The sequence below is a fragment of the Amycolatopsis sp. 2-15 genome (assembly GCF_030285625.1).
Taxonomy (GTDB): domain Bacteria; phylum Actinomycetota; class Actinomycetes; order Mycobacteriales; family Pseudonocardiaceae; genus Amycolatopsis; species Amycolatopsis carbonis.
The window spans coordinates 6,685,139-6,798,448 of record NZ_CP127294.1 but is presented as its reverse complement, the minus strand read 5'-3'; the positions used below and the strand labels follow the sequence as shown (position 1 = coordinate 6,798,448).

Below are 113,310 nucleotides of genomic sequence, written 5' to 3'. Positions count from 1 at the left end.
TCGCCGGCGAGCTGCCGCTGGGGCTCGACGCGATGTTCGCCGCCGCGGGACCCGAGCACGAAACCGAGCGGACGCAGACCTCGCCGCCCGGGGCGAACCGGCGCAACACGAGGTACGTGGTGATCGCCGGCGCGGTGGTCGTCGCGCTGGCCGGGCTCGGGACCTGGGCCCTGTGGCCCGCGCCGGAGAGCGGCTCGGCCGGCCGGCCCGCGGAAGTGCCGGTCGCGCCGTCGAAGCCCTCGTCCGCGCCGCCCGCGGTCACCACCATGACCGCCAGCCCGACGCCGCCGACGGCCACCGACCAGGTGGACCACACCACCGAGGGCCAGAAGCCGCCGCAGCGGCCGGCGGGCGAGCACTCGAGCGCGCCGCACCGGACGTCGGCGGGCACGACGTCCGAGGACATCTGGAGCTCGGCCGTGACCTCGTTCCTCCAGGAGTGGAGCAGCCGCCACCAGCAGCCGTCGGGCCGCCACGGCGGCTGACGGGCGCGGAAGGCGCAGGTAGCACCGATTTCCGCGCCCGACGTGCAGCTGAACGGGCGACCTCGCGTAACCGCAGGGGGTCAAGGTACTACTCTGAGTGGGTCAAAGCCGCCCCCGAGCCGCCTTGCGAGGTATCCATGCCCAGCGCTCCGCCGTCCACGCTGTCGCCCAGCCAGGTTCCCGTGGGGGTCGACCCGAACCGGCCGAGCATCGCGCGGATCTACGACGGCTTCCTCGGCGGGAACCACTACTACGAGGTCGACCGCGCGGTCATGGAGAAGATCAACGCCGCGGTGCCGGAGGCCGTCCACATCGCGCGCGGCAACCGCGGATTCCACAACCGCGCGCTGCGGATGCTGGCCAACCAGACGGGGATCCGCCAGTTCCTCGACTGCGGTTCCGGCCTCCCGACGGCGGAGAACACGCACCAGATCGTGCAGCGCGCCCACCGCGACGCGCACGTGGTCTACATCGACAACGACCCGGTGGTCCTCGCCCACGGCCGCGCACTGCTGGCCGAGAACGAGTACACGCACATGGTCGACGCCGACATCTTCCAGCCGAAACTGGTGCTGGAGAACGAGACCGTGCGCGAGTACATCGACTTCTCGCAGCCGCTGGGCCTGCTGCACATCGGCACCATCCACCATTTCGAGGGCGACGGCGCCGTCGACGTGATGCGCCAGTACATCGACGCCCTCGCCCCGGGTTCTTTCGTGGCGCTGGCGCACTTCTACGACCCCGAGGTGCCGGAGCTGACCGCCGTCGCGAAGCGGATCGAGGAGATCCTCGTGTCCGGCCCGCTGGGCGCCGGCCGCTTCCGCAAGCGCACGGAGATCGAAGGCATGCTGCCGGGCCTGGAACTGCTGCCGCCCAACGCGACCAGTGGCCCCGGCATGTCCGTCTGCGACGAGTGGTGGCCGGACGGCCCGCGGCTCACCCCGCTCAGCGACTCCGCGAAGTGCGTCGCGGGGGTCGTCGGCCGCAAGCCGTGAGCTGACCTTCCCGGAGATCCCCGGTACCCGCGTGGTGCCGGGGATTTTTCTTGCCCGGCAGCGGGTTCACGTCGGCAGCGTGCGTGGTGCCGTGGCGAGCACGTGTTTCCGGAACGTCTCGCTCGCCGACGGCAGCACGCGCCCGCCGAGCTGGGCCAGGCCGATGTCGCGAGCCGCCGGCACGTCCGTGACGCGCAGGTGCGGGGTAGTCGGCGCGGTGACCGCGGGCGGGAACGTCGCGGTGTGGGGGAGCGGCAGCAGGGACACGCCGAGCCCCGCCGTGACGAGCCCGCGCAGGGTCTCCACCTCCTCGCCCTCGAACCCGACGCGCGGCATGAAGCCGGCCTGCGCGCACAGCTGCTCGGTGGTCTCGCGCAGCGCGTATCCCCGGCGCAGCAGGATGAACGACTCCTCGGCGACGTCGGCCAGCCGGGCCTGCTTGCGGCGCGCGAGGCGGTGTTTCGGCGGCACGGCCAGCAGCAGCGGTTCCTCGAGCAGCCGGACCCAGTGGATCAGCGGGTCACCCGGGTCGCCGCTGGTGAGCACGAGATCGGCCGTGCCGTCGAGCAGTTCGCGCACCAGGCCTTCCTCGCCGTGCTGGCGCAGCTCGAACCGCGCCCGCGGATGCTCAGCACGGTAGCCGCTCACGACGGGCGGCACGAGCCAGGTGCCGAACGTGTGCAGGAACGCCAGCGGAATCACCCCTGATTCGGGATCGACGGCTTCGGCGACGGCGCGCAGGCCTTCGTCGTAGCGCTCGAGGATCGCTTCGACGTGGGTCGCGAAGGCGTGGCCCGCGGGCGTGAGCCGCAGCGCGCGGCCCGAACGTTGGAACAGGGCGGCGCCGGTTTCGCGCTCGATCCGGTGCAGTGCACGGGAAAGCGCGGGCTGGGTGAGCCGCGCGCGGGCCGCCGTGTCGGTCACCGTCGCCCCGCGGGCCACCTCCTGGAAGAGCCGGAGCACGTGCAGGTCCATGCCATCCATACTGCCACAGCATGGAACCGAGGAAAAAGAGGCATTGGACGCATATGCGCAGGCAGCACATGCTGGAAGCAGGTTTTCCGAGAGAGGAGCGTGGCTCATGGCCACTGTGGCCGAACAGCTCGTGCGGACCCTGCGCGACGCCGGCGTGGAACGGATCTACGGCATCGTCGGCGACAGTCTCAACCCGATCGTCGACGCGGTGCGCCGCACCGACGGCATCGAGTGGGTCCACGTCCGCCACGAGGAGGCCGCGGCGTTCGCGGCCGCCGCGGAAGCCCAGGTGACGGGGAAGCTCGCCGTGTGCGCGGGCAGCTGCGGCCCGGGCAACCTGCACCTGATCAACGGGCTTTTCGACGCCCACCGCAGCGGTGCGCCGGTGCTGGCGATCGCGTCGCACATCCCGTCGGCGCAGATCGGCACGGGGTTCTTCCAGGAGACGCACCCGGAGCAGTTGTTCACCGAGTGCAGCTTCTACAGCGAGCTCGTGTCCCAACCGGAGCAGATGCCGCGGATGCTGCGGATCGCGATGCAGACGGCCGTCGGCAAGGGCGGGGTGTCCGTGCTGACCATCCCGGGTGACATCGCCGACCGCAAGGCCGCGCAGCCGGGTGTGGAGAAGGTCCAGCTCGTCACGCCGTCGCCGGTGGTGCCGCCGGCCGAGACGATCGAGGAGCTGGCGCGCCTGCTCGACTCCGGCGAGAAGGTGATGCTCTTCGCCGGCGCCGGGACCCGCGGCGCGCACGACGAGGTGCTGGCACTGGCCGAACGGCTCAATGCCCCGGTCGGCCACTCGCTCGGCGGCAAGGAGTGGATCCAGTACGACAACCCGTTCGACGTCGGCATGAGCGGCCTGCTCGGCTACGGCGCCTGCTACGACGCGATGCACGCCGCCGACCGGATCGTGTTGCTGGGCACGGACTTCCCGTACGACAACTTCCTGCCGCAGGCCCGCACGATCCAGGTCGACACCGACATCGCGCGCCTGGGCCGCCGGACGCCGCTGGAGCTGGCGATCCACGGCGACGTGAAGGCGACGATCAAGGCCGTGCTGCCGCTGCTGCGGGAGCGGACCGATCGCACCTACCTCGACCGGATGCTGCGCGAGCATGTGCGGAAGCTGGAGAAGGTGGTTTCGGCCTACACCACGAAGATCGAGCACCGACGGCCCATCCACCCGGAGTTCGCCGCGGCGATCCTCGACGAGGTGGCCGACGACGACGCGGTGTTCACCGTGGACACCGGCATGGGCAACGTGTGGGCCGCGCGCTACCTCACGCCCAACGGCCGCCGCCGCGTGCTCGGCTCGTTCCGCCACGGCAGCATGGCCAACGCGCTGCCGCACGCCATCGGCGCCCAGTTCGCGCAGCCGGGCCGCCAGGTCGTGTCGCTCTCGGGCGACGGCGGGCTCGCCATGCTCATGGGCGACCTGCTCACGCTGCCCACCTACGACATCCCGGTGAAGGTGGTGGTGTTCAACAACGCCACGCTCGGCATGGTGAAGCTCGAGATGCTCGTGGACGGCCTGCCCGACTTCGGTACGGACCACACACCCGTGAACTTCGCCGCGATCGCCCAGGCGTGCGGCATCCACGCGACGCGCGTCGAGGACCCGCGCGACGTGCGGGAGGCGCTGGCGAAGGCGTTCGTCCACCCCGGACCGGCCGTGGTCGAGCTCGTGACCGATCCCAACGCGCTGTCGATCCCGCCGCACATCACCGGCGCGCAGGTCCGCGGCTTCGCGCTCGGGGCGAGCAAAACGGTGCTCAACGGCGGCGTCGGCAAGATGATCGAGCTCGCGCGCACCAACCTGCGCAACGCACCCGGGTTCTGAGCACCGGCCCGTACGCTGGTCGCCGAGGAGGTGACCGACGTTGCGTGAGCCGGCCGGGCGCATGCGGGCGATCGATCCCGGAGCCGGGGCCGCCCTGCGGGTGGTCGCCACTTCGACGCCCTGGTCGAAGCCCGCGCCGGTCTCGAAGCGACGGTGCGGGCCGCGGCCGTGCTCGCCGGCTGCGCCGCCGGTCTCGTGGTTCCGGGACGGCGGTTGCGGGTCCGGGTGGAGCCGGACGGCCGGCGGGTTGATGGTGAGCCCGCGGGCCTTTCGGTGCCGTTGCCGGGGTACGCGCGCGCGGTGGTGTGGGTGGAGCGCGCGGCTGAGGACCCGGCGCGGGCGGAGTTCGATCGGGTGCTCGTCGACCGGCTGGCCACCACGGTCGGCATCGTGCTGGACCGCACCGGCGCCGGATTTCCGCCGGGGGACCCCGCGTCGGTGGAGCTCCTGGTGGACGCCAGTGCCGACGAAGGTGCGCGGACGGATGCGGCCCGGCGGCTGGGGTCGCCGCCGGACGGAGTGTTCGTCGTGACGGTGTGCGCGGGCGGCCCGCAACCGCCGGGCGCGGCTCGCCTCGGCGACCTGGCGGTGACGATCGAACCGGCCGGATCACCTGGAGGAGTTGGCAAGGCGGTGCGGTCGGCGTCGGGACCGGCGGTCGCTGTGCGGGAGCTGCCGTTGTCCTACGGGCAGGCGGTTCTCGCATTGCGGCTCACCGCCGTCGATGAGCCGGGGCCGTCGCATGTGGACGCCGCCGAGGTGGGCGGGCTGCTCGCGCTCGCCGACGGGTGTGACTCACCGGCGGCCACGGCGGAAGTGACGCCACCTCGAACGCGTCGTCGCCGCGCACCCGTGGGCGCTCGCGACGCTGACCGCCGTCGCGGCGGAGCCGAGCCTGCGTGCCGCGGCGGCGGTGCTCCACGTGCACCACTCCACGCTGCAGAGCCGCGTCGACCTCCTTGCCCAGGAGCTCAGCTACGGGCTGACCACGCCGGCCGGGCGGACCCGGCTCACGGTGGCGTTGGTGCTGCGCCGGTTCCGCCGTAGCCGCTGACCGCCGCGTGGCGGGCAACGGCCGCCGCGTGACGGGTTCACGTACGGTGGGCGCTCGCCTAGCGTCGGTGGTCGACATCCCGAGAGGAGCAGGCGGCATGCAGAGGGTGCACCCACCGTTCGACGCCGAGATCGCGGCGGCGCTGGTGGCGGTGAACGAGGCGCTGCCGTCGTCGGTGACGCCGGAGCTCGTGGGCCGGCTGCGTGAGCTGACGGCGGCCGGGCACACGATGAGCGTGGCCGAGATCGCCGAGCGCGCCGACGTGCGCGAGATCGACGGCGGCGTTCCACTGCTGGTGCTGCGGCCCAAGGGCAGCGATCCCGCCGTGCCGTTGCCGGGCCTGTACTTCATGCACGGCGGCGGCATGATGGCCGGCACCAACCGCACGGGCGCCGACTGGCTACTCGGGTGGCTGGCCGAAATCCCGATGGTCGTGGTGAGCGTCGACTACCGCCTCGCGCCGGAGCATCCGCACCCCGCGCCCGTCGAGGACTGCTACACCGGGCTGACGTGGGTCGGCGAGCACCTGGCCGAGCTGGGCATCGATCCCGCCCGGCTCGTGGTGGCGGGCGGCAGCGCCGGCGGCGGGCTCGCGGCCGCCACCGCGCTGATGGCGCGGGACCGCGGCGGCCCGGCCCTGCAGGGTCAGCTGCTGGTGTGCCCGATGATCGACGACCGCGCGGGCACGCCGTCGAGCACCGAGCTGGTCGGCGAAGGCGTGTGGGACAGCGTCTCCAACGCCACCGGCTGGTCCGCGCTCCTGGGCGACGCGGCCGGCGGCCCGGACGTCTCCCCGTACGCCGCGCCCGCCCGCCCCACCGATCTCTCGGACCTGCCGCCTTCGTTCCTCGAGGTCGGCTCCGTCGAGACCTTCCGCGACGAGGCCGTCGCCTACGCGTCGCGCCTGTGGCAGTCGGGCGGGCAGGCGGAGCTGCACGTGTGGCCGGGCGGGTGCCACGGCTTCGACGAGGTCGTCCCGCACGCCCCGATGTCGCGCGAAGCGCGGGCGAGCCGCGTGAACTGGCTCCGCCGAGTCTTCGCTGAGTAGGACAGCCGAGTAGGACAGCCGACCAGGTCACTTGCGGGCTTTGCGCGCCGCCTTGAGGAACTCACGGTTGAGCGTGGTGATGCTCGTCAGCGGGATGCCCTTGGGGCAGGCCAGCGTGCACTCGCCGCTGTTGGTGCAGCCGCCGAAGCCTTCGGCGTCCATGGTGTCGACCATGTCGAGCACGCGCTGGGTGCGTTCGGGCTGGCCCTGGGGCAGGGAGTTGAGGTGGCTGACCTTGGCGGCGGTGAACAGCATCGCCGAGCCGTTGGGGCACGCCGCGACGCAGGCGCCGCAGCCGATGCAGGTGGCGTTGTCGAAGGCGAGGTCGGCGTCGGGCTTGGGCACCGGCGCTGCGTGGGCGTCGGGGGCTGCACCGGTCGGGGCGGTGATGTAGCCGCCGGCCTGGATGATGCGGTCGAACGCGGAGCGGTCGACGACGAGGTCCTTGATCACGGGGAAACCCTTGGCGCGCCAAGGTTCGACGTCGATGATGTCGCCGTCGGAGAAGGCGCGCATGTGCAGCTGGCACGTGGTGGTGGTCTCGGGGCCATGGGCCTGGCCGTTGATGACGACGCCGCAGGAGCCGCAGATGCCTTCGCGGCAGTCGTGGTCGAACGCGACGGGCTGCTCGCCGGCGTCGATGAGCTGCTGGTTGAGCGTGTCGAGCATTTCGAGGAAGGACATGTCGGTGCTGATGCCGTCGACGGGGTAGTCGACGAGCTGTCCTTCGGTGTCGGGGCCGGACTGGCGCCAGACACGCACGGTGAGTTTCACGTGTAGCTCCGCTGGGTGGGGTGGACGTAGTCGAAGTTCAGGGGTTCCTTGTGCAGTACGGGTTTCTCGCCGTACTCCCAGGCCGAGACGTGGGAGAAGTTCTCGTCGTCGCGGGCGGCCTCGCCTTCGGGAGTCTGGTGTTCCTCCCGGAAGTGCCCGCCGCAGGACTCCTCGCGCACGAGGGCGTCGAGCAGCAGGAGCTCGGCGAGCTCGAGGAAGTCGGCGACGCGGCCGGCCTTCTCCAGCTCCTGGTTGAGTTCTTCGCCGGTGCCGGGGATGCGGACGTCGCGCCAGAACTCGGCACGCAGTTCCGGGACGCGTTCCAGGGCTTTGCGCAGGCCTTCGGCGGTGCGGGCCATGCCGCAGTGGTCCCACATCATCAACCCGAGTTCGCGGTGGAACGAGTCGACCGAGCGCGTGCCGTTCACCGAGAGGAGCCGCTCGATGCGGTCGCGGACGCCGGTCTGCGCCTCGACGACGGCGGGGTCGTCCAGGGTGACGTCGGTGAAGCCGCCCTGTCCGATGTAGTCGTTGAGGGTCGCCGGCAGCACGAAGTAGCCGTCGGCCAAGCCCTGCATGAGGGCCGAGGCGCCGAGCCGGTTGGCGCCGTGGTCGGAGAAGTTGGCTTCGCCGATCACGAACATGCCGGGAATCGTGCTCTGCAGGTCGTAGTCGACCCACAGCCCGCCCATCGTGTAGTGGATGGCGGGGTAGATGCGCATCGGGACCTCGTACGGGTTTTCCGCGGTGATGCGCTGGTACATGTCGAACAAGTTGCCGTAGCGGGCTTCCACCGCGGGGCGACCGAGGCGGGCGATGGCGTCGGCGAAGTCGAGGTAGACGCCGAGCCCGCCGGGGCCGACACCGAAGCCGGCGTCGCAGATGTTCTTCGCCGCCCGGGAGGCGATGTCACGGGGGACGAGGTTGCCGAAGCTGGGATAGAGCCGCTCGAGGTAGTAGTCGCGTTCGTCCTCGGGAATCTGGTCCGGCGGCCGCGGGTCCTGCTTCGCCTTGGGCACCCAGATGCGGCCGTCGTTGCGCAGCGACTCGCTCATCAGCGTCAGCTTCGACTGGTGGTCGCCGGAGCGCGGGATGCACGTCGGGTGGATCTGCGTGAAGCAGGGGTTGGCGAAGTAGGCGCCCCGCTTGTGGGCCCGCCAGATCGCCGACGCGTTGGAGCCCTTCGCGTTGGTGGAGAGGTAGAAAACGTTGCCGTACCCGCCGGTGGCCAGCACCACGGCGTCGGCCAGGTGCGTGGAGACCTCGCCCGTGACCAGGTCGCGGGCGACGATGCCCCGGGCCCGGCCGTCGACGACGATCAGGTCGAGCATCTCCGTGCGCGGGTGCAGCTCGACGTTCCCGGCGTCGATCTGCCGCGAGAGGGCTTGGTAGGCCCCGATCAGCAGCTGCTGCCCGGTCTGGCCCCGCGCGTAGAACGTCCGCTGCACCTGTACGCCGCCGAACGACCGCGTGTCGAGCAGGCCGCCGTACTCCCGCGCGAAGGGCACGCCTTGGGCCACGGCCTGGTCGATGATCTGCGCCGACACCTCGGCCAGCCGGTACACATTGGACTCCCGCGACCGGAAGTCGCCGCCCTTGACCGTGTCGTAGAACAGGCGGTGCACGGAGTCGCCGTCGTTGCGGTAATTCTTCGCCGCGTTGATCCCACCCTGGGCGGCCACGGAGTGCGCGCGTCGCGGTGAGTCCTGGAAGCAGAACTGCACCACGTGGTATCCCTGCTCGGCCAGTGTCGCCCCGGCGGACCCGCCGGCCAGCCCGGTGCCGACCACGATCACCCGGTGCTTGCGCCGGTTGGCCGGGTTGACCAGCTTCGCGGAGAACTTGCGCGCGCTCCACCGCTCGTCGATCGGCCCGGACGGCGCCTTGGTGTCGGTGATCGGCTCGCCGATCGTGTAGTCGAGCATGCTCAGCTCACCCATCCAGTCATGACGGAGATCGGCACGATCATGAACCCGCCGGTGATGACCACGGCCAGGACGGTACCGACGGTCTTGACCGTGCGGTCCTTGCTCGCGCTCTTGATCCCCAGCGTCTGCGCCGCGCTCCAGAAGCCGTGGTTGATGTGCAGCCCGAGCATCAGCAGGGCCACGAGGTAGATCACGTTGACCCACCACACCTGGAAGTCGGCCACCACGTTGTGGAACGGCTGCTCGGGCACGAAGTCCTGGTTCGCGACCCCGACGGTGAGGTCGAGGATGTGCCACACGATGTACACGGCCAGCGTCGCGCCGCCCCAGCGCATGGTGTGCGTGGCGAACGTCGCCCGCGGCCGCTGGCCGTGCACGTAGCGCACCGGCCGCGCCCGACGGTCCCGTTTGGACAGCTGCACCGCCGCCGTGACGTGAAGCACCAACGCCACGACGAGGACCGCGCGCTGAACCCACAGGAACCACGCATACGGTAGGGCCGGCTCCCCGATCGTGCGCAGCCAGGCCGCGTAGTGGTCGAAGGTCTCCGGCCCGAAGAAGATCTTCAGGTTGCCCGCCATGTGCGCGAGCAGCCAGACCACGAACAGCAGCCCGGTCGCCGCCATCACGACCTTCTTGCCGATCGACGATTCCCAGAAAAGCCGCACCGCCGGGCGTTTCCGCCGGGCGGTGGCGAGTTCACGTGCCACGCCTGCGACGTTAGGTCCGGTTCAACGAGAGGGCAAACACATGATTCCTCTCATGACCAGAGCCAATGCCTATGATGAGGCGTATGCAGTTCCAGCAGCTGGCATATTTCCTGGCAGTGGCCGACACGCGGCACTTCACGCGCGCGGCCGAGCAGACGCGTGTGGCGCAACCCTCACTGTCGCAACAGATCCGAGCGCTCGAACGCGACGTCGGCGCCACGCTGTTCCACCGCGTCCGCGGCAACGTCACGCTCACCGAGGCCGGCGAGACGCTCCTGCCCATCGCGCGGCGCATCCTGGCCGAGACCGAGGCGGCGTACCGGGCGATCCGCGAGCTCGACGAGCTGGGCCGCGGCCGCGTGCGCCTCGGCGCGACCCCCAGCCTGTGCACCGGCCTGCTGCCGGTGATGCTCGCGGCGTTCCGGCGCACCTACCCCGGCATCGAGCTGGTGCTGCACGAAAGCGGCTCCCGCGACCTGCAGACGGAGCTGTCGGAAGGCGGGCTCGACCTCGCGATGATCGTCGACAGCCGGGTCCGCGACGACCACCACCTGGAGAGCACCCCGCTGTTCGTCGAAGAGCTCGTGGTGATCTCGCCGAAGCATGAGCCGGCGCCGGTGCGCGGACGGCTCGCCATCCAGGACCTGAAGGACCGGCCGCTGGTCATGTTCCGCCGCGGCTACGACCTGCGCGAAGCCACGGTGAACGCCTGCCGCGCCGCCGGGTTCGACCCGGCCTTCGCCATCGAGGGCGGCGAGATGGACGCCGTGCTCGAGCTCGTGCAGGCGGGCCTCGGTCTCGCCGTCGTCCCGAGCACCGTGGTGGGGGACCGGTTCCGGATGACGCAGTTCACCGAACCCGGCCTCAGTCGCGTCGTGCGGCTCGCCTTCCGCCGCGACGTCGAGCTCACGCGCGCGGCCCGCGCGCTGCAGGAGGCGATTGTCCGGTTCCTGGCCGGGGAAGGTGGGCTCGGTCACCTCCCACCGGGGATCCGCTCGCTCGCGGGCCGGTGAGCGGGGCATGATCAACTCGCCGGACCGAGGAGGGGAATGCGTGATGGCGGGAGCGCTGAACGAGCAGTCGGCAGTGCGGATGCTGGAGCTCGGCGGAGTGCAGTTCACCTACGTGATCGACGGCGCGATGGCCCTGGTGCCCGGCGCGTTCTTCCCCGCGATCCCGGCCGCGTACTGGACCGAGCACCCCGAAGCGCTGGACGCGAAGGGGCGTGTCGCGGCGTCCGCGGGCGGCCTGCTCGTGGAACGCGAAGGCCGGACGCTGCTCGTCGACGTCGGGCTCGGCGTCGCGACCGACCCGGTCGAAATCGGCGGCGAGCCGGTCGCCTTCAGCGATTCCGGCGCCCTGCCGGACACTCTCGTCGCGCTCGGCCACCGGCCCGAGGACGTCGAGGCCGTGGCGTTCACGCACCTGCACGTGGACCACACCGGCTGGGCGTTCGTCGACGGCCGCAAGTTCTTCCCGGCGGCCACCTACCTCGTCGCCGCGCAGGAGTGGGCGCCGCACGGGCGTGGGGAGCTCGTCCCGGGCGCGCCGGGCCGGGCCGAGGTGATCGAGCCGCTGGCGGCCACTCACCAGGTGCTCGGCGACGGCGACGAGGTCTTCCCGGGCGTCCGCGCACTCGTGACGCCCGGCCACAGCCCGGGGCACACCTCGTACGTGATCGAGGCGGGGGCGCGGCGCGTGGTCGCGTTCGGCGACGTCTTCCATGTTCCCGCGCAGCTCACGCACCCCGGCTGGCCTTCGCTGCCCGACGTCGACGTGGCCGGGGTGCTCGCGGCCCGGCGCCGGATCGTCGAGGAGCTGGAGCGACCCGGCTCGATCGGGTTCGGTTGCCACTTCGGGGACCAGGCGTTCGGGCGCGTCGAGCGCGACACCGACGGCCTGCTCAAGTGGGAACCGGTCGAGGCCGAAGCCGTGCTGCCCGCGCCGCGGGTGCTGGGGACTGAGTCCGCACTGAGTCCGCACTGAGTCCGCACTGAGTCCGTTCCACCCGTCGGGCGACGCTCGTGGACAGGGTGCAAGTACGGGTGCTATAACCGGACTACTCCATACTGCATACAACATCCAGTCGAGCGGGTGACGCCATGTCCGAGCCCCAGACCACCACCGCGGTTCGCGAGCTGAAGGACGTCTACGGACGCCGGTACCGGGTCGGGGAAAGCGACCTGGACCTGCTCGGCCGCCCCCGGAGCTGGATGCTCTGGCTCAGCGGCGCCGCGATGTTCGCCGCCGGACTGCAGCAGTACGGCTTCGGCGCCATCGCGCCGGTGCTCACCAGCGCGCACGGCTGGACGTTCACCGAGGTCGTGGTGTCGCTCGCAGTCTGGGCGGTGGCGCAGGCGAGTGTGGTGTTCCCCGCGGCCTGGCTGCGCGACCGCGGCCGGCTCTCGCCGTCGTTCGCCGTGGTGCTCGGCGGGATCCTGTGCGCGATCGGTCTCGTGACGCTCGGCCACGCGTCGAGCCTGGCCGTGGTGTTCGTGGGCTACTCGCTGCTCGGCGGCATCGGCACGGGGCTGGTCTACGGCACCTGCGTCGGCGCCGTGATGCGCTGGTTCCCCGACCACACCGCCACGCGCGTCGGGGCGGTGAGCGGCGCCTTCGCCTACGGCAGCGTTCCCTTCGTGCTCGTCGCCGGCTTCGGCCTCAGCGTCGGCAACCGCGACGTGCTCCTCGACGTGACGGCTGCACTCGTGCTCGTCGTCGTGGTCGGCGCGGGCGCGCTCCTGCGCTACCCGCCACGCAACTGGTGGCCGGTCGGCGCGCCGGACCCGCGCGAGTGGGCGCGGGACAAGGTCCGCAACCGCACCGTCTCGGTCAACCGCCCCGCCGTGCGCCACTACCGGCCGGCCGAACTTCTGCGCTGCGGCACGACGTTGGCCCTGTACGGCACGGTGGGGCTGGCCGCCGCGGTGCTGCTGTTCGACCTCGCCTACCTGGCCACGTTCGTCGCCGAGCAGGGCGGAGGTACGGGTCTCGCGGCGATCGCGCTCGCGGTGCTCGCCGGCGTGACCGGCACGGGCCGGGTGCTGCTCGGGTGGCTGTCCGACCGTGTGGGCCGCCGGCGGATCCTGCAGCTGGCCTTGGTGGCGGGCGGGATCGGCCAGTTCGTGCTCTTCTACTCCGGCGAGCACCGGCATGCCTTCGGCCTCGTGCTCGGCGCCGCGCTCGCCGGGCTCGGCAACGGCTGCTGCTACACGCTGCTGACCGGGTTGGTCCGCGAGTACTTCGGTGAGGAGTCGGCGTTGCAGAACTTCGGCGTGCTCTACAGCGCCAAGGCCGTCGGCGCGCTGCTCGGCATCGGGCTCGCCGCCCTCGTCGTCACGGCACACGGCTACTTCGGTGCCTTCGCCGCGGCCGGGCTCTTCAGCCTGGCCGCGGCGGTCCTCACCGGACGGCTCACGCAGCCGGGCCGGCCCAAGTCCCTGCTTCCCGCGCGCTGAACCCGGAGGTGGCCCCATGGGCCGGATGACGAGCCGACGCCGCGTGTTCCGCGTCGTCGACGGCGAGCTCACGATGCGCCCGGACACGCTCAGCGCCGAGGAACCGCTGGAGATCCGCGTGGCCGGCAAGGCGCTCACGATCACCATGCGCACGCCCGGCAGCGACTTCGACCTCGCCGCCGGGTTCCTGGTCGGTGAGGGGATCGTGCACCAGGGCGCCGACGTCGCCGGGATCCGGTACTGCGCCGGGGCCTCGAGGGCCTCCGGGGACGGTTCCAACACCTACAACATCGTCGACGTCGTGCTGCGCGCCGGCGTGCCCCTGCCCGACCCGTCGATGGAACGCAACTTCTACACCACTTCCTCGTGCGGCCTCTGCGGCAAGGCGAGCCTCGACGCGGTGCGCACGACCCTGCGGTGGCCGGTGACGGCCGACCCGCTCGCGGTCGGCCCGCAGGTGCTGGCGACCCTGCCGGACGCGTTGCGCACGGCGCAGAAGGTGTTCGATCGCACCGGCGGCCTGCACGCGGCCGGCCTCTTCGACGCCGGCGGGCAGCTGCTCTGTGTGCGGGAGGACGTCGGGCGGCACAACGCGGTCGACAAGGTCGTGGGGTGGGCCGCGCGCGAAGGCCGGCTGCCGCTGACCGGCACGATGCTCATGGTCAGCGGGCGGGCGTCGTTCGAGCTCGTGCAGAAGGCCGCGATGGCGGGAATCCCGTTGCTGTCGGCCGTTTCCGCGCCGTCCTCGCTAGCCGTGGAGCTGGCCGAGGAGGTCGGGCTCACGCTGGTCGGCTTCCTGCGGGGCACGTCGATGAACGTCTACACGCGAGCCGACCGCCTCGGCCTCCACGATCCACTGCAGCTCGTGGAGCGCTGACGCCGCACACGAGGAAGGCCCTCTTCGCCGCGGAGCAATCGCGGCGAAGAGGGCCTTCGATCGAGGGACCAGCGGTTGGCAGAGTACGAATCCGTACCCCTGCCGGCGAGGTTGCCGCCGTCGACGATCAGGTACTCGTCGCGGATCGGCGAGCCGGTGAACCACGACTCGAGGATCTCGCGCGTGCCCGCGGAGTAACGCGCCTGAGCCGAGATCGAAGAACCCGAGATGCGCGGGGTCATGCCGTGGTGGAGCATGGTGCGCCACGGGTGGTCGGCCGGCGGGATGAGGTACGCGCCACGCTCCATCGTCGCGATGAGCTCGTCGCCGAACAGGCCCTCGGTCTCCGGGTGCCACGGCGCGTTGATGGTCACGGCGTCGCAGCGGGGCACCATGGCCGCGGCGCTCTCGTGGAACGTCAGCCCCAGCTCCTGCTCCACCTCGGCGGGCAGCCGATGCCGGTCGGTGTAGTGCAGGTGCACGTCGAACGGTCGAACTCGGACGTGACGATCAGCTGGTGCCCCTGGCGCTCCAGGAACTCATGCAGACCGAGCTCACCGGAGACGCTGCCGAGCAGGGCGCCGGGCGTGAAGTCGAGTACCCGTCGACCGGGTCGTCGTACAGCAAGCAGAGCACCTTTGCCGTGGTCTGTCTGCCGAGAGTTTTCGTTGGCAGCTAACGGCTTTACCTTACTCCGGTGCAGAGAGGGGGTCAAAGCGTTAGTGCCTATGCCGGGATAGGCCCCGGCTATCGCACGGGCGCGAGGAAACCCGCGAGGACGCGCTCCAGCACGCCCCGGACGTCGACCTGCGGAGTCACCTCGAGCAACGCCCGCGCGAGGATGGGATCCGCCGGTTGCGCATCTGCTGCCCGAGCAGGCACAGCGGCACGGTGGCGACTTCGGCCCAGCGCACGCGCTCGCGGCCGGCGAGCTCACCGTCGCGGGGCGTCAGGAGCAGGTAGCGCTCCTCGTGGAGCGGGTAGGTGCGGACGGTGCTGAGCTCCTCGTCGTCCACATAGGTCCGGGCGATGTCGAGTTCGTACTCCGCGAGCCGGCGCGTGATTTCCCGGGACGGAGGGGATTCCAGCGACACGCGGGCGTGCGGTGGCGTTCGCAGAACCGGGTCGTGAGCAGCGTCGCGGCGGCCCTCGAGCCGCCGGCCGCGGCGCGCGATCGGCGCGCCCAGCTCGTGCTCCAGCTTCCGGATCGCGGCCGACAGCGAGGGCTGCGAGACGTGAGAGCCGTCGGCGGCGCGGGCGAAGTGACGTTCGCGCGCGAGCGCGACGAGGTACTCCGGTTGGCGTAGCAGCACATCTCATCATGGCGCACGCCCCTTACCGGCGAAAGGCTTTGCGGCTTCAGGTCAGATGCCGCAGCACGGCCGCCACCGCCGGCGGGGGATCACCGGCCGGGCGGGTCACGGAGATGTGCCAGGTCGGGCCGCCGCGGGAGAACGGCCGCGAGGTGAGATCGGCGAACCGCGCGGCCACGGACGCGGGCAGGATGCACGCGCCCAGATCGTGGCGGACGAGCTCCGCCGCCGCGGCGACGTCGGTGACCTCGTGGGCCACGGTCCGGCGCACCTGCGCGGTGTGGAACGCCCGGTCGGTCGCCTCGCGGTTGGCCCAGCCCGGCGCGAAGTCGACGACCGCCGCGGCGGCCGCGTCGGCGGCGGTGACCGGCCGGTCGGCGCCGCGATCGCCCGCGGGAGTCATCAGCACCATGGCCTCGCGCCGCAGCGGCCGGCTGACCAGACCGTCGCCGGCCACGCAGTCCTCCACGGCGACGAGAGCGTCCACACTGGACTCGTGCACCGCCGAGCGCAGCTGCCGCGGCGGGACCAGGAGCACCTGCACCTGCACACCCGGGTGCTCGCGGCGCAGCGCCGCGAGCGCGCGGTGCGGGTCGGGCCACGCGCCGGGCATCACCCCGATCCGCACGCGGCCGCCGAGTTTCCAGCGCGCCCCGTCCACGGTCGCCCGGGCGTGTTCGGCGGCCTTCAGCGCGGCGCGCGCGGCGGGCAGGAACGCCCGGCCCGCCGGCGTCAGCGCGACGCGGTGGGTGGTGCGCTCGAACAGCGACGTGCCGAGGTCGCGTTCGAGCGCGCGGACCACCGTGGACACCGTCGACTGCACGGTGTGCAGGCGGTGCGCCGCGGCGGTGAACCCGCCCTCCTCGGCGACCGCGACGACGATCTCCAGCTGCCGCAGGTCCATCCGCGGTCCTCCTCGGGTGCTCGTGGTCAGGGCAGGGGCAGCAGTTCGACGTCACCGCCCCGCCAGCCCGGCGGCACCACGGCGAGGGCGTCGGCGAGCGCCGCGCCCCACAGCGAACCGGGCCGGTCGTGGCCCACCGGTGTGACGTCGCCGCCCGAGCGCACGACGGGCACGAGCCGGGTGTCGCTCGGGTGCGCGGGCAGGGGTTCGGCGGCCCACGCCGTGACGGGCGCCGGCTCGCGGTGGCCACCGAGCTCGGTCAGCAACGGCATGAGCAGCGTCAGCCCGGCCCCGAGCGCCGCGAAGGGGTTGCCGGGCAGCCCGACCACGCACCGGCCGTCGGGCAGCACCGCCAGCAGCTGCGGGTGCCCGGGCCGGACCGCGACACCGTCCACGCGGACATCGGCGAGCAGCGCCCGCAGCACTCCTCGCAGGTGGTCGGCCGGCCCCTTGGAGGTGGCGCCGCAGACCACCACCACGTCCGCGTCGTCGTCGGTCAGCGCCGCGGTGAGGGCGTCGGGCTGATCGGCGAGCCGGACGAGGCCGTGCTCCTCGGCACCCGCGGCGCGCAGCAAGCCGGGCAGCAGCGGCCCGATCGCGTCGCGGACCCGGCCCGGCCGTGGCAGCCCCGAGGTCTGGACCTCGTCGCCGGTCACGACCACCGACACCCGTGGCCGGCGGTGCACCAGCAGCGTGTCGTGCCCGACGGCCGCCGCCGCGCCGAGCACAGCGGCCGTCACGGTGGTCGACGTGGTGAGCAGCTCCGCACCCTCGGGCCAGTCCTCGCCCCGGCGGCGCACGTGCTTGCCGCTCGCCACGGTGCCGCTCACCCGCCGTCCACTGTGGACGGCGTGCTCCACCGGCAGCACCGCGCGCGTGCCGGCCGGAACCGGCGCGCCCGTGGCGATCTCCAGAGCCGTGCCGTGAGCCAGCACGCCGGCGTACGGCGCGCCGCCGGCCCGGACCGCGCCCACCACGGTCCACGGTCCGGGCCCGGCGACGGCGTACCCGTCCATCGCCGAGTTGTCGTACGCCGGCATCGGCACCAGGGCCCGGACCGGGCTCGCCAGCGCCCGGCCCAGCGCTTCGCCCAACGGCAGTTCCACCGCTTCGAGCGGCTTCACCGCGTCGCGAGCGATCCGGCGGGCCTCGGCCCATCCCCGGTGCATGGCGTACCTCCTAGCCCGGCCGGCCCGCGGCGCCGACCTCGGTCATCGCCCCGGTCCGCTCGTCGTAGACGAACCCTCGCACGGACGCGGTGTGCGGCAGGAACGGACTGCTGCGCACGCGGCGCAGGCATTGGCGCACGTCCTGCTCGGCGTCGGTGAACGCCTCGGCCGACCAGGGCGGCCGGATCCCGGTGCCCTGCTCGACCTGGCGCGCGAACTCCGTGTCCGTGAAGGTTCGCATGCCGCAGTCCTCGTGGTGGACGAGGATGCTCTCCCGGGTACCCAGCAGCCGCTGGCTCACCGCCAGCGACCGGATCGCGTCGTCGGTCACGGCCCCGCCGGCGTTGCGGATCACGTGGGCGTCGCCCTCTTCCAGGCCCAGCAACCGGTAGACGCTGATCCGCGCGTCCATGCACGCCACCACCGCCACCCGACGGCGGGGCCGCTTCACCAGCCGGGTGTGGTCGAGGCCGCCGTGGTAGCGCCCGGCGTTGGCGACCAGCGCGTCGATCTCGCCCACGGCTACGGCGTCCCCGCGAGGACTTCGCGCACCAGCCGCGCGGTCTCGCTCGGGGTCCGCCCGACGCGGATGCCCGCCGCCTCCAGCGCCGCCTTCTTCGCGACGGCCGTACCGGCCGAGCCGGAGACGATCGCGCCGGCGTGGCCCATCGTCTTGCCCTCCGGTGCGGTGAACCCGGCGACGTAGCCGACCACGGGCTTGCTCACGTTCTCCCGGACGTAGGCGGCCGCGCGTTCCTCGGCGTCGCCGCCGATCTCGCCGATCAGCACGATCACGTCGGTGTCCGGGTCCTTCTCGAAGGCCTCGACCGCGTCGATGTGCGTGGTCCCGATCACCGGGTCGCCGCCGATGCCGACGCAGGTGGAGAAGCCGATGTCGCGCAGCTCGTGCATGAGCTGGTAGGTGAGCGTGCCCGATTTCGACACCAGCCCGATGCGTCCCGGGCCGGTGATGTCGGCCGGGATGATGCCCGCGTTGGACAGCCCGGGGGAGACGATGCCGGGGCAGTTCGGGCCGATGATCCGGGTCTTGCCGCCCTTGGCGACGGCGTGGGCCCAGAACACCGCCGAATCGTGCACCGGTACCCCCTCCGTGATCACCACGGCCAGGCCGATCTCGGCATCGACGGCCTCGATCACCGCGTCCTTCACGAACGGCGGCGGCACGAACAGCACCACCACGTCGGCGCCGGTCGCGGCCATCGCGTCGGCGACACTGCCGAACACGGGCAGCTCGCGCTCGCCGACCGCCACCTTCTGGCCGGCCTTGCGCGGGTTCACGCCACCGACCACGTTCGTGCCCGCGGCCAGCATCCGCTTGGTGTGCTTCATGCCCTCGGCGCCGGTCATGCCGGACACGACGACACGGCTGTTCTCGTCCAGGAAGATCGCCACTTCTCAGGCCTCCGCGCTAGCAGTAACGGTCGCGAGCTTGGCCGCCTCGCGGGCGGCGTCGTCCATGGTCTCCACCACGGTCACGAGCGGGTGGCCGGCTTCGGCCAGGATGCGCCGGCCCTCGGCCACGTTGTTGCCGTCGAGCCGCACCACCAGCGGTTTCGTCGCACGGTCGCCGAGGATCCCCAGCGCCTGCACGATGCCGTCGGCCACCGCGTCGCACGCGGTGATGCCGCCGAAGACGTTCACGAAGACGCTGCGCACGTCCGGGTCGCCGAGGATCACGCCGAGCCCGGCCGACATGATCCCGGCCGACGCGCCGCCGCCGATGTCGAGGAAGTTCGCCGGTCCCCGCGCGCCCATCTCGGCGGCCGCGGCCGCGACGACGTCCAATGTGGACATCACCAGGCCGGCGCCGTTGCCGATCACGCCGATGTCGCCGTCGAGCTTCACGTAGTTCAGCCCCTGCTCGGCGGCTTCGCGCTCCAGCGGGTCACCGGCGTTCGGGTCGGCGAACGCGGCGTGGTCGGCGTGGCGGAACTCGGCGTTGGCATCGAGGGTGACCTTGCCGTCGAGCGCGATCACCCGGCCGTTCTTGGTGCGCGCCAGCGGGTTCACCTCGACCAGCGTGGTGTCCTCGCCGACGAAGACCTCCCACAGCCGCACCAGCGCGTCGGCGATGTCGTCGGCGACCTCGGCCGGGAACTGCGCCGCGGCGACGATCTCGACCGCCTTGGCGCGGTCGACGCCGGTGAGCGCGTCGACCGGTACCTTCGCCAGCGCCTCGGGCCGCGTCGCCGCGACCTCCTCGATCTCCATGCCGCCGGCCACCGACGCCATGGCGAGGAACGTCCGCTCCGCGCGGTCGAGCAGGTAGGACACGTAGTACTCCTCGGCGATCTCGCTCGCCTCGGTCACCAGCACCTTGTGCACGGTGTGGCCCTTGATGTCCATGCCCAGGATGTCGTCGGCGACCTGTTCGGCGTCGTCGGGCGTGGCCGCGAGCTTCACGCCGCCGGCTTTGCCGCGTCCGCCGGTCTTGACCTGTGCCTTGACCACCACGGTGCCGCCGATCACCACGGCCGCCGCGCGCGCTTCTTCCGGGCTCGTGGCGACGCGGCCGCGGGGGACCGGTACGCCGTGCGAGGAGAACAGCTCGCGCGCCTCGTGTTCGAAGAGATCCATCTGAGTCCTTCCTGGCGGGCCCGGGTGGGCCGCGAACGGGACTGGGGAGGAATAGGGCCGTCCGGGTGCCGTCATCCGCCGCGGCACCCGGGAAAAAACCTCCGGACAAACCTGCGGATGGCCCTGGACAGCGGGTCGCTCGGAGAGTAATCCTAATGCCTACCTCATACGGTATGCAATCTACAGTTTTCGGTGAAGGTGCCGCTGACCTGGAGGGATGCCCTTCGCCGCGGCTGTGGACCGACGGCAGTGCAGACCGGGGAGCGCACCGGAACGAGCGCCCGGATCAGAGAGGTCCGGCGTGAGACCAGAGGAGTTGAGCAATGGCGCCAACCACGACCGGCCAGAACGTCGACAAGGACCGGGCCGCCCCTGCGACGAACGGCGGCCAGCCGGCTCCGGACACGATCTCCGGCGGGCACCTGGTGGCCAAGGCGCTCAAGGCGGAGGGCGTCGACACGATCTTCACGCTGTGCGGCGGGCACATCATCGACATCTACGACGGCTGCGTCGACGAGGGCATCAACGTCATCGACGTACGCCACGAGCAGGTCGCCGCGCACGCCGCCGACGGCTACGCGCGGATCACCGGCCGTCCCGGCTGCGCGGTTGTCACCGCCGGCCCGGGCACCACCGACGCGGTCACGGGTGTGGCCAACGCCCTGCGCGCGGAGAGCCCGATGCTGCTGATCGGCGGCCAGGGCGCGCTGAGCCAGCACAAGATGGGCTCACTGCAGGACCTCCCGCACGTGGACATGATGACCCCGATCACCAAGTTCGCCGCGACCGTGCCCTCGACCGCCCGCGCGGCCGACCTCGTGTCGATGGCGTTCCGCGAGGCCCTGGCGGGTGCCCCCGGCCCGGCGTTCCTGGAGATCCCGCGCGACGTGCTCGACGCGCGGGTCCCGCTGTCGGCCGCGCGGATCCCCGAGGCGGGCCGCTACCGCGCGTCCACGCGCAGCGCCGGCGACCCGGCCGACGTCGAGCGCCTCGCCGACCTGCTGGTGCACGCGAAGAAGCCGGTGATCCTGCTGGGCAGCCAGGTCTGGACCACCCGGGCGGCCGAGCCCGCGGCCGAGCTCGTGCGCACGCTGAACATCCCCGCGTACATGAACGGCGCGGGCCGCGGCACCCTGCCGCCCGGCGACCCGCACCACTTCCAGCTTTCGCGCCGCTACGCGTTCGACAACGCGGACGTGATCGTGATCGTCGGGACGCCGTTCGACTTCCGCATGGGCTACGGCAAGCGCCTCTCGCCCGACGCCACGGTGGTGCAGATCGACCTGGACTACCGCACCGTCGGCAAGAACCGCGACATCGACCTGGGCCTCGTCGGAGACGCCGGCCAGATCCTCGCGGGCGTGACGCAGGCGGCGTCGGGTCGCACCGACAACGGCGCGGTGGCCCGCAAGCCGTGGCTGGAAGAACTGCGCGCGGTGGAGGACAAGGCGAAGGAGAAGCGCCTGCCGCAGCAGCACTCCGACGCGAACCCGATCCACCCGTACCGGCTCGTGCACGAGATCAACGAGTTCCTCACCGAGGACTCGATCTACATCGGCGACGGCGGCGACATCGTCACCTTCTCCGGCCAGGTCGTTCAGCCGAAGTCGCCTGGGCACTGGATGGACCCGGGCCCACTCGGCACGCTCGGCGTCGGCATCCCGTTCGTGATGGCCGCCAAGCACGCCCGCCCCGACAAGGAGGTTGTCGCGTTGTTCGGCGACGGCGCGTTCTCCCTGACCGGCTGGGACTTCGAGACGCTGGTGCGGTTCAACCTGCCCTTCGTCGGAATCGTCGGCAACAACTCGTCGATGAACCAGATCCGCTACGGCCAGGCCCAGAAGTACGGCCTGGCGCGCGAGCGCATCGGCAACACCCTGGGCGACGTGCCCTACGACCAGTTCGCCCGCATGCTCGGCGGCTACGGCGAAGAGGTCCGCGACCCCGCCGACATCGCGCCGGCGCTGCAGCGCGCGCGTGAGTCGGGCAAGCCGTCGCTGATCAACGTCTGGGTCGACCCGGACGCGTACGCCCCCGGAACCATGAACCAGACGATGTACAAGTAGTCGGGAGGCACGAAAATGGGAAAGGCACTCGAAGGCGTCCGCGTCCTCGACATGACCCATGTCCAGTCGGGACCGTCGTCGACTCAGATCCTCGCCTGGCTGGGCGCGGACGTGATCAAGCTGGAGACGCCGGGACGCGGGGACATCACCCGCGGCCAGCTGCGGGACCTGCCCGGAGTGGACAGTCTCTACTTCACGATGCTGAACGGGAACAAGCGCAGCATCACGCTCAACATGAAAAGTGACGAGGGCAAGGAGATCTTCACGAAGCTGGTGTCCGGTGTGGACATCCTCGTGGAGAACTTCGGCCCCGGTGTCGTCGACCGCTTCGGCTTCTCCTGGGAGAAGCTGCAGGAGATCAACGAGCGGCTGATCTACGCCTCCATCAAGGGCTTCGGCCCGGGCCGCTACGCCGACTTCAAGGCCTACGAGGTGATCGCGCAGGCCATGGGCGGCTCGATGAGCACCACCGGGTTCGAGGAGGGTCCGCCCACCGCGACCGGCGCGCAGATCGGTGACTCCGGCACCGGCATCCACCTCGTGGCCGCGATCCTCGCCGCGCTGTACCAGCGCACGAACTCCGGCCGCGGACAGCGGGTGCAGGTGGCCATGCAGGACGCGGTGCTCAACCTCTGCCGCGTCAAGCTGCGCGACCAGCAGCGGCTGGCGCACGGCCCGCTCGGCGAGTACCCCAACGAGGTGTTCGGCGACGAGGTGCCGCGCTCCGGTAACGCGTCCGGCGGCGGGCAGCCCGGCTGGGCGGTGCGCTGCGCGCCCGGCGGCCCGAACGACTACATCTACGTGATCATCCAGCCCGTCGGCTGGGCGCCCATCACCGAGCTGATCGGGCAGCCCGAGCTCGCCGAGGACCCGGAGTGGGCAACGCCCGAGGCGCGGCTGTCCAAACTGGACAAGGTGTTCGCGCTCGTGGAGCAGTGGACCGAGCGCCACACCAAGTGGGAGGTCATGGAGAAGCTCAACGCCCGCAACATCCCGTGCGGGCCGATCCTGTCCACCCAGGAGCTCATCGAAGACGAGACGCTCGCCGAGCTCGGCAGCGTGGTCGAGATCGACCATCCCGAGCGCGGCAAGTTCAAGACCGTGGGCTGCCCGCTCAAGCTGTCGGACTCCCCGGTGGACATCGGCCGCTCGCCGCTGCTGGGCGAGCACAACGACGAGGTGCTCGGCGAGCTCGGCTACGCAGGCGAAGACCTCGAGCGGCTGCGCACCGCAGGCGTGATCTAAGGAGAAGCTGGATGACCACGGGAACCGGCCGCGCTGCGGTCGAGAAGATCCTGGAGAAGGCGGCGGCCGAGGGCCGCTCGTCCCTCACCGCTCCGGAAGGCCGCGCGGTGTGCGAGGCCTACGACATCCCCACCCCGGCCGAGCGCCTGGCGACCTCGCCCGATGAGGCGGTGGCGCAGGCGCAGGAGATCGGCCTGCCGGTGGTGCTGAAGATCGTGTCGCCCGACATCCTGCACAAGACCGAGGCCGGCGGCGTGCTCGTCGGCCTGCGCACGGCCGAGCAGGTGGCCGACGGGTACGCCACGATCCTGGCCAACGCCAAGGCGTACAACGCCGAGGCGAGCATCGTGGGCGTGCAGGTGCAGCAGATGCTGACCACGGGGCAGGAGGTGATCATCGGGTCGGTCACTGACCAGACCTTCGGCAAGATCGTGGCCTTCGGGCTCGGCGGTGTGCTCGTCGAGGTGCTCAAGGACGTGACCTTCCGGCTGGCCCCCACCAGTGAGGCCGAGGCACTGTCCATGGTGGACGGCATCGCCGCCGCCGAGGTCCTCAACGGCGTGCGTGGCAGCGAGGGGGTGGACAAGAAGGCGCTTGCGGGCATCGTGAACAAGCTCTCTCAGCTCGTCGCGGATTTCCCGCAGCTCGCGGAGGTCGACCTCAATCCGGTGCTCGCCACGGCCGCCGGCGCGACCGCGGTCGATGTGCGCATCCTGGTGGACCCGGACGCGGCCAAGGAGCCGGTGCGGTTCACGCAGGAGGAGATCCTCGCGTCGATGAACCGGATCATGAAGCCGGCCGCCATCGCGGTCATCGGGGCTTCGGCCGAGGCCGGCAAGATCGGCAACTCGGTGATGAAGAACCTCGTAAACGGCGGTTACGCGGGCGAGATCTACCCGATCAACCCCAAGGCGTCGGAGATCCTCGACCGCAAGGCGTACGCGAGCATCAGCGACGTACCTGGTGACGTGGACGTCGCCGTGTTCGCCATCCCGGCGAAGTTCGTGCCCGCCGCGCTCGAAGAGGTCGGCAAGAAGGGCGCGGCCGGGGCGATCCTGATCCCGTCCGGGTTCGGCGAGACCGGGAACATCGAGCTGCAGGACGAGGTCGTGGCGATCGCGCGCAAGCACGGCGTGCGCATCCTCGGGCCGAACATCTACGGCTACTACTACACACCCGAGAACCTCTCGGCGACCTTCTGCACGCCGTACGACGTCAAGGGCGGTGTCGCGCTCTCCTCTCAGAGCGGCGGCATCGGCATGGCGATCCTGGGCTTCAGCCGGTCGGCGGGCATGGGTGTGTCGTCCATCGTGGGCGTGGGCAACAAGGCGGACATCGACGAGGACGACCTGCTCACCTTCTTCGAACAGGACGACAACACGCAACTGGTCGCGATGCACCTCGAAGACCTCAAGGACGGCCGCTCGTTCGCGGAGACCGCCAAGCGGGTCTCGGCGAAGAAGCCCGTCGTGGTCCTGAAAGCCGGGCGCACGTCGCAGGGCGCGAAGGCGGCCAGCTCGCACACCGGCGCGCTGGCCGGCAACGACAAGGTCTACGACGACATCCTGCGCCAGAGCGGTGTGATCCGGGCGCCGGGGCTCAACGACATGCTGGAGTACGCCCGCGGCATCCCGCTGCTGCCGACCCCGCAGGGCGAGAACGTCGTGATCATCACCGGCGCCGGCGGCTCGGGCGTGCTGCTTTCCGACGCCTGTGTGGACAACGGTCTGTCGCTGATGGAGATCCCCGACGACCTCGACGCGGCGTTCCGGGAGTTCATCCCGCCGTTCGGCGCGGCCGGCAACCCGGTGGACATCACGGGTGGCGAGCCGCCGTCGACCTATCGGAACACGATCGCGCTCGGTCTGTCCGACGAGCGCATCCACTCCCTGATTCTCGGCTACTGGCACACGATCGTCACGCCGCCGATGGTGTTCGCCGAGCTCGTGGCGGACGTGGTCGAGGAGTTCCGCCGCAAGGGGATCCACAAGCCGGTGGTGGCGTCGCTGTCCGGGGACGTCGAGGTGGAGGAAGCGAGCGACCACCTCTACGCCAACGGGATCGTCGCCTACCCGTACACGACCGAGAAGCCCGTGGCGGTGCTCGGTGCCAAGTACCGCTGGGCGCGGTCGGCCGGTCTGCTCGGCTGATCACTTCCGGCGAGAGGGAAGGAGGCGTATCTTGCCGGACACCTAGCCGTCGGCCAAGCGGGGGACACGAGCACACGCAAGAAGCGCCGGGCGCGCGCGGTCGCGCCCGGCGGGGGACAAGGAGCCACCCCACTCAGAGGGAACCGAAGTCAACGTTGACGAAAGAGAACTCTCATGACCGCAGCCTTACCGACGTACCAGGAGATCGTCGACGACAACGGACGCAAGTACCGGATCGGTGAGAGTCCCAGAGACATCATGGGCCGCTCACGCGCATTCATGGTCTGGCTGCCGTGGGTCGCCATGATGGCGGTGAGTGTGTTCGAGTACGGCTGGGGAGCCGTCGAAGGCACACTCGAAGACAAATACGGCTGGTCGTTGTCGGACGCGTTCTGGCTGGCCAGCATCTGGGCCGTGTTCCAGGCCGGGGTCGCGTTCCCGGCCGGCCGGCTGCGCGAGAAGAACATCGTCTCGGCGAAGACCGCCATGCTGATCGGCGCGCTCTGCTCCGGGATCGGCTACTTCACCATCGCGCACAGCGGCAACCTGGTGCTCGCCTTCATCGGGTACTCCGTGCTCGGCGGCACGGGCGCCGGATTGGTCTACGCCACCTGCATCAACATGGTCGGCAAGTGGTACCCCGAGAAGCGCGGTGCCCGCACCGGCTTCGTGAACGGCGGGTTCGCCTACGGTTCGGTGCCGTTCATCTACCTGTTCAGCGCCTTCCTCGGGCACGAGAACCTGACCATCACGCTCGACGCCATCGGCCTCTACATGCTGATCGTCGTCGGGGTCTGCGGGTTCCTGTTCAAGGACCCGCCGAAGAACTGGTGGCCCGCGGAGGTCGATCCCATCGCGTGGCTGAAGGGCAAGGCAACGGGCAACGCGAAGAGCCTGGCGAAGAACCCGCCGGCCGTCCGGCAGTTCACGCCGATGGAAGCGATCAGGACCGGCATGCTCCCGCTGATGTGGGTCACGCTGATCGTGATCGGCGGTGTGTCGCTCTTCGGCATCAACTTCCAGGTGCCCTTCGCCGAGCAGAGCAACTTCGGGCCGTTCGTGGCCGCGTCGTCGGCCGGCCTCCTGGCGATCGTCAACGGCACCGGCCGCGCGCTCGTCGGCTGGGCGTCGGACCGCATCGGCCGCAAGCAGACGCTGTTCTGGGTGCTCGTGATCGCCGCGATCGCGCAGTTCGGCGTGATGTGGTCGGGCAACACGCACAACCTGTTCTGGTTCATGGTGTTCGCGATCCTGACCGGGTTCGGCAGTGGCGCGTTCTACCCGATGTTCGCTGCGCTCGTGCCGGACTACTTCGGTGAGAACCACAACGCCACCAACTACGGCCTCGTCTACAGCGCCAAGCTCATCGGCGGTGTCGGCGGCGGTGGCCTCGCCGCGGGTGTGATCTCGGCGTGGGGCTACACCGGTGCCTACATCCTGGCCGGCGGCATCGCGCTGCTGTCGGCCGCGATGGTGCTCTTCCTGCGCCAGCCGGGCCGCCGCAGCGGCCCGACCGCCTCGGAGGAGACCGGCGTGGTCGCGCAGGCATCACCGGCCACCGGGAGCGCCGGCAGCTGACGCCTGCCGGAGTTTTCGGTACAGGGCCCGGGAGTGAGGGGGCGGCTGACGCCCGCCCCGTCACTCCCGGGCTGCTTCGGGCCGCTCGTGGAACGCCTGACGTGTGCGTTCCGTGTGGTGGGCCATGATCTTCTCCGCCTTCTCGACGTCGTGCGCCGCGACGGCCTCGATCAGCTCGGCGTGCTCCGCCCACGCGTCGTGGCCACGGGGCCGGGCGATCGGCGTGTAGTACCAGCGCACGCGGCGGTCGACGAGCCCGATCAGCTCGGCCAGCACGGCGTTGCCGGTCAGCTCGGTGAGGAACGAGTGCAAGTCGGCGTTGGCCGTGACCAGGGCTTCGCCGTCGTCGGCGGCCAGGGCCTCGAGACCGGCGTTCTGCAGCTCCCACAGCCGGGCCACGTGTGCTTCGGACGCGCACCCGGCCGCCAGCCGCGCCGAGTGGGTCTCGAGCACCGCGCGGACGCCGAGCAGCTGGTCGGCTTCCTCGTCGGTGGGCATGTGCACGAACGCGCCCTGCGCGGGCCGCAGGTCGACCCAGCCCTCGGTCTGCAGGCGCTGCAGCGCTTCCCGCACCGGCTGGCGGCTCACGCCGAGGTACTCCGCCAGGTCGGCCTCGACGAGGTGCTGCCCGGGCTCCAGCGTGCGGTTGATGATGAGCTCGGCCAGCGCGTCGTACACGACCTGGCGCAGCGGCGCCGGCCGCTCCACGCGCTGGGCGGACTTCGCCGCGAGGGACCCCTTGGCCGTCCGCCGACCGGTGGGCCCACGCTCGGGCAGGGGAGAGGCGGTCTGGGTCACGGGGCACCTCTGGTCTGGGTTGACGCGGTCCGCACGACTGCGGGGAAACCGCGGGATCTCGTGGAGCTGAGCCAAGAATACAGGTTTTGGTATGCAAAATCCCAACTCTTCACTCTGTGGCCTGGATCTCACCCGAAGTGGATCAATGGGCAGTCCCGAAATGACAATCAGTGCCGGGTAGGCCTGCTCCGCCCGGCTGTCATCGGCGAATTCCATCACCGGATCCTGGTGCCTGAGGACTTCCCGGGATACTGTATGCAATCGCTGTGTTCGACCGAGCGGGAGGCACACCATGCGGGTTGCTGTTCTGGGCGCGGGCGCGATCGGCGCCTACGTGGGTGCGGCCATGCACCGAGGCGGCACCGAGGTCCATCTGGTCGCGCGCAAGGCGCACCTCGAGGCGATGCGCGAACACGGAGTCCGGGTGCTCAGTCCCCGCGGCGACTTCACCGCGCATCCCCACGTCACCGACGACCCGGCCGAGATCGGCCCGGTCGACTTCGTCTTCCTCGGGCTCAAAGCCCACTCCTACCCGAGCAGCGGAGCGCTGCTCGAACCACTGCTGGGCCCGGACACCGCGCTCGTCGCGGCGCAGAACGGGATCCCGTGGTGGTACTTCCACGGCCTGACCGGACACCCCCTGGAGGGCCACCGGGTCGAGACCGTCGACCCGGACGGCGAGACCAGCCGGGTGATGGCGGTCGAGCGTGCCATCGGGTGCGTCGTCTACTGCTCCACGGTGATCGAGGAGCCGGGCGTGATCCGTCACCTCGAGGGCACGCGGTTCTCCCTGGGCGAGCCGGCGGGCGGGGTCTCGCCCCGCTGCGTCGCGCTGTCGGAGGCGATGATCGAGGGCGGCCTCAAGGCGCCCGTCGAGCCGAACCTGCGCGACGACATCTGGGTCAAGCTCATGGGCAACGTCGCCTTCAACCCGTTGAGCGCGCTGACGCGGGCGACGATGGCACAGATGTGCGAGCACGACGACACGCGCGAGCTCGTCGCCACGATGATGACCGAGACCCTTGCGATCGCCCGGGCCGCGGGGGCGGATCCCCAGGTCTCCGTGGAGAAGCGGATCGACGGCGCCTGGCGCGTCGGGCACCACAAGACGTCGATGCTGCAGGACCTCGAGGCCGGCAAGCCGCTGGAGATCGACGCCATCATCGGCGCCGTCGTCGAGCTGGCCGAGCTCACCGGGGTGCCCGCACCCGCGCTGCGCCACGTGCACGCGGCCATCGGCCTGCTGAACCGCACGGCCACCGCCGTGCCGGTCGGCTGACACCCATCCCACCACCTCCTGGAGGCAGAAGATGAAGCGCAGGAAGGACACCACGCCGTACGCCCGGCTGACGGAGCCGCTGGTGCGGGACTCCGGTGTGCTGCGGCCGGCGACGTGGGAAGAGGCGCTCGACCGCGCCGCCGCGGGGTTCCGGCGCACGCTGGAGACGAAGGGGCCCGAGGCGTTCGGCATGTTCTCCTGCGCGCGGGCCACGAACGAGATGAACTTCGTCGCCCAGAAGTTCACCCGCGCGGTGATGGGCACGAACAACGTGGACTCGTGCAACCGGACCTGCCACGCGCCGAGCGTGGCGGGTCTGGCGCGGGTGTTCGACAGCGGCGGCGGCACGTCGTCGTACGCGGAGATCGAAGACGCCGACGTGATCGTGATCTGGGGCGGTAACCCGCGCGAGGCGCACCCGATCTTCTTCCAGCACGTGCTCAAGGCCGTCCACAAGGGAGCGAAGCTCTTCGTCGTGGACCCGCGCCAGACCAGCACCGCGAAGTGGGCGCACCGGCAGCTGCAGCTGGAAGTGGGCACCGACATCCCGCTCGCCAACGCGATCGCGCGGGAGATCATCCACTCCGGACTCGCCAACACCACGTTCATCGAACGGGCCACGGAGGGCTACGAGGAGTTCGCCGCCTCCGTGGAGCCGTGGACACTCGAGGTCGCCGAGCAGGTCACGAAGGTGCCGGCCGAGCTCATCAAGGAGCTGGCCCACACCTACGCGCGCGCCGATCGCGGGCAGATGTCGTGGACGCTGGGCATCACCGAGCACCACAACGGCACCGACAACGTGCTGTCCCTGATCAACCTGTCGCTGCTGGCCGGGCAGGTCGGGCGCTACGGCGCCGGGCTGAACCCGTTGCGCGGGCAGAACAACGTGCAGGGCGGCGGCGACATGGGCGCGATCCCGGACCGGATGCCCGGCTTCCAGGACATCCTCGACCCGGCCGTGCGCGCGAAGTTCGACGCGGTGTGGGGTTCGCACATCCCGCCGCACAAGGGCAAGAACCTCACGCAGATGCTCGAGGCGATGGAGGACGGCCTGATCACCTGCGTGTACGTGATCGGGGAGAACCCGGTGCAGTCCGAGGCCGACTGCGAGCACACGATCAAGCGCCTGTCGAACATCGAGCACCTGGTGGTGCAGGACATCTTCCTCACCAAGACCGCGCAGCTCGCCGACGTGGTGCTGCCGGCCTCGGCCGCGTGGTGCGAGAGCGACGGCACTTTCACCAACAGCGAACGGCGCGTGCAGCGGGTGCGCAAGGCGGTGAACCCGCCGGGCGGCGCGCGGGACGACATCGAGCTGCTCTGCGAGCTCGCCCGCCGGCTGGGCCACGACTGGCACTACAGCGGCGATGACGGGCGCGAGGTGTGGGACGAGCTGCGCTCGCTCTCGCCGATCCACGCCGGCATGAGCTACGAGCGGCTCGAGGAGCTCGGCGGCATCCAGTGGCCCTGCTACAGCGAGGACGCATTGGAGCCGTCGTTCCTGCACGCCCGCCTGTGGGCCGAGGACCCGGCCGAGCGCGGCCGCCCGGCGCCGTTCACCGTGCTGCGCCACAGCCCGCCGGTCGACGTGCTCGACGACGAGTTCCCGCTGCGCCTCACCACGGGCCGGCGGCTCGACTCGTACAACACCGGCGTGCAGTCGGGTGGGTTCCCGTCGCCGCGCCGGCGTGGCGAGACGCTCGACCTGTGCTCGGCCGACGCCGCGCTGCTCGGTGTGGTGGAGGACGAAATGGTGCAGGTCTCGTCGCGGCGCGGTGCGATCGTCGCGCCGGTGCGGATCGACGAGGGGCTGCGCCCGGGCCTGGCGTTCATGACGTTCCACTTCCCGGACGAGGTCGACGTCAACGTGATCACCATCGAGGCCACGGACCCCGTTGCGGGCACCGCAGAGTACAAGGCCGCTGCTATCCGCGTGGACAAATTGCCTTCAGGGGGCCCAGCGGGGCCTGCACCCCGGCTGGGGTCCGGGGCTCGGCCCCGGAAGACACAGCTCGACGCGGTCGCGGGCTGAGGGGCCGGGATGGATCTCCAGTTCCTCGACGCCAAGGCCTCCTTCGAAGAACGCGCGGCGGTCGACGCGCTGCCCGAAGGCGCGGCCCGCGATCAGCTGCTGCCCGCGCTGCACGCCGTCAACGACCGCGTCGGCTGGATCAGCCAGGGCGCGCTGAACTACATCTGCGAGAAGCTGCACGTACCGCCGGCCGACGCGTATGGCGTGGCGAGCTTCTACTCGCTGTTCTCGCTCACCGAGCGGCCGGAACGCGTGGTGCACGTGTGCACCGACCTCGCGTGCCGCGTCAACGGGGCCGACACGGTGTGCGACACGCTCACCGAGCACGTCGGGCCCGCGGGCAAGGCGCGCGGCGGCGTGACGTGGCTGCGCAGCCCGTGCCTGGGCGTGTGCGAGAAGGCGCCCGCGGCGCTGGCGTTCGAGGCCGGCGACCCGCCGGGGACTGAACTGCTCGCGCCCGCCACCGGCGCGGACGTGGTGCTCGCCGCGCGCCGCTCTCCGTCCGCCGAGGACGGTGCCGCGCCGGTGCTGCACCAGACGGACCGGGAGTCGCTGAGGCTGTTGCGCCGGGTCGGGGCTGTCGACCCGGAGAGTCTCGACGACTACCGAGCCACCGGTGGCTACGCGGCGCTGCGCAACGCGTTGGAGCTCGGGCCGAACGGCGTGATCCGCGAGGTCACCGACGCCGGGCTGATGGGCCGCGGCGGGGCCGCGTTCCCGACCGGGCGCAAGTGGGAGGGCGCGGCCCGCCAGCCCGCGCTGCCGCACTACCTGGTGTGCAACGCGGACGAGAGCGAGCCCGGCACGTTCAAGGACCGGGTGCTGCTGGAGGGCGACCCGTTCGCGCTGGTCGAGGCGATGACGATCGCCGGGTTCGCGACCGGCGCCACGCTCGGCTTCCTCTACCTGCGCGGCGAGTACCCGCGGGCGCGCCGGCTGGTGCAGAACGCGATCGACGTCGCGCGCGAGCGCGGGTTCCTCGGCGTGGACATCATGGGGCACACGGGGTTCTCGTTCGACATCGAGATCCGCCGCGGCGCCGGCGCGTACATCTGCGGCGAGGAGACGGCGATCTTCAACTCGATCGAGGGCTTCCGCGGGGAGCCCCGGTCGAAGCCGCCGTTCCCGACCGAGCAGGGCCTGTTCGGCAAGCCGACGGTGGTGAACAACGTCGAGACGTTGGTCAACGTGCCGCTCATCCTCACGGCCGGTTATGCGGCCTACCGGGAGATCGGCACGGAGAAATCGGCCGGGCCCAAGCTGTTCTGCCTCTCGGGCAACGTGCGCAAGCCCGGCGTCTACGAGGTTCCGTTCGGCACCACGCTGCGCGAGCTGCTGGCGCTGGCCGGGGGCGTGCCGGAAGGCCGTGAGCTGCGGGCGGTACTGCTCGGCGGCGCGGCCGGTGGGTTCGTGCGGCCCGACGAGCTCGACCTGCCGCTCACGATGGAGGACGCGCGCGCCGCCGGCACCACGCTCGGCTCCGGCGTCGTGCTGGCGCTCGACGATCAGGCCGACCTCGGCGGGTTCCTGCTGCGCATCGCGTCGTTCTTCCGCGACGAGTCGTGCGGGCAGTGCGTGCCCTGCCGCATCGGGACGGTCCGGCAGGAGGAGGCGGTGAGCCGCATCGTCGGCGGCCGCAAGCTGAGCACCGATGCCGATGATCTGGCGCTGCTGCGCGAAGTCGGGCAGGTGATGCGGGACTCGTCGATCTGCGGGCTGGGGCAGACGGCGTGGAACGCGATCGAGTCGGCCGTCGAGCGGCTGGGCGCGCTTTCCGTGGAGGAGTCATGACCACCGACGACACACTCGCTCCCGTGGAGGAGTCATGACCATTGTCGAAATAGGCTTGCCGAAGCGGCTCGTCGAGTTCACTGTGGACGGTGAGACGGTCCGGGTGCCCGAGGGCGCGACGATTCTGGACGCCTGCTCGGCCGTGGGGAAGGAGATCCCCACGCTCTGCTACGGCGACACCCTGAAGCCCGCCAACGCGTGCCGGGTCTGCATGGTCGAGGTGGAGGGTTCGCGGACGCTTGTGCCTTCGTGTTCCCGCAAGGCCGAACCGGGCATGGTCGTGCACACGGATTCCGAGCGGACCCGCACGAGCCGCAAGGTGGTACTGGAGCTGCTCGGCTCGGCGACCGACCTCTCGACCACCCCCGGTGTCGCGGAGTGGATGGCGGAGACGGGCGCCGACCCCGAGCGGTTCGGGCCGCCGGCGCCGCCTTCCGACGATCGGGACGACGCGTTGCCGGGCGAGCACGAGCCCGTCGACGGCCTCACCGCGGCCACCGTGCGCCAGCCGGTCAAGGTGGACAACGCGCTCTACGTGCGGGACTACGGCAAGTGCATCCTGTGCTACAAGTGCGTGGACGCCTGTGGCGACCAGTGGCAGAACTCGTTCGCCATCTCCGTGGCCGGGCGCGGCTTCGGTGCACGGATCTCCACGGAGTTCTCGACGCCGCTGCCCGACAGCGCGTGTGTCTACTGTGGAAACTGCGTGGAGGTCTGTCCCACGGGCGCGCTGAGCTTCAAGGCCGAGCACGACAAACGCGAGGACGGCAGCTGGGACGAAGCCGCGCAGACGCAGACCACGACGGTGTGCACGTTCTGCGGGGTCGGCTGCAACCTCACGCTCCACGTGCAGGACAACGAGATCGTGAAGGTCACCAGCCCGCACGACAGCTCCGTGACCCACGGCAACCTCTGCATCAAGGGCCGCTTCGGCTGGCAGCACGTGCAGAACACCTGACGGCGGCCCCGACCCGCCTGCCCCGGACCCGCCGTCCCCCGTCCTGGCTGCCCCCCCCCGGCCGACGTGCGCGGACGGCGGGTCCCGTGCGCTCTTTCCCTGCCGAAAACCCTGAGCGAAGGGGGCAATGGTGCCTTCTGTTGAAGAAATCTCCCGAGTCGTGACTTCCGCCGTCGCACCGGCCGCGGCCGAGGCCGACCGGCTCGCGCGGTTCCCGCGAGGGGCGATGGCCGCGTTGAGCCGCAAGGGCGTGCTGGCGCTGACGGCGTCGCGGCGGCTGGGCGGGGGTGGCCACGGACTGGCCGAAGCCGCGCGCGTGGTCGAGGTCGTGGCGCGTTCGTGCGCGAGCACGGCCACGGTGCTGCGTTCGCACTTCGCGGCCGTCGCCGTACTGGAGGCGCACGCGGACCAATCTGTGCGCGCGGAGCTCGCCGCGGGCCGCCACCTCAGCACGCTGGCGCTGGTCGACGCGGGGCCCGGCAGCCGCCTGCTCGCGCCGGACGGCGTGGCCGGTTCCCACGGCGGGGTCGTCGACCTGACCGGGCGGAAGGCCGGGGTGGTCGCGGCGGGGGAGGCCGACAGCTACGTGTGGTCGAGCCGGCCGGCGAGCGGCCGGGGTGGCGCGACCGTCTGGTTCGTGCCCGGCCATGCGCCCGGGTTGTTCGTGCCCGCCGCCAGTGGCGGTCTGGGGTTGCGCGCGAGTGCGACCACCACCGTGTGTGCGGATCCGGTGCAGCTGCCCGAGAACACGGTCCTCGGCCGGGACGGCGAGGGAGCCGAGGTGGTGCTCGATCTGGCGCTGCCGTGGTTCCTCGGCCTCGGCGCGGCCGTCGCGCTGGGTCTCGCCGAGGCGGCGATCGAGCGGGTTTCGGGGGACGGGTCCGGAGCGGATCTCGCGCGCCTGCGCCTGCGTGCTTCGGCTGTGCGGGTGCTGGCCGCCGACGCGTTCGCCACGTACAGCTGGGATCCCGTGCACGCGTTGCCGAAGTTCTTCCACCTCTGGCTCACCGCCGCGGAGACCGTCACGGCAACGACCGAGGTGGCGCTGCGCCTGTGCTCGGGTTACCCGGGTGACCCGGTGCTCGAACGCTGCTTCCGCGACGCGCGGGCGCACTGCGCGCTGGAGCCGACCGTCGAGACCGTGGTGGACCTCGCGGCCCGCGTGAACGGTGACGGTGCGAGCCGTGAACTGCACGCGGCCCGTTGACCCGGCGCAGCTCTGACGGCTATTCTCGAACTACGGAAGAAAGCTTCCACTATACGAAATCAAGAGGTCAGAGCAATCCGATGAGCCGAGGTATCCGATGACCGGTCCCGCCGGAGTGCGGCACTCGCTGCCCTACACCGCCAACCTGTCGATCCTGTTCACCGAGCTCCCGCTGCTCGAGCGCGCGCAGGCCGCCCGGGCAGCGGGCTTCACCGCGGTCGAGTACTGGTGGCCGTTCGACAGCGCCGACCCGCGCCCGGTCGAGGTCGAGAAGTTCGTGCGCTCCATCGAGCAGGCCGGCGTGCAGCTGACCGGGCTCAACCTGTTCGCCGGCGACATGGCCGCGGGCGAGCGCGGGCTCGTGTCGTGGGTCGGGCGCGAGGCGGAGTTCGCCGTGAGCCTCACCATCGCGATCGGGATCGCGGAACGCCTCGGTTGCCGCAGCTTCAACGCGCTGTACGGCAACCGGCTCGACGGCGTCGAACCGTCCGAACAGGACGCGCTGGCGCTGCAGCAGCTGGCCACGGCCGCCGAGGCGGCGGGCAAGATCGGGGCTCAGCTGGTGCTGGAGCCGCTCTCGGGCACCCCGGCCTACCCGCTCAAGACGGCCGCGGACGCCGTGGCGGTCATGGACCGGCTGGGGCTGGACAACGTGCGGCTGCTCGCGGACCTCTACCACCTGGCGGTGAACGGCGACGACCTCGACTCCGTGATCGCGGAGTACACCCCGCGCACCGGACACGTGCAGATCGCCGACGCGCCGGGCCGGCACCAGCCGGGCACGGGGGAGCTGGACCTCGAGGGACACCTGGAAAAGCTGGCGGTGGCGGGCTACCGCGGACACGTGGGGATCGAGTACAAACCGGACGGTCCCACGCTCGCGTCGCTGGCCTGGCTGCCGGAAGAGCGAAGGGGAGACAAATGAGCAAGGTGGGCTTCATCGGTCTCGGCGTGATGGGCACGCCGATGGCCGCGCACCTGGCCGGTGCGGGACACGACGTGAGCGGTTTCGACCTCAGTGCCGACGCGCTGGCGAAGCTGACGGCGGCGGGCGGGCGCGCGGCGTCCGACGTGGCCGACGCGGTGGCCGAGGCGGAGGTGGTCGTCACGATGCTGCCCGACCATCCGCAGGTCGAGCAGGTGGTGCTGGCGGCGGGCGGAGTGCTCGACGTCGTCAAGCCGGGCACGCTCCTGGCCGACATGAGCACCATCCGGCCGGAGACGTCGATCGCCGTCGCCAAAGCCGGTGGTGCCAAGGGGATCCGGGTGCTCGACGCGCCGGTCTCCGGAGGCCAGGCGGGCGCGGAGCAAGCCGCGTTGTCCATCATGGTCGGTGGCGAGGCCGAGGACTTCGAGGCGGCCAGTCCGATCTTCGAGGTGCTCGGCAAGACGATCGTCCACGTGGGACCCCACGGCGCGGGCCAGGTCGTGAAGGCGGCCAACCAGCTTGTGGTCGGCGGCATCTACGGGCTCGTCGCCGAGGCGATCGTGCTGCTGGAGGCGTCCGGGGTGGACGCCGGCACCGGGCTCGAGGTGCTGGCGGGCGGGCTCGCGGGCAGCCGGATCCTGGAACTCAAGCGCAAGTCGATGGTCGCGCGGCAGTTCCAGCCGGGCTTCCGGATCGACCTGCACCACAAGGACATGGGCATCGCGCTCGCGGCCGCGCGCCAGGCCGACGTCGCGCTGCCGCTGACCGGGCTGGTCGCCCAGCTCGTCGCCGCCGGACGCGCCATGGGTCATGGGTCGCTGGACCACTCGGCGCTGCTGAAGGTCGTCGAGGAACTGTCCGGACGCGAAGGCTGACCCTGGCCTGGGTCTCGCCGCGCTTGCCGGTTCTGGTGGAGACTGTGCGGTGACGGAGTTCGAGAGCGAGCCGAGTTTCTGCCGCGGGCGGGTCCGGGTGTGCGGGACCCGCCCGCGGCAGGGCCTGCTACTTGCTGTGGGCGAGGTTGGCCGGCGACGCGAGCGCGTCGGTGTGGCGGCTGCCCGGCACGGCGTGGAAGACCACTTGCGACAGCGCGTCGGGGCCGGGCAGAGTGAACTTGTAACTGTGGAGGTCGAGGGGGCCGGCGGCCGGGTGGCAGAAGCGGGCGAGGTGGCCGGTGCGGGGCTTGGTGTCGTGGCGGAACCACAGCTCGCGGAAGCGCTCGCTTTTCGCGGAGAGCTCGGTGACCAGCTCGATGGCTGCGGGGTCGCCGACGTCGCGGCCGAGCGAGGCGCGCAGGCCGCCCACGCCGTCGGCCGTCGTCTCGTCCCAGTCGACGCGGAAGTCCCGCTCGGCGGGGTCGAGTAAAACCTCGCGCAGGAGGTTGCGGCCGGCCGCGTAGTGGGACGAGAGCGCGGTGGCGATGGCGTTGGCGGCGAGGACGTTGGTGAGGCGGTCCTGCACGTACGCGGGCGTGGCCGGCCAGGTGCCGATCAGCTCGGCGATGCTCGGCGGCACCACCGGCGCCGGGCCCGCGGCGGTGGCGGGCGCGGGGGGCCGTGAGGCTGTGGAGGTGGTTCGTGGCGTCGTCGAGGCCCAGCACACGGGCGAGCGCGTCGAGCACCTGCGCGGACGGGTTGTGGTCGCGGCCCTGTTCGAGACGCATGTAGTAGTCGCTGCTGATCCCGGCCGGCAGCGCCAGCTCCTCGCGGCGCAGGCCGCGCACGCGCCGCCGCCTGCCGGCGGGCAGTCCGACGTCTTCGGGTGAGACGAGCTCGCGCCGCGCCCGGAGGTAGTCGCCGAGGAGGTTGTCCACGCGGCCCAGCCTACGAGAGCGCGGCCAGGAGTCCGAAGTAGACGGCGCCGCCGACCACCGCGCCCACGAAGACACCGCTCGCCACCTCGGGCGCCGTGTGGTCACCCAGCTCGACGCGCGACCACGCGACCCACAGCACGAACGGCACCAGCAGGAGCAGCCACGGGCCGTACACCCACACGAGCATCACCGTCGCGCCCGCGGCGACCTCGGCGTGGATGGAGATCTTGAACTTCAGCCCGAACGTGATCGCCACCGCCACCACGAGGCACGCCAGCTCGGTCGCCGTCAGCGCGATCAGCTCCCGGGGCGCCCCACCGACGATCAGCACCACGAACCCCGCCGCCAGCGAACCGAGACACACGACGAAGGGCACCACCCGCCCCGCGCGGTTCGTCACATGGTGCGAGTCCCACTTCCCGCGCCGCGCCCCGCGCACGATGACGGCCATGGGAATCAGCGACCCCGTCACGCCCACGACGAGCCCCCACAGCACCGTCGCCCCGACCCGATGACCGGTCACCTCCCACGCCACCGCGAGCGGCAACCCCAGCACCCACACCCACGGCGCCAACACCTCCGTCGCGGCGCGCGCCGCGCCCCGCTGAATCGTGCCGGACGCCGACATCGATCTCCTTGCCTTGTGGGCGATCCGCCGGGTTTCACGACGGCCTGGGGATCTTACGGCGGCCCGCGTTCGCTTCGTCTCGGTCTTCGGTTCAGGGTATTTTGAATAGATCAGCCGCCGCTGTACTATTCGACGCATGCTGAGCTGTGAAACCCGCGAATCAGCCCTCGCCCGGATCGGCCGCGCCCTGGCCGACCCGACGCGCTGCCGCATCCTCGTCGCCCTCCTGGACGGCGTCGCCTACCCGGCGCGCTTGGCCGAGACGCTCGGGTTGAGCAGGTCCAACGTCTCCAACCACCTGTCCTGCCTCCGCGGCTGCGGGCTGGTCCTCGCCACCTACGAGGGCCGCCAGGTCCGCTACACCCTCGCCGACCCCCACCTGGCCCACGCGCTCGCCGAACTGACCCAGGTCGTCCTCGCCGTCGCTCCGACACCTGACTGCGCGGACGAAGACGTGCCCACGTCAGCGATCGCCCGATGAGGAGCAAGGCGCGGCTCACGCCGGCGGCTGTCTGGCGGACCGGCGGGGGAGCCGGCTGCCGTTCCGCCGCGCCGGATCTTTCCGCCGACCCGCCGGCGCGCGCTCGCTGCGTTTTCGGGCGGGCGAGCACCGGTCTGGCAGGGAAGCGGCTTGATCAGTCACGAGCCGGCCGCCGACGACTGCCGCGGTGCCGGTTATTGCACGCCCCGACCGGCGGCCTCGCGCGATCGGCGACGCGCGCCGACGGAGCGGCGGCGCGTGGCGGCGGCCGTCGTCGAAAGGCGTGGCGGCGATTTTCGGGCGGCCGCGCCGATGTTTTCGGATCTCCCTGTGCCTGCGGTTGGTTGCGTGGGCGAAGGTGTGTCTGCCTGGAGGTGGCGTGTCGCCGTCGCGACGTGCGAGCCGATGCGGCGGTCGACCAGCGCCGCGAAGGTGGCGGTTGGTGCACACCCGAGCCCGCGCGCTTATGCGCGTGGCCGGTGCTTCCGCCCGCTTGCTCGGACGAGAGCGTGCCCATGGCGGAGGTGGCGTGGTGAGTCAGGAGGCGCGAGTCGAGGCGGTGACGGCCTATCTGCGCTGTGGCGGCGCCGATCCTTGGGCGGCCGCGCCGATGGTTTCGGGTCGTCGGCGCGGGGTGGCTGAGGTTGGTTGCGTGAGTCAAGGCGTGTCTGCGGTGGAGGTGGCGTGATGAGTCGCGAGGCGCGGGTCGAACCGACGGCTGTCGATGAGTGCTGCGGCGGCGCCGGATGCTGTGCGCCCGCGGCGGCGGTGTCCGACGGGCGGCGGCGTGTGCTGGCGCGGCGGGTGCGGTGGCTGGTGGCGGGGACGATCGCGTACAACGTCGTCGAGGCTGTGGTCGCGCTGGTCGCGGGGGAGGCGGCGGGCTCGGGCGCGCTGGTGGGGTTCGGGCTGGACTCGGTGGTGGAGGTGGCGTCGGCGGCGGCGGTGGCGTGGCAGTTCGCCGGGGCGGATCCGGAGCGGCGGGAGCGGGCGGCGCTGAAGGTGATCGCGGTGTCGTTCTTCGCGTTGGCGGCCTACGTCGTGGCGGACGCCGGGTGGGCACTGGCGCGGGGGAGCGAGGCGGGGCACTCGACCGTCGGGATCGTGCTGGCGGCGGTGTCGCTGGCGGTGATGCCGGTGCTGTCAGGCGCGCAGCGCCGGGCCGGCCGCGAGCTCGGCTCCGCGAGCGCCGTAGCCGACTCCAAGCAGACCCTGCTGTGCACTTACCTCTCGGCGGTCTTGCTGGTCGGGCTGCTGCTCAACACACTGTTCGGCTGGTACTGGGCCGACCCGGTGGTCGCGCTGGTCATCGCGGCGGTCGCGGTGCGGGAGGGCCGCGAGGCCTGGCGGGGGGAGCACTGCTGCTGAGTGTGCGTCAGCCCGCGGTCGCGGCCGAGCCACCACTGCAATCCCCGCAACACCACCGCGAACGCGATGAACACGCCCACCAGCAGCACCGAACCGTCGAGATCACTCACCGCACACCCCCTTCCCACGCGTCACCCTGACGAACCCCAGCGTGCGGCGGCACCGCCCGGCTCGCCCCCGGCGCTCACGCTTCCTTGACGCCCGCGGCGACGACGTTGACGTCGCGCGCCGGGTGGGCGTGGATCAACGCCCGCGTGAGCCGCGGCAAGGCCGACGCCATGCGCTGCTCGGCGGCGTGCGCGATGCCGTGCGCCTCCGCCAGCGTGCGGCCCGGGTCGACCGACACCTCCGCCTCGGCCGCGAGGGTGTGCCCGATCCAGCGCAACCGGATCACGTCGACGCCCAGCACGCCGGGCGTCTCGGCGAGCGCGAGTTCGGCGTCGTCCACCAGGTGCGGGTCGACGGCGTCGAGCAGCCGGCCGAACACCTCGCGCGCGGCGTCGCGCAGCACCAGCACGATCGCCACCGTGATGAGCAGGCCCACCACCGGGTCGGCCCACGTCCAGCCGACGAGCGCCCCGCCCGCCGCGAGCACCACGGCGAGGCTGGCGAACCCGTCGGTCCGCGCGTGCAGCCCGTCCGCGACGAGCGCTGCCGACCCGATGCGCCGCCCGACGCGGATGCGGAAGCGCGCGACGAGCTCGTTGCCCGCGAAGCCGACCACGCCGGCGAGCGCCACCCACCCGGCGCCCGTCATCGGCCACGGGTTCAGCAGGCGATCGATCGCCTCGTAGGCCGCGAGCACCGCGGACCCGGCCATGACCATGAGGATCACCAGGCCGGCGAGGTCCTCGGCGCGCCCGAGTCCATGCGTGAAGCGGCGCGTCGCCTGCCTCCGCGCGAGCAGGAACGCGACAGCCAGCGGCACGGCGGTCAGCGCGTCGGCGAAGTTGTGGAGCGTGTCGCCGAGCAGCGCGACCGACCCGGTGAACCCGACGACCGCCAGCTGCGCGACCGCCGTCGCCAGCAGCCCGGCACACGACAGCCACAGCGCGCGCATCCCGGAGCGGCTCGCCTCGAGCGTGTCGTCGACGAGCTCGGCCGACTCGTGGCTGTGCGGTTTCAGGGCGTGCTTGAGCCGGCTCCAGTGCCCGTGCCCGTGGCCGTGCCCATGCCCGTGTCCTGCGCTTTCCATCTTGGGAACGGTAGCAGAACGAATGAAGATATGTTCATGTCTCCTGTCGTGTTCTAGTCTCCTCTCCATGGGACACGGGGTCGAAGGACGCCGCCGCCCCGCGGGACGGCTCGACGCGACCACCGCGGCCGCGGTGGCCACCACGCTGCAGGCGCTCGCGACCCCGAGCCGCCTGCTGATCCTCAGCGCGCTGCGCGAACAGCCCCTCGCCGTCAGCGACCTGGTGACCGCGGTCGGGATGGAGCAGTCGGCCGTGTCGCACCAGCTGCGGCTGCTGCGCAACCTCGGGCTGGTCGTCGGCATCCGCAATGGCCGCAGCATCGTGTACAGCCTGCACGATAACCACGTCGCCCAGCTGCTCGACGAGGCCGTCTACCACAGCGAACACCTGCGGCTCGGGGTCGCGGACCGCGCGGGTGAAGCCGGGTAGGCCGGGTCGGCGCCCGGGCGTGTCTCGGGCGGTGGGTACTCCTTTCGTTCGCCTAGACTTCAGGTGTGAGTGAGTCTTGCGATGCCGTCGACGAGGTCATCGCTCAGTGGCGGCAGGAACGGCCGGACCTCGACCTGTCCGCCATGGACGTGTTCGGCCGGCTCGCCCAGCTGACGCGGGTCGTCGAGTCCGCCGTGGAACGGGTGTTCACCCAACACGGCCTGCGCCCCGGCGAGTTCGACGTGCTCGCCGCGTTGCGCCGCACCGGCGCGCCCTACACGCTCACCCCCTCCGAACTCTCGGCCGCGCTGATGACCTCCCGCGCCGGCATGACCAACCGCCTCGACCGCCTGGAGGCAGCGGAGTACGTCGAGCGCAGCCTCGACCCGGCCGACCGCCGCAGCTTCCGCATCACCCTCACCCCCGCCGGCCGCGACGTCATCGACGCGACCCTCACCGACCACGCGGCCGGTCTTGCGAGACTCCTTTCTTCGGCCAGTAGCCCCGAAGATGCGGCGACGTTGAGTCGCATCCTGAAGGCCATGCTCGCGGAACTCGGCTGACGCTTGGCGGATGTGGGCTTGAAACGTCCTGTGTGGACGGGCTGGGTGACGGCCGATCTCGGCCACCCGCCGCGACGGTGGTGGGGTGATCGCCGAGACAGCCGCACGGCGGCAACCGGGCAGGTTCGACCGTCGTGCCGGCGACGCTGATGGCCGGCGGCGCCATCACGCGCGGGCCGACAAGTGACCACAGTGCAGGCCGGCTGGCCTGTGGCGGACCGCGCGTCCCATCGGGTCGCCGGGCCTCCGCGACTACCGGTGGCGCGCTCAGGGCCATCCCACGGGTGGTGTGGGTGGGGTGTTGAGGCTGGTTGCCTCAGCACCGAAGCGGCGTTGCGACTGCTGCGGGATGGCCGGTGGCGCGCTCAGGGCCGTTCCGCCGGTGGGGCGGGGTGCTGAGGCTGGGTGTCTCAACATCAAAGCGGCGTCGCGGCTGCTATGTGACGGCCGGTGGCGCGCTCAAGTCCGCCCCTCCAATGGGGGCGGGCGCTGGGACTGGGTGCCTCAGTACCAAAACGGTGTCATCGCAACGGATCCGCGGCGTCCGCAGGCCGCGGCGCCCCGCCCTCCATGTCGAGATCGCGCGGTTACAGATCCTCCCTCCGGTAGCGCGACGACGAAGCGTCCAACCCGGCACTGCTTGCCCATCACAGTTCGCACGATGTCTCGCCGCGGCCGAGCCGCGTGCGCCGGCGGGCGACGTCAGAACGGCGGATCGCCCGCGCCCGCTGCGACCGGCATCGCGGAGGCGGCAGGGGACCACGGGCTGTCGGAACTGGCCGAACTCCCTGGGGAATCTCCGGCAGGCGGCCCGGAACGGTTGGCGCGGTTGACTTTCGCCGTGGCGTAGCGCAGGGAGGGGCCGATCTCTTCGACCTGGAGTTCCACGACGGTGCGGCGTTCGCCTTCCTTGGTGTCGTAGGAGCGTTGGGTGAGGCGGCCCTGGACGATGACGCGCGCGCCCCGGGTGAGGGATTCCGCGGCGTTTTCCGCGGGCTGGCGCCAGAGCGCGCAGCGTAAGAAGAGGGCTTCGCCGTCTTTCCATTCGCCGGAGGTGCGGTCGAAGGTGCGCGGGGTGGACGCGACGGTGAAGTTGGCGACTGCGGCGCCGGACGGGGTGAAGCGCAGCTCCGGGTCGGACGTGAGGTTGCCGACGATGGTGACGACCGTGTCTCCGGCCATGGTGTTCTCCTCGAGGTTCCGGCGGCGCCCCGGGGTGAGGGCCGCTTCCGGGATTCAGGAGACCATCCGGGTACGACAGTTTCCGGGGAGTGGCCGTCACCCATCAGGTGGTGTGGCGGAACCCTTCCTTCGGCCGTGGTCCGGCCGGCGCTGCCACGGCACGAGGGGCGGCCGAGGCGGCGGAGAGGGAGCGGATGAGGACCTGGCAGAAAGCCCGCGCGGGAGTGCTGGCGCTGGCGTTGGTGGCGAGCACCGCGGCAGCCCCCGCGAGCGGCACCGCGACCGACTGCTGCGGCCCCTCGTCCTGGACCACGGGCGACAAGTCCGCACTCGGCACCTCGCCGACGACGCAAAGCCCGGTCTGGTTCACCGTCGCGAACGGCGTGACGTCGGAGGTCTTCTACCCGCGCGTGGACGTCCCCGAGACGCAGGACATGCAGTACGTGATCACAGACGGCTTCTCGTTCGTCGACCTCGAGCGTGACGCGACGAACCACGTCGTCTCGATGCCCGATGAGAAGTCGCTGGAATACACCGTCACCAACACCGCGAAGGGCGGCCGCTACCGCATCACGACCACGTACGTCACCGACCCGGCGCGCGCGACGCTCGTGACCCGGACCCGGTTCCAGTCGCTCGACGGCGGCACGTATCGGCTTCACCTGCTCGCCAACCCGTCCATGGCCGGGGGCGCGGGCGGAGACACCGCCGCGTGGGACGGCAGCGGGCTCGTGGCGAGCGGTACGGAGAACCTTTTCGGCACGACGGCCACGGTCGTGTCTTCGCTGCGCGCGTCGACCGGGTTTTCCGCGCACGACAACGGATACTCCGGCGCCGCCAGTGACTGTCTCGTCGACCTACGGGCCGATCACACGCTGGACAACGGGTTCGATGCGGTTTCGGGTGCGGGCAACATCGTCTAGTGTGGACAGATCCCGGTCGCCGCGGACACCACCTTCACCGTCGCCCTCGGGTACGGATCGACTGCACAGGCGGCGACGAGCGCGGCAACGGTTCTTTGACCGCGGGGTTCGGCTCGCTGGAGTCCGGCTACCGCACGGGCTGGAACTCCTACGTCGGCAGCCTCAAGCCCGCGCCCGTCAGCGTCGCGGGGGACCAGCAGCGGCGGCGTGCGTATCACGTCGCCGCGATGGCGTTGCACGCGGCCGAGGACAAGACGTTCCGCGGGGCCAGCGTGGCCGGGCTGGCGACGCCGTGGGGCGACGTCGTGAACGGCGGCAGCCTCGGCGACGGTTACCACCGCGTGTGGGGCCGCGACCTCTATCAACAGGCCACCGGTCTCTTGGCCGCCGGCGACACTGCGCAGCCGAAGCGCATGGCGCAGTTCCTGTGGGGCTCGCAGTGGATCGGCTCGCCGACCGCCGGCGACGGCACGACGTATCCGGCCGGTGCGTTCCCGCGCTACAGCCCCGTGAGCGGCGTCGCCGGCGCCAGTGCGCAGCAGCTCGGATACTGCGAGCAGCTCGACCAGGACGCCGACGCGATCGTGCTCGCGTGGCTGACCGGTCTCACCGACGCCGCCACGTATGCGAAGGTCAAGGTCACCGCCGAGCACCTGCGCACGAGCGGTCCCGCCACGACCGAACGCTGGGAAGAACAGTACGGCCGGTCGCCCTCGTCGATCGCCGCGGAGATCGCGGGGCTGGTGACGGCGGACGCGATCGCCCGGGCCAACGGCGACACCGCGAGCGCCACCACCTGGGAGTCCACAGCGGACTCCTGGCTAGCTTCGCTCGACTCGTAAACGGTCACGAGGTCCGGTTTCTGGGGCGGCCACACGTACTACGAGCGCCTCGACAAGGGCACCGACCCGGACGACGGCGGCCAGATCTGCTTCGACGAAGGCTGCTTCTACGAGCACGACGTGGTCGACTTCGGCTTCCTCGACCTCGTGCGGCTCGGCGTGCGCGCGCCGGCCGACCCGACGATCGCCGCCTCGATCGCCCCGACGGCCGCCGCGTCGGACGGCAACGCGCCGATGCAGGTGACGCTGCCCGACGGTGACCTCTACTTCCATCGCTACCCGCACGACAACTACGGCGAAAGCACCACCGCCTGCACCGCCTGGCCCGCCGGCGGCCCGCAACGCTTCGGGCGTTCGCGGGCATCAGCACGGAGTACTACACGCGGCTGGAGCAGGGCCGCGACCGCCACCCGTCGGCGCAGGTGCTCGACGCCGTGGCGCGCGGGCTGCGCCTCGACCGGGAGGCCACCGCGTACCTGCACGACCTCGCCGATCCCGCGCCACGCCGTCGCCGTGCGCAGGAGAGCCAGGAGAACGTCCGGCCCAGCGCCGCGCGGCTGACCGCGTCCTGGGAGCTGACGCCGGCGTACGTGCAGGGCCGCTACCTCGACGTCCTCGCCGCCAACCCGGTCGTTGCGGCGCTTTCGCCGGTGTACACACCGGGCACGAACCTGCTGCGCGCAGTCCTGCTCGACCCCGCCGCGCAGGAGTTCTTCACCGGCTGGGAGGCGCGGGTCGGCGGTCTCGTGGCGAGCCTGCGCGCCGCCAGCCAGCCGGACGATCCGCGGCTCGCCGGGTTGGTCGAAGAGCTGTCGGCGGAGAGCGAGCTCTTCCGCCGGCTCTGGCCGCGCCACGACGTGCGCCCGCAGCCCGGCGGCGAAACCCACCGCCTGTGCCACCCGCGGGTCGGCGAGCTGGAGCTGCAGTACGACAAGTTCGCGGTCACCGGCGCCGAAGACCAGCTGATGGTGATCTACCACGCCGAGCCGGGCACGCGGTCGGCCGAGGGGCTCCGGAAGCTCGCGGAGGACCTCAGCGGACCAGGTGGAACGCCCGCGCCGCCGGGGCGAACGTCACCGACTGCCCACGCGTCACGGTGACCGCGTCGTTCTCCAGGCCGTCGCCGAACGCGGTGAGGTGATCGGACTCGACGTCGATCGTCAGCGCCGACGTCGTGAGCTCGCCCTCGGTGAGCGACGTCCCGGTGGTGGGGGAGGGCCAGGCTTCGCGGACGAACCACACGAGCCGGCGTTCGTCGACGGCCGGCAGCCGCAAGGGGCTGTGCCGTTCCTGCCAGACCGACCGGCACCAGCCCGTCGCGCCGGTGCCCGTGCCGACCAGCAGGCCCGACGACGCCTGCCGCTCGGCACCCAGGCGGTAGCGCGCGGTCTGGTGGCTCGGGTGGCCGAGGTAAATCTCGTTGAGTGCCAAGAGCTTCTGGCCGTCGTCGGCGGTCAGCTCGACCATCGTGCGGGGCTCGACCGAGTCCCGCACGCGCAGCAGGTCGGCCGTGGCCGCGGCCGGGTGGCGCACCAGGACGCCCGGCTCAGCGGGCGTGATGCCGACGACGGGCTGGCCCGTGAGGTACTTCGCGATGTTCGCGACCAACCCGTCCTGCCCGACGACGAGCACCACGTCCTCCGGAGTGAACAGGAACCGCGACAGGTCTGCCCGCTCGACGTTGCCGCGGCGCCAGTCCAGCGGGATGGCGGCCGACACGGCGGTCAACGCCCGCCGCAGCGCCGCATCCTGCTCCACCACGTCGTCCAGCGAGCGGCCGCGCGTGGCCAGGAAGAACTCCGCCTGGCCACGCGTGCCGTGGCGGGCGAGCAGCTCGTCGAGCTCGGTGCGCCGGTGCACCACCACGGCCCGCGGGGCGCGGCTCACGACCCGATCCCCAGCCGGGCCAGCAGCGGCGCGATCAGGTCCGGCGTGAGCACGAGGCTGTCGATCTTCGGCAGGTTCGCGGCCAGCTCCTTCACGGCCAACGCCCGCAGCACCGGCTCCGGCAAGTCGCGGTACGCGGCCAGCCGGGCGGCCTCGCCCGCCGCTTCCGCTTCGCCGAGCGTGCGCGTGGCCTCGGCGTTCACCTGCGCCAGCCGCGTCTCCCGGCTCGCGCGTGCCTCGGTCTCGATGTGGTCGGCCGCCGCGGCTTCTTCGGCCTGGCGGCGGGCGTTGGCGCCGCGCTGGGCGAGCAGCTGCTCCTCGCGCCGGGCGAGCTCGATCTTGTTCTGCAGCTCGTTCTCGCCGATCGCGCGCTCGCGTTCGACGGCCAGTGCGCGCCGCTCGTACGTCGCGCGGTCGGCTTCCTGCTGCACCTTCTCGCGCGCGGTCGTCTGCAGCGCCTTCTCGACCTCCGGCTCGGCGCGGATCGCGACGACACGCACGTCGAGCACGGCCGAGCCCGTCTGAGCGAGCCGCGTGTCCTCCTCGGCCAGCCCCGCGCGGATGCGGTCGCGCACGGCGCCGACGCCGTCGACGAGGGCCTCTGCCAGCGGCGTGCGGGTGAGCACGTCGAGGGCGTACTGCTGCGCGTTCTCGGTGAGCAGCCCGCTGATCTGGGCGAGCGGGTCGCCGCGCCAACGGCCCGTGTCCGGGTCGACGGAGAAGTCGATGCGCTGCGCGGCGAGCGCCGGGTCGACCACGCGGAAGGTGAGGGCGAGCTGCACCGTCACGTCCTGGAAGTCGGCCGTGCGCGCGTGGAAGAGCAGCGGCAGCTCGCGGTCGTCCACCGGGATCTCCGACAGGGCCGCGGCCAGCGGCCGATACCAGAACGACAGCCCGGTGCCGTCGTGCACGAGCTTGCCGCCGCGCAGGTGCCGGATGTGCGCGGTCGGCACACCCCGCAGGTGCCGGAACCCGAACCGGCACTTGATGTCCACCATGGGGACCTCCTTATCGTCGCCGTGACGATATGGGTGCGACGGTCTTTTCGTCAAGCTGACGATTACGGTGTAGTGTGCGACACATGGAGGAGTTCCCGCCCAGCGCGGTCACCGTGGACCTCGTCGTGCTCACGATCACCGGGGAGCAGCTGTGCGTGCTGCTGGTGCGGCGGGGGATCGAGCCTTTCCGCGGCGCCTGGGCGCTGCCCGGCGGCTTCGTCCTCGCCGACGAGGACCTCGACACGGCCGCGCGGCGCGAGCTGGCGGAGGAGACGGGCCTGGCGCCGGGCACCGTCCACATCGAACAGCTCGCGGGCTACGGCGACCCGGGCCGCGACCCGCGGCTGCGCGTGGTGACCATCGCCTACCTCGCGCTCGCGCCCGACCTCCCGGTGCCGCAAGCCGGCACGGACGCGGCCGAGGCGCGCTGGACCCCGGTCGCGACCCTCGACCCGGCGACGCTCGCCTTCGACCACGCGAAGATCTTCACCGACGGCCTCGAACGCGCCCGCGCGAAACTCGAGTACACCCCCCTCGCCGCGGCGTTCTGCCCGCCGGAGTTCACGGTCGCGGAGCTGCGCCGCGTGTACGAGCTGGTGTGGGACGCGCGCCTGGACCCGCGCAACTTCCACCGCAAGGTCACGGGCGCCGAGGGACTCCTGGAGCCCGTCGGCACCACCACGACCCGCGACGGCGGCCGGCCCGCCCGGCTGTACCGGAGGGGGCCGGCGGAACTGTTGTCGCCGCCGATGTTGCGGACGCGGGGGTGAGGTCCGGCTCGGGCGGATGGTGGCGATCTGCTGGGGTGCCGGGAAAGGCGCAGCTCGTCGTCGACTACCGGTGGGCTCGCCGGGGTTGGCCGAGTAGGTCCGGTTACCGCGCCAGGTGAAGGATCACGCGAGGCGGAGCGTCGCGATTTCCCAGGGGCGCAAGGTGAGCCGCAGCTCGCCGTCGGTCACGGGCACGGTTTCACCGGGGCGACCGAGCAGGTCCACTCGCCGGGCCGAGGTGAACGAACCACGCACTACGGCCGTGGCCGCCTCGGGAGATTGCGCGACCAGCCGCACCTCCAGTGCACCCTCACGGCGCCGCACGCTGGAGAGTGCCGCGCCGTCGACGGACAGGCCGAAGTGCGAGGCCGGCGGCGCGTCGAGCGGCCCGGTGCCGAGGGTGGCGTGCAGCGGATGGCGGTAGAGCTCGGCCGCGGAGAGCAGGGCCCCGGCGCGCCAGTCACCGGCGTGCGGAAGGACGGCGAGCTGCACGGTCGTGACGCCGATCTGCTGGGCCAGCGGGGTCGGGATCTGCGGGCCGGCCGGTTCTTCGCGGTACGGGTGGACGTTGCGGCTGAGCCGGCCGCTCGTGCGCAGAACGGTGAGGGCGAGCGCGTCGTCGAGCAGCTCGTACTCGCACGCCTGCGTCAGCAGCAGCCCGGCGCCGCCGGCGTCGGCGAAGCCGTGGGCGGGGAACGTGGGGAGGGGTACTCGCTGAAGCCGCCCTCGGCGGTGCGGCCGCGTTCGACGACCGCGAACTGGCCCTCGGCATGTGAGGTCCGCGCGGCGCGGGCGAGCGGGACGTGGAATCGCACACGGTGGTCGCGTGAGGCGTTGTCGATCGTGAGTTCGAGGCGGACGAACGGTTCGCCCGTGCGGAGTTCGACGGCCATGGTCACCGTGCCGCGCGAAGTCGACGCACCTCGGCGATCGCCCGCCCAGTCCATCGCCGCCGGCCACGAGTAGGTCCGTTCGACCGTGAAACTCGTGCGCAGCGGACCGTCCACGCCCGGCGTCACTCGCACCGAGTCCGGCTCGGTGACCAGGGTGTCCGTGCCGGGCGGGGCGTAATTGTAGGAGTCGCCGCGGTCACCGCCGTCGACGATGCGGCCGACGCCGTCGAGGACGGTGCCGTCGGCCGAAGCGATCCGAAGTGTGCCGTCGTCGAGCACCGAGACGGTCACGAGCCCGTTGCTCAGCGACGGGCCGGCCAGGACGGGCGCGGTGACCTCGAGAGAGCCCGGCACCACGCGAGCGGTCGTCCACCCGAGGGCCGGGACATCGACCAACGCGGTGACCGTCCGCCGCTCGGCCTGGCGGATGCGGATCGTCCACACACCCGTCGCGCCGGTCACCGCCGCGCGCACGGCCTCGACGTCGAACTGTTCCTCGCCGCCGTGCCGAGCGACGGAGAACTCCAGCAAGCGTTCGGAGGAGTCGCACTGCCAGCCCGTGATCTCACTGCCGAACAGCTCCCGCCCGTGGATGCGCGGCAGGAAGAGCGGCAGGTCGGCGCCCGCGGCCGCTTCCTCGTGCAGCAACTGTCCGCTGCGCGCCTCCACCTGCGCGGGCAGGCGCGTGCCGTCGGGCAGCTCCAGGGAGACCTTGTCCCACGACGCTTCGACGTCCAGCGTCACCAGGTCGCGGCGAGCCGCGGGCGTCGGGTTGAGCAGCAGCAGCGAATCCCGCGCCACGGACCGCGCGAGCCGGCCGGCCACGCGGTCGCGCACCGCCTGCCCGAGATGGGCCGCCTCGCTGATCCGCGCGAACACCTGCGTCGCCGTCTCGTCGACGCCGCAGCCGGTCACGGAGTCGTGCCCCGACGCGTCGACCAGCCGCCACCACGCCAGGTCCAGGAACCGCTGCGGCCACTCGGCCGAGAACAGCGCAGCGAACGGCTCGGCGTAACGCTCCACGAGCCGCTCCGCCCGAGCCATCGCCTGCTTGAGCTGCGGGCGCACCGAAAGGACGCCCGGCAGGATGTTGGCCGCCGCGTGGCTGCGCAGCTCACCCCGCACCACGGGCAGCGCCGGGTCCGCGGCGTCACGCGCGCCGATGTACTCGGCCAGCGTGCTGATCCGCACGTCGACCGACGCCGGGTCGAGCCCCGCGACGAGCTTCACCAGCGAGCCGACGGGCGCGGAGTGGTCGGTGCCGTACATCGCGAGCACCGGGTCGGCGCCGAACTCCGGTCGCAGCCGATGGCCGAGCTCGCCCATGCGGAAGGCGAAGAAGCCGGGGTCGGAGAACACGTAGGCCGCGTTGCCGTAGCCGTTGGCCAGGTACTCCACCCGTACCGAGCTGCCGTCCGGCGCCGTCCAGCGGAACGCGTGACCGTCCACTCCGGACGGCACCCCGCGCCACACGCACGCGTGCTCGAACCCGGCGCCGGCCAGGATCTGCGGCATCTGCGCGCAGTGGCCGAACTCGTCGGGCAGGTAGCCCACGCGCATCGCGCCGCCGAGCTCGGTGGCGCGCGCCCAGCCGAGCTCCAGATTGCGCACGATGTTCTCGCCCGAGACCAGGAACTCGTCGAGCAGGATCTGCCACGGCCCCACCGCGAGCTGCCCGGACATGACGAGCGCGGCCACCCGGTCGCGGTTCTCGCCCCGCACTTCGAGGTAGTCGTCGACCGCGGCCATCTGCCCGTCGAGCGTGAACCGGAACCGCGGGTCGGCCTCGGCGCGGTCGAGCACCTCGTCGATCAGGCCGACCAGGCGCAGGCGGAACCGCTGGAACGGCTCGTACCACTCACGGTCCCAGTGCGTGTGCGGGACGAGGCGGACCTCGGGCGCACCGGCCATCGGGCGGCTCCTTCGAGCGTGATCGGGGAGAACGTGAGCGTGAGGCTCGCCTTCTGGGCGTGCAGGCGGTAGCGCGGCAGCACGCCGGGCCCGCAGGAGGCGGTGCCGAGCCCGTGCTGGGCCAGATCGAGGTTGAGGTGCACGAGCTCACCCGGCACCAGGTCGACGGTGTGGCGAGCGGCGTCGAGATCCTCCGAAGTCCAGCGCCGCGCGGTGAAGTCGAACACCGGCTCGCCCTCGATCCGGATCCCGGCCCCACCCGCCGACGTCAGGCGCAGCCAGCGCGCGTCGGCGCGGTTGCCGTTCTCCTGCGGGTACACGTACGGCGTCTGCAGAGCGTCCACAGTGGAGGAGAACCGGCCGGTCCGCGCCGCCTGGCGGCTATCGGCGTAGGCCTCACCCGGGCCGGCGCCGAACCACTCGACGCCGCCGAACCCGCCGGGCACCGCCATCCGCAGGCCGAGGCGGGGCAGCGTGCAGGGCCACTCGCCGGCGGGCTCCAGGTCGACTCGCAGGCGCAACCGGTCGCCGTCGGCGGTCCAGTGGTACTCGGTGAGCATGCCGAACCCGAGCCCGGGCGGCGCGACCCGCGTCCGCACGACGAGAGCCGACGCTTGTCCGTCCACTTCGGCCACGCGGTGCTGGAGCCGGTGCAGGCCCGCGGCGCGCCACTGCGTGGCTTCGGGGTCGTCGGAGCCCCGGTCGTTGTCGGTCGGCGCGCGCCACAGGTCCAGCCGCGGCCCCTCGACGCGGTGGCCCCCGAGCGCGACGAGCCGGCCGGTGGCGGCGTCGAACGCGCCGGGCCCGAGGCGCAGGAGCCCACGTTCGCGCAGCAGCGGCGCACCCACCGCCGCGGGCACGGGGTCGGCCGCGGGCGTGACCGGCAGCTGCCCCCACGCCACGACGTGGCCTGGGGACGCCCAGCCGGTGTCGGCCGCCAGCACCGCTCGCACGGTCAGCACGCCTTCCCCCGAGGCGCCGGGCAGCCGGGGGAGCGGCACGTCGCGGCTCTGTCCGGAGTGGACCTCGGGCACGGCCAGTTCGCCGGCCGCGACCTCGACGCCGTCGTCCTCGAAGGTCCAGCGGAACACCAGGTGGGAGGAGCCGACCACGTCGTAGTGGTTCGAGATCCGCACCCCCTCCGCGCTCGCGCCGATCCGCACCGGCTCGAAGACCTTCGCGAACTCGGCCAGCGCCGGCGAGGGCGTGCGGTCGGGGTGCACGAGGCCGTCGATCACGAAGTTGCCGTCGTGGATCTGCTCGCCGAAGTCGCCGCCGTAGGCGAAATACTCGCGGCCGGCGGCGTCGCGCCGGGCGAGCCCGTGGTCGAGCCACTCCCACACGAACCCGCCTTGGGCGTGCGGGTACCGCTCGAACAGCTCGCGGTACTCCAGCAGCCCGCCCGGCCCGTTGCCCATCGCGTGCGCGAACTCGCACAGCAGGAACGGCAGCGACCGGCGGCGTTCGTTCGGGTCGTCGCGGCGGCCGATCCGGTCGACTTCCGCGTGGTCGGCGTACATGCGGCTGTACACGTCCACGTACTCGCACTCGAAGTCGCCTTCGTAGTGCACCGGACGCGACGGGTCGCGCTCTCGTGTCCACGCGGCCGTCGCGGCGAGGTTCCGGCCGGTGTGGGCCTCGTTGCCGAGTGACCACAGCACGATCGACGGGTGGTTCTTGTCGCGTTCGACGGTGCGGCGCATGCGGTCGAGGTAGGCCTCTCCCCACCTCGGGTCGTCACTCGGGTTGCCCGCCCAGCCCAGGTCGCCGAAGCCGTGGGTCTCGAGGTCGCACTCGTCGATCACCCAGAGGCCGTGGGTGTCGCACAGCTGGAGGAAGTACGGGTCCGGCGGGTAGTGGCTGGTGCGCACCGCGTTCACGTTGTGGCGCTTCATGAGCAGCACGTCGGCCAGCGCGAACTCGCGGGGCAGGGCGCGGCCGAACCGCGGGTGGTGCTCGTGCCGGTTGACGCCGCGGAAGAGCACCCGCCGGCCGTTCACCTTCAGCAGGCCGTCCTCGATCACGACGGTCCGGAACCCGATCCGCACCGGCACGCGTTCGGCGGCGGTGTGCACCTCGCCGTGGTAGAGCCGTGGCGACTCGGCGCTCCACGGCTCCACGGCGAGCTCCACCGGCCGGCCGGCCGGCAGGTCCTCGACGCCGAGCTCGGGCACGCTCAGCAGCACGCCCTCGGCCGCGGTGAGCGAGAGCGTGCCGAGCCCGCTGACATGGTCGTAATCCGCGTGCAGCCGGTAGTCCTCAACCCCGCCCACCGGGCGCGAGAGCAGGGTGACCTCGCGGAAGATGCCCGAGAGCCACCACATGTCCTGGTCCTCGAGGTAGCTGCCCGAAGACCACTGGTGCACCCGTACGGCCAGCACGTTTGCGCGGGGACGCAGCAGGTGGCCCACCGCGAACTCCGACGGCAGCCGGCTGCCGCGCGTGACACCCAGCTCCTCGCCGTTGAGCCACACCTTCGCGCAAGAGTCGACGCCGTCGAAGCGCAGCACCGCCGGCTCGTCCGGCCAGCCGGCCGGCAAGTCGAACGTGAGCCGGTGATCACCCGTCGGGTTGTCCGACGGCACCAGCGGCGGCTGCACCGGGAACGGGTAGTGCACGTTGGTGTAGGCCGGTTTCCCGTGGCCCTGCAGCTGCCAGTGGCCGGGCACGGTGAGCGTACCCCAGGTGCTGTCGTCGAAGGCGTCGCGCGCGATCCCCTCAGGCGCGGCCTCCGGAGAGGGCGACAGGTTGAACCGCCACGTCCCGGCCAGGCTCATCGACCGCGCGTCGGAGGAGAACGCGGCGCGGGGCGGCAAAGAGCCGTGGCCGGGGGCGGGGTCTTCGACGTACGACGACGACATGGGTTCCTTTCAGCCCTTGAGGGCGCCGGCGGCGATGTTGCGGATGAAGTGACGGGCACCGAGGAGGAAGACGATGATCAGCGGCACGATCGCGACGAGCGTGCCGGCCATCACGACGCTGTAGTCCTTCACGTAGGCGCCCTGCAGCTGGGCCAGCGCGACCTGGAGCGTGACGTGGTTGGAGTCGATCAGCACGACCAACGGCCACAGGTAGTCGTTCCAGACGTTGACGAACGTGAAGATGCCGAGGAACGCGAGCGCTGGGCGCAGCACCGGCAGGCCCACCGACAGGTACGTACGGAAGAACCCGGCGCCGTCGATCCGCGCCGCTTCGAGCAGCTCGTCCGGGATGGCGCCGCGCGCGTACTGGCGCATCCAGAAGATGCCGAACGCGTTGGCCGCGGCCGGGATGATCAACGCCTTGAGATCGCCGACCCAGCCGAGGTGCGCCATGATCGTGAACTGCGGGATCGCCGAAAGCTGCGTGGGCACCACGAACGTCGCCAGCAGGATGCCGAACAGCAGGTTGGCGCCGGGGAAGTCGTACTTGGCGAAGGTGAACGCGGCGAGCGAGTCGAAGAACAGCACCAGCAGTGTGGTGACCACAGCGGCGATCAGCGTGTTGAGCAGAGAGCCGAAGAAGTTGATCTGGGAGAACACCTCGCCGATGTTGGCGAACAGGTGCCCGCCGAAGGTCAGCTTCGGCGGGGTCGTGTAGATGTCGGCCGTGGTGTTCGACGCCATCACGGCGAGCCAGTAGTAGGGGAAGAGGGTGATCAGGGCGCCGATGATCAGCGCCACCAACGTCAGTATCCGCCCGCGCCTGCTCGTCATCGGCCGGCTCCCTTGGTCTGGACCTGGCCGCGCTCGGGCCGCGCCACGAGCCGCCAGTTGAGGATCGAGAAGAGGACGACGACCACGAAGATGCCCCACGCGATGGCCGCGCCGTAGCCGAAGTCGTTGTCCGCGAAGGCCGTGTTGTAGAAGTAGAGGACCATGGTCATGCCCGCGCCACCCGGTCCGCCGCGGTTGCCGAGCAGCACCTGCGACTCGGAGAAGATCTGCAGCCCGCCGATCGCCGACATCACGACGGAGAACAGCAGCACCGGCCGCAGCAACGGCAGCGTGACGCGGAAGAACGTCTGCACCGGGCCGGCACCGTCGATGCGGGCCGCCTCCAGCACGTCCGTGGGCATGGCCTGCAGGCCGGCGAGGAAGATGATGGCGTTGTAGCCGGTCCAGCGCCAGATGATCATGATCGAGATCGCGCCGCGGATGGCCCACGGGTCGTTGAGCCAGTCGACGTCACCGATGCCGACCAGCCGCAGCACCCAGTTCAGGATGCCGAACTCGTCGGAAAAGATCGACCCGAACACGAGCGACATGGCCACGATCGAGGTCACGTTGGGCAGGAAGTACGCCACTCGCAGCGCGCCCTTGTACCGCACCGACGAGTTCAACCCCAGCGCGACCAGCAGTGCCAGCGCGGTCATCGGGACGGTCGACATCACGAAGATGATCAGCGTGTTGCCGATCGAGTCCCAGAAGGTGGTGTCGGTGAGCAGGTAGGCGAAGTTCTGCAGCCCGACGAACTTCATCGGGCCGACGCCGTCCCAGCGCTGCAGCGCCAGGTAGAACGAGTACAGCACGGGGTAGAGGCCGAAGATCGCGAACAGCACGAAGAACGGCGCGATGGCCAGGTACTGCGGCAGGTAACGCCACCGCTTGCGGTGTCCGGCCGGGGTCCGGCGCACAGGAGCGCGCCGGGTTCCGGCGCTTTCGGCGGGCAGGATCGCGGTCACGAGAGCACCCCCTGGCGGCGCAGCAGGCGTTCCACCGCGGAGCGGGCGTCCTGCCAGGCCTGCTCCGGATCCTTGCCCGCACTCTCCACATTGGTCAGTTCGTCGGTGTAGGTGTCGCTGATCGTGATGTCCCACGGGCTGAAGTACACGGGTTTGACGTCCCGCGCGATCTTCGAGAACACGTCCATCGTCACCTGTCCGCCGAAGAACGGCTCCGGTTCGAGCAGCCGCGGGTCCGTGTAGGTCGAGGGGCTGGGCGGGAACAGCCCGAGCTCCAGGTAGTTCTGCGGCTGGTTCTCCGGCGACTGCAGCCACTTCACGATTTCGAACGCGCCGTGCGGGTCGGGACAGTACTTGGTGATCGCGAGGTACGACCCGCCCTGGTTGCCGGCTCCGCCCGGGGCGCGGCAGATGCGCCACTTGCCCGAGGTGGCCGGCGCCGATTGTTTGAGCTCACCGGTGATCCAGGACGCGTTGACGAAGCTGAGCTCCTTGCCGCTGTTCCACGCGGCGTGCCGGTCGATCGACTCGCCGTTGATGCTCTGCGAGCCGGCGTACCCCGCCGTCAGGCCCATCCGGAACGCCTGCACGGCCCGGTCCCACGCGCGGCGCACCTGCGACTGGTCGTCGAGGTAGTGGTTGCTGCGGTCGAAGTACTTCTTCGGCTCCTGGGCCAGCGAGTACGTGAAGACCGTTTTCGTATCGGTGATCATGTAGCGGCCCGGCAGCTTCTTCTGGACCTGGGTGCCGAAGGTGAAGTAGTCGTCCCAGGTGGACACCGCGCCGGCCACGTCGTCGGACTCGCTGGGGAATCCGGCCTGGGCGAACAGGTCGTGGCGGTAGTACAGCGCGGCCGGTCCGACGTCGATCGGGAACCCGAGCTGGAAGCCGTCCGGGCTCGCGCCCGCCTGCCACTTCCAGGGCAGGTACTGGTCGCGGACGTTGCCCGCGCCGAGGGTGTTCAGGTCGACGAAGTGGTCGGTGTCGGCGAAGTAGGTCGCGATGTCGTCGCCGAGCATCGTGATGTCGGGCAGATAGGCCTGGCCCGAGAGCGCGGCCAGCAACCGCTGCTTGAACTCGCCGCTCACGTGGGCCGGGGTGAACTTCAGCGCGGCGAAGCGTTTGACGGCCTCCCCGAGCACTTTCTCGGACAAGGCGTTCGTGTTGTACCAGAGCGTGATCCGCCCTGGGTTGGCGGTCGTGGGACTGGTGCAGGCGCCTGCCCCGAACGCCGCGGCGCCGAGTGCCGCCGCGCCGGTCAGGAACCGTCGTCGAGTCAACGTCATCGGGGACCCTCCGGAGAGCTCCGTGAACGCTCCCGTGAACGTTCACGAATTGCCCGGAAGTGTGCGCGAGGCGCCGCGAGGTGTCAAGCGGAGTGGCTCAGGCGGATTCGCGGACCAGCAGCTCGGCCTGGATTACGAGCTCGTCGGCCGACAGCGGAGTGGCGCCGGTGAGCAGGCGCGCGGCCTGGTCGATCGCGAGGGCGCCCAGACGGCGCGTGTCGAGGGCGACGCTGGTCAGCGCCGGGTCCACGACGGTGCCGAGCTGCAACCCGTCGAACCCGATCACGGCGAGGTCGTCCGGGACCCGGCGCCCGAGGCGGCGGGCCGCGCGCAGGGCGCCCATGGCGATGATGTCGTTGAAGGTGAACACGGCGGTCACGTCGGGGTGCTCGGCCAGCAGCGCCTCCAGGGCGGCGGCCCCGCCGTCGACCGACTGGGCGGCACGTTCGACGACTTCGGCTTGGAGCCCGTGCGCGGCGACCGCGGCGGCGAACCAGTCGCGCCGCACGCTCGGCTCGGCGCGGCCCGCGTGATCGAGCATGCCGATGCGCCGGTGACCGGCCCGCACGAGGTGGGTGATGGCGGCCTGCACGCCGTGCGCGCCTTCGACCCGGATCGAGCTGAAGCGGGGCGTGTGGTGCTCGCGCCCGATGAGGACTACGGGGATGCCGCGGGTGAAGCGGTCGAGCTCGTCCTCGGGCCGGCTGAAGTAGCCCACGACGGCGTCGACCTGCGAGCCGATCACCTGCAGCGTGCCGAGTTCTTCCTCGGCACTGTCGGAGGTGTCGTACACGACCACGTGCCAGCCGCGGGCGCGCGCGGCCTCGAGCGCGGCGGCGGCGACCTCGGTGAAGAACGGGTTGAGCAGGTCGGGGATCACGAGCCCGATCGTGGTGGTGTCCTGGCGCACGAGGCCGCGGGCGAACCGGCTCGGCCGGTAGCCGAGTTCGCGGGCGGCGTCGAGCACCCGCTGTTTCGTGGTGCCGTCGATCTCGGCCTTGTCGTTGAGCGCCCGCGACACGGTCTGGCGCGACACCCCCGCGCTGCGGGCGACGTCGTGGATCGTCACCTTCCGGGACGTTTCCGACGACACCATCACGGACCTCCCGCCGTGCGGCGCGTCCGCGCCGCCGGATCCGAGTATGCCCGCACCGCACACACCGGGCCGGGAACGGTGCCCGGCCGGGCGTGTGCGGCGCGGCCCGGTGCCGGGCTCAGGCGTTGTCGCCGACGCGCGCGCCGCGCCGGCGCGACACGATCCGCCAGCCAACGGCCAGGACGATCGCGAGCCCGGGGATGGAGTAGAACGCGATCTTCTCCGCGCCGTCGGAGAAACCCATCAGCACGACCACCAGCAGGAGGAACCCGAGCGTGGCCCAGCCGGTGTAGGGCGCGCCGGGCATGCGGTAGCTCGGCCGTTCGACCTCGCCGCGCAGCGCGGCCTGGCGCATGCGCATCTGCGAGTAGATGAGCGTGGCCCACGTGGCCACCACGCCGAGCGAGGCCACCGCGATGGCGATGTCGAACGCCTCCTGCGGCACGAGGTAGTTCAGCACCACGCCGAGCACGTACACGATCGACGTGAAGAGGATGCCGCCGTAGGGCACGTGGCGGCTGTTCATGCGGCCCACGAACTTCGGCGCCTCGCCGTGGTCGGCCAGCGCCCGCAGGATGCGGCCGGTCGAGTAGAGACCCGAGTTGCACGACGACAGCGCGGCGGTGAGCACCACGGCGTTCATCACGTCGCCGATGCCGCCGATGCCCAGGCGTGAGAAGACGGTGACGAACGGGCTTTCGGCGCCGCTGTAGAACGACCACGGCATCAGCATCGCCAGCAGCAGCACCGAACCGACGTAGAACACGCCGATGCGCCAGACGACACCGTTGATCGCCTTCGGCAGCACCTTGCGCGCGTCCTTGGTCTCGCCGGCCGCGATGCCGACGACCTCGATCGCGGAGTAGGCGAAGATCACCGCCTGAAGGGTCATCAGCGCGATGCCGATGCCCGCGGGGAAGAAGCCGCCGTGGTCGGTCAGGTTGTGCACGCCGGCCGGGGTACCGCCGATGTTCGCGCCGGCGAACACGAGCCCGATCGCGGTGATCAGGAAGACCACGATCGCGAGCACCTTCACCACGGAGAACCAGAACTCCAGCTCGCCGAACAGCTTCACGCTCACCAGGTTCACGCCGAGCAGCACACCGAGCGCCACGAGCGCCGTGATCCACTGCGGCACGTCGGGCAGCCACTTGTGCACGTAGATCGCGACGGCGGTGATCTCGGCGATGCCGGTCATCGCCCAGTTCACCCAGTACATCCAGCCGGAGACGAAACCGGCCCACGGCCCGATGAACTTGCGGGCGTAGGTGACGAAACTGCCGGAACTTGGCTCGTGCAGCACGAGTTCACCCAGAGCGCGCATGACGAAATACGCTGCGATGCCGCAGATGGCGTAGGAGAGCACCAGCGACGGGCCGACCTGCTGGAGCTTGCCGCCGGCCCCGAGGAAGAGGCCGACACCGATCGCGCCGCCGATCGCGATCATCTGCACCTGGCGGTTGCCCAGTGCTTTCGTGTAGCTGTCGCCTTCATTGGCGACCACTGTGGAATCCATGGTTGCGTGACGCTAGCGGTGCGAGCGCGCGCGACCAAGCACAGCAAGGAAGACTTAAGGTGTGCGACACCTCACTCGGGGGAAATCCCGGGAAAACGCTCCCTCGATTTGACACCGGCGCCATTCTTCCGGCGACTTGATCAAGGCTTGATCCGCGCGGGCCGGCGATTGCGGTGACCGGGATTTCAGAATATCTCTCAGGTTCGCGGGGAACTTCAGGAACACTTCCGTGGCCGGGAGGGTAGTGCGGCGGGCGCGCACGCGCGACGGCCGTTACCTTCGCGACATGACCACCGAACTGCCGGCGTCCCAGCTCTCCGTGTCCATCGTGGACGAGATCGAGCAGCTGAAGGGCACCTACCCGGGTTACCGCCGGGCCCATGCCCGGGGCGTCTGCTACGACGCCACCTTCGTCCCGTCCGGCGTCGCCGCCGACCTCACCACGGCGGCGCATCTGCGAGGCGAGCCCGTTCGCGCGACCGTGCGGTTCTCCCACACCGACACCAACCCGCACCTGCCCGACGCCGGCACGGCCGTACGCGGGCTCGCGGTGAAGTTCCACCTCCCGGGCGGTGGCAACACCGACATCGTCGGCGTGAACCTCGACCGGTTCATCGCCGCGACGCCCGAGGACTTCCTCGCGCTGCTCAAGTCGGCCGAGCCCGACCCGGCCACGGGCGCGCCCGACCTCGGCAAGGTGCAGGCCCACGTGGGCGCCCACCCGAGCGCGGGCCCGGGCCTGTTCACCGCGTCGCAGCTGCCCACGCCGGTCAGCTACGGCACCACCACCTACTGGGCGATCCACGCGTTCTTCTGGCGCGCCGCCGACGGTTCCCTGCGCCCGGTGCGCTACCGCTGGGTGCCCGAGGCCGGCGACCACGTGCTCGCCGCCGGCGAGGGTGGCGACTGGTCGGCCGAGCACCTCACCGAGGAGCTCGGCGAGCGGCTGGTGCGCGGCCCCGTCGAGTTCACGCTCAAGGTGCAGCTCGGCGAGCCTGGCGACCCGACGAACGACGCCACGCTGGTCTGGCCGGAGGAACGCACGGAGATCACGGCCGGGCGCCTGGCGATCACCGCCGAGGTGACCGACCAGAAGCACTGGAACTCCCAGGTCTTCGACCCCACGCTGCTCACCGAGGGCATCGAGCTGTCCGATGACCCGATCCTGGCCGCCCGCAGCGCGATCTACGCGGTCTCCTACGACCGGCGCAGCCACGACCGCTGACCGGGCGCGAGGTCAGATCAGCGTGCTCATCGTGGTGGCCGCCTTCAACCCGGAGCCGGTGAGGATCACGGCGGTGGTCTCGCCGGGCGCGAGGACGCCCGCGGCGCGGAAGAGGTCGACGGCGGCCGCCGCGGTGGCGCTGGTCGGCTCGGCGTAGAGGCCGACCCGCGGGAGCTCCCGCGCGGCGCGGGCGATCTCGTCCTCGGCGATCGCCACCGTCGCCCCGCCCGAGCGGCGGAGGGCGGCGAGCACCTCGGGGAGGCGGACGGGTTCGCGGATGGCGGTGCCCTCGGCGATGGTCGGCGCGAACTCCGTCGGCACGGCGTGCTCGGCCCCGGCGCGGAAGGCCGCGTCGATCGGCGCGCAGTTCGCGGGCTGCGCGACGAGCAGGCGCGGCCGTTTCGTGATCGCGCCGGCGGCCAGCAGCTCGCCGAACCCGAGGTCGAGGCCGAGGACGATGCTGCCCGCGCCGGCCACGGTCACGACCGTGTCCGGCACGGTGAAGCCGAAGTCCTCCCACAGCTCGTACGCGAGTGTTTTGGTTCCCTGCAAGAAAAACGGGTGCCAGTTGTGACTCGCGTACGTCGTTTCGCCGGAGCGGCGCAGGGCTTCGGCGGCGGTGTCGTCGCGCGTGCCCGGCACGAGGTCCACCGTCGCCCCGTACGCGCGGCTTTGCAGGATCTTCGCGGGCGACGTCGACTCCGGCGCGAGGATCGTGGCCGCGATGCCCGCGGCGGCCGCGTAAGCCGACACCGACGAACCGCCGTTGCCGGAGCTGTCTTCGAGGACCTCGCGCACGCCGGCCTGGGCGAGCGCGGAGAGCATGACGCTGCTGCCGCGATCCTTGAAGCTCCCGGTGGGGCTGAACCACTCGAGCTTGAACCGCGTGTCGTGCCCGCGCCACGGCCGCTCGACCAGCGGTGTGCAGCCCTCGCCGAGCGAGATCGGCCGCAGCTCGCCCGGCAGCGCGGCGCGGTAGCGCCACAGTGACCGCATGGCGGTGTCCACCTGCTCGCGCGTGATGCCCGGCAGCGCCTCCACGGTGAGCGGCGCGCCGTCGTCCCCGCACCAGCGCAGGGGGTCGAGCGGGTAGCGGCGGCCGGAGCGTTCGTCCACGTAGTCCACGAGGGACACTCTGGCCACGCTCACCCGTTCGGTCAATGTGACGCGTCACGGGTGGCCCCGTCACCGGAACGAGTAGCTATCCACAGTGGACACCGCGCCCTACGGTGGACCCGCGGGAACGACCGCCGCGAGCGGGTGACGAGGAGGCGCATGACGGCCACCACCGAGGTGACGCAGGAGGAGCCGGCCGCGCTGGGGGCCGGGTTGTCGCGGCGGAAGATCAACGCGGGTGTTCGGCGCGGTGCTGCTCGGCATGCTGCTCGCGGCGCTGGACCAGACGATCGTGGGCACCGCGTTGCCCACGATCGTGGGTGACCTCGGCGGGGCGGGGCACCTGTCGTGGGTCGTGACCGCGTACCTGCTGGCCGAGACGATCATGACCGTGGTCGAGGGCAAGCTCGGCGACCTGTTCGGGCGGAAGCTGATGTTCCAGCTGTCCGTCGTGATCTTCGGGGTCGGGTCGTTCTTCTGCGGTTTCGCCGACAGCATGGAGTGGCTCATCGTGTGGCGGGCCGTGCAGGGGCTGGGCGGCGGTGGCCTCATGGTCACCTCGACGGCACTCATCGCCGACGTCGTGCCGCTGCGCGAGCGCGGCAAGTACCAAAGGCGCGCTCGGCTCGGTGTTCGGCGTGGTGACCGTGGCCGGGCCGATGCTCGGCGGCTTCTTCGTGGACCACCTGTCGTGGCGCTGGGCGTTCTACGTGAACATCCCGCTGGTCGTGGTGGTGCTCATCGTGGCCGCGTCCGCGATGCCCAACGCGCGGGCCGTCCTCAAGCCCCTGATCGACTACCTCGGCATCCTGCTCATCGGCCTCGCCGCCACCGGGTTGACGCTCGTGACGAGCTGGGTGGCACCACGTACGCGTGGGTCTCGCCGACGATCATCAGGATGGCGATCGGCTCGGCCTTGCTGCTGGGGCTCTTCGTGCTCGTGGAGCTGCGGGCGAAGGAACCGATGCTGCCGATGCGGCTGTTCCGGAACCCGGTGTTCACCGTGGCCGGGATCATGAGCTTCGTCGTCGGCTTCGCGATGCTCGGGGCGCTGTCGTACCTGCCCACCTACATGCAGTACGTGCAAGGCGTCTCGGCGACGTCGTCCGGGGTACGGCTGTTGCCGATGGTGCTGGCGCAGCTGTTCGCGTCGATCCTGTCCGGCAACCTGGTGAGCCGCACGGGCCGGTACAAGGTGTTCCCACTGGTGGGCTCCGCGCTGATGACGGCCGGGCTCTACCTGCTGTCCCGCCTCGACTCCGACACGGGCTTCTGGGAGTCGGCGCTGTACATGGCGGTGCTGGGCCTCGGGATCGGCCTCGGCATGCAGGTGCTCACCATCGCGGTGCAGAACACCGTGGACTACCGCGACCTCGGGGTCGCCACGCCGGGTGTCACCTTCTGCGGTCCATCGGCAGCTCGTTCGGCGCGGCGATCTTCGGCACGGTCTACGCCAACCAGCTCGGCCCGAACCTGGCCGGCGCACTCGCGGCGCACCCCCTGCCACCGGGCGTCGATCCGCGTGCGACGCAGGTGCCGCAGGCGTTGCACCAGCTGCCGCCGGCGCTGTCACAGCCCGTGATCGCCGCTTACAGCGATTCACTGCATGTGGTGTTCTTGTCGGCCGCTCCGGTGGGCCTCGTCGCTTTGGCGCTGGCGTTCTTTCTCAAGGAGGTGCCGCTTCGTGACACGTCCAGGGCGGCCGCGCCCGACCTCGGCGACGGGTTCGCGATGCCGGTGGCGCGCGACCACGACCGCGAGCTGGAACGGGCCGTCGCCACGCTCTTCTTCCGCGAGCGGCGCAAGGTCGCGCCCGCCATCGCGGCCCGGTCGGGCTCCGAGCTCGACCACGGCGGCCTGTGGTGCCTCGTGCAGGTCCACCTGCGGGAACGCCGTGGTGGACCCGCGACGCTCACGGCGATCGGGTCGCACTACGGCGTGCCCCGCAGGTGCTGGAACCGGCGTTCGCACGACTCGAGCTCACCGGCTACCTGAAGTTCTCCGGCGGGAGCTGGGCGCTCACCGCGGCCGGGCGCGAGGAGTTCGGCAAGCTCGTGGGCGCCTGGCGCGACTGGCCGGCCGAGCGGCTCGCCGACTGGGGCACCGGCGACCGCGCCGAGCTCGACGCCGCGATCGGCCGCGTCGCCGCACGCGTGCTCGACCAGAGCGCCGACGCCGAACGCTCGTGCCGCCACGCCTTGGTCTGAAAGACCGGGGCGTCACGGGCGGGGGCGTTAGCATCGCCGCAACGAACACCCCCTATTGTTCCCGGACCATGTCGGTGGATGAGTCAGTGGTCACGATCCCGGAAGACGCGGGCAGCCGTGTCGAGCCCCGGTCCAGCAGTGCCGTACGGTCACGCTCCGTGCGCTTCCGTTGGCTGCCCTGGGCCGCGGCCCTGCTGGGCCTGTTGTCGTTCCTCCTCGTACGCGGGAGCCTGACCGACGACGGGTACATCACGCTCGCGTACGCGAAGAACCTCGCGCTCCACGGCGAGTGGGCGCTGGTGCCGGGCACCACGGCGAACTCGGCGACCTCACCGCTCGACGTGCTGCTGCTCGGGCTGCTCACGCTCATCACGCGCATCAGCGGCGCGGCGCACCCGGTTCTCGCGCTCGGTGCGCTCACCGTGCTCTCGTCCGCCGCCATCGGCTGGGCGTGGCAGCGCCTGGCGCGCTCGTTCGGACTGGCGACGTGGGTCGGGCTGCTCGGCGTCGTGATCGTGGTCGTGAACCCGTTCCTGCTCTCCGCGACGGGCCTCGAGGTCCTGCTCGTGCCGGCGATCCTGCTGTGGCTCACGGTGTTCGCCGTCGAGGGCCGGCCGGTCCTGTTCGGGGTGTTCGCGGCGCTGACGGTGCTCACCCGCCTCGACCTCGTCGTGTTCGTCCTCATCATCACGTTCAGCACACGCGCCATCCGGCAGCATTTCTGGCGCGCGTTCGGCACGGCTGTCCTCGTCGCCGCGCCGTGGTTCCTGTTCGGCTGGTTCGCGCTCGGCTCGTTCATCCCCGACACGCTGGTCATCAAGCAGGACCAGGAAGGCCTCTTCGGCGCCTGGGGCTACTTCAGCGGCCCGGTGATGTACTTCCTGTACCAGCCGGTGACGGTGATCTTCACGTTCGCCGCGGCGGTCGCGGGCACCGCGGTGCTGCTGGCCTGGACCGGCCTCCGTTTCGCGCGCCGCTGGGACGACTTCCCGGCCCTCGCGCCCGTCGTCGGGCTCGGCCTGGGCGGCGTCGTCTATTACATCGTGTACTCGACGCTCGGCGTCGGCCCGTACCACTGGTACTACGTGACGCCGACGGCCACGATCGCCTCGTTCGCCGTGCTGATGACCGGCATCTGGCTCGCCGAGTCGGGCCGGCGGCCGGGCCTGCGCAAGGCCGCGCCGCTCACGGCCCTCGGCCTGGCCTGGGTGACGGCGCTCGGCATGGTCTCGATCGACCTCGCGCAAGGGGTGCCGTGGCCCTCGCCGGTCATCTTCGGCAACTGGGCGAGCTCGACCGACTACGCGCGGGTGGGCCGGGAGCTCGGGCAGCGGCTCAACGGCGCGTCGGTGGCGGGGCCGGGCGAGATCGGCACGCTCGCGTACTACTGCGACTGCCAGATCCTCGACGTGTTCTCCGACCGCAGCCAGGTCGCGTCGATCGTGCGCAAGCGGATCGCGGAGGACGGGGCCGTCTCGCGGCTCGGCCTGCGCATCAACTACCACTGGTTCGACCGGAACCAGCCGCCGCGCCAGGTAGACTACCGGCTTCTCTACGGCAAGGGCCCGGCTTCGGGACCCGACTCGTGGACGGTGTACTCGGCCGCCAAGGGCATCGGGCACTTCACGTTGGTGCCCGCGCGCTGAGACCCCGCCCGACCCCTCCCGACGAGGAGTCCGCGTGGCATCGACCAGCACCACCGCACCCGGCGACGTCGAAGACGCCCGACCGGCACCGCGCCGCCACGGCGTGCTCGCGCTCGTCGTGGCCGTGGTCTCGGCCGGCGTGTTCGCGCTGTTCCGCCACCACCTGATCGACGACACCTTCATCACGCTCTCCTATGCCCGCAACCTCGCGTTCGACGGGCACTGGGGCCTGATCGAGCTGGGCACGGCGAACACGGCGACGTCGCCGTTGAGCGTGCTCGTGCTGGCCGGGTTCACGCTGGTGGTGCGCGACGCAGTACTGGCCGCGGCGATCCTGTACGTGCTGTGCCAGGTCGTCATCGCCGTCGGCCTGGCGCGCCTGGGTGACCGGACGGGCCTGCCGCGGTGGTTCTCGCCGCTGGCCGTCGCGCTGCTCACCGTGAACCCGCTGCTGATCTCGTCGATCGGGCTCGAGGTCGAATTCGGCGTCGCGGCGGTGGTGGCTCTGCTGGTGTTCTCGGCGGAGCGACGGCCGGTGCTCGTCGGCGTGGCCACGGGCGTGCTCGTGCTCATCCGGGTGGACCTGGTGCTGATCGCGATCGTGGTGGTCCTGCTGCGGGCGCGGTTCTGGGTCGGGCTCGGCAAGTCGGCACTCGCGGCGGTCGTGGTCGCACTGCCGTGGTTCGTGTTCAGCTGGTTCGTGCTCGGTTCCGCGGTGCCCGACACGCTGATCATCAAGACGCTGCAGAAGTCCTGGGGCGCCTATGGGTTCTCGAACGGCCCGGCGCTCTACGAAGGCGTTTTCCCCTGGGCCGCCTGGCTTTCGTTCCTCCCGGCGGCGCTGGGCGTGGTGGCGTTCCTGGGCTGGCTCCTCACGCTGGTGCGGCGCGGCCCCGCGGCGCGAACGCTGCTGCCGTTCGTGGCGCTCGTGCCGGCCGGGGTGGTGCACTACCTGGCGTACTCGCGGCTGCACGTGCCGCCGTATCACTGGTACTACGCGCCGAGCATCGCCGTGACCACGCTGTTCTTCGCCGCTGCGGTCGCCGCCGTGGCCGGGCGCGCGCCGGCGGTCTCCCGCTGGACGGCCGGGGCGCCCGCGGTGCTGGCCGCGGTCGGGCTGGTGGTCGTGAGTGCGGTGTTCTACGTCTGGGGTGGGCTGCCGCGGCCGTTCGCGCCGATCATGTCCAACCACACCACCACCGCCCAGTACGAGCGGATCGGGCCGGAGCTCGGCCGGCTCGTCGGCGGCGGCACGGTGCGCAGTGGCGGAGAGATCGGGGTGCTCGCCTACAGCTGCGGCTGCTCGATCGTGGATCTGTTCGACGACCGGGGTGCCGTCGGCCCGGCCATCACGCAGCGCGAGGCGACGATGGGCTCGTTCGGCCGCAAGCTCGTCGACCTCAACTTCCACCACTTCGACTACGGCGCGGTGGCCGTGAAGCCCGAGTACGCGCTGGTCCCGACTCCAGTCGGCGGGGCCGCGCCGGGGAACGTGCTGGCGCAGTGGCGGATCGCGTCGCCGTGGGCCGGTGAGCAGGTGCTCTACCTCGTGCGCGGCGACGGGACCTGACGTGGGCCGGGCCGTGGCCGCCGCGCGTCTCCCGGCCGAGCCGGGGGAGCCCGCGAAACGCGGCGTTGGCCGGGCACTGCTGTGGCCGGCCACGGTGGCCCTGGTCTCCGCCGTGGTGTTCCTCGGCGTCCGGGGAAGCCTGATCGACGACTCGTTCATCACGCTCGGGTACGCGCGCAACCTCGCCGAGCACTTCCACTGGGGACTGGTCGAGGCCGAGACGGCGAACTCGGCAACCTCGCCGCTGAACGTCCTGCTGCTCGCCCTCGGCGGCACGCTCACGCGGGTCGCGGGCGGCCAGGTCCACCCGGTGGCCGGCGCGGGAGTCGTCTTCGTGGCGGCGATGACGGCCGTGGGCTGGGGGTTCGCGCGCATCACGCGGGCGCTGCGGCTGCCGTTTTTCACGGCCGTGGCGGGGACGGCGGCGATCCTGGTCAACCCGTTCGTGCTGTCGGCGACCGGACTGGAGGTGCACCTGATTTCGGCGGCGCTGGTGCTGCTCACGGCTTATGCGCTGGAGGGCCGGGCGGTCGGGTTCGGCGTGGTGGCCGGGCTCGCGGTGCTGGTGCGGCTGGATCTGGTGGTCTTCGTGGTGCTGTTCGCGCTGGGGGTCGGCGCGCTGCGGCGCCGGCTGCTGCCGGTGGTGGGCGTGGCACTCGTGGTGTCCCTGCCCTGGTTCGTCTTCAGCTGGTTCGCGCTCGGCTCGGCGATCCCGGACACGTTCCTGATCAAGACGACGCAGGGCGCGTTCGGTGAGTACACCTACGGCAACGGGCCGGAGTACTACCTCGACCCGAAGCGCTGGAAGGCGACGTTGGTGGCGTTCGCCCCGGCCGTAGCCGGTCTGGTGACACTGCTCGGCTGGCTGGGGTGGCTGGTCGTGCGCCGTGACCAGGCCGCGCGGTTCGGGCCGGTGGGCGTGCTCGGGCTGGGCGGACTGGCGTACTACGGCGCGTACTCGCTGCTGGGCGTGCCGCCCTACCAGTGGTACTACGTGGCGCCGATCGTCGCGCTCACCGTCGTGTTCGTGGTCGGCGCCGGGTGGCTGGCGCGCGGTGGCGCGTTCCGGGTGGGCGTGGCGAGCCTGGCGTTCGCGCTCGTCGTGCTGCCGGCCTCATACCTCGACGTGCACCGCGGGGTGCCCTGGACGGCACCGCCGATCTTCGGCAGCTGGGCCACGGCGGCCGACTACGCCCGCGTCGGCCGGGAAATCGGCGCGCGGATCGGCGACGCGACGGTGGCCGCCCCGCCGGAGATCGGCACCCTCGCCTACTTCTGCGAGTGCACGATGGTCGACACGTTCGCCGACCAGGGCCGCGTCGTGCCGCTGGTAGGGCGACGCATCGCGGCCGCGGGACCGGTTGCCGGGTTCCTGCTGCGGCTGGACTACCACTGGCTCGACCGCGCCCGCCGGCCCCGGCCCGTGGACTACCGCCTCGACTGGAGCTGGACGCCGATCTCCGGGCCGGACACGTGGCACCTGTCCTCCCCGGCCACGGGCGACGGCTGGGTGCGGCTCGTGCGGATCTGATCGCGCCCGCGCCGCGCAACGGTTACCGTCACGTCATGGCGAAAGACTCGGCGGTGGAGGTCGCGGTCGGGGACCGCATGGTGCGCATCTCCAACCCGGACCGGGTGTACTTCCCGGCCCGCGGCGAGACGAAGCTGGACCTGGTGAACTACTACCTCTCGGTGGGCGAGGGCATCGTGCGCGCCCTACGGGAGCGCCCCTGCATGCTGCACCGGTTCCCGGCCGGCGTCGCGGGGGAGAAGGTGCACCAGAAGCGCGTGCCGAACGGCGCGCCGCCGTGGCTGGAGACCGTGCGGGTGCACTTCCCCCGCTACGGCCGCTACGCCGACGAGCTGTGCGTGACCGAGGCGGCGCACGTGGCGTGGGCGGTGCAGATGTCCACTGTGGAGTTCCACCCGTGGAACTCGCGGCGTGCGGACACGGAAAAGCCCGACGAATGGCGGATCGACCTCGACCCGATGCCCGACTGTCCCTTCGACACGGTCCGCCGCGTCGCGCACGTCGCCCACGAGGTGCTGGACGAGCTCGGCGCCGTCGGCTGGCCGAAGACCTCGGGCGGCAGCGGGCTGCACGTCTACGTCCGCATCGAACCCCGCTGGGGCTTCGCCGACGTGCGCCGCGCGGCGCTGGCCTTCGCGCGCGAGGTGGAGCGGCGCGCGCCCGACGAGGTGACGACGACCTGGTGGCGCAAGGACCGCGATCCGAAGAAGCTGTTCGTGGACTACAACCAGAACGCGCGTGACCACACGATCGCCAGCGCGTATTCCGTGCGCGGAGTGCCGGAGGGCACCGTGTCGACGCCGATCCGCTGGGACGAAGTCGACGACGTCGAGCCGCGCGAGTGCACCATCGCCACGGTGCCCGCGCGCTTCGCCGAGCTGGGCGACCTGCACGCGGGTATCGACGATGCCGTGTTCTCACTGGAACCCCTGCTGGAGTGGGCCGACCGCGACGGGCTGGAAGCCGACGACTCCTGACGATCAGCCGATGCGGTACGCGGCGGCTCCGTTGTGGAGGAACCGGGCGCGGCCGAGCTCGTCGGAGCCCACCACCGACAGCACCTGGTGGACACCGGACTTCGGCTCGACGGTGATGATCGCGCTGTCACCGAGCCGGACGACCTCGACTCGGTTCTCGGGCTTGCCGATGCACGAGTTTCGGGGGCAGTGGGTGAGGAAGGCACGGCCGTTGTCGACGGCGAGGGTGATGTCGTATGCCGTGGTGCGGTAGATCCCGCCCATGCGGTCCGGGTCGATCGGAGCCGGGTTCGCGGGCGGTACGGGCAGCGGGGTCGTCTCGACCCCGGCGAGCTCCCTGAGCACCGCGCCGAAGATCTCGTAAGCCATCGGTTCACCACCTGAGCTGTTGGTGAGCACGGCCACCGCGACGCCCGCCGAGGGCGCCACGCGAACGAAGGCTTTCTGTCCCTTCGAGACGCCGGTGTGGCCGAGCACGCCGTCGCGGTGGAGCATCCACCCGAGCCCCCAGCCGACGATGCCGCCGCCGAAGTCCGGGACGGAGCCGAGCTGGGGTTCGCGCAGCGCCGCGAACGTGTCGTCGGTGAGGTGGAGGCGGACGAATTCCAGCAGGTCGCGGGCGCTCATCGCGAGGTGCGAACCGCTGGGCACGCAGTGGTAACGGACTGCCCAGCTCTGCGTGGGCACGAGTTCGCCGTCCGCCTCGACGTGGCCGACGGCTGCGCGGTGCAGGATCGCCTCGTAGGGGTCGACGGCGACGGCGCGCAGACCGAGCGGAATGACCAGGTGTTCGCGGAGCACGTCGTGGAACCGCTTGCCGCGCAACACTGAGCAGGTGGCGGGCGGTCAGGGACGCGGTGGCGACCGCGTCGCCCAGCCGGAACCCGGGAAGGTAGTCGCGGACGGGACGATCGAGGTCCAGGACGCCCTCGTCCACCAGTTGCCGGACCAAGGTGGCGGTCCAGATCTTGGTGATGGAACCGATCTTGAACACCGACTCCGTCGTGGCCTCGACTCGCGTGTGCAGGCTGAGCACACCCGCGGCCTCGTCCTGGATCTCCCCGTCGGCCAGCACGGCGACCTGCGCACCCGGGACGTCGTACCTTCCGATGAGTTCACGCAGGTTCCACCCCATGCCGCCAACGTAGCGGCGGTCCCGGGACGCCGGGGGATGGTGGGCGTCCCGGGACCGGGTCACAAGCGTTCGATAATGGTCGCGTTCGCGAGGCCGCCCGCCTCGCACATGGTCTGCAGGCCGTAGCGGCCGCCGGTCTGCTCCAGCACCGACAGCAGCGTTGTCATGAGGCGTCCGCCGCTGGCGCCGAGCGGGTGGCCGATCGAGATGGCGCCGCCGTTGATGTTGACCTTGTCCAGGTCCGCACCGAGTTCCGCCTGCCACGCCAGCACGACGCTGGCGAACGCTTCGTTGACCTCGAACGCGTCGATGTCCGACAGCTTCAGGCCCGCGCGGTCCAGCACCTTGCGGGTCGCCGGGATCACGCCGGTGAGCATGTATAGCGGGTCGTCGCCGACCACGGAGAACGAGTGCAGGCGCGCCCGCGGCTCGAGGCCGAGCTTCTTCGCCGTGTCGCTGCCGGTGATGAGCACGGCGGAGGCGCCGTCGTTGATCGGCGAGGAGTTGCCGGCCGTCACGCGCCAGTCGATCTGCGGGAAGCGCTCCGACCACAGGTCGGCCTTGAACGCCGGCTTGAGGCCCGCGAGGACCTCCGGTGTGGTGCCGGGGCGCACCGACTCGTCGGTGGTCACGTCCACGAGGGTGCCGTCGGGGCCGGGTGCCTTGAGCGCGGCGACCTCGCCGGCGAACTTGCCGTCGGCCCACGCCTGGGCGGCGCGGCGGTGGCTCTCGGCGGAGTACGCGTCGAGCTGTTCGCGCGAGAAGCCCCAATTGGCGGCGATGAGCTCCGCGCTGATGCCCTGCGGCACGAGACCTTCGGGGTAGCGCGCGGCGACCCCGGCGCCGAACGGGTCCTTGCCGGCCATCTGGCTGCCCATCGGCACGCGGCCCATGGACTCGATGCCGGAGGCGATGGCGATGTCGTACGCACCGCTCAGCACCCCCTGCGCGGCGAAGTGGATGGCCTGCTGGCTGCTGCCGCACTGGCGGTCGACGGTCACCGCGGGCACCGATTCCGGCAGCCCCGCGGCGAGCGCGGCCCAGCGCGCGGTGTTCATGCTCTGCTCGCCGATCTGCCCGACCGCACCGCTGATCACGTCGTCGATCAGCGCGGGGTCGATGCCGGTTCGCTCGACGAGCGACCGGATGGCGTGTGCGTGCAGGTCGACCGGGTGGACCCCCGCCAGCCGCCCCGTGGGCTTGCCCTTGCCGATCGGTGTCCGTACCGCGTCGACGATGACCGCGTCCCTCATGACCTGCCTCCTCGCATAGCCGCTTGATCCCGTTGTACGCCCACCGAGTTTGATAACACAACTCACTGAACCGGGGCTGTCGGCCACCTCGCACCGCGCCGGTGACGTGCTAGGTTGGAAATTCCTGCTGGGGCAACGGAGGTGGGACGGATGGCGACGCGAGGCCGGGAGTGCTCGATCGCGGACGCGCTCGAGGTCGTCGGCGAGCGGTGGAGCCTGCTCGCGCTCCGGGAGATCATGCTGGGCGAGCGGCGGTTCAACCAGATCGCCGAGAACACCGGGGCCAGCCGCGACATCCTCGCGGCCCGGCTGCGCAAGCTGGTCGAGGCCGGCGTGCTCGAGAAGCGCCAGTACGAAGACCACCCACCGCGCTTCGAATACCTGCCGACAGAGTCCGCGAAGGCACTTCAACCGGTGCTGCTCGGCCTGATGCAGTGGGGCGACCGGTTCATCCGTCAGGGCCCGCCGCCGACGGTGTACGAGCACGAATGCGGTGAAGAGCTGCACTTGAAGAGCGTGTGCGCGCACTGCGGCGAGCCGATCGCGTCGACGGGCCTGCACGCGGTACGTCTCGGCGTGGTGCGCTGATCTTCCGCTGACGCACACGGCTTTCGGGCTGGGCGGGGCGCGTGCCAGGATGGCCGCGGAAGCCGTCCGGCCGGGCGGTGGTGCCGGGAAGGGGCGGCGTGCCGGAACGGATCCTGGTGACCGGCGGGACCGGTCAGCTCGGCAGTGTGGTCGTCGAACGCCTGGTGGCGGCCGGGGAGCGGGTGCGCGCTCTGAGCCGCCGGCGCCGCGGCGGAGGCAGCGTCGAATGGGTCGTCGGGGACCTGCGCTCCGGGCGCGGCATCAACACCGCACTGGCCGGCTGCGACGTCGTCCTGCACTGCGCCACCGACTACCGGCACGAGGTCGCCATGATGCGCACCCTCGTGGAGGCCGCTCGCTGGACGGGCAATCCGCCGCACGTCGGGTATGTGTCCATCGTCGGCGTCGACCGCGTGCCGCTCGGTTACTACGCGGCGAAACTCGCGGCCGAGCAGGTGCTCGCGAGTTCCGGGCTGCCGCACACGATTCAGCGCGCGACGCAGTTCCACTCGCTCGTGCGCACCGTGCTCGCAGGTGCGGCCCGGCTGCCCGTGGTCCCGGTGCCGCGCTGGCGGTTCCAGCCCGTGGACGTGCGCGACCTCGCGGTGCGCCTGGCCGAGCTGGCCAAGGCCGAGCCCGCGGGCCGGGCGCCGGACTTCGGCGGACCGGAGGTGCTGGCGGCGACGGATCTGGCGAAGGCGGTCCTGGCGGCGAGTGGCCGGACCAAACGGGTGCTGCCGGTGCGGCTGCCTGGCGCGTTGTTCCGCGCCTACGCCGAGGGCGGGAACCTCGCGCCCGGCCACACCGACGGGGTGATCACCTTCCGGCAGTACCTGGCGGAGCAGGAGAATCCGGTGGCTCTGCGCTACCACTGATCCCGCGTGGCGTGACCAGCAGCTTCAGCACGTCGGCGAAGAGCGAGTCCGGCACCGCCGAGGCTTCGACGCCGCGCTCGACCGCGAGCCCGTTGGACAGCGCCAGCACCACCACGGCGAGCTGCTCCGGCGGCAGCGGCAGCTCGACGCCGTGCTGGGTCGCGGCGCGCGCGACGGCCGCGGTGATGGCGTCGCGCAGCTGGGCCCGGCGCAAGGCGAGTCCTTTGTGGACGGCGGGGTTGCGCATCGCGATTCCCCAGTACTCCAGCAGGAGCCGGTGCCAGGTCGCGTCCGTGTCGACGCCGGCGGCCAGCCGCGCGCCCGCCTCGGCGGTGGCCTCGCCGAGATCGCTCAGCTCGTCGAACGCCGTGGTGGCCGACCGCATGCGCTCCACGATGTGCTCTTCCATGATGGTGAGCACGAGGTCGTCGCGGCCCTCGAAGTTCGAGTACACCGCGCCCTTGGTGAGGCCGGCCGCCGCGGCGATGTCGTTGAGCGACGTGGCCGCGATGCCTTGGCGGGCGAACACCTCGCCCGCGGCGTCGATGATCTTGCGCCGGGTCTCGGCGCGGCTCGGGCGACGGCGTGGGGTCCGCGAAGGGGCCATGAGCCGGAGACTACAGCTCCCTCACCTGGACGTTTTTCGTTGACTGTGATCCAGGTCATCTGATGAGTCTCTGACCCGATACCGATTGGTATTGAGTTGGAGGTCCCGTGCCCACTGTCAACGCCGACATCCGCCGAAAGCTCTCCACCCTCGCCGCCGTCACCGCGATGGCCGCGACGGTCTTCACGGCCGCCGCGCCGTCCGCCACCGCCGCGCCGTCGCCCGGAAACCCCGCGAGCGACCCGTTCTACGCCCAGCCTTCGCCGTTCGCAGAGGTCACGCCCGGCACCGTGCTCGACTCGCGCCCCGTCACCGTCCGGGCGCTGACCCTGCCCGTGCCGGTGCGCGCGTGGCAGGTGAAGTACCGCTCGACCGACACCGACGGCGCCGCCATCGCCGACGTCGCCACGATCATGCAGCCGGTGAACCCGCCGGCGGGCGGTGCGCGCAAGCTGGTGTCGTACCAGACCGCGCAGGACGGGCTGACCACCGACTGCGCGCCGTCCTACGTCCTGACTACGGGCACGGCGCTGCCGGCCGAGGAGCTCGCGCTGATGCTCCCGCTCGTCGCGGCGGGCTACACGGTGGTGACCGTCGACTACGAAGGCCCGGACTCCGAGTGGGCGGCCGCCGCCAACACCGCCCACGGTGTGCTGGACGGGATCCGTGCCGCGCAGTCGTTCCCGCCCGCCGGGCTTGCCGGCCCGAGCACTCCGACCGGCCTGATCGGCTACTCGGGCGGCGCACTGGCCAGCGAATGGGCCAACGAGCTGCAGCCGCAGTACGCGCCGGAGCTGAAGTTCGCCGGGGTCGCCGCCGGCGGCGTGCCCGCGGACCTCGACTACATCGCGCGCCACATCGACGGCGGCCCGTTCGCGGGCATTTACGTGGGCGCCGCCGTCGGACTGGCCCGCGTACCCGGAGATCAACACGGACACGCTGCTCAACGCTCGCGGCAAGGAGGCGTTCGCCGAGGGCGGCAAGCAGTGCATCGCGCAGTTCACGGTCGGGCAGGCGTTCCGGCGCATGCGCGACTACACGACCGTGCCACAGCTGCTCGACGTGCCCGCGGTGAAGCGCGTGATCGCCGAGAACACCATGGGCCGCTTCAAGCCCGGCTCGCCGGTCTACGTCTACCAGGGTGTGTTCGACGAGCTGGCGTTCTCGCCGCCGGTGGACCAGCTCGAGCGCACGTACTGCGCGCAGGGCGTTTCCGTGCAGTACCGCCGGATCCCGGTCGGCGACCACGTGACGGTGGCGGTGCAGGGCGCGCCCGGTGCGCTGGCCTACCTCGCCGACCGGCTGGCGGGCAAGCCCGCGCCCAGCACCTGCTGAGGGCGCGGGTGCGGGTGGCGGCTCCCGCCGGCGGTGGGACCGCCACCCGAGTCCTCCGAGGGGTTTGATCCGGCTCCGGCGGAAACCGATCCACCTCCGTCGTTGGCAGGGAAATAATTCCGAAGAATCTTGACCAGGTTCGGGCAGACATCCTATGTTTGGCGAGCTTTGGGCCTCGCTCACGGCCGGATTCCGCCTTCGACGACGAACGGACCTGTCATGTCGGACCTCTCCTCCCCGCCCTCCCGCCGGACGTTTCTCAAGCTCGGTGGTGCCGTCGGCGCAGGCTTCGCCTTGAGCGGGTTTCGCCCGTTCACGGCGCAAGCGTCGCCCGCGCGGCCGCCGTCTGCCGACCTCGTCGCCGACAACGCCGCGACCACGCTGTGGTACCCGGCGCCGGCCGTCGAGTCGCACGTGATCGAGCAGGCGCTGCCGATCGGCAATGGTCGGATCGGTGGTCTCGTCGGCGGTGACCCCGCGGCCGACTACCTGTACTTCACCGACTCGTCGCTCTGGACCGGCGGGCTCAACGACACCGTGCAGGACGACGGCCAGCTGCCGTACGGCAAGGACGACTTCGGCAGCTTCGGCCTCCTGGCGAAGGTGCGGCTGAAGCTGCCCGCCCACACGGGCGTCAGCGGCTACCGGCGCACCCTGGACCTGAGCAACGGCCTCGTCACCGCGACCTACGGCCTGCGCGGCGCGACCTACCGGCGCGAGGTCTACGCGAGCTACCCCGACGACGTCGTGGTGATCCGGCTGACGCAGCAGGGCGGCGGTTCCTACACCGGCTCGGTGACGCTGGAAGGCACTCGCGACGAGAAGCCGACCGCAGGCGGCGGCGCCGTCTCGCTGGGTGGCACCTTCGCGAACGGCCTGAAGTACAGCAGCGCCGTCACGGCAGCGTCGAAAGGCGGGCGCGTCAGCGTCTCGGGCACGGAGGTGACCTTCACCGGCTGCAGCGAAGTGGTGATCGTGATCTGCGGCGGCACCAACTACGTGCCCGACGCGGCGCGCCACTACCTGGACGCAGGGGCGAACCCGGCTTCCGTGGCCGTGGGCAAGGTGAAGGCCGCGGCCGCCGCGTCCGGCACCGCGCTGCTCGCCACGCACGTGCAGGACTACCGCAAGCTGTTCGACCGCATGAAGGTCGACCTCGGGCAGTCGCCGGCCAACCGGCGCACCCTCGACTCGTGGTCGCGCATCGCGGTGCGCTACACCGATCCCGGCACGCCGGACCCGGAGCTCGAAGCGAGCTACGTGCAGTTCGGCCGGTACCTGACGATCACCGGCTCCCGCAGCGGGCTCCCGATCAGCCTCCAGGGCCTGTGGCTCAACAACAACTCGCCCGACTGGTACAGCGACTACCACACCGACATCAACCTGGAGATGAACTACTGGCTCGCCGACCGCGCGGGCCTGAAGGAGTGCTTCAGCGCGCTGGCGGACTACTGCCTCGCGCAGCTGCCCTCGTGGACCGACACGACGAAGCGGCTGTTCAACGACCCGCGCAACCGGTTCCGCAACTCGACCGGCAAGATCGCCGGCTGGGCCATCGCGTTCTCCACCAACATCTACGGCGGCTCAGGCTGGGTGTGGCACCCGGCGGGCAACGCGTGGCTGTGCAACAACCTGTGGGACCACTACGAGTTCACCCAGGACATGGCCTACCTCGCGAAGGTCTACCCGGTGCTGAAGGGCGCGACGGAGTTCTGGGAGGCGCGCCTGGTCACCAAGACCATCGACGGCAAGGACTACCTCGTCAGCGACACCGACTGGTCGCCCGAGCAGGGTCCCGACGCGCAGGGCAACACCTACTCCCAGGAGCTCGTCCACGACCTGTTCGGTCACTTCACGCAGGCGACGCAGATCCTCGGGCGCGACGGCGACTACGGCAAGACGATCACCGGGATGCGCGACCGGCTGCACCTGCCGACCGTCAGCCCGGTCACCGGCTGGCTGCAGGAGTGGCTCGTGCCGGAGAACCTGGGGGAGACGACCCATCGGCACCTTTCGCCGCTCATCGGGTTCTTCCCCGGTGACCGCATCAACACCGACACCGCGTCGAAGGAACTGATCGACGGTGTGCGCAACCTGCTGATCGCCCGCGGCATGGACACCTTCGGCTGGGGCTGCGCGTGGCGCTCGGCGTGCTGGGCCCGGCTCAAGGACGCCGACCGCGCGTACCAGCTCTTCCTCACCATCCTGCGGCCATCGTTCAACAACGGCAACGGCACGGCGGCCAACTTCTTCGACATGTACAGCCAGGGCAGCTACACGATCTTCCAGATCGACGCCAACCTCGGCGGGCCGACCGCGGTGCTGGAAATGCTGCTGTACTCCCGCTCCGGCGTGATCGAGCTCCTGCCCGCACTGCCGTCGGCCTGGGCGGAGTCCGGGCACGTGACCGGCATCGGTGCCCGTGGCGGGTTCGAGGTCGACCTCGAATGGCGGCGCGGCAAGGTCACGAAGGCGGTCGTGCGCAGCGTTGGCGGCACCGAGACCGAACTGCGCGCGGGCAGCTGGAAGCAGCAGATCCGGCTGCGCCCGGGCCAGTCGATCACGGTCAGCCCGCGGTGACCGGACGGGCGCCGGAAGGTTCCCCTCCCACCTTCCGGCGCCCGTGCCGCTCGTCGATTCGACCTCGAACAGTGTAGCGTTCAACTACATGAGTCGGACGGATCGGGAGCGGGCATGAACATCGCGTTGTGGATCGCGGCGGGGATTTCGGCAGTGCTGTACCTGGGTGCGGGCGGGATGAAGCTCGCCACGCCGCGGAAGAAGCTGCTGGAGAACCCCAACATGGGCTGGGTCGAGGACTTCTCGGACACCTCGGTCAAGCTGATCGCGCTCGCGGAGGTGCTCGGCGCGATCGGCCTGATCCTGCCGCAGGCGCTGGGCATCGTGCCCGTCCTCACGCCGATCGCGGCGGTGGGCCTGGCGATCGTGGCCCTGGGGGCGATCGTGGTACACGCGCGGCGCAAGGAGCCGAAGGGCGTGCCGGTCAACGTGGTGCTGCTGGTCCTGACCGTGTTCGTCGCCGTGGGCCGCTTCGCCGGCTGACTCGCGGCCTCACCCGGGCGTCGGTCTCGACCCGTCCGCGGCGCCGCGGACGGCCTAGGCTGGGCGGGCGAGGGACGGGAGGCCCGAGGTGGACGTCGATCTGCGGAAGGTGCGCTACTTCGTCGCCGTGGCCGAGGAACTGCACTTCGGCCGGGCGGCGGAGCGGCTGCACATCGCGCAGCCCGTGCTGTCGCGCCAGATCCGGGCGCTGGAAGAGGAGCTGCGCGCGCAGCTGTTCGTCCGCGACCGGCGCTCGACGGAGCTCACGGCCGCCGGCCGGCAGCTGCTCGAGGACAGCCGGCCGATCCTCGCCTCGGCCGACGCGTTGCGGCGCCGCGTCGCGCTGGCCGCGCGCGGCGCTTCGACCTTCACCATCGGTTTCATGCCCGGCATCACCGTGACCGAGCCCGTGCGGGCGCTGACGGAGCGCCATCCCGATCTCGAGGTGGAGCTGGTCCGGACCACGTGGGACGACCAGACCCAGGTGCTGCACGACGGCCGGGCCGACGTCGGCATCGTCCGGCTGCCGGTGGACCCGCGCGGGCTCACCGTGCGGCCGATGTTCAGCGAGCCGCGCGTGGCCATCCTGCCGGCATCGCACCGCCTGGCGGGCAAGGAGTCCGTCGACGTGGCCGACCTCGCCGACGAGCACCTGCTCAACGACCCGGACGCGGTGCCGGAGTGGCGGGCCGTCGCGACCGAGCTGCGCACCGGCGGCGGCGCGCGGCCCCGCGGGTTCCGCAGCATCGAGGAGAAGCTGGAGCACGTGGCCGCCGGTCTGGGCATCGCGATCGTGCCGCTGTCCACTTCGGAGTACTACACGCGCCCGGACGTCACGCACGTGCCGGTCGGCGACCTGCCGCCGGGCCAGGTCGCCCTGGCGTGGGTCGCCTCGCGGCGTTCGCGGCTGATCTACGAGTTCGCGGAGCTCGTCACAGCCTGACTGCGGGCCGCGCGGTGGTGTGGTAGGCCAAGACCATGAACGCGCTGGGTTCCTATGTCGAGTCGTGGTCTCCCGAACCGGTCACCGACTCCGACGCGCTCCCGTCCGGACCGGCCGCCGCGCTGTCCGCGGCGCTGGACCTGCCGCGGCCGGCCGCCGCCGCGGGGCAGGCGCTGCCGCCGCTGTGGCACTGGCTGTACTTCCTGGAGTGGCCGCGGCATTCGGAGATCGGCGTCGACGGCCATCCGGCGGACGGCCACTTCCTGCCGCCGCTGCCGGACCGCAGGCGGATGTTCGCGGGCGGACGCCTTCAGGTCCGGGCGCCGCTCGTGCTGGGCACGCCGGCCGAACGGACGCGGTCGCTCGGCGAGGTCGCGGTGAAACACGGCCGGACGGGCGAGATGCTGTTCGTGACCGTGCGGTCGGAGATCAGCCAGGACGGGACCGTACGCGTGGTCGAGGAGCAGGACATCGTCTACCGCTCCGGCGAGGACGCCGGGCGGACCGCACTGGCCGCGCTCGACGTGAGCGGCAAGCCGGAGTCGGCCGCCGAATGGCAGCAGGCGTGGACGCCGGATCCCGTGCTGCTGTTCAGGTTCAGCGCGCTGACGGCCAACGCGCACCGCATCCACTACGACGAGCCGTACGTCACCGGCACCGAGGGCTACCCGGGTCTTGTGGTGCACGGTCCGTTGCTCGTGCTGCTCCTGCTGGAGCTCGCACGCACCCGGGCTCCGGAACGCGCGACCCCGTCGCTGTCCTACCGCCTGCGCCGCCCGGTGTTCGCGGGCGAGCACCTCCTCGCGACGGGCGTGCCCGCCGACGGCGGCGCGGCGCTGCAGGTCGACTCCGCGCGCACCGAGGCCGTGGCGACCGCGGACGTCGTGTTCGCCTGACGGCGGTTCAGGTGCGGCGGGCCTCGGCGGGGGACACCGGCGGGCCGGTCTCGACCCCGTGCAGCACGTGGGCCAGGACTTCCGCGCCGCGGACGACACGCGGCCCGGGACGGTTGAAGTAGGCCGGGCCGTCGAGCAGCCACACCGCGCCGGTGCGCACGGCGGGCAGCTCCGCCCAGCCCGGCAACGCGGTGAGGACGTCGAACTCCGCCGCCGTGCGATCGGGGCTGAAGCCGCACGGCAGGACGAGCAGCACGTCCGGGCGCGCGGCGACCACCGCGTCCCACGTGATCGGGTGCGTGTGCTCGCCGGGCGCCGCGAGCAGGGGTTCGCCGCCCGCCACGGTGATCTGCTCGGGCACCCAGTGGCCCGCGGGCCACAGCGGGTCGAGCCATTCGAGGGCGACCACGCGGGGCCGGGGCTTGCCGGCGACGCGGGCGCGGACGGCGTCGAGCCGCGCGGTGAGCGAACGGACGCGTTCGGCGGCGAGCTCGGGCACACCCAGTGCGTCGCCGAGCGTCGTGACGCAGCCGAGGACTTCGGTGAGCCGCCGAGGTTCCAGGCTCAGGACTTTCGGTCCCGCGTCGAGCATCCGCACGGCTTCGGCGACGCGGGTGTAGGACACCGCGCACACCTCGCACAGATCCTGGGTGAGCACGAGGTCCGGCGCGAGCTCGGCCAGCCGCGCGGTGTCCACTGAGTACAGCGAAGAGCCGCGGTGGGCCGAACCGCCGACGGCGTCGGAGATCTCGCGGCTGGTGAGTACCGCGTCGTCCACCTCGGCCGCGGTGACGACCGGCACCGACTCGACGCCGGGCGGCCAGTCGCATTCGTGGGTTCGTCCGACCAGGTCACCGAGGTGGCCGAGCTCCGCGACGAGGTCGGTGGCGGCGGGCAGCAGCGACACGATCCGCATGGTTCGAACCTAGCCCGCGCCGGACCGCCGCGCGCGGGGGAGGCCGGACCGAAATCACCGTGGGTGGCGCGGCCCGGCGCCGTCTATTGTGGACTGACTGCGCAGGGTGCTGAATAGGACGCGCACTGTGACGAGGCATGAAAGAGCCCCGGCCCAGGTGGAGGGGGTTGCCACCTGGGCCGGGGTCGGGGAGCGCGCGGAGCCGAGGGAGGGGAACCGCGCGCGAGCACGGCGGCGTCTGGGGAAGGGCGCGGCCGTGAGGTCAGAAGGGGCGGCGGAAGAAGTGGTTGGCGGCGAAGGCGCCGACGGCGGCCATGGCGGCGCTGATGAGCAGGGTGGTGCCGGCGGCGGAGAAGCCGCCGCCGGGCATGCCGAGGGCGATGGAGCGGATGGTGTCGACCGCGTAGGTCAGGGGGTTGGCCTGGGCGACGGCGCGGAGCCAGTCCGGGAGGGCGGCGAGGGGGACGTAGGCGCTGGAGACGAACATGAGCGGGAAGACCGCGACGATGCTGATGTTCTGCATGGTCTGCGCCCGCCGTAGCCAGGCGCCGAGGGCCAGGAAGACCCAGTTCAGGCCATAGCTGACGACCAGGGCCAGGGCGACCGAAACCACGCCGCCCAGGAAGCCGCCGCCGGGGCGGTAGCCGAAGACGGCGACGGCGGCGACGAGGAGGGCCACGAGCTGCAGGGCACAGTAGGCCAGGTCGGCGAAGCTGCGGGCGACCAGCGGCGTCGAGCGGTGGATGGGCATGGAGCGCAGGCGGGCGAGGAAGCCGTTTTTCAAGTCCTCGACGAGGCCGACACCGGACTGCATGGCTTGCTGTACCGCGTTGTTCAGCAGGATCGCGGGCATCAGGTAATCGATGTAGGTCATGCCGGGCGGGAAGCTCGACGTGGTGGCCATGACGGCGAACACCTGCGAACAGCAGCACGGCCGGCTGCAGCGGGCTGAACAGGATCATCTGCGGATCGCGCACGGACGTCATCAGGGAGCGGCTGGTCAGCACCGCGACTTGGGTGGCGAAGGAGCTGCCCCGGGTGCGGGGCGGTGCGGCGGTGGGTGCGCCGCGGGTGAGGGTCGACGTCATCGGGTACTCCAGGGAGCTCAGGCGACGCGCGAAGCGTGCTGGTCGGCCAGGGTCAGGTAGACGCCGTCGAGAGTGGGTTCCGCGCACCACGTCTTCGGCTTCGATGCCGGCGCCGTCGAGGGCGCGGAAGACGGTGGCGATCTCGCGGGACGACCCGATGGGCGCGACGACGACACCCGGCTCGGAGACGGCGGGGTGCAGGCCCGCGCCGCGCAGGGCGGGGCAGGCGAGGTGGGTGCTGCGGAGCCAGTCGAGGCGCACGGTGACCGTGCGTTGCCCGACCTGGGCCTTCAGCTCGGCCGCGGTCCCGGACGCGACGACGGCGCCCGCCGAGAGCACCGTGATGAGGTCGGCGAGGCGGTCGGCCTCGTCGAGGTACTGGGTCGTGAGCAGCACGGTCGCGCCCTCGCCGATCAGGCCCTCGACGATCTGCCACAGGTTGAGCCGGCTCGTCGGATCCAGGCCGGTGGTGGGCTCGTCGAGGAAGATCACCTCCGGGCGGCCGACGAGGCTCGCGGCGAGGTCGAGGCGCCGGCGCATGCCGCCGGAGTACGTGCGCGCCGGGCGGTCGGCGGCCTTGGTGAGGCTGAACGCCTCGAGCAGCTCGTCGGCGCGCGCCCGGGCGTGTGTGCGGGTCGAACCGAGCAGCCGGGCCAGGAGCACGAGGTTCGCGCGGCCCGTGAGTTCCTGGTCCACCGAGGCGAACTGTCCCGTGCGGCCGATGCGGGAGCGGACCTCGCCGCCTTCGCGCGCGACGTCGAACCCGGCGACGCGCGCGGTGCCGGAGCTGGCCGGCAGCATGGTGGTGAGGATGTTGACCAAAGTGGTCTTGCCCGCGCCGTTGTGGCCCAGCAGGCCCAGCACGGTGCCGCGCTCGACGCTCAGGCTCACCGAGGACAACGCGTCGACCGACCCGAACGTCCTGGTGATGCCGGTGGCCTCGATCATCGGGTCGCCGGTGCTCATTCGTGCCCTCCGGGGCTCGCCTCGGGCCGGCAGCGAGCTTCTCGATCCTTCCGGACAGCCCGCCGGCGGTGCTTCGACGAAGCCGAGTCTCACCCGGAGGACACCAACGGGTCCACTGTGCCGTACCAGCAAAACTCTCGGTGGACCGCTAGAGAAAGACCCCGGTCAGGCGGCCCGGTGCAGGGCCGCCAGCAACGTCGCGGCGCGCGTGTCCACGTCCTCGGCCTGCAGTTCGTTGGTGGTGAAGGAGAACGAGACACCGCGGTTCGGCCACGCGCCGTGCCGGCCGCCGCCCGCGCCCGAGTGGCCGAAGGCGCCCGGGTCGGCGTCCGCGCCATAGGTGCCGATCGGGTCGGCCAGTTCGAAGCCGAGACCGAAACGCAGCGGCCGGTCGCTGATCGCGTCGACGCCCTCGCTCCACGTGCGGGTCGCCTGCGTCAGCACGGCCGACGGGACGAGCGAACCCGCCAGCAGCAGGTCGTAGAGGCGCGCCATGCTCGTGGCCGTGCCGACGCCGCTGCCGGCCGCGAGCTCGGCGCCGCGGTACCCGGGGGAGTTCATGGTGTCGGTGGAGTCGAGCAGGCCGCGGTACATGCGCTCGACGACGCGCCGGCGTTCCTCGTCCTGTAGGAACGTGCTGATCCGGTAGCCGGGCGCGCGCCGCAGCGTCGCGACCGGCACCGCCGGCGGGGTGCCGAGCCGCAAGTCCAGCCCGTGCGGAGCGGCGAGCAGCTCGTGCAGCAGTTCGCCGACGCGCTGGCCGGTGACGCGGCGGATCAGCTCCGTGGCGAGGTAACCGTAGGTCAGGGCGTGATAGGCCACACGCGTACCGGGTGTCCACAAGGGACTCTGCTCGGCGAGGGCCGCCGCGTTGGCGGCGTTGTCGGTCATCGGCACGTCGGCGTCCACATAGGGCAGTCCGACGGTGTGCGCCAGCACCTGCGACACGGCGACGTCGGCCTTGCCCGCCGCCGCGAACTCCGGCCAGTAGCGCGCCACGCGTTCGCTCGGGCCGAGCTGGCCGCGCGCGGTGAGCATCGCGACGAGCGTGGCCACGATCCCCTTGGTGCCGCTGAAGAGCACCACGTGCGTGTCGCGGGTCCACGGCACCCCGGGCGCCGCCGACCCGGCACACAGTTCGACCACGAGCCGACCACGCCGGAAGACGCTGAACGCGACCCCGCCCGAGGTCGCGGCGGCGACCTCGTCGAACGCTTCGCGCACCGCCTCGAACCCCGGCCGCACCTCGCCGTGGCCGGTCACAGGCGCGGCGTGGTGGCCAGCAGTTCGCCGGTGTAGGAGTGGGCGGGCGCGGTCAGCACGGCTTCGACCGTACCCTCTTCCACGATCTGTCCGCCGCGCAGAACGGCGATCCGGTCGGCCACCTCGGGCGCGAGCGCGATGTTGTGCGTCACGAACAGCACCGCCATCCCCAGCTCGCGGCGCAGCTCGCCGAGCAGCTCCACGATGGTCGCCTGCACCGACACGTCCAGCGCGGAGGTCACCTCGTCGCATACCAGCACGTCGGGCGTCGTGACCAGCGCCCGCGCGATCGCCGCGCGCTGGCGTTCCCCGCCGCTGAGCTGGTCGGGCAGGCGGTTCGCGAGCGACCGGCCGAGCCGTACGCGGTCGAGCACCTCGGCCACGCGCTCGCGCCGCCGCGGACGCGACAGCGACGTCAGGTGCACCAGCGGCACCTCGATCGACTGCGCGATCGTGCGGCGCGGGTTGAGCGAGGAGAACGGGCTCTGGAACACGTACTGGATTCGCCTCCGCTCGTCGTTGCTGCGCTGGCGCGTGCCGGGTGCGAGCGGGGTCCCGCCGAGCGCGACGGTGCCGGTGAAGCCGCCCATGAGGCCCGCGACGCACTGCGACAGCGTGGTCTTGCCGGACCCCGACTCGCCCAGCAGCATCACGCACTCGCCGCGCGTCACCTCCAGGTCCACTCCGCGCAGCACCTCTTGGCGCCCGTAGGCGACCCGGATGCCGCGCGCGGCCAGCACCGCGTCCGACGGCGGGGGAGCGGCACCCGGTTCCGCGCCGAGATCGGGCACGGCGGCCAGCAGTTCGCGCGTATACGCGTGTTCCGGTCGCTTCAACACGTCCTCGGCCGGCCCGGTCTCCACCACGCGGCCCTGGTACATGACCGAGACGCGGTCGGCGAGCTGCGCGACCACGGCCAGATCGTGGGTGATGTAGAGCGCCGCCACGCCGTGCTCGGCCGTCAGCCGCCGCACGGTCTCCAGCACGAGCGCCTGCGTCATCACGTCAAGCCCGGTCGTCGGCTCGTCGAGCACCACGACACTCGGCCGGCACGCGAACGCCATAGCGATCCCCACGCGCTGCTGCTGCCCGCCCGAGAGCTGGTGCGGGTAGCGCCGCCGGTAGGCCGGATCGGCGGGCAGGCCGACCTCCGTGAGCACCTCGGCCACGCGCTCCTCGGCCGGGCCGGGGTAGCCGTGCGTCTCGAGCACCTCGGCGATCTGCAGCCCGATCCGCAGCGCCGGGTTCAGCGACAGCGCCGGGTCCTGCGGCACGTAGGAGACGGTCGTGCCCCGCAGTTTCCTGCGCTCAGGCGGCGCGAGCGAGAGCACGTCGACGGGTTCGCCCTCGCGCGGGTGCAGCGTCACCTCGCCGCCGTCCTCGACGAGCCCGCGGCGGAAGTGGCCGAGCGCGGCCAGCCCCGCCGTGGTCTTGCCCGACCCGGACTCGCCGACGAGCGCCAGCACCTCGCCCGGCGCGATGCGGTAGGAGACGTCGTGCAGCACCGGCCGGCCCACGGCCGTCTTCACCCGCAGGCCGGTCACTTCCAGCGCGAGCTGCGCGTTGTCCACGGCGGTCACGAGCGTTCCTCCCGGGTACGCCCGGCCGCGGCCGAGGCGAGCGAGTCGGCGACGAGGTTCGTGCCGACGGCGAGCAGCGCGATCGCCACCACCGGGAGCAGCACGCCCCACGGCTGCACGACCAGCGCGATCCGGTTCTCGTTGATCATCAAGCCCCAGTCGGCCGTGGGCGGCTGGATGCCGAGCCCGAGGAACGACAGCGACGCGATGTAGCCGATGGAGTAGGTCAGCCGCAGGCCGAGCTCCACCATGAGGGGGCCGGTGATGTTGGGCAGGATCTCGCGCAGCAGGATCCGGCTGCGCGGCACGGCGTACATCTCCGCAGCCCGGATGTAGTCCTCGCCGCGCACCGCGACCGTCGCCTGGCGCGCGACGCGAGCCGTGCGCGGCGCGTGGGTCAGGCCGATCACCAGCACGAGCAGCCAGCCCTTCGGCCCGATCACCGCGATGGCGAGTAACGCGATCACCAGCTGCGGGAACGACAGCAGCACGTCGTTGCCGCGCATCAGCAGGCTGTCGAGCCATCCTCCGCCGTACCCGGCGACCATGCCGAGCAGCGCGCCCAGCACGATCCCGAGCACGGTGGCGAGCACCGCGTAGAGCAGCAGTGTGGTGCCGCCGGCGAGGAACCGCGTGAGCACGTCGCGGCCGAGGCCGTCGGTGCCCGCCAGTCCGTCCGGTTTGAACGGCTTGCCCGCGAAGTCCGTGGTGCTGTGGCCGGTGAGCACCGGCCCGAGCCACGGGCCGAGCAGCGCCACCAGCACTACGACCCCGGCCAGCACGGTGCCGACCTTGGCCTGCGGGAACCGCCACGTCGTACGAAGGAGTCCGCGGGCTTTGACGGGTGCTTCGCCGGCCGTGGTGGCCGGCGCGAGTTCGTCGTCGACGGCCGTCATCGGCTCGCCTCCGTCCGCAGCTTGGGGTTCGCGAGGATGCCGACCACGTCGGCGAGCAGGTTCACCACGATGTACACCGCGGCGATGATCAGCGTCACGGCCTGGACCACGGCGACGTCGCGTTTGCTGACCGCGTCGATCAGCGACTGCCCGATGCCGGGATAGCGGAAGAGGAACTCGACCACCACGACCCCGCCGGCCAGCCAAGCGAGCTGCAGCGCCACGACCTGCGCGACGGGACCCAGCGCGTGCGGCAAGGCGTGCCGCAGCAGCACGGTCCGCTCGCGCACCCCCTTGAGCCGGGCCATCTCGACGTAGCCGGAATCGAGGACCTCGTTCATGGTCGCCCGCATCATCCGCGTGATGTAGGGCGTCACCACCAGCACGAGCGTCGCCACCGGCAGCACGAGCTGGCTCGGCTGCCGCCACACCGGTTCGCCGGGCGCGGTCAGCGTGACCGAAGGCAGGACCTTGAACACCGTGGTCGCGAACAGCACGATCAGCGCCACGCCGATCACGAACTCCGGCAGCGCGGCGATCACCAGGCTGATGCCGGACACGGTCTGGTCCGCGGCCCGGCCACGCCGCATCGAGCTCCAGGTACCCAGCGCCAGCCCGAGCGGTGTCGCGATCACCGCGGCGAGCACGAGCAGCACGAGCGAGGCCACGATCCGGTCGCCCAGCAACGTCGTCACCGGGCCCTGCGTGGACGTCGAGGTGCCGAGGTCGCCGGTGAACAGCCCGCCGAGCCAGCTGAGGTAGCGCTGCCAGACCGGCTCGTCGAGGTGCAGCTGGTGCTGCAGCGCGGCGATCCGCTCCGGTGTCGCCTGCTGGCCCAGGATGGCGCGCGCCGGGTCACCCGGCAGCAGCAGCGTCGCGACGAACACGAGCAACGTGACCAGCCACAGCACCACGAGGCTCACGAGCAGCCGCTTCACGATCATCCGGGTCATGCCGCACCTCACTTTCCTGTGGTGGCCGGTGCTGTGCCGAGCCAGGCTTCCCGGAACTGGTAGCCGGACAGCGAGATCCCCGTCCGGTCGGGCACGAGACCCGCCACGTAGACCTGGTGGGCGTCCACCTGGTCCACGAAACCCCACACGATGAGGCCGCCGCGTTCGTACTCGATCCGCTGGGCCTGGTGCAGCAGGGCCGTGCGGTCCGCGGTGTCCACAGTGGCGCTCGCGCGCGTGACGAGGTCGGTGAACTGCGGGTCCTGCCAATGGGTTTCGTTGTACGGCGATTTCGGCAGCGAACCGTTCGCGACCTGGGGCAGATAGTTGCGGGTGTACCAGAAATCCTGTGCGAAGTCCCAGGACAGGTAGTTCTCGCCGTAGAACGTGGTGGTGTCGACCTTGCGGATGCGCACGGTCACGCCCGCCGCCTTGGCCTGCTGCTGGAACACCTGCGCCGCCTCGACCGCGCCGGCCTGGATGGGCGCGGTGACGAGCTCGATGTCGAGGTTCTCGTGCCCGGCTTCGGCCAGCAGTCGCTTCGCGGCCGGGATGTCCTGTTTGCGTTGCGGCAGCTGCGAATCGTATGCCGGGTCGAACGGCGCGTAGAGGTCGTTGCCGGGCCGGCCCTGACCGCTCAGGACCTGGTTGATCATCTCGTCGCGGTCCACGACCAGCCGCAGCGCCTGGCGCACGCGCACGTCGTCGAACGGCGGCCGATCCACGCGCATCGTGAACGGCAGCCACGTGCCCGTGGCCGAGCGCAGCACGCGCATGCGCGGGTCGCTGCGCAGCACGTCGACCAGCGCGACCGGCACCTGGTCGATCGCGTCCACCTGGGACGAGAGCAGCGCGTTGATCCGGGCGTCGTCCTCGGCGAAGTTGATCAGCACCAGCTCGTCGAGGTAGGGCTGCCCGGGCCGCCAGTAGTGGTCGTTGCGCACGAACGTGCTCTGCAGCCCGGCGGTGAACTCCTTGAGCCGGAACGGCCCCGTGCCGATCGGGCGCTTCACGTCGAAGTCGGCCGGCACGATGCCCAGGGAGTACTGGCCGAGCAGGTCGTCGAAGCCGGCGTTGGGTTCGGTGAGCCGGAACTCGACGGTCCGCTCGCCCGTCGGCACCACCTGGCCGAGCATGGTCAGGCTGGCGGCGCCGCTCTTGGGGTCCTTCGGGTCCGTGATCCGCTTGAACGTCGCCACGACGTCGGCGGGGGTCACTGCACGGCCGTCGTGGAATCGCACCCCGTCGCGCAGTACGGCGGTCCACGTCCGCGCGTCCGGCGACGACGTGAGCGATTCGGCGACCAGCATCTGCAGCTTGTAGTCGTGGTCGCGCAGCAGCAACGGTTCGTAGAGGTTGAGCACGCGGGCGATGTCCGGGTTCGCCACGGGGACGTGCGGGTCGAGCGTGTCGGACGCGCCGCCGCCGGTCACGCCGACGCGCAGGGTGCCGCCGCGCCGCGGTGGCCCGCTCGGCGCGGCGGCCGCGACGCCGGAACCGCCGCACGCGGCAAGCAGGGGAGCGGCGCCGAGCTCGGCGGCACCGCCGAGCGCCGCCGTGAGGAACCGGCGGCGCGAGAGGGAGTTCGGCTCACATCGTTCTTCCATGGGTGTCTTCCGGTGGGAGGCTGGCCGGGTGGGGGTTCGGCAGAGCGTCAGGCGATGGCCCGCCCGGCGTGGTCGGGCAGCGGCGCGAGGTGGGCGCCGAGCCGCTCGACGACGGCTTCGGGGAACGGCGAGGCCCTGCCCTCGGCGACGTGCAGGCACAGCAGTTCCTCCGTCGCCACGAGCTCACCGCCCACGTGCAGCTCGTGCCACAGCCGCACCTTCTTCGCCCCGACGGCCAGCACGGAGGTCGCCACGGCCAGCTCGGCGTCGGGCCCTACCTCACGCAGGTACCGCACGTGCGCCTCAACGGTGTACAGCGAAGCCCCGGTGCTCTCGCGGTAGGCGGGATCGAGGCCGACGGCGTCCATCAACGCCGTGGTGGCGTCTCCGAACACCAGCACGTAATAGGGCTCGGAGAGGTGTCCGTTGTAGTCGATCCACTCGGGACGGACGCGGTCGTGGTGCACCAGGACCTCACCCACGGCGGGCCTCGCCGACGGCGCGCTGGATGGCGATGATCGCCCGGTCCCGCTCGGCCACGAGGTCGGCGATCGTGCGCGGCGCGGCCTCGTCCTCACAGCCGTCGACCACGGCGTCGCGCAGCTCGGTCGTGAGCTCCGGCGCCTCGAGCCGCGTCCACGGCGCCTTCAGCGACGGTCCGAAGTGGTCCAGCATGTGCGCCATGCCGCCTTCACCGCCCGCGAGGTGGAACGTGAGCATCGGCCCCTGCACCGGCCAGCGCAGGCCCGGTCCGTCGGTGATCGCGGTGTCGATCTGCTCCACCGTGGCTTCGCCGTTCGCGACCATGTGCAGCGCCTCGCGCCAGAGCGCCTCCTGTAGCCGGTTGGCGATGAACCCCGGCACCTCGCGGGCAGGCGTGATCACGGTCTTGCCGACGTGCCGGTAGAAGTCGCTCGCCCGCGCGACGGCCCACGGCGCGGTGAGCTTCCCGCCCACGACCTCGACCAGCGGGATGAGATACGGCGGGTTGAACGGGTGCCCGACCACGAGCCGTTCCGGCGTCTTCGCCGCGACCTGCATCTCGGTCATGCCGTAGCCCGAGGTGGACGACGCGATCACGACATCCACGGGGGTGACGGCGTCGACGTCGGCCAGCAGCTTCTGCTTGAGCGGCAGGTCTTCGGGAGCGCTTTCCTGGACGAACCCGGCACCCTCGACCGCCTCCGCGAGCGTGGCGGTGACCGTGAGGGCGTCGCGGCTCGCGCCGTCGGCCAGGCCCAGCGAAGTGAGGGCGGGCCAGGCCGCGTCGACGAGCCGGTCCAGCTTCGCCGCCGCGTCGGGCGCGGGGTCCCAGGCGCGGACGCGGTAGCCGCGGGCGAGGAAGTGCGCCACCCAGCCGCCGCCGATCACGCCCGCGCCGACGCACGCGACGGTGTCCACAGTGGATACGTCAGGCACGGACACGCTCCTTGAGGCCGAGGATCTCGCGGGCCCGGTCGGGGGTGGCGATGCCGGCGCCGAGGTTCTCGACGATCTGCACGGCGCGCTCCACCAGCTGCCCGTTGGTCGCCTTCACCCCGCGGGCGAGGTAGAGGTTGTCTTCGAGCCCGACGCGCACGTGCCCGCCGAGCAGCACCGACTGCGCCACCCACGGCATCTGGTCGCGCCCGATCGCGAACGACGCCCACTGCGCGCCCTCGGGCAGCAGCTTCACCATCGCCTGCAGCAGCCCGGGGTCAGCGGGCGCGCCGTACGGGATGCCCATGCACAGCTGGAACAGTGGCGGCGCGTCGATCAGGCCTTCCTCGACCATCTTCGAGGCGAACCACAGGTGCCCGGTGTCGAAGATCTCCAGCTCCGGCTTCACGCCGAGCTCCTGGATGCGTTTCGCCCCGGTGCGAAGCATGTCCGGAGTGGACACGTAGAGCTGGCTGCCTTCGCCGAAGTTGAGCGAACCGCAGTCGAGCGTGCAGATGTCGGGCAGCAGCTCCTCGACGTGCGGCAGGCGGTCGAGGGCGTTGACCAGATCCGTGCCGTCGACCGGCTTGAGCGGATCCTCCTCGTCGAGCACGAGGTCGCCGCCCATCCCGGCGGTCAGGTTCACGACCACGTCCACTCCGGACTCCCGGATCAGCCGCACGGCGTCGGCGTACAGCGCCACTTCGCGCGACGGAGCCCCGGTCCCGGGCTCGCGGACGTGGATGTGGACGACGGCCGCGCCGGCTTCCGCCGCTTCGATCGCGCTCGTGGCGATCTGCGCCGGCGTGACCGGCACGTGGGGACTCCGGCCGACGGTGTCGCCCGCGCCGGTGAGGGCGCAGGTCACGATGACCTCGTGGTTCATCAGGCTCCCTTGACGATCGACCGTTCGATGAAGTCGTGCAGGTGCGCGCGCATGGTGGCCACGGTGCTGCCGGGCTTGCGGGTCAGCACCTGGATGCCGAGGCCGTCGATCAGCGCCGTGAGCTGCTCGGTGGCGGCCTCCGGATCGGCCACGCGGAACGCGTGCTGCTCCTGGCCGGTGCGGATGGTCATGAGGATCGTCCGGTGCCAGCGGTCGTAGGAATCGGTGTAGAGCGACCGCAGCTCCGGGGCGAGGGACACCTCGTTCCACACCTGAAGCCAGACCGACCACTCGGCGCGCAGCACGCCGTCGGCCGGGAGTTGCAGTTCGACCAGCCTGAGCAGCCGGTCGTGGGCGTCGTCGACGGCGTGCAGCTCCGCGACCTGGCGGTCGAAGGCGAGCTTCACGTTGCGCCGCAACGCTTCGTTGAGCACTTCCGCCTTGCTGGGGAAGTGGTAGTGGATGGTGGCGGTGCTCGTGCCGCACGCCTCCGCGATATCGGAGATGCGTACGCGGTGGTAGCCGCGCTCGGCGATGAGCAGCCACGCCGTCTCGAGGATCCGCCGTCGCGGCTCGGACTGCGTGTGGTGCGCGGGATCGCTCTCCGGACGCGCGGCGAGCGCGGGGACCGCCGTCACGGTCTTCGCGTCGTCGCTGCCGTTGAGCAGCCAGTTGACCGTGACGCCGCAGTACTCGGCGACCCGGACCAGCTCGTGCGGCGAGAACCGTCGGGTGCCGGTCAGCGCCTTGGACAACTTCGTCTCGTCGAGCCCGATGGCGGCGGCGAACTCCCGCTGGGCTCCCGGCATGGACCGGATCAGCTCCCGGACCCTGGTCCGCAGCTCCTCCGCCTCGTCCATGCCGGAAGACCGTAACCCCGCGTTGCGATTATCGCAATACTCACGCCACCTGCGGCGTAACGTTTGCTGGATTTCGTTGGTGTGGAACGGAATTGCGATCGTGGCTTGACTGCCGGGTCAGTCGGGCCCCCGGTTTGACCGCCGTCGGCGAGGCGGCTAACGTCCGGAGCGCCGGGCCGAATCCCTCCGCACCACCGGGAAAACCATGACCACCGCGCCACCGGGTGCTGTCCGCACCGAGGTAGTCGACGGCGTTCTTGTGGCGACGATCGACTGGCCTGGCGACAATGCCATCGACTCCCGCGTCAGCTTCGAGCTCTACGCCGCCTGGGCGCGGTTGCGCGACGACCCCGCGGTGCACGCCGGCGTGGTCACGGGTGCGGGCAGCGAGTACTTCTCGGCCGGCTGGGACCTCGCACCCGGAGCCGGTGGACTGGCCGGCGTCGCGGACTTCTTCCGCATCGGCAAGCCGCTGATCGCCGCGGTGAACGGCGTCGCCCGCGGCGGCGGCTTCGAGCTGGCGCTGATGACGGATTTGATCGTGGCGGCCCGGCACGCGGAGTTCGTGGTGCCCGGCCCGCTCGGCACGGCGCTCCCGGCGCGACTGTCCGAAGAGGCCGTTGCCGAACTTCGCCGCGGCGACGGGAAACTCACGGCCGCCGCGGCGGCGAAGTGGGGGGTGGTCCACCGGGTCGTACCGGCGGGCACCGAGCTCGCCGTCGCGCTGGAGCTCGCGCGATGGCTGGCGAGCACACCGGGCGCGGCCGCGGCCGTGAAGGAGATCGGCCTCGGCGCACACCGCGCGAACGACGAATAGCTCGGCTCAGACGTATGATCACCACCGCACCGCGGCCGGTCCCGGTCGACGGCGGCGGACCGGCTCGGGATCGGGTGTACGCCTGGCTGCGCGACGGGATCATCTCGGGCGAGCCGGAAGGCGGGCGGTTCCTCGACGAGCTGTGGGTCTCCGGGGTGGTCGGCGTGTCGCGGACGCCGGTACGCGAAGCGTTCCACCGGCTCGAGGCCGAGAGCTTCATCAGCCTGCTGCCGCGCAAGGGCGCACAGGTCCGCACGGTCACGGCGCGCGAGCTCGAAGAGGTTTACCAGAACCGCCGGCTCAACGAGGCCACGCGATCAGCGAGGTCTGCGCCGCGGGTGCCGGTGCCCCCGCCGAGATGGCCGGCCTGATCGAGGACTTGGACCGCGCGGGCGCGGAACGCGACTGGTTCGCCGCGTCCGGGCTCGACCGCCGGTCCACCGCGCGATCGTGAACGCCGCCGGCAACGCCGTGCTCACATGGCTGTACGACACACTCCGTTCGCGCCAGCAGCGCGTCGCCGTCCGGGCGCTGGAAGTGCGGCCGGAGCGGCTGTTGATCATCGACGCGGAGCACCGCCAGCTTGTGGCCGCCCTCGACGCGGGTGACGTGGAAACGGCGTTGCGGATCCTGAACCAGCACCTGCGGCCGGTTTCCGAGGTGGTCTCGCCTCTTGACCGGACCTGAACGGGCGTGAGCGGCGCGCCCCGGCGGGTGCGAATGATAGGAAGGTCGGGTGACCGAACCGAACTCGATCGACGCCGCCGCTGACGAGGCCGTCACGCTCACCAGCGACCTCATCCGCATCGACACCACCAACACCGGAGACCCCGACACCCTGATCGGCGAACGCGCCGCCGCCGAGTACGTCGCGGAGCAGCTCACCGACGCCGGCTACGAGATCACCTACGTCGAGTCCGGTGGTGAGGACCGCCACAACGTCATCGTCCGGCTGGCCGGCGCCGACCCGTCGCGCGGGGGCCTGCTGATCCACGGGCACCTCGACGTCGTGCCCGCCGACCCGGCCGAGTGGTCAGTGCACCCGTTCTCCGGCGCCGTGCAGGACGGCTACGTCTGGGGCCGCGGCGCGGTGGACATGAAGGGCATGGTCGGCATGACGCTGGCCCTGGCCCGCCACTACAAGATCCACGGCATCGTGCCCCCGCGCGACATCGTGTTCGCCTTCCTCGCCGACGAGGAGGCCGGTGGCAAGTACGGCGCGCAGTGGCTGGTGGAGAACCGGCCCGAGCTGTTCGAGGGCGTCACCGAAGCGATCAGCGAGGTCGGTGGGTTCTCGATCACGCTGAAGGACGACGTGCGCGCGTACGTGATCGAGACGGCCGAGAAGGGCATCCGCTGGATGAAGCTGCGCGTGCGCGGCACGGCGGGCCACGGCTCGATGATCCACCGCGACAACGCGGTCACCAAGCTCGCCGAGGCCGTCGCGAAGCTCGGCAACCACCGGTTTCCGCTGGTGCTCACCGACTCCGTGCGCGAGTTCCTCGCCGGCGTCACCGAGATCACCGGCTGGGACTTCCCCGAGGACGACCTCGAGGGTTCGGTCGCCAAGCTGGGCAACATCTCCCGCATGATCGGCGCGACGCTGCGCGACACCGCGAACCCGACGATGCTCACCGCCGGCTACAAGTCGAACGTGATCCCGTCGGTCGCCGAGGCCGCGGTCGACTGCCGCATCCTGCCCGGGCGCATCGAGGCGTTCGACCGTGAGCTCGACGAGCTGCTCGGCCCGGACATCGAGAAGGAGTGGATGGAGCTCCCGCCGGTGGAGACCACGTTCGACGGCGCGCTCGTCGACGCGATGACCGCCGCGGTGCTCGCCGAGGACCCAGGCGCGCGCACGCTGCCGTACATGCTTTCCGGCGGCACCGACGCGAAGTCGTTCCAGCAGCTCGGGATTCGCAACTTCGGGTTCGCGCCGCTGAAGCTGCCGGCGGACCTCGACTTCTCCGCGCTCTTCCACGGCGTGGACGAGCGCGTGCCGGTGGACGCGCTGAAGTTCGGCACGCGCGTGCTGGACCGGTTCGTGCGTTCGTCCTGAGCGCCGGAAACGACCGCGTTGCCCGCGTTCACGCTCGCCGACGGGACACCCCTGCACCTGGTGCGCTGGGGTGACCCGTCGGCCGGTGTGACCGTGGTGCTGCTGCACGGTTACGCGCTCGACCGGAGCAGCTGGGGCCGGATCGCGCCGCTGCTGCCGGAGGCGGTGGACGAGCCGCTGTCGGTCGTCGGCTACGACCACCGCGGCCACGGCAAGTCCGGCCGCACCGGTCGCGGCACCGCGACCATGGCTCAGCTGGGCGACGACCTGGCCGAAAGTCTTGGCACGCGCGGTGCCCGAGGGTCGCGTGGTGCTGGTGGGCCACGACATGGGCGGGCTCGCGATCATGTCGCTCACGCAACGCCATCCCGAGCTGTTCGCCGCGCGCGTGGCCGGGCTGGTGCTGCTCGCGACGTCGTCCGGGCGGCTCGCCACGGAGGCTTCGGCGGCGTGGCCGGGCGCGCTCGGGATGCTGGCGCAGGACCTGGAACTGGTGCTGGGCGCCAAGTTCCTCGGGCTGGTGCGTGAGCACACGAGCCGCGCGGTGAGCGCGGGCCTGCGCTGGTGGCTCTTCGGCGACGACCCGGATCCGGAGCTCGTGGAGCTGACCGTGACGATGATCCGGCGCAACTGGCCGCACACCGTCGCGGTGTTCCGCCCGGCCCTCGACGCGTACGCGCGCGAAGCGGCCCTGGCGCGCGTGGGTTCCTTGCCCGTCACTGCGATCGTGGGGGAGCGGGACCGGATAGTGGCGGCCGCGGACGTCGAGCACCTCGTCGGCGGTCTCGAACACGGCACGGCCGTGGTGCTGCCGGGTGTCGGGCACGTCGTGCCGTTGGAGGCCGCCGCCCAGGTGCTGCCGCGGATCGTGGCGCAGGTGCGCGAGGTGTACCGACAATATCGTGATTCTTGACAACTTCATTTTTCGGAAGCACGATGGGCGCATGTTTCCCGTTGCGGTGATCGAGGACGCGGCCGCGGCCGAGGTGTCACTCGACCCGGTCCGCGCCCGGCTGCTGGCCGAGCTGGCGGAGCCGGCGTCGGCGACCATGCTCGCGGCCCGCGTCGACCTGCCCCGCCAGAAGGTCAACTACCACCTGCGCGCGCTGGAGAAGCACGGGCTGGTGGAGCTGGTGGAAGAGCGGCGCAAGGGCAACGTCACCGAGCGCATGATGCGCGCGACCGCGGCGTCCTACGTCATCTCGCCGTCGGCGCTGGCGGCGGTGCAGCCGGACCCGGCGCAGTCGCCCGACCGGCTGTCGGCGCGCTGGCTGCTCGCCGTGGCGGGCCGGCTGGTGCGCGACGTCGGGATCCTGATCACGGGTGCCGCCAAGGCGCGCAAGCGCGTCGCGACGTTCGCGCTCGACGGCGAGGTGCGCTTCGCCTCGGCGGCGGACCGGGCCGCGTTCGCCGAGGAACTCGCGGTGGCCGTGACGACCCTGGTGGGGAAGTACCACGACGAGGGAGCGGAGAACGGGCGCGCGCACCGCGTGGTCGTGGCCGTGCACCCCAGCGTGCCGGACGAGGAGGCCTGAGGTGGCGGAGTTCACCGGGAAAGAGTTCGAGCTCTCGGAGTCGGCCGAGGTGGCCGCCACCCCGGAACAGATCTGGGCGGCGATCGCGAGCGGACCCGGAATCGACTCGTGGTACATGGGCCGCAACGAGGTCGCAGGTGGCCTCGGCGGTGTCGTGCGCGGTTCGTTCGCGGATTACGAGCCGGAGCTGGCGATCACCGCGTGGGATCCGCTGGAGCGGCTCGGGTACGGCACGGAGACCGAGCCCGACGGGCGGCGGGTCGCTTACGAGTTCCTGATCGAGGGCCGCGACGGCGGCAGCTCGGTGCTCCGCGCCGTCACCAGCGGGTTCCTGCCCGGCGACGACTGGGCGGACGAGTTCGAGGCGATGGCCGCCGGCGGCGCGCTGTTCTTCCGCAACCTCGCCGAGTACGTCACGTACTTCGCCGGCCGCACGGCTACGCCGGTCACGGTTTTCGGCCCGCCGGTGTCCGACTGGGACCGGCTGTGGGCGGCGCTCGGCGCCGAGCTGGGGCTGCCGGGCCGGCCCGGGGAGGGCGACCGCGTGCGCGTCGAGCTGGCGGGCCGGGCCGTCGAAGGCGTCGTGTACGCCGTGAACCCGAAGACGGTGGGCGTACGCACGTCCGACGCGCTGTACTGCTTCCTGCAGGGCTTCCGCGGCCCGCTCATCGCCTGCCACCACGTGTTCTCGACCGAGGCCGGCGACGAGCGGAGCTGGCAGGAGTGGCTCGGGCGGCTCACCGCCTGAGCCGGGCCCCGGGTTCGCCAGTCGGTCGGTAGCTCCGTGACCAAGGTGATTCGCGGTGGTGTTCGACATCGGTGACGTGCTGGAGATCGCGCCGGACCTCGGTGTCGACCGGCGGTGGGAGGCTGGGCTCGGTCTCGCGGAGGACGCCCGCAGGCTGCGGCCGCGCTGTCGAACCGGCATCGTGAGCAACAGCTTCGTCGGTGCCAGGGAACGAGAACTGCTGGCGTCCGAGGTCGCCTGTACCGGCGCGGGCCACCGTGTCGGCCACGGATTCACGGGTCCGCGCGATGCCATCCGTGGAGTTGCCGGAATTGGTGGCGGCAAGATCCCGGCAGCCCACGCACGCCGCACTCAGCCGAACCCGGGCCAGTCCGGCTGCTTTACGTGGCGAGCCCGGGCAGGCGGTCGGCGGCGGTGCGCTTGCGCCGCAACCAGACCCGCCGGGTGCCGTCGGCGTAGAGCCGCACTGTGCGCAGCTCCCAGCCGGCGAACTCGGCGTGGATCGAGAGCTGGATCGCCGCCGCGCGCCGGGACACACCCGGGGGCAGGCGCAGGCGGCGGTACTCCCAATCCCCTTCGACCACCGCCTCGTCGACCGTCGTCATGGCTGGATCACCTGGGTCCCTTCTCCTGCGGCCGAGCCGACGAGCACTCGGCCGCTCCGGTCGTCGACGCTCACCGAGTTCGGCTGGCGCACGGTCGGGAATCGGTACTTCTCGGTGGGCTCGCCGCCACGGACGTCAAAGCCCACCACTTGGTTCTGCCCGGTCAGGGTGACCCAGGCCAGGTTGCGCTGGTGGTCGTAGGCGATGCCGTAGATCCCGCCCGGCACCGGGTAGCGCTGCCGCAGGATCAGCGGGCCGACGGAAAACGCGAGCAGCGCGCCCGCGCGGGCGTCGGTGACCAGCACGCGCCCGTAGGAGTCGCTGGTGGCGTTGGCGGCGCCGTCGCCGGCGCGCAGGCCCTCGCCCATCGTCCCCGCGTTCACGTCGACGCTGAACACCGCGGTGCGCAGGCGGTCGAGCACGACCACGCCCTGCCCGGTGTCCACGACGTCGTCGGCACTGTAGAGCTGGCCGGTGATGGTCTTGGTGACCGCGCCGTGGGCCAGGACCTCCACGGCCTTTCGGTCGCGCACGGCCACGATCGTGTCGGGCCCGTCGGCCACACCGGCGGTCGGCTGTCCCGCCACCGGTTGCGTGGTCAGCTGCCCGCCGGGCAGCGCGATCTTGGCGAGCTCGCCCTTGGTCGGGATGCTCGCGATCGCCTGGCCGCCGGAGGTCGTCAGCGATTCGGCCGGCGCGGGCAGGGGGACGGTGGCCCGGGGGGTGCTCAGCGAGTCGAGGTCGTAGACGAGAATCGACGGCGGCTGCGTGACCGCGACCGCCAGGGTGCGGGTCTTCTCGTCGGTCGCCATCGCCGACACGGCGGGCGTCGCGAGCACCTGGCCGGAGGGCTTGGTCGTGACGGCGGGGGAGACCGCCGGCTTCACGGCCACCGGGTTCGCCACCACCTGCAGGGAGTCGGTGTTGTCCTGGCCCGACGCCGAGCAGGCCGAGAGCGCGAGGGCACCGACCAGCGGAATCGCGATCCGCGACGCGGCGGTGAGCCGACGCACCTTGAAGCCTCCAGTTGTCCCTCGGCGAGGTGTCCTCACCAGCATCCCCCACGATTCCCGTGCCGTCACGTGTGCGTCATCCAACAGACACCTGCGTCTCATTTCGGTCCCCGCTCGGGGTAGCCCACCTCAACGCAGCTCACGTCGTCGAGCGCGCTGCGGATCGCGGGCGGGAGCGTGAGCTCCTCCGCCGCCAGCGAACCCGTCAGCTGGCCGGTGTCGCGGGCGCCGACGACCGGCGCCACCACCCCCGGCCGGTCGCGCACCCAGGCCAGCGCGACGACCAGCGGCGAGGTGCCGAGCCCGTCGGCGGCCGTGGCCACGGCCTGCACGATCCGCGCCGCGCGGTCCGTGCGGTGGTGCTCCACGTACCCGGCGAACTCGCTGGACGCGCCACGCGAGTCGGCCGGCGTGCCGGTGCGGTACTTACCGGTCAGCACGCCGCGGCCCAGCGGCGCCCAGGGCAGCAGCCCGACGCCGTGGTGCAGCGCGGCCGGCGCGGCTTCGCGGTCGACCCCGCGCTCCAGCAGCGAGTATTCGTACTGGCAGGACACGATCGGCGCCACCGCGCTCGCGTGCGAGGCAGCCGTGGCGAGCTGCCAGCCCGCGTAGTTGGAGACGCCGACGTAGCGGACCTTCCCGCTGGTCACCGCGTACTCCAGGGCCGAGAGGGTCTCCTCGATCGGCACACCCGCGTCCCACGCGTGCAGCTGCCACAGGTCGAGGTGGTCGGTGCCGAGCCGGCGCAGCGAGCCGTCGAGCGCGCTCAGCAGCGCGCCCCGGGAAGCCCCACCGCCGAAGGGGCCTTCGGTGCGCCGCGCGACGGCCTTCGTGGCCACCACCACGTCGTCGCGGGGCACGAGGTCGCCCAGCAGGCTCCCGAGCACTCGTTCGGCCTCGCCCTCGGCGTAGATGTCCGCGGTGTCCACGAGGGTGCCGCCGGCGTCGACGAACGCGACGAGCTGGCTGGCCGCCTCCTCGGCGTCGGTGTCGCCGCCCCACGTCATCGTGCCGAGCGCCAGGCGCGAGACCCGCAGTCCCGACCGGCCGAGCTGTCGCTTTTCCACGACCACCGAGCCTAGCCGTCGGCCCGGCCCGAACTTGACCAAGGTGACGCCGTGTCGCGGCCGGCCACCCTGTCGGTGCACCCAGGGCACGGCGCGAGTCGTGCTCTCGGTACGTTTCCGGCCGTGCGAATGGGACTCAACCTCGGTTACTGGGGCACCGGGGACAACTCCGCGAACCTGGCCCTGGCCGGGAAAGCGGACGAACTCGGGTACTCGGTGGTGTGGGCGGCCGAGGCCTACGGCTCCGACGCCGTGACGATGCTCACCTGGATCGCCGCGCGGACTGCGCGGATCGACGTCGGCAGTGCCGTGCTGCAGATCCCGGCGCGGACGCCGGCGATGACGGGCATGACCGCCGCCACGCTCGACACGCTCTCGGGAGGGCGCTTCCGGCTCGGCCTGGGTGTCTCGGGCCCGCAGGTGTCGGAGGGCTGGCACGGCGTGCGGTTCGCCGACCCGGTGGGCCGCACCCGCGAGTACGTCGAGATCGTCCGGGCCGTGCAGTCGCGGCGCCGCGTGCGGTTCAGCGGCGAGCACTTCGAGCTGCCGCTGCCCGACGGGCCCGGGCTCGCGCTGGGCCTGACCTTCCGGCCCGAGCGCAAGCAGGTGCCGGTGTACCTCGCCGCGATCGGGCCGAAGAACCTCGAGCTCACCGGTGAGATGGCCGACGGCTGGCTGCCGGTGTTCTTCTCGCCCGAGCACGCCGGCGAGCAGCTGTCGCACATCCGCGCCGGCGCCGAAGCGGCCGGGCGTTCACTCGACGGGTTCGACATCGCCCCGTCGGTGCCGCTCGTGGTCGGCGACGACTGGCGCGAGTGCGCCGACGCCGTGCGCGCCCACGCCGCCCTCTACGTGGGCGGGATGGGCAGCCGGAAGCAGAACTTCTACAACCGCCTCGCCGTGCGGATGGGGTTCGAGGCGGAGGCGGCCGAGGTTCAGGAGCGCTACCTCGCCCGCGACTACGAGGGGGCTCAGGCGGCCGTGCCGCTGGAGTTCCTCGACGCGACGTCGCTGCTCGGCCCGCGGGAGCGGATCGCCGAGCGCATGGCGGAGTTCGCGAAGGCGGGCGTGACTACGTTGTCCGTGACTCCGTACGGGGAGTCTGCGGGATTCGAGGCGGCCCTGCGGACCGCCGTGGAAGCGATCGAGCTGGCGGGAGTGGCCTGATGGGGTGGTTCGAAGCACTGGTGCTGGGGCTGGTGCAGGGGCTCACGGAGTTCCTGCCCATCTCCTCCAGCGCGCACCTGCGGATCGTGGCCGCGCTCGTCGGCTGGGACGACCCGGGCGCGGCGTTCACGGCCGTGACGCAGATCGGCACCGAGCTCGCGGTGATCCTGTACTTCGGGAAGAAGATCGGCCGCATCCTGCAGGCCTGGTTCTTCTCGCTCTACCGCCGCAGCTGGCGCCAGGACCCCGACGCGCGGCTCGGCTGGCTGATCATCGTCGGCTCGATCCCCATCGTCGTGCTCGGCCTCCTGCTGCAGGACCAGATCGACGAGGCCTTCCGCGACCTGCGGATCACCGCGTCGACGCTGATCGTGTTCGGCGTGATCCTGCTCATCGCCGACCGCGTGGGCTCGCAGCGGCGCTCGCTCGACCACCTCACCGTGCCGCACGGCCTCGGCTTCGGCTTCGCGCAAGCCCTGGCCCTGATCCCGGGCGTCTCGCGCTCCGGCGGCACTACCAGCGCCGGCCTGCTCATGGGCTACACCCGCGCCGACGCCGCGGAGTACTCGTTCCTGCTGGCGCTGCCGGCCGTGTTCGGCTCGGGCCTGTACAAGCTCACCGACATCGGCAAGAACGGCGAGACCGCCCAGTGGGGGCCCACGATCCTGGCCACGCTGGTGGCCTTCGGCGTCGGGTACGTGGTGATCGCGTGGCTGATGTCCTACATCAAGCGCAAGAGCTTCGTGCCGTTCGTGATCTACCGGATCGTGCTCGGCCTGCTGCTGTTCGGGCTGATCATCGGCGGAGTGCTCGACCCGAACGCCGGACCTGTGGCGAGCTGAGCGCGTTCGTCGAGGACCTGGCGGTAGTGGCTGATCAGGCAGTCGCCGGCGGCTTCCCAGGTGTGGCGGAGCGCGAAGGCCCGCGCGGCAGCGCCGAAGGCGGCGCGTTGCGCGGGCGACTCGACGAGGTGGCGGACGGCGTCGCGCAGCGCGGTCTCGTCGAGCGGGGGCACGAGGAAACCTGTTCGCCCGTGCTCGACGAGGTCGAGCGGGCCGCCGGCCGCGGGCGCGACCACCGGAAGACCGCTGGCCATCGCCTCCTGGACGGTGAGGCCGAAGGTCTCGAAGGGCCCGGTGTGCGCGAAGACGTCGAGTGACGCGTAGATGCGTGCGAGCTCGTCGCCGACGCGCATGCCCAGGAACGTCGCGTCGGGCAGCGCCGCCCTGAGCCGGGGGCCGTTCGGGCCGTCGCCGACGACGACCACCCGCACCCCCGGCAGGCCGCAGACGCCGCGCAGCAGCTCGACGTGCTTGTCCGGCGCCAGGCGGCCGACGTACCCGACGAGGACCTCGCCGTTCGGCGCGAGCCGGCGGTGCAGCTCCGGATCCCGGTGCCGCGGGTCGAAGCGCACGGCGTCGACGCCGTGGGGGAGCAGGTGGATGCGCGGGATGCCCTGCTCCTCCAGCGCCAGCTTCGACGCGCTGGACGAGACGATCGTGCGGTCGGCCGGCCCGTGGATCCCGCGCAGCCGGCGCCACACGTACTTCGCGCCGCCCGGCACCCGGGGCGCGTAGGACCGGCAGTAGGCGGCGACGTCCGTCTCGTACACCGCCACGATCGGCACCCGCCGCTTCAGGGCCGCCCGCACGGCGTGCGCGCCGAGTAGCAACGGACTCGACAGGTGCACGACATCGGGCCGGTGCGCGGCGATGGCGCGGCCCACCACGCCGGTCGGCAGCGCCATGCGCACGTCGGGGTAACCCGGCCACGACAGTGCGGGTGCCCGCACCACCGGCGAGTCCCCGCTGTCGGCCACCGTGACCGTCCGCAGCGCGATCGGCGCGGTCGGCGCCACCACCAGCGGCGAATGCCCGCGGCGCGCAAGGTGCTCCGCGGCCCGCGACGCGGTGTGCGCGACCCCGTTGACCTGCGGCGGGTACGACTCGGTCACGACGAGGACCCGCAACGAAGATCCCGCGCTCTGCGTGGACGTCATTCGGCTGATCCAAACCGATGACACCCACCTCACACCCCCGGGAACGCCACCCAAACGGCAGGTTCCCAACAGGCAACACCCCGCCCCACCTCAAGGCGACCCCGCCCCATCCGGACCGCAGGTTCCCGACAGGCAACACCCTGACCCACCCCAAGGCGACCCCGCCGCGAGATCGCGCCGGCTTCCGGATGGGGCGGTGCGATCGGCCCCCGGCCGATCCGACCGCCCCATCCGGAAGCCGGCTCAAAGGCGATCTCGCACGCCCTGGCGGAGCCGGGGCCAAAAACACAGTTAGGGTGAACTGGTGAGTACGGTCATCTTGCTGCGGCACGGGAAGTCCACCGCGAACGGGTCCGGCGTCCTGGCGGGGCGCACGCCGAAGGTCGGTCTCGACGACACCGGCCGCACGCAGGCCGAGAAGCTGGTCGAGCGGCTGGGCGACGTGCCGGTCGCCGAGCTGGTGGTGTCGCCGATGTTGCGGTGCAAGCAGACGGTGACGCCGTTGGCGACCGCGCTGGGTCTGGACAAGACCGTGGAGCCGCGCCTGTCCGAAGTGGACTACGGCGAGTGGACCGGTCGCGAGCTGAAGACGCTGGTCAAGGAGCCGCTGTGGCGGGTGGTCCAGTCCCACCCGTCGGCGGCGGTGTTCCCCGGCGGTGAGGGCCTGGCCGCGATGCAGGCCCGCGCGGTGGCGGCGATCCGCGCCCACGATGCCCGCATCACGGCCGAGCACGGCGACCACGCCGTGTGGATCGCCTGCAGCCACGGCGACGTGATCAAGGCGGTGCTGGCCGACGCCCTTGGCCAGCACCTCGACGCGTTCCAGCGCATCGTGGTGGACCCGGCGTCGGTGTCGGTGGTCCGCTACACCGAGACCCGGCCGTTCGTGTTGCGGGTGAACGAGAACGGCGGCGACCTCAAGGGCATCGTGCCGCCGCCGCCGAAGAAGAAGACCGGCCGAGGCAAGAAGGCGGGGGACAGCGACGCCGTGGTCGGAGGCAGCACCGGGCGCTGAACCCGGCGCTCGTCCCAGCGGACACGCGGCGGGAGAAACCGGCTCGACCAGGGCCGCGAAACCCGTAGGGTGGGCGGGATCAGCGCGGGAAAGCACGTGAAGAACCAGGAGCACAACCCGATGATTTCGCCGGACAACCCGTTCGCCACCCCGAGTGAGCTGCCCTACGCCCTGCCGCCGTTCGACCGCATCAAGGTCGAGCACTACCGGCCCGCGTTCGAAGAGGGCCTGACCGCCCACGCCGCGGAGATCCACGACATCGCCGCGAACCCGGCGGAGCCCACGTTCGAGAACACGATCGTCGCGCTGGAGCGGGCGGGGGAGCTGCTGGAGCGGGCGTCCGGCACCTTCTTCAACATCTCCGGCTCCGACTCGACCGATGAGATCCAGGAGATCCAGGCCGAGCTGGCCCCGAAGCTGGCCGCACACTCCGACGCGATCCACCTGGACCCGCAGCTGTTCGCGCGGATCAACACGCTGTACGAGCGGCGCGAGAACCTTGGTCTCGACCCCGAGTCGCTGCGCCTGCTGGAGCGCCGCCACACCGACTTCAGCCGCGCCGGCGCCGGGCTGCCCGAGGCCGAGCAGGAGAAGCTGCGCAAGCTCAACGAGCAGCTCTCGACCCTGCAGACCAAGTTCCAGCAGAACCTGCTGCGTGACACCAACGAGCTCGCCGTGGTCCTCGACGACGTCGCCGACCTGGCCGGGCTCGACGAGGGCGCCATCGCCACCGCCGCCGAGGCGGCCGCTGCTCGCGGCGAAGCGGGCAAGTACGTCCTGAACCTCACGCTGCCGACCGCGCAGGCGGCCCTGGAGTCGCTGGAGAACCGCGCGGTGCGCGAGCGCGTCTTCACCGCCTCGGTCTCGCGGGGCAACCGCGGCAACGAGTACGACAACAACTCCGTCGCCGCCGAGATCGTCCGCCTGCGGGCCGAACGCGCGGCCCTGCTGGGCTACCCCGACCACGCGTCCTACGTGATCTCCGACGAGACGGCCAAGACCGCCGACGCGGCCTCGGGCCTGCTGGAGCGGCTGGCGCCGGTCGCCGTGGCCAACGCCCGCGTGGAGGCCGCCGAGCTGCAGCAGCACCTCGAGGCCGACGTCCCCGGCGCGACGCTGAAGCCGTGGGACTGGGCGTTCTACGCCGAGAAGGTGCGCCGCGAGCGCTACGAGGTGGACACAGCGGCGCTGCGCCCGTACTTCGAGCTCGACCGGGTGCTCACCGACGGCGTGTTCTTCGCCGCGAACCGCCTGTACGGCCTGACTTTCACCGAGCGCGACGACCTGCCGAAGTACCACCCGGAGGTGCGGACCTTCGAGGTCTTCGACGCCGACGGCAGCGGTATGGGCCTGTTCCTCGTGGACTACTACACGCGTGACGCCAAGCGCGGCGGCGCGTGGATGAACAACTTCGTGAGCCAGTCGGACCTGCTGGGGCGCAAGTCCGTGGTGGTCAACGTGCTCAACGTCGCGAAGCCGCCGGCGGGGGAGCCGACCCTGCTGACGCTCGACGAGGTCACCACCGTGTTCCACGAGTTCGGCCACGCGCTGCACGGGCTGCTCTCGGGCGTCGTGTACCCGACGTTCTCCGGCCCGAGCGTGCCGCGGGACTTCGTGGAGTACCCGTCGCAGGTCAACGAGATGTGGATGCTGTGGCCGGAGGTGCTGGCCAACTACGCCAAGCACCACGTGACGGGGGAGCCGCTGCCCGCCGAGCAGGTCGCCAAGCTGGAGGCCGCGCAGCAGTACGGCGAGGGCTTCAAGACGACGGAGTACCTGGCCGCGTCGCTGCTCGACCTCGCCTGGCACCGCCTCGGCGTGGACGACCGCGTCGACGACGTGCAGCGCTTCGAGGCCGACGCGCTGGAGAAGGCCGGTGTGGCGCTGGAAAGCGTTCCGCCGCGCTACCGCACCACGTACTTCAACCATGTCTTCGGCGGCGGTTACAGCGCGGGCTACTACTCCTACATCTGGAGCGAGGTCCTCGACGCCGACACCGTGCAGTGGTTCCGCGAGAACGGCGGCCTCGAGCGCGAGAACGGCGACCACTTCCGCTCGACGCTCCTGGGCCGCGGGGGGAGTGTGGACCCGATGGAGGCGTTCGCGAACTTCCGCGGTCGTGAGCCGGAGATCCAGCCGCTGCTGGAGCGCCGGGGTCTCGCGGGGGCCTGATCTTTTCGAGTGGGGCCGGCCGGGAACGGTCGGCCCCACTTCTGTCTCTTGTGGACTGTATAACGACCTATACGACCGGGCTTTGGTCGGTCGAAATCACTCGAGAGGAAACAAGACCGGGCTGATGAGGTGCTGGCGCCGACCGGGAGCGGGCTCGTTGCGCAGCCGGGGGATGAGTACTTCGCGCAGGTCGGTGATCAGGTCGGTGAGCTCCTCGTGGCTCAGCCACACCGAATGCTGGCGGTAGCCCACCAGGTCCTCGACCGGGTTCGCGCCGGCGCGGCCCAGGTACGCGGTGAACTCGGCGATCAACGTCGTCATCGCGGTCGCGAACACCTTGCGGTGATCGTCGAGCGTCGCCGACGCCGCCGTTTCCGCGTCGATCACCGCGCGATCACGCCGCAGCCGGTAGGTGCGCTCGACGGCGCCGCGGACGCGTTGTTCCTCGGCCACTTCGAGGATTCCGGCATCGGCGAGCAGGCCGACGTGGCGGTACAGGGTCGCCTTCGACACGTCGTGGATGCGCGCGGCCAGCTCGGTGGTGGTCAAGGGGCGCCCGGCGGAGAGGGCGTGCACCACGCGCAACCGCACCGGGTGCACCAGGAGTTCGAGATCGTCCACGCCGTTATGTTCGCACACCTGCTACCGTTCTCAATCGTGAGAACGGTGGGCCGCTGGGGGCCCATGACGGGAGGTTCGGCGATGAAGGGCGACGCGGCGCCACTGGGCGAGCACTACGAAGTGGCCGGGCGCCGGCTGCTGCTGCACCGCTCCGGCACCGGTGGCCCGGCGGTGGTGTTCCTGCCCGGTGCGGGCTTGATGGCGTACGACTTCCTGAACGTGCAGCAGCGCGTCGCGGAGTTCACCACGAGCGTGGTTTACGACCGGGCCGGCACGGGCTGGAGCGACGCGGTCGAGCTGCCGCGCACGCCGGACGAGGTGACGGACGAGTTGCGGGCACTACTGGCGGCCGCGGACGTGCCCGAACCGTACGTGCTGGCCGGGCATTCGCTCGGGGCACTCTATGCCCGCCGCTACGCGCAGCGCTTCCCCTCGCAGGTCGCCGGCCTGGTGTTCCTCGATCCGGGCCACGAGGACATCCTGGAGTTCCTGCCGAAGGAGGCCGCCGCGCTGAACGAGAGCCTCAAACCCGACCCGGCGGCGCTTCCCGAGCCGACTCCCGCGCAACTGGACGCTTCGCGCGACGCATTGCTGGGGTTGTATGCGAACTGGTCCGACGGTATCCGGGAAGCGTTGGTGGACAAGCACCTCACGGAGTGGCGCACGGCGGTCCTGGAGACGCGGAACTTCGAAACCGAGGTGTACGACCAGGTCCGCGCCGGAGGAGCGCTGCCGGATGTACCGCTCGTCGTGCTGAGCGCGCTCGGGACCAACCCGTACTGGGCGCAGTTCGCGTCGCCGGAGCTGATGGAGCAGATGCTCGCGGGGATCAAGGCCCTGCACGCGTCGATCGCCGCTTCGGTGCCACGAGGCGAGCACCGCGCCCTCGACGGTGCGGCCCACCAGACGATGCACCTGGAACACGAGGACGCGGTCGTGGAGGCCATCCGCTCAGTCTTCTGAGGACGATCCGCGCGCGCGGGCGCCCGGATCGCCGCCGATTCCTTTCGGCTCGGTGCGAGGTCTTCCTCTTCGACGGTGCGGCTCGCCCAGAGCCGGCCGCAGTTCGGCTAGCCGAGAAGAGAGCTGATCGCCGTGAGCCTTCCTGCCACCATGCGCGCCCTGGAACAGACCTCGCTCGAGGGGCCGCAAGACCTGCGGTTGGTCACCGACGCGCCGGTACCGGCTCCCGGCCGAGGTGAAGTGCTGATCAGGGTCCGGGTCGCCGGGGTCAACTTCGCCGACCTCTCGCAGTCCCGTGGAGTCTTCCGGGGCGGGCCGCAGCCGCCTTACCTGGCGGGTTTCGAGGCCGTGGGCGAGGTGGTCGCGCTGGGCGCGGAGATCAGCGGCCTGGGGCTGGGAAACGCGGTCGTCGGCGTCGGGTCCGGGGCGTTCGCCGAGTACGCGGTGCTGCCCGCGGCCGCGGCGATGCCGGTGCCGGGCGGCTGGACGGCCGAGCAGGCCCTGGGCCTGGTCGTGAACCGGCCGGCCGCGCTCGCGGCGCTCAAACCGCTGGGCCGGCTGACCTCGGGGGAGACGGTGGTGGTCCACGCCGCGGCGGGTGCGACCGGCCAGGCCGCGGTGCGGATGGCCAAGCACTACGGCGCGACGATCATCGCCGCGGCTTCCCCGGCCAAGCACGAGATCGTGCGAGCGCTCGGTGCCGATCACGTCCTGGACTCCCTGGACGCCGATCTCGCCGCCGAAGTCCGGCGGCTGACCGGTGGTGCGGGCGCCGATCTGGTGCTGGAGTCGGCCGGCGGAGCCGGCTTCGCGGCCGCGCTGGCCTCGGTCAAGCCGGTCACCGGCCGGGTCGTCGTCTACGGCTTGGCGGGTGGCGAAGCCGCGATCACCAACTGGGACCTGGTGTACCGCCACCAGGCGCACGTCATCGGCCTCAACCTCGGGGTGCTCAGCCAAGCGGCTCCCCGGATCTTCGGTGAGGTCATGGGTGAGCTGTCGGTCCTCGTCGCCGCCGGTGTCCTCCCGCCCGAGCACCCGGTCGGCTACGACTTGGCCGACGGCCCGCAAGCCCTGGCCGCACTGGAGTCGAGAGTGACCGTCGGCAAACTTGCCCTGCAGCCCTGACGCCGTGCTGACCTGCGGTTCGATTCCTTCGGGCCGCTCGCGGAGTCATAGTGGGCAACGTCCCGATCCGCGGGATCGGTCCCGACGAGGAGCAGGGCATGATCACCAGCCGATCAACGGTTCACCTCGCGCCGCGACCTGGACCCGCCGCGTGACGGCCCGGGTGCGGGAGCCGGGGGACCGGGACCGGTTCGCCGCCGAAACCGAGCCGTTCCGCCGGGAACTGCTGGCGCACTGCTACCGCATGGCCGGTTCGGCGCACGACGCCGAGGACCTGGTGCAGGAAACCTACCTGCGGGCCTGGCGGTCCTACGCCGGGTTCGAGGGCCGTGCGTCGATCCGGTCGTGGCTCTACAAGATCGCCACCAACGTCTGCCTGACCGCGCTGGAGCCGCGCAAGATCCGGATGCTGCCCTCGGGCCTGGGCGGTCCTCAGGACGGATCCGAACGCCCGCCTGACCCCGTCGCGCCGGGCGAGGTCTCGTGGCTGGAACCGTGGCCGGACCGGTGGGGGATCCCGGCCGACGACGATCCCGCCACGTCGGTGGTCGCCCGCGAATCGCTGCGCCTGGCGCTCATCGCGAGCCTGCAGCACCTACCCGCCCGCCAGCGCGCGATCCTCATCCTGCGTGAGGTGCTCGCGTTCTCCGCGGCCGAAACCGCGCAGCTGCTCGGCACCACCACGGCGGCGGTGAAGAGCGGACTGCAGCGGGCCCGTGCGCGGCTGGGTGAGCTGGAACCACGGCCGGAGCGGTTGCTCGAACCAGCCGACCCGCGAGCGCGGGCGCTGCTCGACGGCTACATCGCGGCCTTCGAACGCTCGGATGCCGGTCTCCTGGAGCAGGTGCTGCGCACGGACGCGACGCTGGAGGCGACCCCGTTCCGCGAGTGGCAGGCCGGCCTGGTGAACTGCTTGCGCATGCTCGCCACGGACGTGCTGGGCGGGCCGGGGGACTGGCGGATGCTCGCCACCACAGCGAACGGCCAGCCCGCCGCCGTCGAGTACCGCCGAGACGAAGCCGGCGAGTTCCGGGGGAGAGGCATCGTGGTGCTGGGCCCGACCGCGACAGGGCTCTCCCGAGTCGTGGCGTTCCACGACGAGGCTCTGGTCACGCTGTTCGGCTTTCCCGAATCACTCGCCGAGTGATCCTGCCGAGTCCGGTGTAGACGGTCGCTTCAGAAATGTATAACGCCCTATACGGCGGCCCAGTAGGCGAAAATTAATTTCCCCCTACTGGGCCGGCATGCCACCAAAATACGCTAAAGACGCGAGAGGATCTCGACCACAGCGTCGTAGGTCTCTTCCACGCCAAGGCTTTCCGTGTCGACCACGGTGCACTTCGGACGCTGCCGCAGGTACACCGCGAGGTGGTCGTGGACGCGGTCGATCAGCTCCAGCCCGCCGGCCCGGGTGATGATCTCGTCGATGTCGCCGGCTGGTCCGCTGTCGCTGGAGCGGGACGAGTAGCGGTCGAACGCGTGGGGCTTCGCCGCCGTCAGCGCGATCTCGACGTACGGCGCTCCGGCGGCCCGTGCGGCGGCTTCGAACCCCGACACTTCGTTCGGATGCGTGGCCAGCTGGGGCATCACGACGGAGAACCCGGACCGCAGGTGGGTTTCCGCCATGGCGACGGCCAGCCGCCGAGCCACGGGCAGGGTGGCGAAGAAGTCGTCGCGCCAGCCGCCGATGAGGGAGACGACGTGGTCGGTGTCGAGGTCGAGCACGCCGGGGTGGCGGTCGGCGTAGAGGCGCGCGACGGTGGACTTCCCGATGCCCGACGGTCCGTTGAGGTGGATGAGGCGAGGGCCGCCCCGGACGGATCCGGGGCGGCCCTCAGAAGAAGCAGTGCTCAACTCAGATGAGGCCGAGCTTCTGCACGGCGTCGCGCTCCTCGGCGAGCTCGCCGACGGTGGCGTCGATGCGGGTGCGGGAGAAGTCGTCGATTTCGAGGCCCTGGACGATTTCGTACTTGCCGTCCTTGGCGGTGACGGGGAAGGACGAGATGAGGCCTTCGGGCACGCCGTAGGAGCCGTCGGAGATGACCGCGGCGGAGGTCCAGTCGCCTTCGTCGGTGCCGTTGACCCAGGTATAGACGTGGTCGATGGCGGCGGACGCGGCGGAGGCGGCCGACGAGAGCCCGCGGGCCTCGATGATGGCCGCGCCGCGCTTGGCGACGGTGGGGATGAACGTCTCTTCGACCCAGGTCTGGTCGTTGACGGCCTCGGCGAGGTTCTTGCCGCCGACGGTGCCGTGGGTGATCATCGGGTACTGCGTGGCCGAGTGGTTGCCCCAGATGGCCAGGCGCTTGATGTCCGAGACCGGGACGTCGAGCTTCTTCGACAGCTGCGCGAGGGCGCGGTTGTGGTCGAGGCGGGTCATCGCGGTGAAGCGGTCGGC

The 113,310-nt window shown here is 71.5% G+C and carries 103 protein-coding genes and 6 pseudogenes (2 of these 109 only partly in view); 57 read left to right on the top strand and 52 right to left on the bottom strand.

The genetic code is table 11. The features are described from left to right. Together QRX50_RS33650 and QRX50_RS33645 are read left to right on the top strand one after the other, a co-directional pair. A protein-coding gene (locus QRX50_RS33650; RefSeq protein ID WP_285967135.1) for a hypothetical protein crosses the window boundary here: on the top strand, positions 1-485 show its 3' portion. 217 nt of this gene lie to the left of the window's left edge; only the last 485 of its 702 coding nucleotides appear in the window; its start codon lies off the left edge, out of view; the stop codon is at positions 483-485. A gap of 137 nt (positions 486-622) precedes the next feature. Beyond that, complete coding sequence (locus QRX50_RS33645; RefSeq protein WP_285967134.1) at positions 623-1,480, top strand: SAM-dependent methyltransferase; 858 nt, start codon at positions 623-625, stop codon at positions 1,478-1,480. Between the two features lie 66 nt (positions 1,481-1,546). Here QRX50_RS33645 and QRX50_RS33640 read toward each other — a convergent pair whose 3' ends face one another. Beyond that, positions 1,547-2,455: a LysR family transcriptional regulator gene (locus QRX50_RS33640; protein ID WP_285967133.1), complete on the bottom strand. Its 909-nt coding sequence runs from the start codon at positions 2,453-2,455 to the stop codon at positions 1,547-1,549. Between the two features lie 106 nt (positions 2,456-2,561). Between QRX50_RS33640 and QRX50_RS33635 the strand changes: the two genes are divergently transcribed. From QRX50_RS33635 to QRX50_RS33625, 3 genes are all read left to right on the top strand, one after another. Beyond that, positions 2,562-4,295 carry a pyruvate dehydrogenase gene (locus QRX50_RS33635; protein ID WP_285967132.1) on the top strand — a complete coding sequence of 578 codons (1,734 nt, stop codon included), beginning with the start codon at positions 2,562-2,564 and terminating at the stop codon, positions 4,293-4,295. 913 nt (positions 4,296-5,208) lie between these two features. Further along, entirely contained in the window at positions 5,209-5,349 is a 141-nt protein-coding gene (locus QRX50_RS33630) for a hypothetical protein (RefSeq protein WP_285967131.1), read from the top strand. 97 nt (positions 5,350-5,446) lie between these two features. Next, positions 5,447-6,397 (top strand): alpha/beta hydrolase, encoded by a 951-nt coding sequence (locus tag QRX50_RS33625; protein WP_285967130.1) that lies wholly within the window; start codon positions 5,447-5,449, stop codon positions 6,395-6,397. A gap of 27 nt (positions 6,398-6,424) precedes the next feature. Here QRX50_RS33625 and QRX50_RS33620 read toward each other — a convergent pair whose 3' ends face one another. Genes QRX50_RS33620 through QRX50_RS33610 form a run of 3 tightly spaced genes read right to left on the bottom strand, consistent with a single transcriptional unit; the run spans position 6,425 to position 9,809 of the window. After that, the gene (locus QRX50_RS33620) at positions 6,425-7,171 is read right to left on the bottom strand and encodes a succinate dehydrogenase/fumarate reductase iron-sulfur subunit (RefSeq protein WP_285967129.1); all 747 of its coding nucleotides are present in this window, start codon (positions 7,169-7,171) and stop codon (positions 6,425-6,427) included. Further along, complete coding sequence (locus QRX50_RS33615; RefSeq protein ID WP_434533166.1) at positions 7,168-9,111, bottom strand: fumarate reductase/succinate dehydrogenase flavoprotein subunit; 1,944 nt, start codon at positions 9,109-9,111, stop codon at positions 7,168-7,170. The genes QRX50_RS33620 and QRX50_RS33615 overlap by 4 nt, the downstream gene beginning before the upstream one ends. Continuing rightward, the gene (locus tag QRX50_RS33610; RefSeq protein WP_285967128.1) at positions 9,099-9,809 is read right to left on the bottom strand and encodes a succinate dehydrogenase cytochrome b subunit; all 711 of its coding nucleotides are present in this window, start codon (positions 9,807-9,809) and stop codon (positions 9,099-9,101) included. The genes QRX50_RS33615 and QRX50_RS33610 overlap by 13 nt, the downstream gene beginning before the upstream one ends. Positions 9,810-9,892: 83 nt before the next feature. Here QRX50_RS33610 and QRX50_RS33605 point away from each other — a divergent pair, with 83 nt between their 5' ends. The 4 genes from QRX50_RS33605 (at position 9,893) to fdhD (ending at position 14,144) form a co-directional block, all read left to right on the top strand. Beyond that, entirely contained in the window at positions 9,893-10,822 is a 930-nt protein-coding gene (locus tag QRX50_RS33605; protein ID WP_285967127.1) for a LysR family transcriptional regulator, read from the top strand. A 43-nt stretch (positions 10,823-10,865) separates the two neighbouring features. Further along, the gene (locus QRX50_RS33600; RefSeq protein WP_285967126.1) at positions 10,866-11,795 is read left to right on the top strand and encodes an MBL fold metallo-hydrolase; all 930 of its coding nucleotides are present in this window, start codon (positions 10,866-10,868) and stop codon (positions 11,793-11,795) included. Positions 11,796-11,911: 116 nt separating this feature from the next. Beyond that, positions 11,912-13,267 (top strand): OFA family MFS transporter, encoded by a 1,356-nt coding sequence (locus QRX50_RS33595; protein ID WP_285967125.1) that lies wholly within the window; start codon positions 11,912-11,914, stop codon positions 13,265-13,267. 16 nt (positions 13,268-13,283) lie between these two features. Beyond that, positions 13,284-14,144, top strand: a complete 861-nt coding sequence (gene fdhD / locus QRX50_RS33590) for a formate dehydrogenase accessory sulfurtransferase FdhD (protein ID WP_285967124.1) — start codon at positions 13,284-13,286, stop codon at positions 14,142-14,144. Here the strand turns inward: fdhD and QRX50_RS33585 are convergent. From QRX50_RS33585 to sucC, 7 genes are all read right to left on the bottom strand, one after another. Next, a complete protein-coding gene (locus tag QRX50_RS33585) occupies positions 14,087-14,626 on the bottom strand; it encodes an NAD(P)-dependent oxidoreductase (RefSeq protein WP_285967123.1) in 540 nt (179 codons plus the stop codon). The genes fdhD and QRX50_RS33585 overlap by 58 nt on opposite strands. A gap of 333 nt (positions 14,627-14,959) precedes the next feature. Further along, positions 14,960-15,457 carry a LysR family transcriptional regulator gene (locus tag QRX50_RS33580; protein WP_285967122.1) on the bottom strand — a complete coding sequence of 166 codons (498 nt, stop codon included), beginning with the start codon at positions 15,455-15,457 and terminating at the stop codon, positions 14,960-14,962. Between the two features lie 46 nt (positions 15,458-15,503). Continuing rightward, positions 15,504-16,361, bottom strand: coding sequence for a LysR family transcriptional regulator (locus tag QRX50_RS33575; protein ID WP_285967121.1), 858 nt, complete (start codon positions 16,359-16,361; stop codon positions 15,504-15,506). Positions 16,362-16,387: 26 nt separating this feature from the next. Beyond that, on the bottom strand, positions 16,388-17,530 hold the full coding sequence (locus QRX50_RS33570) for a molybdopterin molybdotransferase MoeA (RefSeq protein WP_285967120.1): 1,143 nt from the start codon (positions 17,528-17,530) through the stop codon (positions 16,388-16,390). A gap of 10 nt (positions 17,531-17,540) precedes the next feature. Then, positions 17,541-18,050 carry a beta-class carbonic anhydrase gene (locus QRX50_RS33565; RefSeq protein WP_285967119.1) on the bottom strand — a complete coding sequence of 170 codons (510 nt, stop codon included), beginning with the start codon at positions 18,048-18,050 and terminating at the stop codon, positions 17,541-17,543. Positions 18,051-18,052: 2 nt separating this feature from the next. After that, a complete protein-coding gene (gene sucD / locus QRX50_RS33560; RefSeq protein WP_285967118.1) occupies positions 18,053-18,943 on the bottom strand; it encodes a succinate--CoA ligase subunit alpha in 891 nt (296 codons plus the stop codon). A gap of 3 nt (positions 18,944-18,946) precedes the next feature. Continuing rightward, positions 18,947-20,128: an ADP-forming succinate--CoA ligase subunit beta gene (gene sucC, locus QRX50_RS33555; protein ID WP_285967117.1), complete on the bottom strand. Its 1,182-nt coding sequence runs from the start codon at positions 20,126-20,128 to the stop codon at positions 18,947-18,949. 323 nt (positions 20,129-20,451) lie between these two features. Between sucC and QRX50_RS33550 the strand changes: the two genes are divergently transcribed. The 4 genes from QRX50_RS33550 (at position 20,452) to QRX50_RS33535 (ending at position 27,167) form a co-directional block, all read left to right on the top strand. Beyond that, positions 20,452-22,194, top strand: a complete 1,743-nt coding sequence (locus QRX50_RS33550; RefSeq protein WP_285967116.1) for a thiamine pyrophosphate-binding protein — start codon at positions 20,452-20,454, stop codon at positions 22,192-22,194. Positions 22,195-22,209: 15 nt separating this feature from the next. Beyond that, entirely contained in the window at positions 22,210-23,439 is a 1,230-nt protein-coding gene (frc, locus tag QRX50_RS33545; protein ID WP_285967115.1) for a formyl-CoA transferase, read from the top strand. 11 nt (positions 23,440-23,450) lie between these two features. Continuing rightward, complete coding sequence (locus tag QRX50_RS33540) at positions 23,451-25,589, top strand: acetate--CoA ligase family protein (protein WP_285967114.1); 2,139 nt, start codon at positions 23,451-23,453, stop codon at positions 25,587-25,589. Between the two features lie 174 nt (positions 25,590-25,763). Further along, complete coding sequence (locus tag QRX50_RS33535; protein WP_285967113.1) at positions 25,764-27,167, top strand: OFA family MFS transporter; 1,404 nt, start codon at positions 25,764-25,766, stop codon at positions 27,165-27,167. A 60-nt stretch (positions 27,168-27,227) separates the two neighbouring features. On the opposite strand, the gene QRX50_RS33530 is transcribed toward QRX50_RS33535, so the two are convergent. Beyond that, positions 27,228-27,965 carry a GntR family transcriptional regulator gene (locus tag QRX50_RS33530; protein ID WP_285967112.1) on the bottom strand — a complete coding sequence of 246 codons (738 nt, stop codon included), beginning with the start codon at positions 27,963-27,965 and terminating at the stop codon, positions 27,228-27,230. Between the two features lie 292 nt (positions 27,966-28,257). Here QRX50_RS33530 and QRX50_RS33525 point away from each other — a divergent pair, with 292 nt between their 5' ends. From QRX50_RS33525 to QRX50_RS33495, 7 genes are all read left to right on the top strand, one after another. Next, positions 28,258-29,244 carry a 2-dehydropantoate 2-reductase gene (locus QRX50_RS33525; RefSeq protein WP_285967111.1) on the top strand — a complete coding sequence of 329 codons (987 nt, stop codon included), beginning with the start codon at positions 28,258-28,260 and terminating at the stop codon, positions 29,242-29,244. 31 nt (positions 29,245-29,275) lie between these two features. Further along, complete coding sequence (locus tag QRX50_RS33520; protein ID WP_285967110.1) at positions 29,276-31,276, top strand: molybdopterin oxidoreductase family protein; 2,001 nt, start codon at positions 29,276-29,278, stop codon at positions 31,274-31,276. A gap of 9 nt (positions 31,277-31,285) precedes the next feature. Further along, a complete protein-coding gene (locus QRX50_RS33515; protein WP_285967109.1) occupies positions 31,286-33,067 on the top strand; it encodes an NAD(P)H-dependent oxidoreductase subunit E in 1,782 nt (593 codons plus the stop codon). Between the two features lie 34 nt (positions 33,068-33,101). Next, the gene (locus QRX50_RS33510) at positions 33,102-34,025 is read left to right on the top strand and encodes a 2Fe-2S iron-sulfur cluster-binding protein (RefSeq protein WP_285967108.1); all 924 of its coding nucleotides are present in this window, start codon (positions 33,102-33,104) and stop codon (positions 34,023-34,025) included. Positions 34,026-34,185: 160 nt separating this feature from the next. Beyond that, the gene (locus tag QRX50_RS33505; protein WP_285967107.1) at positions 34,186-35,232 is read left to right on the top strand and encodes an acyl-CoA dehydrogenase family protein; all 1,047 of its coding nucleotides are present in this window, start codon (positions 34,186-34,188) and stop codon (positions 35,230-35,232) included. A 97-nt stretch (positions 35,233-35,329) separates the two neighbouring features. Beyond that, a complete protein-coding gene (locus QRX50_RS33500; protein ID WP_285967106.1) occupies positions 35,330-36,157 on the top strand; it encodes a hydroxypyruvate isomerase family protein in 828 nt (275 codons plus the stop codon). After that, positions 36,154-37,035 (top strand): 2-hydroxy-3-oxopropionate reductase, encoded by an 882-nt coding sequence (locus tag QRX50_RS33495; RefSeq protein WP_285967105.1) that lies wholly within the window; start codon positions 36,154-36,156, stop codon positions 37,033-37,035. Before QRX50_RS33500 ends, QRX50_RS33495 begins: the two co-directional genes overlap by 4 nt. 127 nt (positions 37,036-37,162) lie before the next feature. Here QRX50_RS33495 and QRX50_RS33490 read toward each other — a convergent pair whose 3' ends face one another. The 3 genes and pseudogenes from QRX50_RS33490 to QRX50_RS33480 form a co-directional block, all read right to left on the bottom strand. Further along, positions 37,163-37,621 carry an MmyB family transcriptional regulator gene (locus QRX50_RS33490; RefSeq protein ID WP_285967104.1) on the bottom strand — a complete coding sequence of 153 codons (459 nt, stop codon included), beginning with the start codon at positions 37,619-37,621 and terminating at the stop codon, positions 37,163-37,165. 178 nt (positions 37,622-37,799) lie between these two features. Continuing rightward, positions 37,800-37,973: pseudogene (locus QRX50_RS33485) on the bottom strand (transcriptional regulator); the annotation flags it as partial. Between the two features lie 10 nt (positions 37,974-37,983). Further along, positions 37,984-38,601 (bottom strand): hypothetical protein, encoded by a 618-nt coding sequence (locus QRX50_RS33480; RefSeq protein ID WP_285967103.1) that lies wholly within the window; start codon positions 38,599-38,601, stop codon positions 37,984-37,986. Between the two features lie 136 nt (positions 38,602-38,737). Between QRX50_RS33480 and cmtR the strand changes: the two genes are divergently transcribed. Together cmtR and QRX50_RS33470 are read left to right on the top strand one after the other, a co-directional pair. Beyond that, positions 38,738-39,082: a Cd(II)/Pb(II)-sensing metalloregulatory transcriptional regulator CmtR gene (cmtR, locus tag QRX50_RS33475; protein WP_285967102.1), complete on the top strand. Its 345-nt coding sequence runs from the start codon at positions 38,738-38,740 to the stop codon at positions 39,080-39,082. A 687-nt stretch (positions 39,083-39,769) separates the two neighbouring features. Continuing rightward, positions 39,770-40,450, top strand: a complete 681-nt coding sequence (locus QRX50_RS33470; protein ID WP_285967101.1) for a cation efflux transmembrane domain-containing protein — start codon at positions 39,770-39,772, stop codon at positions 40,448-40,450. A 184-nt stretch (positions 40,451-40,634) separates the two neighbouring features. On the opposite strand, the gene QRX50_RS33465 is transcribed toward QRX50_RS33470, so the two are convergent. Further along, positions 40,635-41,645 (bottom strand): cation diffusion facilitator family transporter, encoded by a 1,011-nt coding sequence (locus QRX50_RS33465; RefSeq protein ID WP_285967100.1) that lies wholly within the window; start codon positions 41,643-41,645, stop codon positions 40,635-40,637. Between the two features lie 67 nt (positions 41,646-41,712). Here QRX50_RS33465 and QRX50_RS33460 point away from each other — a divergent pair, with 67 nt between their 5' ends. After that, a complete protein-coding gene (locus QRX50_RS33460; RefSeq protein ID WP_285967099.1) occupies positions 41,713-42,075 on the top strand; it encodes an ArsR/SmtB family transcription factor in 363 nt (120 codons plus the stop codon). A gap of 65 nt (positions 42,076-42,140) precedes the next feature. Next, entirely contained in the window at positions 42,141-42,638 is a 498-nt protein-coding gene (locus QRX50_RS33455) for a MarR family winged helix-turn-helix transcriptional regulator (protein WP_285967098.1), read from the top strand. Between the two features lie 702 nt (positions 42,639-43,340). Here QRX50_RS33455 and QRX50_RS33450 read toward each other — a convergent pair. Beyond that, positions 43,341-43,820: a single-stranded DNA-binding protein gene (locus QRX50_RS33450; RefSeq protein ID WP_285967097.1), complete on the bottom strand. Its 480-nt coding sequence runs from the start codon at positions 43,818-43,820 to the stop codon at positions 43,341-43,343. Positions 43,821-44,014: 194 nt separating this feature from the next. On the opposite strand from QRX50_RS33450, the gene QRX50_RS33445 reads away from it, so the two are divergent. The 4 genes from QRX50_RS33445 to QRX50_RS33430 all read left to right on the top strand — a co-directional run bounded on the left by QRX50_RS33445 (position 44,015) and on the right by QRX50_RS33430 (position 46,685). After that, positions 44,015-44,743 carry a hypothetical protein gene (locus QRX50_RS33445; RefSeq protein ID WP_285967096.1) on the top strand — a complete coding sequence of 243 codons (729 nt, stop codon included), beginning with the start codon at positions 44,015-44,017 and terminating at the stop codon, positions 44,741-44,743. Positions 44,744-44,838: 95 nt separating this feature from the next. Beyond that, complete coding sequence (locus QRX50_RS33440) at positions 44,839-45,585, top strand: glycoside hydrolase family 15 protein (RefSeq protein WP_285967095.1); 747 nt, start codon at positions 44,839-44,841, stop codon at positions 45,583-45,585. A 120-nt stretch (positions 45,586-45,705) separates the two neighbouring features. Beyond that, entirely contained in the window at positions 45,706-46,146 is a 441-nt protein-coding gene (locus tag QRX50_RS33435; RefSeq protein ID WP_285967094.1) for a hypothetical protein, read from the top strand. 29 nt (positions 46,147-46,175) lie between these two features. Then, a complete protein-coding gene (locus QRX50_RS33430; RefSeq protein WP_285974637.1) occupies positions 46,176-46,685 on the top strand; it encodes an MmyB family transcriptional regulator in 510 nt (169 codons plus the stop codon). Here the strand turns inward: QRX50_RS33430 and QRX50_RS33425 are convergent. Together QRX50_RS33425 and QRX50_RS33420 are read right to left on the bottom strand one after the other, a co-directional pair. Next, the gene (locus QRX50_RS33425; protein WP_285967093.1) at positions 46,618-47,472 is read right to left on the bottom strand and encodes an NAD(+)/NADH kinase; all 855 of its coding nucleotides are present in this window, start codon (positions 47,470-47,472) and stop codon (positions 46,618-46,620) included. The genes QRX50_RS33430 and QRX50_RS33425 overlap by 68 nt on opposite strands. After that, positions 47,469-48,470, bottom strand: a complete 1,002-nt coding sequence (locus QRX50_RS33420; protein WP_285967092.1) for an SPFH domain-containing protein — start codon at positions 48,468-48,470, stop codon at positions 47,469-47,471. The genes QRX50_RS33425 and QRX50_RS33420 overlap by 4 nt, the downstream gene beginning before the upstream one ends. Before the next feature lie 83 nt (positions 48,471-48,553). On the opposite strand from QRX50_RS33420, the gene QRX50_RS33415 reads away from it, so the two are divergent. Then, the gene (locus QRX50_RS33415; RefSeq protein ID WP_285967091.1) at positions 48,554-49,240 is read left to right on the top strand and encodes an NUDIX hydrolase; all 687 of its coding nucleotides are present in this window, start codon (positions 48,554-48,556) and stop codon (positions 49,238-49,240) included. A 123-nt stretch (positions 49,241-49,363) separates the two neighbouring features. On the opposite strand, the gene QRX50_RS33410 is transcribed toward QRX50_RS33415, so the two are convergent. The 8 genes from QRX50_RS33410 to QRX50_RS33375 form a co-directional block, all read right to left on the bottom strand. After that, entirely contained in the window at positions 49,364-49,732 is a 369-nt protein-coding gene (locus tag QRX50_RS33410; protein WP_285967090.1) for a glycosyl hydrolase-related protein, read from the bottom strand. A 155-nt stretch (positions 49,733-49,887) separates the two neighbouring features. Beyond that, on the bottom strand, positions 49,888-52,044 hold the full coding sequence (locus QRX50_RS33405) for a glycoside hydrolase family 38 N-terminal domain-containing protein (RefSeq protein WP_285967089.1): 2,157 nt from the start codon (positions 52,042-52,044) through the stop codon (positions 49,888-49,890). Continuing rightward, positions 51,945-54,905 carry a glycoside hydrolase family 2 TIM barrel-domain containing protein gene (locus tag QRX50_RS33400; protein ID WP_285967088.1) on the bottom strand — a complete coding sequence of 987 codons (2,961 nt, stop codon included), beginning with the start codon at positions 54,903-54,905 and terminating at the stop codon, positions 51,945-51,947. The genes QRX50_RS33405 and QRX50_RS33400 overlap by 100 nt, the downstream gene beginning before the upstream one ends. 9 nt (positions 54,906-54,914) lie before the next feature. Continuing rightward, positions 54,915-55,739 (bottom strand): carbohydrate ABC transporter permease, encoded by an 825-nt coding sequence (locus tag QRX50_RS33395; protein ID WP_285967087.1) that lies wholly within the window; start codon positions 55,737-55,739, stop codon positions 54,915-54,917. Continuing rightward, positions 55,736-56,707: a carbohydrate ABC transporter permease gene (locus QRX50_RS33390; protein WP_285967086.1), complete on the bottom strand. Its 972-nt coding sequence runs from the start codon at positions 56,705-56,707 to the stop codon at positions 55,736-55,738. Before QRX50_RS33390 ends, QRX50_RS33395 begins: the two co-directional genes overlap by 4 nt. After that, positions 56,704-57,993: an ABC transporter substrate-binding protein gene (locus tag QRX50_RS33385; protein ID WP_285967085.1), complete on the bottom strand. Its 1,290-nt coding sequence runs from the start codon at positions 57,991-57,993 to the stop codon at positions 56,704-56,706. Before QRX50_RS33385 ends, QRX50_RS33390 begins: the two co-directional genes overlap by 4 nt. 97 nt (positions 57,994-58,090) lie before the next feature. Then, positions 58,091-59,089, bottom strand: a complete 999-nt coding sequence (locus tag QRX50_RS33380) for a LacI family DNA-binding transcriptional regulator (RefSeq protein ID WP_285967084.1) — start codon at positions 59,087-59,089, stop codon at positions 58,091-58,093. 118 nt (positions 59,090-59,207) lie between these two features. Then, positions 59,208-60,605 carry an amino acid permease gene (locus QRX50_RS33375; protein WP_285967083.1) on the bottom strand — a complete coding sequence of 466 codons (1,398 nt, stop codon included), beginning with the start codon at positions 60,603-60,605 and terminating at the stop codon, positions 59,208-59,210. Between the two features lie 286 nt (positions 60,606-60,891). On the opposite strand from QRX50_RS33375, the gene QRX50_RS33370 reads away from it, so the two are divergent. Continuing rightward, positions 60,892-61,830: a catalase family peroxidase gene (locus tag QRX50_RS33370; protein ID WP_285967082.1), complete on the top strand. Its 939-nt coding sequence runs from the start codon at positions 60,892-60,894 to the stop codon at positions 61,828-61,830. Between the two features lie 12 nt (positions 61,831-61,842). Here the strand turns inward: QRX50_RS33370 and QRX50_RS33365 are convergent, their stop codons facing one another. Further along, positions 61,843-62,964: a threonine synthase gene (locus QRX50_RS33365; RefSeq protein ID WP_285967081.1), complete on the bottom strand. Its 1,122-nt coding sequence runs from the start codon at positions 62,962-62,964 to the stop codon at positions 61,843-61,845. Between the two features lie 141 nt (positions 62,965-63,105). Here QRX50_RS33365 and QRX50_RS33360 point away from each other — a divergent pair. The 5 genes and pseudogenes from QRX50_RS33360 (at position 63,106) to ligD (ending at position 70,877) form a co-directional block, all read left to right on the top strand. Continuing rightward, a pseudogene (locus QRX50_RS33360) lies at positions 63,106-65,153 on the top strand (MDR family MFS transporter). 158 nt (positions 65,154-65,311) lie between these two features. Then, positions 65,312-66,799 (top strand): glycosyltransferase family protein, encoded by a 1,488-nt coding sequence (locus tag QRX50_RS33355; protein WP_285967080.1) that lies wholly within the window; start codon positions 65,312-65,314, stop codon positions 66,797-66,799. A gap of 34 nt (positions 66,800-66,833) precedes the next feature. After that, complete coding sequence (locus tag QRX50_RS33350) at positions 66,834-68,369, top strand: hypothetical protein (protein WP_285967079.1); 1,536 nt, start codon at positions 66,834-66,836, stop codon at positions 68,367-68,369. A gap of 1 nt (position 68,370) precedes the next feature. Then, the gene (locus tag QRX50_RS33345; RefSeq protein WP_285967078.1) at positions 68,371-69,900 is read left to right on the top strand and encodes a hypothetical protein; all 1,530 of its coding nucleotides are present in this window, start codon (positions 68,371-68,373) and stop codon (positions 69,898-69,900) included. A gap of 35 nt (positions 69,901-69,935) precedes the next feature. Continuing rightward, on the top strand, positions 69,936-70,877 hold the full coding sequence (ligD, locus tag QRX50_RS33340; RefSeq protein WP_285967077.1) for a non-homologous end-joining DNA ligase: 942 nt from the start codon (positions 69,936-69,938) through the stop codon (positions 70,875-70,877). Positions 70,878-70,880: 3 nt separating this feature from the next. Here the strand turns inward: ligD and QRX50_RS33335 are convergent, their stop codons facing one another. The 3 genes and pseudogenes from QRX50_RS33335 to QRX50_RS33325 form a co-directional block, all read right to left on the bottom strand. Beyond that, positions 70,881-71,702 (bottom strand): serine hydrolase domain-containing protein, encoded by an 822-nt coding sequence (locus QRX50_RS33335; RefSeq protein ID WP_285967076.1) that lies wholly within the window; start codon positions 71,700-71,702, stop codon positions 70,881-70,883. 54 nt (positions 71,703-71,756) lie between these two features. Then, positions 71,757-72,012, bottom strand: a pseudogene (locus QRX50_RS33330) (serine hydrolase domain-containing protein); the annotation flags it as partial. 59 nt (positions 72,013-72,071) lie between these two features. After that, positions 72,072-73,265: a thiolase family protein gene (locus QRX50_RS33325; RefSeq protein WP_285967075.1), complete on the bottom strand. Its 1,194-nt coding sequence runs from the start codon at positions 73,263-73,265 to the stop codon at positions 72,072-72,074. A 150-nt stretch (positions 73,266-73,415) separates the two neighbouring features. Here QRX50_RS33325 and QRX50_RS33320 point away from each other — a divergent pair, with 150 nt between their 5' ends. Both QRX50_RS33320 and QRX50_RS33315 read left to right on the top strand, forming a co-directional pair. Further along, positions 73,416-73,853, top strand: a complete 438-nt coding sequence (locus QRX50_RS33320) for a winged helix-turn-helix transcriptional regulator (RefSeq protein WP_285967074.1) — start codon at positions 73,416-73,418, stop codon at positions 73,851-73,853. A 98-nt stretch (positions 73,854-73,951) separates the two neighbouring features. Next, positions 73,952-74,728: an SDR family oxidoreductase gene (locus QRX50_RS33315; protein WP_285967073.1), complete on the top strand. Its 777-nt coding sequence runs from the start codon at positions 73,952-73,954 to the stop codon at positions 74,726-74,728. Here the strand turns inward: QRX50_RS33315 and QRX50_RS33310 are convergent. Both QRX50_RS33310 and QRX50_RS33305 read right to left on the bottom strand, forming a co-directional pair. Beyond that, positions 74,670-75,335, bottom strand: coding sequence for a TetR/AcrR family transcriptional regulator (locus tag QRX50_RS33310; protein WP_285967072.1), 666 nt, complete (start codon positions 75,333-75,335; stop codon positions 74,670-74,672). The genes QRX50_RS33315 and QRX50_RS33310 overlap by 59 nt on opposite strands. A gap of 247 nt (positions 75,336-75,582) precedes the next feature. Continuing rightward, positions 75,583-75,786, bottom strand: coding sequence for a hypothetical protein (locus tag QRX50_RS33305; protein WP_285967071.1), 204 nt, complete (start codon positions 75,784-75,786; stop codon positions 75,583-75,585). On the opposite strand from QRX50_RS33305, the pseudogene QRX50_RS49860 reads away from it, so the two are divergent. From QRX50_RS49860 to QRX50_RS33280, 6 genes and pseudogenes are all read left to right on the top strand, one after another. Next, positions 75,749-76,237, top strand: a pseudogene (locus tag QRX50_RS49860) (lipase family protein); the annotation flags it as partial. The gene QRX50_RS33305 and the pseudogene QRX50_RS49860 overlap by 38 nt on opposite strands. A gap of 22 nt (positions 76,238-76,259) precedes the next feature. Continuing rightward, on the top strand, positions 76,260-76,670 hold the full coding sequence (locus QRX50_RS33300; RefSeq protein ID WP_353074177.1) for a lipase family protein: 411 nt from the start codon (positions 76,260-76,262) through the stop codon (positions 76,668-76,670). Between the two features lie 219 nt (positions 76,671-76,889). After that, a complete protein-coding gene (locus QRX50_RS33295; RefSeq protein ID WP_285967070.1) occupies positions 76,890-79,250 on the top strand; it encodes a glycosyl hydrolase family 95 catalytic domain-containing protein in 2,361 nt (786 codons plus the stop codon). 114 nt (positions 79,251-79,364) lie between these two features. Then, on the top strand, positions 79,365-79,733 hold the full coding sequence (locus tag QRX50_RS33290; RefSeq protein WP_285967069.1) for a DoxX family protein: 369 nt from the start codon (positions 79,365-79,367) through the stop codon (positions 79,731-79,733). Between the two features lie 88 nt (positions 79,734-79,821). Then, positions 79,822-80,676 (top strand): LysR family transcriptional regulator, encoded by an 855-nt coding sequence (locus QRX50_RS33285; protein WP_285967068.1) that lies wholly within the window; start codon positions 79,822-79,824, stop codon positions 80,674-80,676. 35 nt (positions 80,677-80,711) lie between these two features. Further along, the gene (locus tag QRX50_RS33280) at positions 80,712-81,572 is read left to right on the top strand and encodes an HTD2 family dehydratase (RefSeq protein ID WP_285967067.1); all 861 of its coding nucleotides are present in this window, start codon (positions 80,712-80,714) and stop codon (positions 81,570-81,572) included. Between the two features lie 7 nt (positions 81,573-81,579). On the opposite strand, the gene QRX50_RS33275 is transcribed toward QRX50_RS33280, so the two are convergent. The 12 genes and pseudogenes from QRX50_RS33275 to QRX50_RS33220 form a co-directional block, all read right to left on the bottom strand. Continuing rightward, positions 81,580-82,488, bottom strand: a complete 909-nt coding sequence (locus tag QRX50_RS33275) for a cobalamin-binding protein (RefSeq protein WP_285967066.1) — start codon at positions 82,486-82,488, stop codon at positions 81,580-81,582. 262 nt (positions 82,489-82,750) lie between these two features. Beyond that, entirely contained in the window at positions 82,751-83,392 is a 642-nt protein-coding gene (locus tag QRX50_RS33270) for an ABC transporter permease (RefSeq protein WP_285967065.1), read from the bottom strand. A gap of 625 nt (positions 83,393-84,017) precedes the next feature. Beyond that, positions 84,018-84,524 (bottom strand): annotated as a pseudogene (locus QRX50_RS49855) (ABC transporter ATP-binding protein); the annotation flags it as partial. Between the two features lie 183 nt (positions 84,525-84,707). Next, complete coding sequence (locus QRX50_RS33260) at positions 84,708-85,805, bottom strand: serine hydrolase domain-containing protein (RefSeq protein WP_285967064.1); 1,098 nt, start codon at positions 85,803-85,805, stop codon at positions 84,708-84,710. Next, on the bottom strand, positions 85,802-87,385 hold the full coding sequence (locus tag QRX50_RS33255) for an ATP-binding cassette domain-containing protein (RefSeq protein WP_285967063.1): 1,584 nt from the start codon (positions 87,383-87,385) through the stop codon (positions 85,802-85,804). The genes QRX50_RS33260 and QRX50_RS33255 overlap by 4 nt, the downstream gene beginning before the upstream one ends. Beyond that, positions 87,382-88,281: an ABC transporter permease gene (locus QRX50_RS33250; protein WP_285967062.1), complete on the bottom strand. Its 900-nt coding sequence runs from the start codon at positions 88,279-88,281 to the stop codon at positions 87,382-87,384. Before QRX50_RS33250 ends, QRX50_RS33255 begins: the two co-directional genes overlap by 4 nt. Continuing rightward, positions 88,278-89,234 carry an ABC transporter permease gene (locus QRX50_RS33245; RefSeq protein ID WP_285967061.1) on the bottom strand — a complete coding sequence of 319 codons (957 nt, stop codon included), beginning with the start codon at positions 89,232-89,234 and terminating at the stop codon, positions 88,278-88,280. The genes QRX50_RS33250 and QRX50_RS33245 overlap by 4 nt, the downstream gene beginning before the upstream one ends. Positions 89,235-89,242: 8 nt before the next feature. Beyond that, positions 89,243-90,841: an ABC transporter substrate-binding protein gene (locus tag QRX50_RS33240; protein WP_285967060.1), complete on the bottom strand. Its 1,599-nt coding sequence runs from the start codon at positions 90,839-90,841 to the stop codon at positions 89,243-89,245. Positions 90,842-90,888: 47 nt separating this feature from the next. Next, positions 90,889-91,323 carry a thioesterase family protein gene (locus QRX50_RS33235; RefSeq protein ID WP_285967059.1) on the bottom strand — a complete coding sequence of 145 codons (435 nt, stop codon included), beginning with the start codon at positions 91,321-91,323 and terminating at the stop codon, positions 90,889-90,891. Continuing rightward, positions 91,316-92,260, bottom strand: coding sequence for a 3-hydroxyacyl-CoA dehydrogenase NAD-binding domain-containing protein (locus QRX50_RS33230; protein ID WP_285967058.1), 945 nt, complete (start codon positions 92,258-92,260; stop codon positions 91,316-91,318). The genes QRX50_RS33235 and QRX50_RS33230 overlap by 8 nt, the downstream gene beginning before the upstream one ends. Continuing rightward, positions 92,253-93,146: a beta-keto acid cleavage family enzyme gene (locus tag QRX50_RS33225; protein WP_285967057.1), complete on the bottom strand. Its 894-nt coding sequence runs from the start codon at positions 93,144-93,146 to the stop codon at positions 92,253-92,255. Before QRX50_RS33225 ends, QRX50_RS33230 begins: the two co-directional genes overlap by 8 nt. Continuing rightward, complete coding sequence (locus tag QRX50_RS33220; protein ID WP_285967056.1) at positions 93,146-94,006, bottom strand: TetR/AcrR family transcriptional regulator; 861 nt, start codon at positions 94,004-94,006, stop codon at positions 93,146-93,148. The genes QRX50_RS33225 and QRX50_RS33220 overlap by 1 nt, the downstream gene beginning before the upstream one ends. Positions 94,007-94,211: 205 nt before the next feature. On the opposite strand from QRX50_RS33220, the gene QRX50_RS33215 reads away from it, so the two are divergent. The 7 genes and pseudogenes from QRX50_RS33215 (at position 94,212) to QRX50_RS33185 (ending at position 99,165) form a co-directional block, all read left to right on the top strand. After that, a complete protein-coding gene (locus QRX50_RS33215; RefSeq protein WP_285967055.1) occupies positions 94,212-94,823 on the top strand; it encodes an enoyl-CoA hydratase-related protein in 612 nt (203 codons plus the stop codon). A gap of 14 nt (positions 94,824-94,837) precedes the next feature. Continuing rightward, positions 94,838-95,194: a GntR family transcriptional regulator gene (locus QRX50_RS33210; protein ID WP_285967054.1), complete on the top strand. Its 357-nt coding sequence runs from the start codon at positions 94,838-94,840 to the stop codon at positions 95,192-95,194. A 79-nt stretch (positions 95,195-95,273) separates the two neighbouring features. After that, positions 95,274-95,510, top strand: coding sequence for an FCD domain-containing protein (locus tag QRX50_RS33205; protein ID WP_285967053.1), 237 nt, complete (start codon positions 95,274-95,276; stop codon positions 95,508-95,510). A 49-nt stretch (positions 95,511-95,559) separates the two neighbouring features. Continuing rightward, positions 95,560-96,882: a M20/M25/M40 family metallo-hydrolase gene (locus tag QRX50_RS33200; RefSeq protein ID WP_285967052.1), complete on the top strand. Its 1,323-nt coding sequence runs from the start codon at positions 95,560-95,562 to the stop codon at positions 96,880-96,882. 18 nt (positions 96,883-96,900) lie between these two features. After that, positions 96,901-97,795: pseudogene (locus QRX50_RS33195) on the top strand (alpha/beta fold hydrolase). A 31-nt stretch (positions 97,796-97,826) separates the two neighbouring features. After that, entirely contained in the window at positions 97,827-98,417 is a 591-nt protein-coding gene (locus QRX50_RS33190; RefSeq protein WP_285967051.1) for an ArsR/SmtB family transcription factor, read from the top strand. A 1-nt stretch (position 98,418) separates the two neighbouring features. After that, positions 98,419-99,165 (top strand): SRPBCC family protein, encoded by a 747-nt coding sequence (locus QRX50_RS33185; RefSeq protein WP_285967050.1) that lies wholly within the window; start codon positions 98,419-98,421, stop codon positions 99,163-99,165. 380 nt (positions 99,166-99,545) lie between these two features. Here the strand turns inward: QRX50_RS33185 and QRX50_RS33180 are convergent, their stop codons facing one another. From QRX50_RS33180 to QRX50_RS33170, 3 genes are all read right to left on the bottom strand, one after another. Further along, positions 99,546-99,770: a DUF5703 family protein gene (locus QRX50_RS33180; RefSeq protein WP_285967049.1), complete on the bottom strand. Its 225-nt coding sequence runs from the start codon at positions 99,768-99,770 to the stop codon at positions 99,546-99,548. Continuing rightward, a complete protein-coding gene (locus QRX50_RS33175) occupies positions 99,767-100,783 on the bottom strand; it encodes a YncE family protein (RefSeq protein ID WP_285967048.1) in 1,017 nt (338 codons plus the stop codon). Before QRX50_RS33175 ends, QRX50_RS33180 begins: the two co-directional genes overlap by 4 nt. Positions 100,784-100,881: 98 nt before the next feature. Continuing rightward, positions 100,882-101,850, bottom strand: coding sequence for an aldo/keto reductase (locus QRX50_RS33170; protein WP_285967047.1), 969 nt, complete (start codon positions 101,848-101,850; stop codon positions 100,882-100,884). 123 nt (positions 101,851-101,973) lie between these two features. Between QRX50_RS33170 and QRX50_RS33165 the strand changes: the two genes are divergently transcribed. Beyond that, the gene (locus tag QRX50_RS33165) at positions 101,974-103,017 is read left to right on the top strand and encodes an LLM class F420-dependent oxidoreductase (RefSeq protein ID WP_285967046.1); all 1,044 of its coding nucleotides are present in this window, start codon (positions 101,974-101,976) and stop codon (positions 103,015-103,017) included. Further along, positions 103,017-103,859 (top strand): undecaprenyl-diphosphate phosphatase, encoded by an 843-nt coding sequence (locus QRX50_RS33160; RefSeq protein ID WP_285967045.1) that lies wholly within the window; start codon positions 103,017-103,019, stop codon positions 103,857-103,859. Before QRX50_RS33165 ends, QRX50_RS33160 begins: the two co-directional genes overlap by 1 nt. Here QRX50_RS33160 and QRX50_RS33155 read toward each other — a convergent pair. Further along, positions 103,775-105,016, bottom strand: coding sequence for a glycosyltransferase family 4 protein (locus QRX50_RS33155; protein WP_285967044.1), 1,242 nt, complete (start codon positions 105,014-105,016; stop codon positions 103,775-103,777). The two genes, QRX50_RS33160 and QRX50_RS33155, sit on opposite strands and share 85 nt — an antisense overlap. Before the next feature lie 304 nt (positions 105,017-105,320). Here QRX50_RS33155 and QRX50_RS33150 point away from each other — a divergent pair, with 304 nt between their 5' ends. Further along, the gene (locus QRX50_RS33150; protein ID WP_285967043.1) at positions 105,321-106,031 is read left to right on the top strand and encodes a histidine phosphatase family protein; all 711 of its coding nucleotides are present in this window, start codon (positions 105,321-105,323) and stop codon (positions 106,029-106,031) included. 120 nt (positions 106,032-106,151) lie between these two features. Beyond that, positions 106,152-108,203, top strand: coding sequence for a M3 family metallopeptidase (locus tag QRX50_RS33145; RefSeq protein ID WP_285974635.1), 2,052 nt, complete (start codon positions 106,152-106,154; stop codon positions 108,201-108,203). A 96-nt stretch (positions 108,204-108,299) separates the two neighbouring features. On the opposite strand, the gene QRX50_RS33140 is transcribed toward QRX50_RS33145, so the two are convergent. Next, positions 108,300-108,824, bottom strand: coding sequence for a helix-turn-helix domain-containing protein (locus QRX50_RS33140; protein ID WP_285967042.1), 525 nt, complete (start codon positions 108,822-108,824; stop codon positions 108,300-108,302). A gap of 81 nt (positions 108,825-108,905) precedes the next feature. On the opposite strand from QRX50_RS33140, the gene QRX50_RS33135 reads away from it, so the two are divergent. From QRX50_RS33135 to QRX50_RS33125, 3 genes are all read left to right on the top strand, one after another. Continuing rightward, positions 108,906-109,787, top strand: coding sequence for an alpha/beta fold hydrolase (locus tag QRX50_RS33135; protein ID WP_285967041.1), 882 nt, complete (start codon positions 108,906-108,908; stop codon positions 109,785-109,787). Positions 109,788-109,919: 132 nt separating this feature from the next. After that, positions 109,920-110,912, top strand: coding sequence for a zinc-binding dehydrogenase (locus QRX50_RS33130; protein ID WP_285967040.1), 993 nt, complete (start codon positions 109,920-109,922; stop codon positions 110,910-110,912). 151 nt (positions 110,913-111,063) lie between these two features. Next, complete coding sequence (locus tag QRX50_RS33125) at positions 111,064-112,059, top strand: sigma-70 family RNA polymerase sigma factor (RefSeq protein ID WP_285967039.1); 996 nt, start codon at positions 111,064-111,066, stop codon at positions 112,057-112,059. Positions 112,060-112,172: 113 nt separating this feature from the next. Here the strand turns inward: QRX50_RS33125 and QRX50_RS33120 are convergent, their stop codons facing one another. After that, the gene (locus tag QRX50_RS33120; RefSeq protein ID WP_285967038.1) at positions 112,173-112,766 is read right to left on the bottom strand and encodes an AAA family ATPase; all 594 of its coding nucleotides are present in this window, start codon (positions 112,764-112,766) and stop codon (positions 112,173-112,175) included. A gap of 1 nt (position 112,767) precedes the next feature. Further along, positions 112,768-113,310: the 3' portion of a malate dehydrogenase gene (locus QRX50_RS33115; RefSeq protein WP_220240662.1), read on the bottom strand. 447 nt of this gene lie beyond the right edge of the window; only the last 543 of its 990 coding nucleotides appear in the window; the start codon falls outside the window, past its right edge; its stop codon occupies positions 112,768-112,770.

Coding starts and splice junctions, on each gene's coding strand:
- QRX50_RS33645 (WP_285967134.1), top strand. CDS start 623: ATGCCCAGCGCTCCGCCGTCCACGCTGTCGCCCAGCCAGGTTCCCGTG.
- QRX50_RS33640 (WP_285967133.1), bottom strand. CDS start 2,455: ATGGACCTGCACGTGCTCCGGCTCTTCCAGGAGGTGGCCCGCGGGGCG.
- QRX50_RS33635 (WP_285967132.1), top strand. CDS start 2,562: ATGGCCACTGTGGCCGAACAGCTCGTGCGGACCCTGCGCGACGCCGGC.
- QRX50_RS33625 (WP_285967130.1), top strand. CDS start 5,447: ATGCAGAGGGTGCACCCACCGTTCGACGCCGAGATCGCGGCGGCGCTG.
- QRX50_RS33615 (WP_434533166.1), bottom strand. CDS start 9,111: ATGGGTGAGCTGAGCATGCTCGACTACACGATCGGCGAGCCGATCACC.
- QRX50_RS33605 (WP_285967127.1), top strand. CDS start 9,893: ATGCAGTTCCAGCAGCTGGCATATTTCCTGGCAGTGGCCGACACGCGG.
- QRX50_RS33600 (WP_285967126.1), top strand. CDS start 10,866: ATGGCGGGAGCGCTGAACGAGCAGTCGGCAGTGCGGATGCTGGAGCTC.
- QRX50_RS33595 (WP_285967125.1), top strand. CDS start 11,912: ATGTCCGAGCCCCAGACCACCACCGCGGTTCGCGAGCTGAAGGACGTC.
- fdhD (WP_285967124.1), top strand. CDS start 13,284: ATGGGCCGGATGACGAGCCGACGCCGCGTGTTCCGCGTCGTCGACGGC.
- QRX50_RS33575 (WP_285967121.1), bottom strand. CDS start 16,361: ATGGACCTGCGGCAGCTGGAGATCGTCGTCGCGGTCGCCGAGGAGGGC.
- QRX50_RS33570 (WP_285967120.1), bottom strand. CDS start 17,530: ATGCACCGGGGATGGGCCGAGGCCCGCCGGATCGCTCGCGACGCGGTG.
- sucC (WP_285967117.1), bottom strand. CDS start 20,128: ATGGATCTCTTCGAACACGAGGCGCGCGAGCTGTTCTCCTCGCACGGC.
- QRX50_RS33550 (WP_285967116.1), top strand. CDS start 20,452: ATGGCGCCAACCACGACCGGCCAGAACGTCGACAAGGACCGGGCCGCC.
- frc (WP_285967115.1), top strand. CDS start 22,210: ATGGGAAAGGCACTCGAAGGCGTCCGCGTCCTCGACATGACCCATGTC.
- QRX50_RS33540 (WP_285967114.1), top strand. CDS start 23,451: ATGACCACGGGAACCGGCCGCGCTGCGGTCGAGAAGATCCTGGAGAAG.
- QRX50_RS33535 (WP_285967113.1), top strand. CDS start 25,764: ATGACCGCAGCCTTACCGACGTACCAGGAGATCGTCGACGACAACGGA.
- QRX50_RS33525 (WP_285967111.1), top strand. CDS start 28,258: ATGCGGGTTGCTGTTCTGGGCGCGGGCGCGATCGGCGCCTACGTGGGT.
- QRX50_RS33520 (WP_285967110.1), top strand. CDS start 29,276: ATGAAGCGCAGGAAGGACACCACGCCGTACGCCCGGCTGACGGAGCCG.
- QRX50_RS33515 (WP_285967109.1), top strand. CDS start 31,286: ATGGATCTCCAGTTCCTCGACGCCAAGGCCTCCTTCGAAGAACGCGCG.
- QRX50_RS33510 (WP_285967108.1), top strand. CDS start 33,102: ATGACCATTGTCGAAATAGGCTTGCCGAAGCGGCTCGTCGAGTTCACT.
- QRX50_RS33500 (WP_285967106.1), top strand. CDS start 35,330: ATGACCGGTCCCGCCGGAGTGCGGCACTCGCTGCCCTACACCGCCAAC.
- QRX50_RS33495 (WP_285967105.1), top strand. CDS start 36,154: ATGAGCAAGGTGGGCTTCATCGGTCTCGGCGTGATGGGCACGCCGATG.
- QRX50_RS33480 (WP_285967103.1), bottom strand. CDS start 38,601: ATGTCGGCGTCCGGCACGATTCAGCGGGGCGCGGCGCGCGCCGCGACG.
- cmtR (WP_285967102.1), top strand. CDS start 38,738: ATGCTGAGCTGTGAAACCCGCGAATCAGCCCTCGCCCGGATCGGCCGC.
- QRX50_RS33470 (WP_285967101.1), top strand. CDS start 39,770: ATGAGTCGCGAGGCGCGGGTCGAACCGACGGCTGTCGATGAGTGCTGC.
- QRX50_RS33465 (WP_285967100.1), bottom strand. CDS start 41,645: ATGGAAAGCGCAGGACACGGGCATGGGCACGGCCACGGGCACGGGCAC.
- QRX50_RS33460 (WP_285967099.1), top strand. CDS start 41,713: ATGGGACACGGGGTCGAAGGACGCCGCCGCCCCGCGGGACGGCTCGAC.
- QRX50_RS33450 (WP_285967097.1), bottom strand. CDS start 43,820: ATGGCCGGAGACACGGTCGTCACCATCGTCGGCAACCTCACGTCCGAC.
- QRX50_RS33445 (WP_285967096.1), top strand. CDS start 44,015: ATGAGGACCTGGCAGAAAGCCCGCGCGGGAGTGCTGGCGCTGGCGTTG.
- QRX50_RS33420 (WP_285967092.1), bottom strand. CDS start 48,470: ATGGTGGACATCAAGTGCCGGTTCGGGTTCCGGCACCTGCGGGGTGTG.
- QRX50_RS33415 (WP_285967091.1), top strand. CDS start 48,554: ATGGAGGAGTTCCCGCCCAGCGCGGTCACCGTGGACCTCGTCGTGCTC.
- QRX50_RS33405 (WP_285967089.1), bottom strand. CDS start 52,044: ATGGCCGGTGCGCCCGAGGTCCGCCTCGTCCCGCACACGCACTGGGAC.
- QRX50_RS33400 (WP_285967088.1), bottom strand. CDS start 54,905: ATGTCGTCGTCGTACGTCGAAGACCCCGCCCCCGGCCACGGCTCTTTG.
- QRX50_RS33395 (WP_285967087.1), bottom strand. CDS start 55,739: ATGACGAGCAGGCGCGGGCGGATACTGACGTTGGTGGCGCTGATCATC.
- QRX50_RS33385 (WP_285967085.1), bottom strand. CDS start 57,993: ATGACGTTGACTCGACGACGGTTCCTGACCGGCGCGGCGGCACTCGGC.
- QRX50_RS33380 (WP_285967084.1), bottom strand. CDS start 59,089: ATGGTGTCGTCGGAAACGTCCCGGAAGGTGACGATCCACGACGTCGCC.
- QRX50_RS33375 (WP_285967083.1), bottom strand. CDS start 60,605: ATGGATTCCACAGTGGTCGCCAATGAAGGCGACAGCTACACGAAAGCA.
- QRX50_RS33370 (WP_285967082.1), top strand. CDS start 60,892: ATGACCACCGAACTGCCGGCGTCCCAGCTCTCCGTGTCCATCGTGGAC.
- ligD (WP_285967077.1), top strand. CDS start 69,936: ATGGCGAAAGACTCGGCGGTGGAGGTCGCGGTCGGGGACCGCATGGTG.
- QRX50_RS33325 (WP_285967075.1), bottom strand. CDS start 73,265: ATGAGGGACGCGGTCATCGTCGACGCGGTACGGACACCGATCGGCAAG.
- QRX50_RS33320 (WP_285967074.1), top strand. CDS start 73,416: ATGGCGACGCGAGGCCGGGAGTGCTCGATCGCGGACGCGCTCGAGGTC.
- QRX50_RS33310 (WP_285967072.1), bottom strand. CDS start 75,335: ATGGCCCCTTCGCGGACCCCACGCCGTCGCCCGAGCCGCGCCGAGACC.
- QRX50_RS33295 (WP_285967070.1), top strand. CDS start 76,890: ATGTCGGACCTCTCCTCCCCGCCCTCCCGCCGGACGTTTCTCAAGCTC.
- QRX50_RS33290 (WP_285967069.1), top strand. CDS start 79,365: ATGAACATCGCGTTGTGGATCGCGGCGGGGATTTCGGCAGTGCTGTAC.
- QRX50_RS33280 (WP_285967067.1), top strand. CDS start 80,712: ATGAACGCGCTGGGTTCCTATGTCGAGTCGTGGTCTCCCGAACCGGTC.
- QRX50_RS33275 (WP_285967066.1), bottom strand. CDS start 82,488: ATGCGGATCGTGTCGCTGCTGCCCGCCGCCACCGACCTCGTCGCGGAG.
- QRX50_RS33270 (WP_285967065.1), bottom strand. CDS start 83,392: ATGGCCACCACGTCGAGCTTCCCGCCCGGCATGACCTACATCGATTAC.
- QRX50_RS33250 (WP_285967062.1), bottom strand. CDS start 88,281: ATGACGGCCGTCGACGACGAACTCGCGCCGGCCACCACGGCCGGCGAA.
- QRX50_RS33245 (WP_285967061.1), bottom strand. CDS start 89,234: ATGACCCGGATGATCGTGAAGCGGCTGCTCGTGAGCCTCGTGGTGCTG.
- QRX50_RS33240 (WP_285967060.1), bottom strand. CDS start 90,841: ATGGAAGAACGATGTGAGCCGAACTCCCTCTCGCGCCGCCGGTTCCTC.
- QRX50_RS33225 (WP_285967057.1), bottom strand. CDS start 93,146: ATGAACCACGAGGTCATCGTGACCTGCGCCCTCACCGGCGCGGGCGAC.
- QRX50_RS33220 (WP_285967056.1), bottom strand. CDS start 94,006: ATGGACGAGGCGGAGGAGCTGCGGACCAGGGTCCGGGAGCTGATCCGG.
- QRX50_RS33215 (WP_285967055.1), top strand. CDS start 94,212: ATGACCACCGCGCCACCGGGTGCTGTCCGCACCGAGGTAGTCGACGGC.
- QRX50_RS33210 (WP_285967054.1), top strand. CDS start 94,838: ATGATCACCACCGCACCGCGGCCGGTCCCGGTCGACGGCGGCGGACCG.
- QRX50_RS33190 (WP_285967051.1), top strand. CDS start 97,827: ATGTTTCCCGTTGCGGTGATCGAGGACGCGGCCGCGGCCGAGGTGTCA.
- QRX50_RS33180 (WP_285967049.1), bottom strand. CDS start 99,770: ATGACGACGGTCGACGAGGCGGTGGTCGAAGGGGATTGGGAGTACCGC.
- QRX50_RS33160 (WP_285967045.1), top strand. CDS start 103,017: ATGGGGTGGTTCGAAGCACTGGTGCTGGGGCTGGTGCAGGGGCTCACG.
- QRX50_RS33155 (WP_285967044.1), bottom strand. CDS start 105,016: ATGACGTCCACGCAGAGCGCGGGATCTTCGTTGCGGGTCCTCGTCGTG.
- QRX50_RS33145 (WP_285974635.1), top strand. CDS start 106,152: ATGATTTCGCCGGACAACCCGTTCGCCACCCCGAGTGAGCTGCCCTAC.
- QRX50_RS33135 (WP_285967041.1), top strand. CDS start 108,906: ATGAAGGGCGACGCGGCGCCACTGGGCGAGCACTACGAAGTGGCCGGG.